The 115343-nt window shown below is 55.6% G+C and carries 107 protein-coding genes, 2 tRNA genes and 3 pseudogenes (1 of these 112 running past the window's edge); 67 read left to right on the top strand and 45 right to left on the bottom strand.

The features are described from left to right. Both A3GO_RS0113945 and boxA read right to left on the bottom strand, forming a co-directional pair. Positions 1-795 carry the 5' portion of a substrate-binding protein gene (locus A3GO_RS0113945; RefSeq protein WP_029133913.1) on the bottom strand. It extends 573 nt beyond the left edge of the window, so only the first 795 of its 1368 coding nucleotides appear in the window; the start codon lies at positions 793-795; its stop codon lies off the left edge, out of view. Positions 796-1265: 470 nt separating this feature from the next. Further along, positions 1266-2483 carry a benzoyl-CoA 2,3-epoxidase subunit BoxA gene (gene boxA / locus A3GO_RS0113935; RefSeq protein ID WP_029133912.1) on the bottom strand — a complete coding sequence of 406 codons (1218 nt, stop codon included), beginning with the start codon at positions 2481-2483 and terminating at the stop codon, positions 1266-1268. A gap of 726 nt (positions 2484-3209) precedes the next feature. On the opposite strand from boxA, the gene A3GO_RS23945 reads away from it, so the two are divergent. The 3 genes from A3GO_RS23945 (at position 3210) to A3GO_RS0113920 (ending at position 7100) form a co-directional block, all read left to right on the top strand. Further along, the gene (locus tag A3GO_RS23945) at positions 3210-4148 is read left to right on the top strand and encodes a hypothetical protein (RefSeq protein WP_211245097.1); all 939 of its coding nucleotides are present in this window, start codon (positions 3210-3212) and stop codon (positions 4146-4148) included. A gap of 265 nt (positions 4149-4413) precedes the next feature. After that, positions 4414-5235 carry an SDR family oxidoreductase gene (locus A3GO_RS0113925; protein WP_029133911.1) on the top strand — a complete coding sequence of 274 codons (822 nt, stop codon included), beginning with the start codon at positions 4414-4416 and terminating at the stop codon, positions 5233-5235. Between the two features lie 149 nt (positions 5236-5384). Then, on the top strand, positions 5385-7100 hold the full coding sequence (locus A3GO_RS0113920; RefSeq protein ID WP_029133910.1) for a CHASE2 domain-containing protein: 1716 nt from the start codon (positions 5385-5387) through the stop codon (positions 7098-7100). A gap of 51 nt (positions 7101-7151) precedes the next feature. On the opposite strand, the gene A3GO_RS0113915 is transcribed toward A3GO_RS0113920, so the two are convergent. The 4 genes from A3GO_RS0113915 to A3GO_RS0113900 form a co-directional block, all read right to left on the bottom strand. Then, positions 7152-8561 carry a peptidoglycan-binding protein gene (locus A3GO_RS0113915; RefSeq protein ID WP_157606825.1) on the bottom strand — a complete coding sequence of 470 codons (1410 nt, stop codon included), beginning with the start codon at positions 8559-8561 and terminating at the stop codon, positions 7152-7154. A gap of 153 nt (positions 8562-8714) precedes the next feature. After that, on the bottom strand, positions 8715-9314 hold the full coding sequence (locus tag A3GO_RS26725) for a glycine zipper 2TM domain-containing protein (protein ID WP_051302322.1): 600 nt from the start codon (positions 9312-9314) through the stop codon (positions 8715-8717). Between the two features lie 284 nt (positions 9315-9598). After that, complete coding sequence (locus tag A3GO_RS0113905; protein ID WP_029133908.1) at positions 9599-10237, bottom strand: glutaredoxin family protein; 639 nt, start codon at positions 10235-10237, stop codon at positions 9599-9601. Between the two features lie 345 nt (positions 10238-10582). Continuing rightward, positions 10583-10669: transfer RNA gene (locus A3GO_RS0113900), tRNA-Leu, on the bottom strand. 105 nt (positions 10670-10774) lie between these two features. Between A3GO_RS0113900 and queA the strand changes: the two genes are divergently transcribed. The 5 genes from queA (at position 10775) to secF (ending at position 16506) form a co-directional block, all read left to right on the top strand. Then, the gene (gene queA / locus A3GO_RS0113895) at positions 10775-11806 is read left to right on the top strand and encodes a tRNA preQ1(34) S-adenosylmethionine ribosyltransferase-isomerase QueA (RefSeq protein ID WP_029133907.1); all 1032 of its coding nucleotides are present in this window, start codon (positions 10775-10777) and stop codon (positions 11804-11806) included. A gap of 185 nt (positions 11807-11991) precedes the next feature. After that, positions 11992-13086: a tRNA guanosine(34) transglycosylase Tgt gene (tgt, locus tag A3GO_RS0113890; protein ID WP_029133906.1), complete on the top strand. Its 1095-nt coding sequence runs from the start codon at positions 11992-11994 to the stop codon at positions 13084-13086. 189 nt (positions 13087-13275) lie between these two features. Further along, the gene (gene yajC / locus A3GO_RS0113885; RefSeq protein ID WP_029133905.1) at positions 13276-13608 is read left to right on the top strand and encodes a preprotein translocase subunit YajC; all 333 of its coding nucleotides are present in this window, start codon (positions 13276-13278) and stop codon (positions 13606-13608) included. 91 nt (positions 13609-13699) lie between these two features. Further along, the gene (gene secD / locus A3GO_RS0113880; protein ID WP_029133904.1) at positions 13700-15553 is read left to right on the top strand and encodes a protein translocase subunit SecD; all 1854 of its coding nucleotides are present in this window, start codon (positions 13700-13702) and stop codon (positions 15551-15553) included. A gap of 14 nt (positions 15554-15567) precedes the next feature. Continuing rightward, positions 15568-16506: a protein translocase subunit SecF gene (secF, locus tag A3GO_RS0113875; protein ID WP_029133903.1), complete on the top strand. Its 939-nt coding sequence runs from the start codon at positions 15568-15570 to the stop codon at positions 16504-16506. Between the two features lie 83 nt (positions 16507-16589). On the opposite strand, the gene A3GO_RS0113870 is transcribed toward secF, so the two are convergent. Continuing rightward, complete coding sequence (locus A3GO_RS0113870; RefSeq protein WP_029133902.1) at positions 16590-16832, bottom strand: hypothetical protein; 243 nt, start codon at positions 16830-16832, stop codon at positions 16590-16592. Positions 16833-16987: 155 nt separating this feature from the next. After that, the gene (locus tag A3GO_RS0113865; protein ID WP_029133901.1) at positions 16988-17785 is read right to left on the bottom strand and encodes an inositol monophosphatase family protein; all 798 of its coding nucleotides are present in this window, start codon (positions 17783-17785) and stop codon (positions 16988-16990) included. Positions 17786-17912: 127 nt separating this feature from the next. Between A3GO_RS0113865 and A3GO_RS0113860 the strand changes: the two genes are divergently transcribed. The 11 genes from A3GO_RS0113860 to A3GO_RS0113810 all read left to right on the top strand — a co-directional run bounded on the left by A3GO_RS0113860 (position 17913) and on the right by A3GO_RS0113810 (position 26894). Then, positions 17913-18638, top strand: a complete 726-nt coding sequence (locus tag A3GO_RS0113860; RefSeq protein WP_029133900.1) for an RNA methyltransferase — start codon at positions 17913-17915, stop codon at positions 18636-18638. A 122-nt stretch (positions 18639-18760) separates the two neighbouring features. Further along, positions 18761-19588: a serine O-acetyltransferase gene (gene cysE / locus A3GO_RS0113855; RefSeq protein WP_029133899.1), complete on the top strand. Its 828-nt coding sequence runs from the start codon at positions 18761-18763 to the stop codon at positions 19586-19588. A gap of 60 nt (positions 19589-19648) precedes the next feature. Next, positions 19649-20167, top strand: a complete 519-nt coding sequence (gene iscR, locus A3GO_RS23935; RefSeq protein WP_051302321.1) for a Fe-S cluster assembly transcriptional regulator IscR — start codon at positions 19649-19651, stop codon at positions 20165-20167. A gap of 29 nt (positions 20168-20196) precedes the next feature. Next, positions 20197-21411, top strand: coding sequence for an IscS subfamily cysteine desulfurase (locus tag A3GO_RS0113845; RefSeq protein WP_029133898.1), 1215 nt, complete (start codon positions 20197-20199; stop codon positions 21409-21411). Positions 21412-21512: 101 nt separating this feature from the next. Beyond that, positions 21513-21899, top strand: a complete 387-nt coding sequence (gene iscU, locus A3GO_RS0113840; protein ID WP_029133897.1) for a Fe-S cluster assembly scaffold IscU — start codon at positions 21513-21515, stop codon at positions 21897-21899. Positions 21900-21972: 73 nt separating this feature from the next. Then, the gene (gene iscA, locus A3GO_RS0113835; protein WP_029133896.1) at positions 21973-22296 is read left to right on the top strand and encodes an iron-sulfur cluster assembly protein IscA; all 324 of its coding nucleotides are present in this window, start codon (positions 21973-21975) and stop codon (positions 22294-22296) included. A 59-nt stretch (positions 22297-22355) separates the two neighbouring features. Continuing rightward, positions 22356-22901, top strand: coding sequence for a co-chaperone HscB (gene hscB / locus A3GO_RS0113830; RefSeq protein WP_029133895.1), 546 nt, complete (start codon positions 22356-22358; stop codon positions 22899-22901). A 15-nt stretch (positions 22902-22916) separates the two neighbouring features. Further along, a complete protein-coding gene (gene hscA, locus A3GO_RS0113825; protein ID WP_029133894.1) occupies positions 22917-24788 on the top strand; it encodes a Fe-S protein assembly chaperone HscA in 1872 nt (623 codons plus the stop codon). A 21-nt stretch (positions 24789-24809) separates the two neighbouring features. Beyond that, on the top strand, positions 24810-25148 hold the full coding sequence (fdx, locus tag A3GO_RS0113820) for an ISC system 2Fe-2S type ferredoxin (protein ID WP_029133893.1): 339 nt from the start codon (positions 24810-24812) through the stop codon (positions 25146-25148). Between the two features lie 17 nt (positions 25149-25165). Next, positions 25166-25360, top strand: coding sequence for a Fe-S cluster assembly protein IscX (gene iscX / locus A3GO_RS0113815; protein WP_435685358.1), 195 nt, complete (start codon positions 25166-25168; stop codon positions 25358-25360). A 295-nt stretch (positions 25361-25655) separates the two neighbouring features. Beyond that, positions 25656-26894: a DUF1015 domain-containing protein gene (locus tag A3GO_RS0113810; RefSeq protein ID WP_029133891.1), complete on the top strand. Its 1239-nt coding sequence runs from the start codon at positions 25656-25658 to the stop codon at positions 26892-26894. Here A3GO_RS0113810 and A3GO_RS0113805 read toward each other — a convergent pair. Further along, the gene (locus A3GO_RS0113805; RefSeq protein ID WP_029133890.1) at positions 26878-27150 is read right to left on the bottom strand and encodes a hypothetical protein; all 273 of its coding nucleotides are present in this window, start codon (positions 27148-27150) and stop codon (positions 26878-26880) included. The genes A3GO_RS0113810 and A3GO_RS0113805 overlap by 17 nt on opposite strands. Positions 27151-27605: 455 nt before the next feature. Between A3GO_RS0113805 and relA the strand changes: the two genes are divergently transcribed. The 9 genes from relA (at position 27606) to der (ending at position 38324) form a co-directional block, all read left to right on the top strand. Further along, positions 27606-29828, top strand: coding sequence for a GTP diphosphokinase (gene relA, locus A3GO_RS0113795; RefSeq protein WP_029133888.1), 2223 nt, complete (start codon positions 27606-27608; stop codon positions 29826-29828). A 282-nt stretch (positions 29829-30110) separates the two neighbouring features. Then, on the top strand, positions 30111-30539 hold the full coding sequence (gene ndk, locus A3GO_RS0113790) for a nucleoside-diphosphate kinase (RefSeq protein ID WP_029133887.1): 429 nt from the start codon (positions 30111-30113) through the stop codon (positions 30537-30539). A 113-nt stretch (positions 30540-30652) separates the two neighbouring features. Further along, positions 30653-31735, top strand: a complete 1083-nt coding sequence (rlmN, locus tag A3GO_RS0113785) for a dual-specificity RNA methyltransferase RlmN (protein WP_029133886.1) — start codon at positions 30653-30655, stop codon at positions 31733-31735. 2 nt (positions 31736-31737) lie between these two features. After that, positions 31738-32532, top strand: coding sequence for a type IV pilus biogenesis/stability protein PilW (gene pilW / locus A3GO_RS23930; RefSeq protein WP_245621741.1), 795 nt, complete (start codon positions 31738-31740; stop codon positions 32530-32532). Then, positions 32532-33566, top strand: coding sequence for a RodZ domain-containing protein (locus A3GO_RS0113775; RefSeq protein WP_029133885.1), 1035 nt, complete (start codon positions 32532-32534; stop codon positions 33564-33566). Before pilW ends, A3GO_RS0113775 begins: the two co-directional genes overlap by 1 nt. Before the next feature lie 198 nt (positions 33567-33764). Then, entirely contained in the window at positions 33765-35033 is a 1269-nt protein-coding gene (hisS, locus tag A3GO_RS0113770) for a histidine--tRNA ligase (RefSeq protein WP_029133884.1), read from the top strand. Between the two features lie 69 nt (positions 35034-35102). Continuing rightward, a complete protein-coding gene (locus A3GO_RS0113765; RefSeq protein ID WP_029133883.1) occupies positions 35103-35729 on the top strand; it encodes a YfgM family protein in 627 nt (208 codons plus the stop codon). Between the two features lie 15 nt (positions 35730-35744). Continuing rightward, positions 35745-36911: an outer membrane protein assembly factor BamB gene (gene bamB, locus A3GO_RS0113760; RefSeq protein ID WP_029133882.1), complete on the top strand. Its 1167-nt coding sequence runs from the start codon at positions 35745-35747 to the stop codon at positions 36909-36911. A gap of 24 nt (positions 36912-36935) precedes the next feature. Next, on the top strand, positions 36936-38324 hold the full coding sequence (gene der, locus A3GO_RS0113755; protein WP_029133881.1) for a ribosome biogenesis GTPase Der: 1389 nt from the start codon (positions 36936-36938) through the stop codon (positions 38322-38324). Between the two features lie 70 nt (positions 38325-38394). Here the strand turns inward: der and A3GO_RS0113750 are convergent, their stop codons facing one another. Both A3GO_RS0113750 and xseA read right to left on the bottom strand, forming a co-directional pair. Then, entirely contained in the window at positions 38395-39630 is a 1236-nt protein-coding gene (locus A3GO_RS0113750; protein ID WP_029133880.1) for a multidrug effflux MFS transporter, read from the bottom strand. 249 nt (positions 39631-39879) lie between these two features. Next, entirely contained in the window at positions 39880-41244 is a 1365-nt protein-coding gene (xseA, locus tag A3GO_RS0113745; protein ID WP_029133879.1) for an exodeoxyribonuclease VII large subunit, read from the bottom strand. Between the two features lie 120 nt (positions 41245-41364). Here xseA and guaB point away from each other — a divergent pair, with 120 nt between their 5' ends. From guaB to A3GO_RS23925, 5 genes are all read left to right on the top strand, one after another. Next, positions 41365-42831 (top strand): IMP dehydrogenase, encoded by a 1467-nt coding sequence (gene guaB / locus A3GO_RS0113740; protein WP_029133878.1) that lies wholly within the window; start codon positions 41365-41367, stop codon positions 42829-42831. 96 nt (positions 42832-42927) lie between these two features. Then, a complete protein-coding gene (gene guaA, locus A3GO_RS0113735) occupies positions 42928-44511 on the top strand; it encodes a glutamine-hydrolyzing GMP synthase (RefSeq protein ID WP_029133877.1) in 1584 nt (527 codons plus the stop codon). Positions 44512-44841: 330 nt separating this feature from the next. Beyond that, positions 44842-45465, top strand: a complete 624-nt coding sequence (locus A3GO_RS0113730; RefSeq protein ID WP_051302319.1) for a DUF6088 family protein — start codon at positions 44842-44844, stop codon at positions 45463-45465. Then, the gene (locus tag A3GO_RS26195; RefSeq protein ID WP_157606824.1) at positions 45462-45608 is read left to right on the top strand and encodes a hypothetical protein; all 147 of its coding nucleotides are present in this window, start codon (positions 45462-45464) and stop codon (positions 45606-45608) included. Before A3GO_RS0113730 ends, A3GO_RS26195 begins: the two co-directional genes overlap by 4 nt. 9 nt (positions 45609-45617) lie before the next feature. Beyond that, positions 45618-46487, top strand: a complete 870-nt coding sequence (locus tag A3GO_RS23925; RefSeq protein ID WP_084610091.1) for a nucleotidyl transferase AbiEii/AbiGii toxin family protein — start codon at positions 45618-45620, stop codon at positions 46485-46487. 258 nt (positions 46488-46745) lie between these two features. Here the strand turns inward: A3GO_RS23925 and A3GO_RS25395 are convergent, their stop codons facing one another. Continuing rightward, on the bottom strand, positions 46746-47261 hold the full coding sequence (locus tag A3GO_RS25395; protein ID WP_051302315.1) for a MarR family winged helix-turn-helix transcriptional regulator: 516 nt from the start codon (positions 47259-47261) through the stop codon (positions 46746-46748). A gap of 116 nt (positions 47262-47377) precedes the next feature. On the opposite strand from A3GO_RS25395, the gene A3GO_RS23915 reads away from it, so the two are divergent. From A3GO_RS23915 to A3GO_RS26190, 4 genes and pseudogenes are all read left to right on the top strand, one after another. Next, the gene (locus A3GO_RS23915; RefSeq protein ID WP_051302313.1) at positions 47378-48601 is read left to right on the top strand and encodes an efflux RND transporter periplasmic adaptor subunit; all 1224 of its coding nucleotides are present in this window, start codon (positions 47378-47380) and stop codon (positions 48599-48601) included. Between the two features lie 19 nt (positions 48602-48620). Next, on the top strand, positions 48621-51755 hold the full coding sequence (locus tag A3GO_RS23910) for an efflux RND transporter permease subunit (protein WP_051302311.1): 3135 nt from the start codon (positions 48621-48623) through the stop codon (positions 51753-51755). Between the two features lie 3 nt (positions 51756-51758). Continuing rightward, a pseudogene (adeC, locus tag A3GO_RS23905) lies at positions 51759-53210 on the top strand (AdeC/AdeK/OprM family multidrug efflux complex outer membrane factor). Between the two features lie 33 nt (positions 53211-53243). Next, positions 53244-53546, top strand: coding sequence for a hypothetical protein (locus A3GO_RS26190; protein ID WP_157606823.1), 303 nt, complete (start codon positions 53244-53246; stop codon positions 53544-53546). A 60-nt stretch (positions 53547-53606) separates the two neighbouring features. Here A3GO_RS26190 and A3GO_RS0113700 read toward each other — a convergent pair whose 3' ends face one another. After that, on the bottom strand, positions 53607-54569 hold the full coding sequence (locus A3GO_RS0113700; RefSeq protein WP_029133875.1) for an IS30 family transposase: 963 nt from the start codon (positions 54567-54569) through the stop codon (positions 53607-53609). Positions 54570-54808: 239 nt separating this feature from the next. On the opposite strand from A3GO_RS0113700, the gene A3GO_RS0113695 reads away from it, so the two are divergent. From A3GO_RS0113695 to A3GO_RS0113675, 5 genes are all read left to right on the top strand, one after another. Then, positions 54809-56143, top strand: coding sequence for a ferredoxin reductase family protein (locus A3GO_RS0113695; RefSeq protein ID WP_029133874.1), 1335 nt, complete (start codon positions 54809-54811; stop codon positions 56141-56143). Between the two features lie 66 nt (positions 56144-56209). After that, a complete protein-coding gene (locus tag A3GO_RS25390; protein ID WP_051302309.1) occupies positions 56210-56632 on the top strand; it encodes a cytochrome b in 423 nt (140 codons plus the stop codon). Between the two features lie 510 nt (positions 56633-57142). Continuing rightward, complete coding sequence (locus A3GO_RS0113685) at positions 57143-57766, top strand: DUF6088 family protein (RefSeq protein WP_029133873.1); 624 nt, start codon at positions 57143-57145, stop codon at positions 57764-57766. Beyond that, on the top strand, positions 57763-58788 hold the full coding sequence (locus A3GO_RS0113680; protein ID WP_029133872.1) for a nucleotidyl transferase AbiEii/AbiGii toxin family protein: 1026 nt from the start codon (positions 57763-57765) through the stop codon (positions 58786-58788). The genes A3GO_RS0113685 and A3GO_RS0113680 overlap by 4 nt, the downstream gene beginning before the upstream one ends. Before the next feature lie 438 nt (positions 58789-59226). Further along, complete coding sequence (locus A3GO_RS0113675) at positions 59227-60372, top strand: Fic family protein (protein ID WP_029133871.1); 1146 nt, start codon at positions 59227-59229, stop codon at positions 60370-60372. A gap of 333 nt (positions 60373-60705) precedes the next feature. Here A3GO_RS0113675 and ygiD read toward each other — a convergent pair whose 3' ends face one another. The 4 genes from ygiD to A3GO_RS0113655 all read right to left on the bottom strand — a co-directional run bounded on the left by ygiD (position 60706) and on the right by A3GO_RS0113655 (position 63748). After that, positions 60706-61515 carry a 4,5-DOPA-extradiol-dioxygenase gene (gene ygiD / locus A3GO_RS0113670; RefSeq protein WP_037375413.1) on the bottom strand — a complete coding sequence of 270 codons (810 nt, stop codon included), beginning with the start codon at positions 61513-61515 and terminating at the stop codon, positions 60706-60708. 66 nt (positions 61516-61581) lie between these two features. Further along, positions 61582-62541, bottom strand: coding sequence for a glutathione S-transferase family protein (locus A3GO_RS0113665; RefSeq protein WP_029133869.1), 960 nt, complete (start codon positions 62539-62541; stop codon positions 61582-61584). Positions 62542-62625: 84 nt separating this feature from the next. Beyond that, positions 62626-63063, bottom strand: a complete 438-nt coding sequence (locus tag A3GO_RS0113660; RefSeq protein WP_029133868.1) for a DoxX family protein — start codon at positions 63061-63063, stop codon at positions 62626-62628. Positions 63064-63115: 52 nt separating this feature from the next. Beyond that, the gene (locus A3GO_RS0113655) at positions 63116-63748 is read right to left on the bottom strand and encodes an NADPH-dependent F420 reductase (RefSeq protein ID WP_029133867.1); all 633 of its coding nucleotides are present in this window, start codon (positions 63746-63748) and stop codon (positions 63116-63118) included. 143 nt (positions 63749-63891) lie between these two features. On the opposite strand from A3GO_RS0113655, the gene A3GO_RS0113650 reads away from it, so the two are divergent. After that, positions 63892-64782, top strand: a complete 891-nt coding sequence (locus A3GO_RS0113650; RefSeq protein ID WP_029133866.1) for a LysR family transcriptional regulator — start codon at positions 63892-63894, stop codon at positions 64780-64782. A gap of 555 nt (positions 64783-65337) precedes the next feature. On the opposite strand, the gene A3GO_RS0113645 is transcribed toward A3GO_RS0113650, so the two are convergent. From A3GO_RS0113645 to A3GO_RS0113620, 6 genes are read right to left on the bottom strand one after another with little or no spacing between them, the layout of a single operon-like run. Beyond that, positions 65338-66240 (bottom strand): PhzF family phenazine biosynthesis protein, encoded by a 903-nt coding sequence (locus tag A3GO_RS0113645; RefSeq protein ID WP_051302307.1) that lies wholly within the window; start codon positions 66238-66240, stop codon positions 65338-65340. A 29-nt stretch (positions 66241-66269) separates the two neighbouring features. Continuing rightward, complete coding sequence (locus tag A3GO_RS0113640; RefSeq protein ID WP_029133864.1) at positions 66270-66641, bottom strand: cupin domain-containing protein; 372 nt, start codon at positions 66639-66641, stop codon at positions 66270-66272. A 58-nt stretch (positions 66642-66699) separates the two neighbouring features. Continuing rightward, a complete protein-coding gene (locus tag A3GO_RS0113635) occupies positions 66700-67056 on the bottom strand; it encodes an S-adenosylmethionine decarboxylase (protein ID WP_029133863.1) in 357 nt (118 codons plus the stop codon). A 54-nt stretch (positions 67057-67110) separates the two neighbouring features. Beyond that, a complete protein-coding gene (locus A3GO_RS0113630; RefSeq protein WP_157606822.1) occupies positions 67111-67476 on the bottom strand; it encodes a GNAT family N-acetyltransferase in 366 nt (121 codons plus the stop codon). Next, a complete protein-coding gene (locus A3GO_RS23890) occupies positions 67469-68668 on the bottom strand; it encodes a flavin-containing monooxygenase (RefSeq protein WP_037375411.1) in 1200 nt (399 codons plus the stop codon). Before A3GO_RS23890 ends, A3GO_RS0113630 begins: the two co-directional genes overlap by 8 nt. A gap of 18 nt (positions 68669-68686) precedes the next feature. Beyond that, positions 68687-69784: a class I SAM-dependent methyltransferase gene (locus A3GO_RS0113620; RefSeq protein WP_029133861.1), complete on the bottom strand. Its 1098-nt coding sequence runs from the start codon at positions 69782-69784 to the stop codon at positions 68687-68689. Between the two features lie 122 nt (positions 69785-69906). On the opposite strand from A3GO_RS0113620, the gene A3GO_RS0113615 reads away from it, so the two are divergent. Next, a complete protein-coding gene (locus tag A3GO_RS0113615) occupies positions 69907-70923 on the top strand; it encodes a GlxA family transcriptional regulator (RefSeq protein WP_029133860.1) in 1017 nt (338 codons plus the stop codon). Between the two features lie 20 nt (positions 70924-70943). On the opposite strand, the pseudogene A3GO_RS26875 reads toward A3GO_RS0113615, so the two are convergent. Continuing rightward, positions 70944-71150, bottom strand: a pseudogene (locus tag A3GO_RS26875) (GNAT family N-acetyltransferase); the annotation flags it as partial. 518 nt (positions 71151-71668) lie between these two features. Here A3GO_RS26875 and A3GO_RS26385 point away from each other — a divergent pair. Beyond that, positions 71669-71860, top strand: coding sequence for a hypothetical protein (locus A3GO_RS26385; protein WP_169720413.1), 192 nt, complete (start codon positions 71669-71671; stop codon positions 71858-71860). A gap of 219 nt (positions 71861-72079) precedes the next feature. After that, entirely contained in the window at positions 72080-72238 is a 159-nt protein-coding gene (locus A3GO_RS26180) for a hypothetical protein (protein ID WP_157606820.1), read from the top strand. 119 nt (positions 72239-72357) lie between these two features. Here A3GO_RS26180 and A3GO_RS0113600 read toward each other — a convergent pair whose 3' ends face one another. From A3GO_RS0113600 to A3GO_RS0113545, 11 genes are all read right to left on the bottom strand, one after another. Beyond that, on the bottom strand, positions 72358-73746 hold the full coding sequence (locus A3GO_RS0113600; RefSeq protein ID WP_029133858.1) for a c-type cytochrome: 1389 nt from the start codon (positions 73744-73746) through the stop codon (positions 72358-72360). Positions 73747-73793: 47 nt separating this feature from the next. After that, the gene (locus A3GO_RS0113595) at positions 73794-74369 is read right to left on the bottom strand and encodes a NapC/NirT family cytochrome c (protein ID WP_211245096.1); all 576 of its coding nucleotides are present in this window, start codon (positions 74367-74369) and stop codon (positions 73794-73796) included. A gap of 375 nt (positions 74370-74744) precedes the next feature. Then, entirely contained in the window at positions 74745-75452 is a 708-nt protein-coding gene (locus A3GO_RS0113590; RefSeq protein WP_029133856.1) for a c-type cytochrome, read from the bottom strand. 221 nt (positions 75453-75673) lie between these two features. Beyond that, complete coding sequence (locus A3GO_RS0113585; RefSeq protein WP_029133855.1) at positions 75674-78199, bottom strand: ABC transporter permease; 2526 nt, start codon at positions 78197-78199, stop codon at positions 75674-75676. Then, a complete protein-coding gene (locus A3GO_RS23885) occupies positions 78183-78881 on the bottom strand; it encodes an ABC transporter ATP-binding protein (protein ID WP_051302303.1) in 699 nt (232 codons plus the stop codon). The genes A3GO_RS0113585 and A3GO_RS23885 overlap by 17 nt, the downstream gene beginning before the upstream one ends. Positions 78882-79128: 247 nt before the next feature. Further along, positions 79129-79383, bottom strand: a complete 255-nt coding sequence (locus A3GO_RS26175; RefSeq protein ID WP_157606819.1) for a hypothetical protein — start codon at positions 79381-79383, stop codon at positions 79129-79131. 101 nt (positions 79384-79484) lie between these two features. Next, positions 79485-80057: a diheme cytochrome c gene (locus A3GO_RS0113570; protein WP_029133853.1), complete on the bottom strand. Its 573-nt coding sequence runs from the start codon at positions 80055-80057 to the stop codon at positions 79485-79487. A gap of 30 nt (positions 80058-80087) precedes the next feature. Beyond that, entirely contained in the window at positions 80088-80489 is a 402-nt protein-coding gene (locus A3GO_RS0113565; protein WP_029133852.1) for a DUF1924 domain-containing protein, read from the bottom strand. A gap of 125 nt (positions 80490-80614) precedes the next feature. Further along, positions 80615-81778: a cytochrome b/b6 domain-containing protein gene (locus tag A3GO_RS25385; protein WP_084610086.1), complete on the bottom strand. Its 1164-nt coding sequence runs from the start codon at positions 81776-81778 to the stop codon at positions 80615-80617. 42 nt (positions 81779-81820) lie between these two features. Continuing rightward, positions 81821-82093, bottom strand: coding sequence for a hypothetical protein (locus A3GO_RS0113550; protein ID WP_029133851.1), 273 nt, complete (start codon positions 82091-82093; stop codon positions 81821-81823). A 155-nt stretch (positions 82094-82248) separates the two neighbouring features. After that, on the bottom strand, positions 82249-83565 hold the full coding sequence (locus A3GO_RS0113545; protein ID WP_029133850.1) for a ferredoxin reductase family protein: 1317 nt from the start codon (positions 83563-83565) through the stop codon (positions 82249-82251). 470 nt (positions 83566-84035) lie between these two features. Between A3GO_RS0113545 and A3GO_RS0113540 the strand changes: the two genes are divergently transcribed. The 6 genes from A3GO_RS0113540 (at position 84036) to A3GO_RS0113515 (ending at position 89371) form a co-directional block, all read left to right on the top strand. Continuing rightward, positions 84036-84278, top strand: coding sequence for a helix-turn-helix domain-containing protein (locus A3GO_RS0113540; RefSeq protein WP_418064560.1), 243 nt, complete (start codon positions 84036-84038; stop codon positions 84276-84278). Positions 84279-85138: 860 nt separating this feature from the next. Next, on the top strand, positions 85139-85927 hold the full coding sequence (locus tag A3GO_RS0113535) for an adenylyl-sulfate reductase (protein WP_037375446.1): 789 nt from the start codon (positions 85139-85141) through the stop codon (positions 85925-85927). A 27-nt stretch (positions 85928-85954) separates the two neighbouring features. After that, the gene (aprB, locus tag A3GO_RS0113530) at positions 85955-86437 is read left to right on the top strand and encodes an adenylyl-sulfate reductase subunit beta (protein WP_037375409.1); all 483 of its coding nucleotides are present in this window, start codon (positions 85955-85957) and stop codon (positions 86435-86437) included. Continuing rightward, entirely contained in the window at positions 86437-88308 is a 1872-nt protein-coding gene (gene aprA / locus A3GO_RS0113525) for an adenylyl-sulfate reductase subunit alpha (RefSeq protein WP_029133846.1), read from the top strand. Before aprB ends, aprA begins: the two co-directional genes overlap by 1 nt. 142 nt (positions 88309-88450) lie before the next feature. Beyond that, positions 88451-88834 carry a hypothetical protein gene (locus A3GO_RS0113520; protein WP_157606827.1) on the top strand — a complete coding sequence of 128 codons (384 nt, stop codon included), beginning with the start codon at positions 88451-88453 and terminating at the stop codon, positions 88832-88834. Positions 88835-88849: 15 nt separating this feature from the next. Next, positions 88850-89371: an FKBP-type peptidyl-prolyl cis-trans isomerase gene (locus A3GO_RS0113515; protein ID WP_029133844.1), complete on the top strand. Its 522-nt coding sequence runs from the start codon at positions 88850-88852 to the stop codon at positions 89369-89371. 98 nt (positions 89372-89469) lie between these two features. Here the strand turns inward: A3GO_RS0113515 and A3GO_RS26380 are convergent, their stop codons facing one another. Then, positions 89470-89631 carry a hypothetical protein gene (locus tag A3GO_RS26380; RefSeq protein ID WP_169720412.1) on the bottom strand — a complete coding sequence of 54 codons (162 nt, stop codon included), beginning with the start codon at positions 89629-89631 and terminating at the stop codon, positions 89470-89472. A 312-nt stretch (positions 89632-89943) separates the two neighbouring features. On the opposite strand from A3GO_RS26380, the gene A3GO_RS26870 reads away from it, so the two are divergent. Then, positions 89944-90204, top strand: coding sequence for a type II toxin-antitoxin system RelE/ParE family toxin (locus tag A3GO_RS26870; protein ID WP_418064561.1), 261 nt, complete (start codon positions 89944-89946; stop codon positions 90202-90204). Positions 90205-90477: 273 nt separating this feature from the next. Here the strand turns inward: A3GO_RS26870 and A3GO_RS0113505 are convergent, their stop codons facing one another. After that, positions 90478-91503, bottom strand: coding sequence for a GlxA family transcriptional regulator (locus A3GO_RS0113505; RefSeq protein WP_157606818.1), 1026 nt, complete (start codon positions 91501-91503; stop codon positions 90478-90480). A 108-nt stretch (positions 91504-91611) separates the two neighbouring features. Here A3GO_RS0113505 and A3GO_RS0113500 point away from each other — a divergent pair, with 108 nt between their 5' ends. Beyond that, on the top strand, positions 91612-92709 hold the full coding sequence (locus A3GO_RS0113500; RefSeq protein WP_029133842.1) for a class I SAM-dependent methyltransferase: 1098 nt from the start codon (positions 91612-91614) through the stop codon (positions 92707-92709). A gap of 462 nt (positions 92710-93171) precedes the next feature. On the opposite strand, the gene A3GO_RS23870 is transcribed toward A3GO_RS0113500, so the two are convergent. Then, positions 93172-94083, bottom strand: a complete 912-nt coding sequence (locus tag A3GO_RS23870) for a LysR family transcriptional regulator (RefSeq protein ID WP_037375406.1) — start codon at positions 94081-94083, stop codon at positions 93172-93174. A 199-nt stretch (positions 94084-94282) separates the two neighbouring features. Between A3GO_RS23870 and A3GO_RS0113490 the strand changes: the two genes are divergently transcribed. From A3GO_RS0113490 to A3GO_RS0113465, 6 genes are all read left to right on the top strand, one after another. After that, entirely contained in the window at positions 94283-95701 is a 1419-nt protein-coding gene (locus A3GO_RS0113490) for a form I ribulose bisphosphate carboxylase large subunit (RefSeq protein ID WP_029133841.1), read from the top strand. Between the two features lie 54 nt (positions 95702-95755). Further along, positions 95756-96112 carry a ribulose bisphosphate carboxylase small subunit gene (locus A3GO_RS0113485; RefSeq protein WP_029133840.1) on the top strand — a complete coding sequence of 119 codons (357 nt, stop codon included), beginning with the start codon at positions 95756-95758 and terminating at the stop codon, positions 96110-96112. Between the two features lie 85 nt (positions 96113-96197). Next, a complete protein-coding gene (locus A3GO_RS0113480; protein WP_029133839.1) occupies positions 96198-96509 on the top strand; it encodes a hypothetical protein in 312 nt (103 codons plus the stop codon). A 40-nt stretch (positions 96510-96549) separates the two neighbouring features. Next, positions 96550-97365, top strand: a complete 816-nt coding sequence (locus tag A3GO_RS0113475) for a CbbQ/NirQ/NorQ/GpvN family protein (protein WP_029133838.1) — start codon at positions 96550-96552, stop codon at positions 97363-97365. 94 nt (positions 97366-97459) lie between these two features. Then, positions 97460-99814 (top strand): nitric oxide reductase activation protein NorD, encoded by a 2355-nt coding sequence (locus A3GO_RS0113470; RefSeq protein WP_029133837.1) that lies wholly within the window; start codon positions 97460-97462, stop codon positions 99812-99814. 29 nt (positions 99815-99843) lie between these two features. Then, positions 99844-101019 (top strand): class II fructose-bisphosphate aldolase, encoded by a 1176-nt coding sequence (locus A3GO_RS0113465; RefSeq protein ID WP_029133836.1) that lies wholly within the window; start codon positions 99844-99846, stop codon positions 101017-101019. Here the strand turns inward: A3GO_RS0113465 and A3GO_RS23865 are convergent. From A3GO_RS23865 to A3GO_RS0113440, 5 genes are all read right to left on the bottom strand, one after another. Next, positions 100994-101464 carry a hypothetical protein gene (locus tag A3GO_RS23865; protein WP_051302295.1) on the bottom strand — a complete coding sequence of 157 codons (471 nt, stop codon included), beginning with the start codon at positions 101462-101464 and terminating at the stop codon, positions 100994-100996. The two genes, A3GO_RS0113465 and A3GO_RS23865, sit on opposite strands and share 26 nt — an antisense overlap. A gap of 229 nt (positions 101465-101693) precedes the next feature. Beyond that, a complete protein-coding gene (locus tag A3GO_RS0113455) occupies positions 101694-102992 on the bottom strand; it encodes an NAD(P)/FAD-dependent oxidoreductase (protein WP_029133835.1) in 1299 nt (432 codons plus the stop codon). A gap of 10 nt (positions 102993-103002) precedes the next feature. Then, entirely contained in the window at positions 103003-103587 is a 585-nt protein-coding gene (locus A3GO_RS0113450) for a c-type cytochrome (RefSeq protein ID WP_029133834.1), read from the bottom strand. Positions 103588-104055: 468 nt separating this feature from the next. After that, on the bottom strand, positions 104056-104334 hold the full coding sequence (locus A3GO_RS0113445; RefSeq protein WP_029133833.1) for a ubiquitin family protein: 279 nt from the start codon (positions 104332-104334) through the stop codon (positions 104056-104058). Between the two features lie 4 nt (positions 104335-104338). Next, the gene (locus A3GO_RS0113440) at positions 104339-105307 is read right to left on the bottom strand and encodes a WD40/YVTN/BNR-like repeat-containing protein (protein WP_335340047.1); all 969 of its coding nucleotides are present in this window, start codon (positions 105305-105307) and stop codon (positions 104339-104341) included. A 617-nt stretch (positions 105308-105924) separates the two neighbouring features. On the opposite strand from A3GO_RS0113440, the gene tadA reads away from it, so the two are divergent. Then, positions 105925-106413 (top strand): tRNA adenosine(34) deaminase TadA, encoded by a 489-nt coding sequence (gene tadA / locus A3GO_RS0113435; protein WP_051302293.1) that lies wholly within the window; start codon positions 105925-105927, stop codon positions 106411-106413. Between the two features lie 121 nt (positions 106414-106534). Here tadA and mltF read toward each other — a convergent pair whose 3' ends face one another. Further along, complete coding sequence (mltF, locus tag A3GO_RS23860) at positions 106535-107923, bottom strand: membrane-bound lytic murein transglycosylase MltF (protein ID WP_037375403.1); 1389 nt, start codon at positions 107921-107923, stop codon at positions 106535-106537. 580 nt (positions 107924-108503) lie between these two features. Between mltF and A3GO_RS0113425 the strand changes: the two genes are divergently transcribed. The 6 genes from A3GO_RS0113425 to tnpA all read left to right on the top strand — a co-directional run bounded on the left by A3GO_RS0113425 (position 108504) and on the right by tnpA (position 115023). Beyond that, positions 108504-108593: transfer RNA gene (locus A3GO_RS0113425), tRNA-Ser, on the top strand. A gap of 107 nt (positions 108594-108700) precedes the next feature. After that, on the top strand, positions 108701-110155 hold the full coding sequence (locus A3GO_RS0113420; RefSeq protein WP_029133830.1) for a Wadjet anti-phage system protein JetA family protein: 1455 nt from the start codon (positions 108701-108703) through the stop codon (positions 110153-110155). Further along, entirely contained in the window at positions 110133-110798 is a 666-nt protein-coding gene (locus A3GO_RS0113415) for a DUF4194 domain-containing protein (RefSeq protein ID WP_029133829.1), read from the top strand. The genes A3GO_RS0113420 and A3GO_RS0113415 overlap by 23 nt, the downstream gene beginning before the upstream one ends. Beyond that, entirely contained in the window at positions 110788-111591 is an 804-nt protein-coding gene (locus tag A3GO_RS26765; protein WP_335340046.1) for an ATP-binding protein, read from the top strand. Before A3GO_RS0113415 ends, A3GO_RS26765 begins: the two co-directional genes overlap by 11 nt. Then, the gene (locus tag A3GO_RS23855) at positions 111525-114425 is read left to right on the top strand and encodes an ATP-binding protein (RefSeq protein ID WP_335340045.1); all 2901 of its coding nucleotides are present in this window, start codon (positions 111525-111527) and stop codon (positions 114423-114425) included. Before A3GO_RS26765 ends, A3GO_RS23855 begins: the two co-directional genes overlap by 67 nt. 169 nt (positions 114426-114594) lie before the next feature. Further along, complete coding sequence (gene tnpA / locus A3GO_RS0113405; protein WP_029133828.1) at positions 114595-115023, top strand: IS200/IS605 family transposase; 429 nt, start codon at positions 114595-114597, stop codon at positions 115021-115023. A gap of 69 nt (positions 115024-115092) precedes the next feature. Here the strand turns inward: tnpA and A3GO_RS0113400 are convergent. Continuing rightward, positions 115093-115343: pseudogene (locus tag A3GO_RS0113400) on the bottom strand (IS630 family transposase); the annotation flags it as partial.

The following is a 115343-nucleotide window of genomic DNA, read 5'->3' as shown; positions in this document are numbered from 1 at the left end:
CACATCCGCGTCGGAGTTAAGGATGGCGGTGATAAACATGGAGAAATCGTTGGAACCGAGCGGCGTCATGATGTTATTCACCGTGGTCCATCCCTCTTTTTCGGTGAACTCCTTCATCGATGCATACTGGGTATGTCCCCATGAGTAGTCCGCGGTCAGATGGAAGGCGCGCCGGTCCTTACCGTAATTTCGCGCCAGTACCGGCGCGAGCGCCTTGCCGCTCATGTAGGCATTGAAAAAGTGGCGGAAACCATAGCGGCGCCGGTCTTTACCCGTCGTGTCATTGGAGTGGGTCAGGCCGCACATGAAAATCACCCCTTTCTCCTGCGCCAGATACTGCTGAGCGATAGCCACAGAACTGGATGAGCCGCCGGAGAACATGATAATACCGTCCTGTTCAATCATGCGTCGGGCGCTGGTGCGTGCCGGCCCGGGGCTGGACTGGGTATCGCCAATCACGTATTCGACTTTTTTACCCAGAATCCCGTTGCCTTTCAGGGCAAGTGGTTGCAGGGTGTTGAGCATCCCGCCCCCGTTATTGATGTGCTGAACAGCCAGTTTGTAGGCGCGTCCCTCGTCGGCCCCCTCATCGGCGTAGGCGCCGCTCTGGGGGTAGTTGAAGCCGAATTTTACCGTTTTGCCTCTAACCGGATAGTTGCCTATGGACTGCTCGGCCCAGGCATCCTTGACAAAGAACATCGGGGTGTTGGCCGCGGCGGCGATCGATGCGGCGCCCAGCTTCATGAATCCGCGCCGGGAAAGGGTGCTGAACTTGTCAGAACTGTGATCTGTCATCTCTATCTCATCCTCACACTTGGGCTCTGGCCCATCTCGTTATTAGGTATTCGCTCAATGCAGTTCGGGGGGAACCGGACATACGGCAGCCTGTTGAACTCTTGTCAGGAACAACGAGACTGCTTACTAACTCACTGAACAAAAGAGAGAACGAGGCCTTACGGCATTGTAATATATTGCATTTGCTGCTTGCGGGCATCAGTTGTGACTACCGACCCGGCATAAACAGTACATCGGCCGGGGGGCGGATAAATTGAGACTTATTGCCGGGGGCGGTGGATTTCGTGAGGCGTCTCGCGGAATCTGCCTCTGATGGACCTGGTGGGCCGCGTATGATCAGAGTGGGTTATGCCGCTGACGGGCAAAAAAACCGCTGCGGGCTCCAGCGGCTTTTTGCGTCTGCTGCCGGGTGGCGAGGCCAACCGTACTAACCACTTATACACGCGCTATTTTTTGGAGCAGCAAAACAATCAGTAGGTTTCAACGTGATAACGGCCGCTTTGTCTCATTGCCAGTTTTATATCGCTCCAGCTTGAGCCGTTATCAATGCAGATCTTTTCAAACGCTTCTTCAACCCCTGCTTCCATCTCTTTCAAGCCGCAGATATAGATGTAGGTGTCCTCTGAAGCCATCAGGGGTGCAAGTTTTTTTGACTGGCTAACCATGCGGTCCTGCACGTACTCTTTAGGTGCATCAGGAAGCCTGGAAAAAACCAACTGCTTGTCAATAAACCGGTCACTCAGTTTATTGAGCGGTCCAAAATAGGGTAGTTCACCGGGTGTTCTGGCACCAAAATAGAGGAGCAGTTTGCCCTCAGCGTCGGGTAGATGCCGGCGACGGTACTCGGTCATGGCGCGAAATGGCGCAGAGCCGGTGCCAGTACAGATCATAATAAGATTAGTGCTGGGTGAATTAGGCATCAGGAAAGTAGCGCCAAATGGACCGGTGACAAGCACTTCGTCATTCTTCTTTAAATCACACACATAGTTTGAGCCCAGGCCCCGAACCGTTTTGCCATCTTGCTCAAAAACCACGCGCTTAACGGTCAGTGAGAGGTTGTTGGCCCCAGGACGCTCACCATCACGTGGACTGGCGACGGAATATAGTCGCACCAGGTTGGGGCGGCCTTTTTCATCCGTTCCGGGAGGAATGATGCCGATACTCTGTCCCTCCAGCACGGGAAAGGTGCGATCACCGAAGTCCAGAATAATATGGCGGATATCCGACTCGCTGTCTGCATCGGTCAGACGAAAATTACCCGCAACGCGCGCCACCATCGGTTTTTCACGATTGTATATATTGATATAGGGACGTTCTGCAGACGCTGGAGGCAGTACTTTTCCACTCTCGCCAGAGTGTGCAATTTTCAGAATTTCGCTGGCATCCTCCTCATTCGCTTCCTGTTGTTGTGACTCAGCTGAAGCGGCTTCTCCATGGTCAATTGCTGCAGGCAACTCAGTCCAGGAGAATTGCTCTTCAATAGAATAACCTGTTGTTACCATCCGCCAGTTATCAATCGAGCCAGTCGGACATGGTGAAATACAATCCATGCAATAATCACATTTGGCTGCATCCACCACATAGTTATTGTCATCGTGCGTGATGGCATCTACCGGACAGGTTTCTTCACAGGTATTACAGCGAATACAGATTTCCGGATCAATCAGGTGTTGACGTAAAAGTTTCATTGCGCGTTGACCAGTCGTGGTGGTTTGTCAGCAAACCGATAAAAAAGGGTCTTCGTATCAGTACTACAGGGTATGGATGGCATAACCGATAACGTAAGCATAGAGATGCGCTTCATTAGAGCAGAGTCAAATTGGATTTACATCCTTACAATCTCTACTTTAATTGTAGCGCTTGCTTCGGGGTGGCAGGTGAACACAGCTAATCCGCGTGGTTTATCCGGAATCTAAACCTGTTCGGCCAATTCTGCCTGAATAGGCCAAAACGGGTGCAGTACTTGAAATCCTGACAGAGATGGAGGATTCTTGATGAAACGGAAGCAAGTTCTCATAAAATGGACGTAGTTCTGGTCACTGGCTATAAACACAGCTATGTTACAAAGTGCTGTAGCGGGGGTTGGGCGGCACCTTGGGTATTTGCTGAAAGCAAAATCCTATCCCTGTTTTTGAGGACGGAGGCAGGCGGTTTGAATCAAGCAGCGGTTGTTCATCACTGCTCTCCCCCAGATGTAAGGATCCGTTATTGCGATAATGAGCCGGGAGCGGACGGTGCCGGAGCAGCCGCCAGGCAGGTAATCGTTACAGCGCACCTGACAAAAAAAGTTTTTGCCGTTGGGCAAGGCGACAATGCCCACATAGATAATAACTAAGTAAACAGGGTCGTTCAAAGTTAGCCGATCCCCCGGGCTATCACCGGGAAAAATGCAAAAAACCAAGGGAGGAGTGGAGATGAGATCAGCTATGTCCCGTTTCGGGTTGCTTGTATACACGTTTCTGGTTTTGTTGAGTGTTTTTTCCAGTAGCTTTGCTGCAGAAAAACTCAAACCCTTTGTCCTGGCAAACGGTTCGGATAGTGACTTTGCGTCCACCGTTGAGCGGGTAAAAGAGGCGCTGGAGGCTCAGCAGTTTACAGTGGTAGGGGAATACATCCCCTATGAGCAGGCACATATCGTCATTGTGACCAATGACGATCTAATTGCTCTGGCCGCAGGAGAATCCAACGCCGCCTATATGTCAGCGCAGCGCGTGGCCATTACCCAGACGAAAAAAGGCCTTCAGATCGCCTACACCAATCCAGACTATTTTGCCCATGCCTACCGGGTGTCGGGTGACGTTGGACCAGTGACTAAAAAACTGGCGGCCGCGTTGGGGGCGGTTGAATATTTTGGGTCCAAGGGACTGACAGCAAGAAAACTGCGCAAATACCACTACACGTTTGGCATGGAATATTTCGATGACCCGCTGGACCTGGCGCGATACGACAGCCACCGGGAGGCGCTCAATGCTGTGGAGGCCTCCCTCGCCAATGGCCGTGGTGGGACCAGTCTGGTCTACCGGCTCGATATTCCTCATTCGGATATATCTGTGTTTGGTGTCGCCCTCTCTGAAGGGATGGCGGACGACAGGCGGGTGATGGAAGTGATCGATTACAAGGCGCTCAAGCAGACGGCCCATCTGCCCTACGAACTTCTGGTTGTCGGTAGAGAGGTGGTTGCACTGGCGCCACGCTTTCGAATTGCCGTTAATTTTCCTGATCTGAGAATGGTCGGCGAGCATGGGTTTACCCAGATTATGGCGACGCCGGATGCGATAAATAAATCCCTGGTCCTGGCTGCTGGCGGAGAATGGAAGGATAAGAGTTTTGCCGCCATGAGCCCTGATAGATGATCGAGGCTCATAGCGGTTTTTTAGCCGCGTGATGTCCTGTTCACCATGGGCACTATCTATGTGCCACTACAAACAGCCGATCAGCATATGGTGTCGATGCTCAGCACACTCTGAGCATCGACACCATCAAGATCAGGGGCTATCTTTCTTTATTAGTGCTTGAATACCTGATCGGAAAGGCTAGTCGCTTCAAAATCGATCGCCAAAACGAAAACTCTGCACTGTAGCGTTTTGTTTCGGTGGCACAGGCGTAAGGAGAGATAACATGGGCTCTTTGCAGGGTAAGACCATTTTCATTACCGGCGCTACGCGGGGCATTGGATTGGCAATTGCATTGCGCGCCGCACAGGATGGGGCCAATATCGTTATCGCCGCCAAGACCATCCAACCTCATCCCAAGCTGCCAGGGACTATCTTCACTGCGGCAGCGGAGATTGAGGCGGCGGGCGGCAAGGCGCTGCCGGTGCAGACCGATATTCGTGATGAGGCGCAGATTGCTGAGGCGGTGCGTCAGGCGGTGGATCTGTTTGGCGGCATCGACATTCTCGTCAACAACGCCAGTGCCATCAGCCTCACCGGCACGCTGGAGACGCCGATGAAACGCTACGACCTGATGAACCAAGTCAATGCCCGCGGAACCTTTGCGAGCTCTCAGGCCTGTCTGCCGCATCTTCTCAAGGCAGAGAATCCGCATATCCTTACGCTGTCCCCGCCGCTGTTAATGAAGCCTCACTGGTTTAAAAATCATACTGCTTACACCATTGCCAAGTACGGCATGAGTATGTGCGTTCTGGGCATGTCGGAGGAGTTTCGAAAGCAGGGTGTGGCGGTCAATGCGCTATGGCCGCGCACTGTAATCTACACGGCGGCAGTCGCCATGCTCGGTGATATGGTAAAGCCTGAGAATTGTCGCAAGCCCGCTATTGTGGCCGACGCCGCCTACGCTATCCTGATACGTAAAAGCCGCGAATGTACGGGTAATTTCTTTATCGACGACGAAGTCTTGACCGAAACGGGAATCACGGATTTCGCTCAGTATGCTGTCAATCCCAAGGGGAAATTGTACCAGGACCTGTTTTTAGATTGATTGGACAAATCCGTCCAATAGCGCGTGCCGCTGGCTGCAGACGAGATTCGGGGTTATCCGGGTCAGCAGGTTGAAATGGATCCAACCAATCCTGGTTGGGACTCGACCCATTTTGGCGCCGTCGGTCCTGTTCCGTGCAAGGCGGGTTGATGAAAAAAGTCTTTATCAGTTACAGGCGAAAAGAGAGTTCCGGCTACTCCCGGCTGGTATACGACCGTCTGCGGGCCGCGCAGTCGGATTGGGATATTTTCATGGATGTCGAGGGTATTCCTGCCGGTGAAAACTGGCGCAATGTGCTCGGTGCGCGAATAGATTCATCGGATATCATGATAGTCCTCATCGGACGCGAATGGCTGACGATGACCGAACCCAACGGGGTTCGACGTCTTGACAATCCCGATGACGTGACCAGGTGGGAGATAGCGTCAGCGCTGGAGAAGAAAAAAAAACTGATACCCGTGCTGCTCGAGGATGTCCCGCCACTGGCTAACGAAGAGCTGCCCGCGCTACTCTCCCCGCTTGCCGGGATGCAGACACTCAGTATTCGGCATGAGACCTTTAATGCCGACCTGGAGAATCTGATCGCCCGGATAACCGGGCGCGGCCTGCGCGAGAAGCTGCGTTGGGAACAGGGACGCCGCGTGCTGGAACGGTCCAAGCGCTGGTCGGTTCCGGCAATTACGCTGCTGATGCTGGTTATTCTGTGGGTCGGTCTTCTGGATCTCTTCACCCTGGAGACGCGCACCACCACATGGTCGCTCGCACTGGCCGATATGCTCTTCCCCGCGCAGCTCGAAGCAAATGTATCGCTGGTTGCCATACCCGGGACCTTTAATACGCATGCACCCTCTGCCCGCGCCACCTACGCCGAACTGATATCCAGACTTACTGAAGCCGGTGCCGGCGCCATCCTCCTGGATCTTGTTTTTCATGAATCACGTGATCAGGATGAAACGTTATCGGCCGCATTCGAGGCGGCGGCAGATGCGGGAACAAGCGTGTTCTTCGGGTTCGCTGAGCTGGAAGAGAGAAAGCCGCGGGCGGTAAAAATACTGGCGGAATCAGTCGGTGGGCTCGGCCTGGTCTGCGTGGGCAGACGCCTCGGTTACACGATGATGATGCCGATAGCGATGAATTACCGGGAGGCGGAATCCAGGAATGAACCGGATCGGATTAGCAGTCTTCCGGGTATCGCATTGCTGGGAGCCGCCGGACGGGTTTCCGTCGACTCCCTCAACCCGGAATCGAACTCGCTGACGCTTGCCGCAGGCGATGGAAGGAAACTCCAATACCCGATCTCCCTGCTGGAGCGGATTCACGCAACGCCCAAAGGGTGTAAGGCAATGAATCCAGATACGCAGTCGGCGCTGATCCTGTTGCGTCTCAGTCCTTTGGCGGCGTTACGTGCATATGACAGGCGCATAGATATGAACGCCGTCCTGGCCGGTCAATTTGACGGAAACATAATCCGGGGGCGAACGGTAATTGTTGGCCTTGAGGCCCCCGAAGAGGAGTTTACTGTTGCCTACGGCCTCGGGCCGGAACAGCGTTACGGTTACGAACTATACGCCGATGCGATCAACACGCTTGTAACAAACCGGATAGTCCGGCCATTGGGCGTCTACCCTCAGGTTTTTCTGATGCTGGCAATATCCAGCCTGGGGGCCTGGCTGGGAATAAAGCTGTTTGGCAGGCCCGCTTATTTTCGTCGTCTGGTATTCGCTGTGCTGATGTTTTTATATCTGCTGTTATCGGTTTATCTGGTCGCCGAGGAGAATCTTCTGCTACATACTGCCTACGACCTGTTTACCCTGACTGTCGCGTACCTGTTGTTCCGGCGTTTTTCCACCAAGTGGCTGGTATGAAAGGTGACATGGCCACTGTTGTGGCCATTCCTCTTTTCAACAGCCGTCAGGTCATATCCCGCAGCGTGAGTCGTGCGGCTCTTTCAATCGAAGTGTATCCCGCGCCACCAGGTAATCATCAATATAGTATTGCCGGTTGGCGCACATCTTTTCGCATGCATTCAGTGCGTCGTTGTACGACTTCAACAGCTCTCTGTGTCTTCCAATCTCTTCTGTATTGAATTTTTCTGCCAGTAACTGGTAGTCGGTAATTCTTGCATTGTAGCTGTCCACGGCAGTCTGATCGGATCGATCCAGATTTTTGTACAGCTGATCCAGTGCCTCTGCCAAATTCTCCAGTAGCTTTTTTCTGGCATCCAGCTCTGCCATGGTCGCGTCCAGTGCTGATTTCCCTGCTTCGGCCCGCTGGTCCTGGCGAATACACTCGATCAGCTCATCGGCCGTCATGACGTTCTTTGTGTATACTTTTTTGCCCGCGGCTGCATCTATGCCTTTAATCGATCCGCGGTCCAGCGGTGGCAGCGGCTGGCGTCTGTCGAGCGTATTTTTCTCAGTTCTCAGTACTCGGGCGAGTGGCTCATCAATTTGTGCCGGTCCGGGCAAATTACGACTTTGTTTGAATGCGCGTACGGCGGCCGTGGTGGATTCGTTCTCGTTTGTGTTCAGTGGACCCGGGTCGTAACCCAATGCAAGCAGCAGGCGTTTTACCTCCTGCACGAGTTCAGGTCTGTCTGTTGACGCAGTAATCACCGGGGTGTCGGGTGGCTTTGGTACCACCGGTTGCGGTTCTGGCGGCGGCATGATCTGGCGCCCGGAATAGGGCGGGACTGCATGCTCGACCCGACGTACCTTAACCAGGATCTCATTGATCTGGTCGCTGCTCATCCGGTGTTTTACCGGTGTTTTATTCGGCTGGTAGGTCGCGATTTCCCCCGCTTCCAGCAAGAGTGATTCCGCCTCGTTAAGATTGGGTTCCATGCGTACCCGCCCCTCGAACACACGGACCTCCGTTGCCTCCGCTGAGGTGCGGAAATAGAAAATCGTGCCCTCGGCCGCTGCGCGGACGAATTCGCCTTCAACACGGAACAGGTCACGTGTTGCGGTGGCTGCTTTGGTCACCCCGGTTTTAATTTTCACGACCACCTCACCGATAACCGCTCTGATCGAAGGGTTCAGGATGTCAATCTGGCTGTTACTGCCAACGATAAGCTCTTTTTCGTCACCGTTGAAGGTAATTACCGCTTCAAGATTGCCGGTGGAAACAAGGTCGCCCGGACGCAGGCGCATGTTGGGCACGACCGGGATTGATCGACGATCCCTGACGATGAGAATATCCGCGAACTCAGCCGGGTCGGCGGGTCGATCCCCGGATACTGCATTGCGCAGGACAATCTTGATGCCTGCGTCACCAGCATTTTGGTCTGCAGATTGCGCATTGGGCGCAAGGGCGAGCGTTAGCAAGGCCCAAGCGATCACCAAAATATTACAGTGCTGGCTTGTGCCGTTGCGTATCAAGGGGTCAGCCTCAACTTATCGTGTCGGTGATTGGGAATGGATATGACTGCCGTGACAATGGTGCCTGGTTAAAGGGGGGTGAAACCGGTTTGCCGATAATCATGTGGAGAGCTCCCAGTCGTCTCCGGGTCCCCGGCAGAACTTCAGGTCTTCATCCATTGTCTGGCCGTCCGACAGTCGGACTTTCTGCTTTACCACGCGGCACTGCAGATTGGCCTGCCTATCGACTACGACGGGTTCGGCCTCGACCGTTCCCTTTACACCGCTGTCGGGATTTTGCCAGGCCACCTCATTCCGTTCCGTGTTGTCGAGCGCCTCGGCGGTAGCCTTTGCTTGTTTCATGCGGTCCTGCTCCTCCAGGTAACTGCCGATTCGGCTACCTGCGAGTGCGCCGAGAAGAACCCCTGCACCAGTTGCGAGCGTCCGGCCGCTGCCACTGCCGATCTGGTTGCCAATTACACCGCCGATAACAGCGCCGGTTATAGCGCCTATCGTCTGTTTGTCCGATCCGTTGCTGGCACAGCCGTTGGAGAGTAGGGCGACGACACCAGCAAAAATGATGGTGCGATATTTGTGCTTCGTTGCTTCAACGCCTGGCCTGAATCGTTGGCTTGGAAGAGGCTTCTTTGCGCCGGCCGTTCTATTTGTTGGCAAAAATGTGGGGAGAGCTGAAAACAGGTGCCTGGAAGTCTGCATCATCGCATTCTCCTTCTTCGGTTCTAGCCGATTCGCTGCGGCGATTGGCTATTTATTATTCTAGACCAAATGAGGATAAGCGGATTGATACAACCCTGCGTAAGGTAGTGTTGATGCGTGCTTGGCGGCAGGCGACGGGAATACAACCGCACAGATTCGATAAACATTCGACAAAAGAGTGATGTATTAGAATCCGTTCGGACTCCCCACATCCTTGCAGAAAGGGATGTGCAGCGGCAAGGTTTTGCCAGGAATACTGACGGATGCGGTACCCAGAAGATGGCGGTTTAAGCTGGGTCTTCGGCTAGTTTCCGATTTTGAGGGGATAGAGAGCACTTACCGCGATCAAAATTGGGAGTCACTTGTTGGTGAACGATTTTACTTAGCTGATCGGCGCCACCGATGTAGCTACCTTCAATCCAGATCTGGGGAACGGTGATCGGTGTCTTGGGCCCGATGATGGGTTTGACCCTTGCCAGCATCTCATAAAGATCATGGGGGTTTTTGACTACGTCATGATACGTGTAGCTGATGCCGGCCTTTTCCAGGTATCCCTTGGCGCGTTTGCAGTGCGGACAACTTTCCTTGCCAAACAGATGATTGCCGGTGACCATGGCTGTATGCGAATAGGCCTCGATGACGGCTTGGGTGAGAATGCCACGATTGAGGGCATGGCCCTGGGCGATTACCTTGCCCTCGACCATAACGATGGGTGCATGCCATCCTCCTTTCAATAGCGGTTTCCACCACTCGCTTAACCACTCCCGAATATCCAGATCGACCGGTATTCCAGCCAGTTCTGTGGATAGTGTGTCAAGAATGACATCTTTGGATAACGAACATTCGCCACAGGGGATGTTGACCTTGAACGGTCCCCAGGCACCCGCCCAGCGAAACAGGGTGACTACGATCCGATGGTTTTCCATATGCTTGCCTTTGATGAAAGCGGCGTTTTCTCTGGGGCCAATGCACTACTGAATGTTTGAGCCCATCTTGTTAATAGACCGACAAACAACGGACAAATATTGCGGTGGATGGTAATAATTTCTGTTTTCCGGAGAGGATTTGCGCTGTAGCAAGGATTTCGGCCGCCTCAGCCGCCAAGCCCGCTGGCCAAGCTGGATGCCAAAAATCAGTCAGTAGTAACGCTTTCCTGCATTCATCTGGCGTGAGCTGGCCTGTGGGCATTTTGCTGCCTGTTTGCTACCTGGTGTCGCACACAATAAAAAAGGCCTACGCCGAATAACGGCAATAAGCCTTTGATATTTAAGTGGTACCGAGGGTCGGACTCGAACCGACAAGGGGTTGCCCCCGGGGGATTTTGAATCCCCTGTGTCTACCAATTTCACCACCCCGGCAGATTGAAGAGGCGTAGTATAATCTTTTCATGGGGCAGTGCAATCCCTCGGTGGTAACCACAGAAGCCTTGGCGCTACGGCAGTCTATGGTAAGATGCGCGCCCCATGCAGAGAAGCGACTTCCACTATGATCTCCCTGATGAGCTGATCGCCCAGTTTCCCACCGGAAACCGGCAGGACAGCCGGCTACTCCATCTGCCCTGCGGCGGAGAAGGGCCGGTTGATCGTCTGTTTGCCGACCTGCCCTCGCTACTGAATCCCGGTGACCTGCTGGTGTTCAATGATACCCGGGTAATGCGCGCCAGGTTGTTTGGTACCAAGGCGACTGGGGGGAAAGTTGAACTGCTGATCGAGCGGGTGTTGGAGCCTCGTCGGGGGCTGGCCCATATCCGGGCCAGCAAGTCACCCAGGGCAGGCAGCCGTATACTGCTTGAAGACGGGAATGTGCTGGAGGTGCAGGGGCGGCAGGAGGATCTGTTCGTCATTGCCGCTTGTGACGTGGACCTCCATGAACTGATGTGCCAGACCGGGCATATGCCGCTCCCTCCCTACATCAGTCGCGAGGATCAGGCGCTGGATGAAGAGCGCTACCAGACCGTCTACTCCCAGCGCGAGGGCGCGGTCGCTGCACCTACTGCGGGTCTCCATTTTGACCAGGCCATGCTGGCGCGGCTGGATGCCATGGGGGTCGAACGTGCCTTCGTCACCCTGCATGTGGGGGCAGGCACCTTCAGGCCGGTCCGGGTCGACCGTTTGGAGGAGCATGTCATGCATAGCGAGTATGCGGAAGTGAGTCCGGAGGTGTGTGATCAGGTCCGTGCGGCACGCGCCCGGGGGGCGCGGGTTGTGGCGGTGGGTACAACCAGTGTGCGCAGTCTTGAGTCCGCGTCCCGGGAAGGGGAAATACAACCCTTTTACGGGGATACCCGGTTGTTCATCACTCCGGGCTACCGGTTCCGTAGTGTTGATGCCCTGCTGACCAACTTCCATTTGCCTGAATCCACCCTGCTGATGCTGGTGGCGGCATTCTCCGGATATGAGCGAATTATGGCGGCATACCAACATGCCGTGGTTCAGCGTTATCGTTTTTTCAGCTATGGTGATGCGATGTTTCTGGAGCGCGCAGATTGGGCATGAACCCGGAGGGTGTGGCGCTCATATTTTCCGGGCAAAAAAAACGCGGCAAGTGGATTGCCGCGTTAATAAATCCACCAAAGGAGGATGGAGGAGTGCGTACCGAGTTGTTTTTCAGTACATGCGTAGTTTCTAATATATGCTGCAGTGTGTCAAGTCGTTAAAATCCATTTATGTTGATATAAGTCATGCTTTTTGAAGTCGAAAATATTGACGGCGCGGCCCGCCGGGGTCAGCTTACATTCCCGCGTGGGACCATACAGACACCGGCCTTCATGCCGGTCGGAACCTACGGCACAGTGAAGGCGATGACCCCGGAAGAGCTGGAGTCGGGGGGCGCTGAAATCATCCTGGGTAACACCTTCCATCTCATGCTCCGGCCCGGCACCGATATCATCTCTGCCCATGGCGATCTGCATGACTTTATTCATTGGCAGCGTCCCATTCTGACCGATTCCGGTGGTTTTCAGGTGTTCAGTCTGGGGGCGATGCGCAAGATTACCGAGGCGGGGGTGCACTTTCGCTCGCCTATCGATGGCAGCCGGATATTCATGGGGCCGGAAGAGTCGATGGCGGTGCAGCGTAAGCTTGGTTCCGACATCGTGATGATCTTTGATGAGTGCACGCCGTATCCGGCCACGGAGCTGGAGGCGCGGGTCTCCATGGAGCTCTCACTGCGCTGGGCCGAGCGCAGCAGGCAGGCGCATGGCGACAACCCGTCGGCGCTGTTCGGTATTGTCCAGGGTGGCGTCTATGAGTCGTTGCGCGGGCGTTCGCTGGAAGGGCTGATGGAGATCGGTTTTGACGGCTATGCCGTGGGCGGGCTTTCAGTAGGCGAGCCGCCTGCCGACCGTTGGCGGGTGCTGGACTTCCTCTCGTCCAGATTGCCGGCAGATAAGCCCCACTATCTGATGGGTGTAGGAACGCCGGAGGATATCGTGGAAGCGGTGCGGCGCGGTATCGATATGTTTGATTGTGTCATGCCTACCCGTAACGCGCGCAATGGCCACCTGTTTACGCATCAGGGCGTGGTGCGCATTCGCAATGCCGTGCATGCCGGTGACACAGGCCCTCTGGACCCCCATTGTGATTGCTACACCTGCCAAAACTACAGTCGGAGCTATCTACGGCACCTGTCGCGCTGCAATGAGATACTGGGTGCCCGGCTGAATACTATCCATAACCTGTATTACTACCAGTCACTGATGCGCGATATTCGCCAAGCCATCACGGAGCAGCGTTTCGATGCCTTCGTTCGGGATTTTTACGCCATGCGGGCCTGAGGTGCCTACTTGAAAATCCACAGCCCGGGCCTTATTTCCGGTACTTGCATTGGTTCGGATGCGCAGGCGTAGCGCCATAAATTTTTTAATCACAACAACTGTGGCATAATGCTCCGCTTGTGATTTCGCTACGGTGTACTCTGTGCTGAATCAATATATTTTGACCACTTGACTTAAGGTAAGAACACCATGAGTTTCTTTATTTCAGATGCCATGGCCCAGGCTACTGGCGGCGGTGCCGGTGGAGCGGGTTTGGAAGGACTGATTCTGCCGATAGGCCTGATCATCATGCTCTATTTCCTGATGATCCGTCCCCAAATGAAGCGACAGAAGGAACATAAGAAACTGGTCGAGACCCTGGCCAAGGGCGATGAAGTACAGACCGAAGGCGGATTGATGGGGCGGATTTCCGATCTGGGCGAAAATTTCGTGAAAGTTGAAATCGCTGAAGGCGTCGAGGTCAAGATCCGTCGTCAGGCGGTCGCAGCCATCATGCCGAAGGGCACATTGAAAGAGCTGTAATCACTGGCCGGCCCGCAAGGGCCGGCTGTTTCATTGGGGAGGCCGGTGATCCAGGCGTGCCCCTGTAGCGCTTCCACAATAACAGACAACGATGAACCGATATCCCCTCTGGAAGAACATCCTCGTAGCGGTACTGGTACTGTTTGGTCTGGTCTACGCCTTGCCGAACATATTCGATCAGGACCCTTCACTGGAGATCAGTGGCAGTCGCCGGGCATCGGTCGATTCCGCGACCGAGTTGACCGTCCGCACGGCCCTGGACAGTGCAAAAATCAAGATAAAATCGACCGCGACCGGTGAAGATAAACTGCTGGTCAGATTTACTGACTCGGAGAGTCAGCTGCGGGCCAAGGAAATTCTGGAGGCAACTCTGGGGGCGGATTACACCCAGGCCCTGACCCTCTCCACTGACGTGCCGGGCTGGCTGCAGAGTATGGGTGCCCTGCCTATGTATCTGGGTCTTGATTTGCGGGGGGGTATCCATGTCCTGATTGATGTCGACATGGATGCGGCGGTCAGTCAGGCGATGGAGCGGTATAACGGTGATATCCGCACCCTGTTGCGGACTGAGAAAGTGCGTTATAGCCGGGTCTCCAACCGGGACGATGCAATTCTGGTTACGTTCAAAGAGGCCGGGTTGCGTGATCAGGCGCTGGATGTGATTGGCAACGAGTTCCGTGATCTGCTGCTTGAGTCCCTGGATGAGGGGGGCGAATACCTGGTCCAGGCAAAAATGAGCGCGAGTGAGCAGCGCTCGGTGAAGAAGTTCGCGCTGGATCAGAATATCACCACGCTACGTAATCGCGTCAATGCACTGGGTGTCTCGGAGCCGGTGATACAGCAGCAGGGCGAGCGGCGCATCGTCGTCCAGCTTCCTGGCGCCCAGGATCCCTCGAAACTGAAAGAGCTGCTGGGTGCCACGGCTACCCTGGAGTATCGGCTGGAGGATACGGAACACAGCGTGGAAGATGCCCTGGCCGGCAAGGTGCCGCCCGGGTCGAAACTTTACCGGACCCGTGATGGGCGGCCGATCCTGCTGAAGAAACGGGTGATCGTTACCGGTAACCAGATCACCGATGCATCATCCGGATTCGACCAGCGCACCGGTAGTCCCATGGTATCGGTCAGTCTGGACAGCCAAGGCGCGCGTCGCATGCGCAACGTGACCACGGAAAATGTCAATAAGCCGATGGCAGTGGTTTTTATCGAAACCCGCAAAGATACCCGTATGGTGGATGGCGAGCCGGTAATCCGCAAGGTGCAGGTGGAAGAGGTGATCAGTGTCGCCAATATCATCGAGCCGTTTGGTCGCCGCTTCCAGACCACCGGTCTGGATAGCCCCGAAGAGGCCCACGACCTGGCGCTGTTATTGCGTGCCGGAGCACTGGCCGCGCCCATCGATATCGTCGAGGAGCGGACAATCGGCCCGAGCCTGGGGCAGGATAATATTGATCAAGGGTTCACCTCGGTGGTGATCGGCCTCGCCGTGGTGATGGTCTTCATGGCTATTTATTATAAGGTGTTTGGTCTGGTGGCCAATCTGGCCCTGCTGCTCAATCTGGTCTTCATTGTGGCGGTGCTCTCCATGCTGCAGGCGACGCTGACACTGCCGGGTATTGCCGGTATCGTGCTCACCGTGGGTATGGCGGTGGATGCCAACGTGCTGATCTTTGAGCGCATTCGTGAGGAGATACGTAATGGCAGCACCCCCCAGGCGAGTATCTTCGCCGGCTATGAAAAGGCACTCTCCACCATTGTGGATGCCAATATCACCACATTGATTGCGGCGGTGGTGCTGTTCAGCTTCGGAACCGGGCCGATCAAGGGCTTTGCCGTGACCCTGTTTATCGGCATCCTGACCTCCATGTTCACCGCCATTGTAGGCACCCGTGCCGTGGTCAACCTGATCTATGGTGGCAAGCGTGTCGCCAGGCTCAGTATCTGATTTGGATGACTCTGATGCAGATTTTCAAAAGAAAGAGCGAAATCGATTTCATGGGCAAGCGCAAGCTTGCTGCAATATTTTCAATTCTACTGGTGCTGACCGCCATCGGTTCCGTGTTGGTGCGAGGACTGAGTCTCGGCATTGACTTTACCGGGGGTACCCTGGTGGAGGTTGGTTATCAGGAGGCGGTAGAGCTGGGCAAGGTGCGCGAAGTCCTTGGTGAAGGCGGCTTTGGTGATGCGGTGGTGCAGCACTTCGGTACCTCCAGGGATGTGCTGGTGCGTCTGCCTCCACAGGCTGAACTGGGAAGCGCCGAGTTGAGTGATCGCGCCTTCGCTGCGCTGAAGCAGGCGGGGGCAGGTGAAACGACGCTGCGCCGGGTCGAGTTTGTCGGGCCGCAGGTAGGGGATGAGCTGACCGAGGATGGTGGTCTGGCGATGCTCTATGCGCTTATGGGTATTCTGGTCTACGTGGCGCTGCGTTTTGAATACCGTTTTGCTTTGGGCTCGGTGATTGCCCTGATTCACGATGTGCTAATCACCCTGGGTGTCTTTTCCATTTTTCAGATTGAGTTTGACCTGACCGTACTGGCGGCGGTGCTGGCGGTGATTGGTTACTCGCTGAACGACACGATTGTGGTGTTTGATCGTATCCGGGAGAATTTTCGCAAGATGCGCAAGGGCAGTGCGGTGGAGATTGTTAACAGCTCACTGAACCAGACCTTGTCGCGCACACTGATGACCTCTCTGACCACGCTGCTGGTATTGGCCGCCCTGTTTGTGTTTGGTGGAGAGATCATTCACAGCTTCGCCTTTGCGCTGATCATCGGCATTGTAGTCGGCACTTACTCCTCTATCTATGTTGCCAGTACCGCGGCCCTCATGCTGGGTATCAGCAAGGCGGATCTGATGCCGGTGGTGAAAGAGGGCGCAGAGGTGGATGCGGAACCCTGATCCATGCAGTAAAGATAGGCAGAGAACAGAAAAGCCCGGCGGACTGCTTACCCGTCGGGCTTTTTTTTGTGAAGGTCTAAAGGCTATCCGCAGGCGCGCTTGAGATTTGGAAAGTCGATAATCTCCGCGTCGGCTTTGCTGCTATCCACGCGCCTATGCTGGTTTCTGCTGATTGCTGGACGGATCTCCAGGATTTCGAAATCAGCGATATCGGCGCAGAGCGAGGATTCCAGGGAGAGTTCAAACAGACCATCCAGTACGTCGCGCATGATCAACTCAAGTGCGCGGTCGCTGATTGTCGCGGTTGTGGCTGGATTGTCCTTCATATGGTCCGATCTCCAGGGTTCCCAGTGAAGACGACATCTTCACTGACGTAACCCGGTTATCGGTACGGTTCTGGGAAACTTGAGCGCGCTATCGGGAAATGTGCCGGTGCTGATGCCCGATCGCTCGTCGGGCGTAAACGGTCGCGATAGCTGAATCAGCCGCGCAATCGATCGGTGAGGTGGGGGCGTATCGCGCTCGACATGGCTGAATGGAGCCGCAAACCACCAGCGATAATATTTCCGGTTTCAAAAAAACGGCCGCCGCCATTGATATCCGATACAGTACCACCGGCCTCTTTGACCAACAGGGCGCCGGCGGCGAAATCCCACTCGGACAGCCCCAGTTCCCAGAACCCATCCAGGCGACCGGTGGCTACGTAAGCCAGGTCCAGTGCCGCTGATCCCGGGCGGCGGATGCCGGCGGTATCCTTGATCAACGCCCGGAACATGCCCAGGTAGGCGTCCAGATTGGACTGATCACGGTAGGGGAAGCCGGTGCCGAGCAGCGCCCCGTCCAGGCTTTTTCTGTTGGTGACGCGGATGCGCCGGTCATTCAACAGCGCACCGTCCCCACGGCTGGCGGTAAACATCTCGTCACGTAACGGATCGTAGACCAGTCCATGTTCCAGGACCCCCTTATGTTTCAGGGCGATCGAGATGGAGAACTGGGGGAATCCGTGCAGATAGTTGGTGGTGCCGTCGAGTGGATCGATGATCCACTGGAACTCATTGCCGCTCTTGCTGCCGCTCTCTTCCGCCAGAATGGCATGGTTGGGGTATGAGCCCCGCAGGGTATCGATAATGGCCTGCTCGGAGGCGCGGTCCACCTCGGATACAAAATCGTTCAAACCCTTCTGGGTAACCGTCAGGGTATCGGTTCGCTCGTAATAACGGAGGAGTATGTTACCGGCGCTACGGGCGGCGCGGACAGCAATATTCATCATCGGGTGCATGGGCGTGGAAGATACATCAAGCGGCGCATCTAATAAAGGAAAAATCAACTTTCCCGAAAAGAAACTTTGGTGCCGGCGTTTCTAATCCAGCTGAGAAATGGTGCCGAATCATGTACGCTTTGCGGCTATGCTGAAGAACATCAAAATTGTACTGATCGAGACGACCCATCCGGGCAATATCGGGGCCGCTGCCAGGGCGATGAAGAACATGTGCCTGACGCAACTCTGCCTGGTTGCTCCACGCGCCTATCCGAGTGCAGAAGCGACCGCCCGGGCGGCCGGGGCAGACAGTATTCTGGAACAGTGCCGGGTATATGAAACCCTGGACCAGGCCCTTGAAGGGTGTCGGCTGGTGGTCGGTGCGAGTGCCCGCCTCCGGACGGTGGAGTGGCCACAGTTATTGCCGCGGGCCTGTGCCGAGCAGGTGTGGGCCGAGGCGTCCCAGGGCGAGGTGGCGATCCTGTTCGGACGGGAGAGTTCGGGGCTGCGCAACAGTGAGCTGGATCGCTGTCACTACCTGGTGCACATCCCGGCCAATCCGGAATACAGCTCACTGAATATCGCTCAGGCGCTGCAGGTTATTGCCTATGAGGTTTATATTCAGTCCCTGGCGGATAGGCAGAGTGATGAGGCAGATCTTTCCGCGGTGGCGACGGTGGATGCGATGGAGGGCTTTTTTCAGCATCTGCATCAAGCGATGCAGGATATCGGCTTCAGTAATCCCCGGCAATCGGAGAAGCTGCAGCGGCGACTTCGCCGTCTGTTTTTGCGGGCGCGCCCCGATCCGGAAGAGGTTAATATCCTGCGGGGCATCCTGAGTGCGGCACAAGGTCGCAAATCGATGCGCCGTTAGCAAGCACGGCTTCGACTGTGGCGCCCATGCCTCGGGCGCTGGTCAGTTGGCAAAATAATCGAGTAGAATAGTCAGGAATAGCTGTTTTCCAATGTTGTGCTGGAGTTAATGGAATCCCCTGAATGTTCAATCGTCTCAAAGAAGATATCGCCAGTGTATTTGAACGCGATCCGGCGGCCCGCAATGCCTTTGAGGTGCTGACCACCTATCCCGGTCTGCACGCCCTGCTGATCCACCGGCTCACCCATTGGTTGTGGAATATCGGCCTCTGCTGGATTGCCCGTCTGATCTCCACCTTTGCCCGTTGGGTCACCGGAATCGAGATTCATCCGGGGGCGACTATCGGTCGGCGCTTCTTTATCGATCACGGCATGGGGGTGGTGATCGGTGAGACGGCGGTGATCGGCGACGACTGTACCCTGTATCACGGTGTAACCCTCGGCGGCACCAGTTGGCAGAAGGGCAAGCGCCATCCGACCCTGGGTAAGAATGTTGTTGTGGGTGCCGGTGCCAAGGTGCTGGGTCCGATCGAAATCGGCGACGGCGCCAGGATTGGATCGAACGCGGTAGTCCTCAAGGCTGTGCCGCCGGGAACCACGGTGGTCGGTGTGCCCGGACGACTGATTGAGGCTTCATCTGCAGCGACGGCGTCCAGGCGCTCGGCGACGGCTGAGAAGATGGGTTTTGATGCCTATGGCGCCACCAGTGATGCCCCGGACCCGGTCGCCCATGCCATTAATTGCATGCTTGATCACATCCATGTCATGGATCAACGCATGCAGACCATGTGTCGGATTATCAGGCGAGTCAGTGAGGAGCAGCCTGACCTCGATATACCTGAAATAGATTCATGTGAGATTGCCTCTACGGCCGAAGAACTTCTTAAAATACAACGAGCTGCAGACTCGATTTCTTCAAGTCAGGTTAAGGAAAATAGCGCTCCTGAATAGTTGACCGATTCAGTCAGGTATTATATATTAGCAGCATCAAATATTTCAGGAGTATCTGCTGTGAGGTTAACCACAAAAGGACGTTATGCCGTAACCGCCATGCTGGATCTGGCTTTCCACCAGGGGCAGGGACCGATTACCCTGGCGGATATCGCCGAGCGACAGGGTATTTCCCTTTCATATCTGGAGCAGCTGTTCTCCCGTTTGCGTAAAAAACTGCTGGTGGCCAGTGTCAGGGGTCCCGGTGGTGGTTACGTGCTGGGCAAAGAGGCGAATGAGATCTTCATTGCCTCGGTCATCACGGCAGTGGACGAGAAGGTCGACACTACACGCTGTGGCGGTAGTCACAACTGCCAGGACAATGAACGCTGTCTGACCCATGATCTCTGGCATGACCTCAGTGACCAGATATACGACTATCTTAACCGGATCAGCCTGAACGACCTGATGGAGCGGCGCGGGGTTAAGAAGGTTGCCCAGCGCCAGGACGAAGAGTTGAGGCGGACCGCTGAAAAAGCCGCCGTGTCGGCGGATGTGAAATTTGCAGCTACTGCGGTGGGTACAGGCGTCCGAGCCTGATATTTACCGAATAACTTTTTGGAGTGATGATGAAATTACCCATTTACATGGACTATTCGGCGACCACGCCTGTTGATCCCCGGGTTGCTGAGAAGATGTGCCAGTATCTGACCCCGGATGGCATGTTCGGAAATCCGGCCTCCCGATCCCATAAGTTCGGTTGGGATGCGGATGATGCGGTAGAGCAGGCCAGAAGTGATGTGGCCGCACTGTTGAATGCCAATCCAAAGGAGATCGTCTGGACATCGGGTGCCACCGAGTCCGATAACCTGGCAATCAAGGGCGCTGCGCATTTCTACCAGAAACAGGGCAAGCACATCATCACCAGCAAGACCGAGCACAAGGCGGTTCTCGATACCTGTCGCCAACTGGAGCGTGAAGGGTTCGAAGTGACCTATCTGGATCCGGAGCCGGATGGATTGATTGATCTGGGCAAGCTTGAAGCGGCTATGCGCGATGACACCATCCTGGTTTCGATCATGCATGTGAACAATGAGATCGGCGTGATTCAGGATATCGAGGCTATCGGCGAACTGACCCGCGCGCGCAAGATTCTTTTCCATGTGGACGCCGCGCAGAGCGCCGGCAAGATCCCGCTGGATATGGAGCGTATGAAGGTAGACTTGCTGTCACTCTCCGCGCACAAGATCTATGGTCCCAAAGGGATCGGCGCACTTTATGTACGGCGTAAACCGCGGGTTCGCCTGGAAGCCCAGATGCACGGCGGCGGCCATGAGCGCGGTATGCGTTCCGGTACCCTGGCGACGCACCAGATTGTCGGTATGGGCGAGGCCTTTCGTATCGCCAAGGCGGAGATGGCGCAGGATAATGAACGCATCATGCAGTTGCGTGACCGCCTCTGGAACGGCATGAGGGCGATGGATGAGATCTATCTCAATGGTGACCTGGAGCATCGGGTGGCGGGTAATCTGAATATCAGTTTTGCCTACGTCGAGGGTGAATCCCTGATCATGGCATTGAAGGACTTCGCTGTTTCATCCGGCTCGGCATGTACCTCGGCGAGTCTTGAGCCCAGTTACGTGTTGCGCGCGATAGGTCGACAGGACGAACTGGCGCACAGTTCCATCCGCTTCACCATCGGTCGTTTTACCACCGAGGAAGAGGTCGATCATGTCATCGAACTGATTAGTCAGCAGGTCAACCGCCTGCGTGAGCTTTCACCTTTGTGGGATATGTTCAAGGAAGGGATTGATCTTAATTCGGTACAGTGGGCGGCACATTAAGCCTGCGCCACTGTCTGATGAAGTAACAGGGTCAATCTATTTGCAGTTTACGCGTGTCACCGGCATATAGCAGGCCGGTCACTGAATTTGGAGAATCGAGTATGTCATACAGTGAGAAGGTCTTGGACCATTATGAGAATCCCCGCAATGTAGGCGTGATGGATAAGGATGCCAAGAATGTCGGTACCGGGATGGTCGGAGCGCCCGCGTGTGGTGACGTGATGCGGTTACAGATTCAGGTCAATGATCAGGGCGTGATTGAAGATGCCAAATTCAAGACCTATGGTTGTGGTTCGGCCATCGCATCCAGCAGTCTATTGACCGAATGGGTGAAGGGTAAAACCCTGGAAGAGGCCCAGCAGATCAAAAACACCCAGATTGCCGAAGAGCTGGCATTGCCGCCGGTCAAGGTCCACTGCTCGGTGTTGGCGGAGGATGCCATTAAGGCCGCGGTGCAGGATTATGCAACCAAGAATGCAAAAGGATAGCCATTAAGGCATTATATTGCCTCTATAGTTGTTGTAGATCGGGATGCCGAAAGGGAACCCGGAGCGAGACGATATGACCATTACCATAACTGAAGCGGCCGCCAGGCATGTTCGTAATTTTCTGGATAACCGGGGGTCCGGTCTGGGTATCAGGCTCGGTGTCCGCACCTCCGGCTGTTCCGGCATGGCCTATGTGCTGGAGTTCGCCGACGATAGCGAGGCGGACGACCAGATTTTTGAGCAGCATGGGGTCAAGGTGCTGGTTGACCCGAAGAGCCTGCTCTATCTGGACGGCACGGAACTGGACTATACCAAAGAGGGGCTCAACGAGGGGTTTAAGTTCAATAACCCTAACGTCAAGGATGCTTGTGGTTGTGGCGAAAGCTTCAATGTCTGATCGGGTTTTCCAGAGTCAACGCTGAGTTCCAATCACCCTATAACTGTTAATAAAAAGCGATGCTGGATTTCTCAAAGAACTACTTTGAGTTGTTTGGCTTGCCGGTGGATTATATTGTAGACACTGATCATCTTTCGACTCATTACCGTGAGTTACAGAAGGCAGTACATCCAGACCGGTTTGCCAATTCAACTGAACAGGAACGCCGACTTTCGATGCAGGGGTCTGTTCGCATCAATGAGGCCTACGAGACACTAAAAGATCCCATCCTGCGTGCCCGCTATCTCCTCAGCCTGCATGGTATCGATATGGAGCATGGCCAGGAGACCACCCGGGATGCCGCCTTTCTGATGGAGCAGATGGAACTTCGGGAGGCGCTGGAGGAGGCGCGAGACCAACCGGACCCGTATCAGGTGATTGCTGCCTTTATGGCTGACGTCAATCAACGGATCAATGCCCTGATCGCTCAGATGGCTATCCAGTTTGAAGCGGCGACGCCGGAGCAGCTTGAAGCGGCCAGAGAAAATCTGCGCAAGATGCAATTTCTGAAGAAACTTCGTTTTGATGCCGAATCCCTCGAAGCCGAGCTGGATGACGCCCTATGATGAGCCGCCCCGATTATGGCCTTATTACAACTTTCTGAACCCGGGCAGTCCGCCGCGCCGCATCAGCACCGGCTGGCGGTGGGGATAGATCTCGGAACCACCAACTCCCTGGTTGCTGCCGTACGCAGTGGCAAGGCGGTTACCCTGCCGAACGATGACGGAGAGCACCTGCTGCCCTCTGTCGTGCGTTATACGGAAAACGGTATCGAGGTGGGCCGGCAGGCCAAGGAGATGGCGGCCAAGGACCCGTTGAACACCATCATCTCCGTCAAACGGTTGATCGGTCGTGGTCTTGCGGATATCAAATCCCTCGGTAACCAGCTGCCTTACCAGTTCCAGGACGGTGATGCTGCCGTTCCCCGCATCCACACCGCACGGGGGGATGTCAGTTCGGTCGAAGTCTCCTCGGAAATTCTCAAGTCCCTGGTAAGGCGCGCGGAAAGCTCGTTGGGTGGAGAGCTGGAGGGGATTGTGATCACCGTCCCGGCCTATTTTGATGATGCCCAACGACAGGCCACCAAGGATGCGGCGACGATTGCCGGCCTAAAGGTATTGCGGCTCCTGAATGAACCCACGGCGGCGGCAGTCGCCTATGGCCTGGATACTGGATCGGACGGCGTGCACGCCATTTATGATCTGGGTGGTGGTACTTTTGATATCTCAATCCTGCGCCTCAACAAGGGTGTGTTCGAAGTCCTGTCGACGGGTGGTGACTCCGCGCTCGGTGGTGATGATCTGGATCATGCGATTGCCGAGTGGATTATGTCCCAGGCTGATATTGATCGGGATGCGGACCGCTCCACGTTGCGGCAATTGATGCAGGTGGCTTGCCAGGCAAAAGAGGCGCTCACCGAATCGGACAGTACGGCGATATCAGTGGTCCTGGCGGACGGCGCCTCCTGGCAGGGTGAGCTGAGCCGCGAACATTTCAATATATTGGTCGATCCCCTGATTCGCAAGACCCTGGCGCCCTGTCGCCGCGCGCTGCGTGATGCCGGCCTGACACCGGAGGATATCGAGGACGTGGTGATGGTCGGGGGCTCCACCCGGGTCCCCAGGGTGCGGGAACTGGTGGGTGAGTTTTTCCGTACCGAGCCGCTGGTGGATATCGATCCGGATCGCGTGGTGGCGATTGGTGCCGCTATCCAGGCGGATATTTTGGTAGGCAATAAATCGGATAACGAGATGTTGCTGCTGGATGTCAATCCGCTCTCGCTCGGGATCGAGACCATGGGCGGGCTGGTCGAGAAGCTCATCCCGAGGAACACCACCATTCCGGTGGCCCGGGCCCAGGAGTTCACTACCTTCAAAGACGGACAGACGGCCATGGCCGTGCATGTGCTGCAGGGAGAGCGAGAACTGGTTGTCGACAATCGTTCGCTGGCGCGCTTCGAATTGCGCGGGATACCGCCGATGGTGGCCGGCGCGGCGCGTATCCGGGTAACTTTCTCGGTAGATGCCGACGGCCTGCTGAGTGTGGAAGCACAAGAGCAGAGCAGCGGGGTCAGGGCGAGTGTCGAGGTGAAGCCCTCCTATGGATTGACCGATGGCGAGATCGAGTCCATGCTGCGTGAATCCATTGACCATGCTCAAGAGGATATGGAGGCGCGCAAGCTGCGCGAGCAGCAGGTAGAAGCCGAACGTGTTATTGAGGCATTGACCGCCGCACTCGAGGACGATGGCGATGCGTTGCTGAATGCGGATGAACGAAGCAGTGTGGAATCAGCGCTGCGGACTCTTGCTGAAATTACCCGCAATGGAGATCATGCGGCCATCAAATCGGCAGTGGACGCGCTGGAAAAATCCTGCGAGTTTTATGTCGAACGGCGCATGAACGCTAGTGTGCGCAAGGCCATGTCCGGCCACAGCGTTGATGATTTTGAATAGCAGAAGCCAGTAGGATTGATCATGACTCAACTAATTTTTCTTCCACACGAAGAGATCTGCCCGGAGGGGGCGGTGATCGAGGTGGAACCCGGTATCTCCATTTGCGATGCCGCCAATCAAAATGGCATAGAGATTGAGCACGCCTGCGAAAAATCCTGTGCCTGCACGACTTGCCACGTGATCATCCGGGAGGGGCTTGATTCCCTGGGAGAGGCCGATGAGGTGGAAGAGGATATGCTGGACAAGGCGTGGGGTTTGGAGCCGGAATCCCGACTCAGCTGTCAGGCGCTGGTCGGCGATGAGGACCTGGTGATCGAAATACCCAAATACACTATTAATATGGTTTCAGAAACTCACTGAGGGGGCAGACTATGGGTTTGAAATGGACGGATTCTCTCAACATCGCGATTGAACTGGATGAGACGTATCCGGATGTCGATCCCAATCATGTCAACTTCGTCGACCTGAATAAGTGGGTCACGGCGCTGCCGGATTTTGATGATGACCCGAAACATACCGGCGAGCGGATTCTGGAGGCCATTCAGATGGCCTGGATTGAAGAGCGGGAATAACGCCCTTGATCCTGCTTTCGGGACGGCGACCACACTGATCGGGTGCTGCGCATCCATCCCGACCAGGCGACCTTCCAGCGCGGGCTGTGCCCGCTACAACTCCATCACATATCTGCACTGGTTTGGTTATGGCAGCAGATCAGGCAAACCGATTTACTCTCGCGGCGGGATTTCCCACACCGAAACAACGGTTAATATCGCGATAAGCATCTCTGTCTGGACAGCGGGTGAACGCTTTGGAACAATGCGGGCTGAATAAGTCTGCCGTTCCCAAGCATATCCTTCGAGGACAGTTATGTCGCTGATCAGAGCGTTTCCCGGGCTGAGGCCTGCTACCGGCCGTGCGGAGGAAGTTGCCGCTCCGCCCTATGATGTGATGAGCGACCTGGAGGCCAGGGAGATGGTCGAAGGCAGACCCTGGAGTTTTCTGCATATCTCCCGTCCGGAAGTTGACCTTCCCGTCTCTGTTGACCCTTACTCACCTGAAGTCTATTCCAAGGCGGCGGAAAATCTCGCTGCCATGCGCAGCGAGGGCGTGCTGATCCAGGACAGCAGTGACTGTTATTACGTTTATCGGCTCACCATGGGTGCCCATACCCAGCTGGGCGTAGTGGCGGCTGCCTCTGTCGATGCCTATGACAACGGAAGGATCAAGCGGCACGAGCTGACCCGTCCCGCCAAGGAGCAGGATCGCGTCAAGCAGATATCGGCGCTGAATACACAGACTGGCCCGGTGTTTCTGGTCTATCCGAGTGACGACCGCATTGATGAACTGCTCAGCAGTGCCGCCGAGGGTGATCCGGCGGTGGATATAACGGCGGCTGATTCGGTGCGCCATCAGATATGGGTGCTGTCGGATAAGACCCGGATTACCGCTCTGACCCTGCTGTTTGATGAGTTACCTGCCCTCTATGTGGCCGATGGGCATCACCGCTCAGCCGCAGCGTCCCGTGTAGCGGCTGAGTGCAAATCGGCAAATCCCCAACATACAGGTGAAGAGCCGTATAACTATTTTCTGTCAGTCATCTTTCCCCATAAACAGACCCGCATCCTGGATTACAACCGTATTGTCAGGGATCTGAACGGCATGAGCGCGCCGCAATTTCTGCAGGCCGTGCGTGATCGCTTTCAGGTTGAAGTGGCAGACCAGCCGGTTAAACCGGAGCAGACCGGTCATTTCGGCATGTATCTGGATGGCGCCTGGTATCAACTGGTGCTTGCGGATGCGCGCATTCCATCATTGGATCCGGTGGCGAGTCTGGATGTGAGTCTATTGGCTAATGAATTGCTGGATCCAGTGCTCGGGATCACTGATCAGCGCACCGACAGCAGGATAGACTTTGTGGGTGGTATCAGGGGGCTGAAGGCCCTGGAGCAGCGAGTGGACAGTGGTGAATGGGCGGTAGCCTTCGCACTCTATCCGACGACCATGAATGCCCTGATGGCGGTGGCAGACGCAGGCCAGATCATGCCGCCCAAATCCACCTGGTTTGAGCCAAAACTGGCCGATGGGCTGGTCAGTCATCTGCTTTAACGACTCCTGGATTCCCGAAAGAGTGATTCCGCTGCTCAGGGGTGGTCATATACGGAAGCGAATCTTCTCCATGCCCTTCATATTCTTCTGCCGTTGCCATTACCTCAAGTGCAGGGTAGTAACGGCGGGGGGGATGCTTCATCGGAAAATGCCTTCTATCCTCATATTTGATCCGAAAGTTGGCAGTGCCTGGGGTGGAGATCAGGATAAGGTTTATCCTCGGTTCCGGTGAACCATTTTTATTGATCTCGTTCATATGGTAACCCTCCTGTCTTGGCTAGACTCAGGGGCATGGTTTGGCATTGCGTGCGTTTTCCTGAATAATGCGCGGCTGATTTATCAGGAAAATGGTGCCGCTGATCTGAATGGTATTATTCCCCTGTGGGCTGGGAATATCCTGGATTGGCGTCCATTATTAAATACGAAAACAACTATAAAAGTTGCTAGGAGTTTGTTGGGCTTGACCGATCGTGGCGAGGGAAAGCCGATTTGAGGCAGATTTTTGATCTTTCGAGGCGAGGAGTGGTGCAGGGTGCACCGTTTACGGACCTAAGGATGGAATAGTGGACCTATTCAACGAGGAGGATCGGAGAATATGGCCAAATCCGGCTTTTCCGCAGTAGATCAGTGTTAACTCCGGCAGGCTCCTAGGGCACTGAATCCTGTTTTGGTTCGGTAATGCTTGGATTGAAATTTCCATAAGGACTTCAGATGGTTAGCATCACAACCAACCTTCCTGAGAATGATGGTCTGGATGAGCGGGATATTCGTGTCTGGCTGGCAGGTCTGGCCGTCAAGCGCAGTGCGGCAGAGATGGAGAAGTTGCACGAGGCGTGTGATCTCGCGTTTGAAATTCATCGCGAGGGTGTCGAGGTTACGGGGGAAACGACCCTGCGTCATGCCCTTGCCGTCGCAGAGATTTTGGCCGAGATGGATCTGGACTGGGAGACCTTGGCGGCTGCCATTTTACACGATGTGTTGCCGGGCGATCAGGTTAACCTGTCCCGGCTGGAAAAGCAGTTCGGCAAGAGTGTTGCGCGCATGGTGAATGACATGGCGCGGATCGGCTTCGTCTCCCGGGACCGCGCGGCCAGTCAGCACGACAAGGAGGTGGTGCATACCGAAAATCTGCGCCGTATGCTGCTCAGCATCGCCGATGACATCCGGGTGGTCCTGATCGTGCTGGCAGAACGGCTGCATATCATGCGCATCCTGAAATCCCTGCCCGAGGCAATGCGGGTCAAGGAAGCGCGCGAAACCCAGCAGATTTACGCCCCCCTCGCCAACCGACTCGGTATCTGGCAGATCAAATGGGAGCTGGAGGACCTCTGTCTCCGCTACCTGGAGCCGGATACCTACATGGACATTGCCAAAAAACTGGATGGACGGCGTGCTGACAGGGAAGATTATATTGAGGATGTGGTCGATATCCTGCAGGCAAAATTCGCCGAGCTGCAAATCGACGCCGAGATAACCGGACGCCCCAAGCATATCTATAGCATCTGGAAAAAGATGAAGCGGAAGTCGGTTCCCTTCGAGCAGATTTTTGATCTGCGGGCGGTCCGGGTGCTGGTGGATAGCGTGGCTGACTGTTATGCCGCTATTGGCGTGGTGCACGGGTTGTGGCGGCACATTCCGGGTGAGTTCGATGACTATATCGCCACCCCCAAGGCCAATATGTACCGTTCGATCCATACGGCGGTGATCGGGCCGGAAGACAAGACCCTGGAAATCCAGATCCGCACCCACGATATGCATGAACATGCAGAACTCGGCGTGGCCGCCCATTGGCGTTACAAAGAGGGTGGCAGCAAGGGTGATGCCGAGTTTGAGCGACGTATCTCCCTGATGCGTAACTGGATTGAGGTCAAGGATGATCCGGCCGGTTCAGAGGATTTTGTCGATAATCTGAAGAGCGAGTTTGAATCCCGGCAAGTCTACGTGCTTACGCCGCAGGGCAAGGTGGTGGAGCTGCCCAAGGGCGCCACTGCTGTGGATTTCGCTTACGCCATACACTCTGACGTGGGGCATCGCTGTCGTGGCGCCAAGATCGATGGCAAGATCCGGCCGCTCACCCGACCGCTTGAAAGTGGCCAGCTGGTGGAGATTTTAACCGTTAAAGAGGGTGGTCCCAGCCGGGATTGGCTCAGTCCTCATCTCGGATATCTGAAGACCAGTCGGGCGCGCAATCGGGTTCGGCAATGGTTCAAGCAGCAGGATTACGAACAGCATCTGCATGCCGGGAAGATCAGTCTGGAGCGTGAAATTAATCGGCTGGGCGTCGCGAAACCGGATCTGGCTGTTGCGGTCAGGCGGTTTAATTTCAAGAAGAGTGATGACCTGTTGGCAGCCATCGGCCGGGGTGATGTTTCGCCGATCCAGGTGGCGGGAATGGGAGTGGCTCATGAAATGCCGGCGCAGAAGCCCTCCCATGTCGAGCAGTTACCCCATCCAAAACCGGGACGGTCTGAGAAAGCCGGGCGGGGTGAGGTGGTTGTCGAGGGTGTGGAGGATCTCATGACCCATATTGCGCGCTGCTGCAAGCCGGTGCCCAATGATGAGATTGTCGGTTTTATCACCCGGGGACGCGGTGTCACGGTGCATCGAAGTGACTGTGGCATGGTTACCCATCTGGATGATGAGGAGCGCGAGCGACTGATCGATGTGGCCTGGGCGGGTGAGGGCGCCACCGGCTCATATCAGGTCGATATCAAGATCACTGCAACCGACCGGAAGGGGCTGTTGCGGGATATATCGGCCATCCTCACCAATGAAGAGGTGGATGTGCTCGGGGTCAATACCCAGTCGGACCGCAAGATGGATCGGGCCAATATGCGCTTTACCGTCGAGATTACCAATATGCGTCAACTGAGCCGCCTGCTGGAGAAGATCGCCCAGTTGCCCGATGTGCTGACGGTCAGACGAGACGTGTAGGAGTTGCGGATGGGTGGAGGAGGGACGAGCTGGCCTATCAGTAAACAGATTTGGCGGAATGATAAATTGCCTGTTTCCCCCACCGCAAGGTAAACTAAGCGTTGGTTTTGTAAATAGAAAACAGATCCTCTAAGGCGCATTTGGCGAAAAGGTGCGATTCCTCCGGGCAAGTGCCATCCGCAGATTGGCATGCGGTTATTTCAGAGGACTGAATTGACGTTTCCTGCGTAGCCTGTCGGCTGGGCATTGTTTTTTTATTGTTTGAAATTATTGGAGTTTTTGATGGCGATCGAGCGTACATTCTCAATTGTGAAGCCGGATGCGGTGGCGAAGAACATTATTGGAAAAATCTATAGCCGCTTTGAAGAAGCAGGCCTCAAGATTGTTGCCTCGAAGATGTTGCAGCTGACCCGTGAACAGGCCGGCGAGTTTTATGCCGTGCATAAAGAGCGTCCCTTCTACAATGACCTGATCGATTTCATGACCTCCGGCCCGGTGATGGTACAGGTACTGGAGGGTGAAAATGCCATTGCCAAGAACCGAGAAGTAATGGGTGCCACCAACCCGAAAGACGCAGCGCCGGGCACCATCCGGGCCGACTTTGCCGAGACGGTGGATGAGAATGCCGTTCACGGCTCGGACGCACCGGAAACTGCCGCTGTGGAGATCGCCTTCTTCTTTCCCGAAGGTGTCTGCGAAAGGCTGCGTTGAGGTCGAACCTTGATCAATCTGCATTACCTTCGCCATGGCGTTGATTGCCGCGTGCGTCTCTGTTCGCAGGGCAGCGAAAACACCTTTCAAATACTGTGTGGAGTGGCAGGGTAATGCAGAGCGCTGAACAGAAAGTCAATCTGCTGGATTTTGACCGCAAGGGCATGGAGTCCTTTTTTGAAGGTCTGGGTGCCAAGGCCTTTAACGGCCGCAATGTGCTCAAATGGATTCATAAGCACGGCGTCACCGATTTCGATGCCATGACGGACCTGTCGAAAAAACTGCGTGAACAGCTCAAGCAGGTGGCGGAGGTCAGGGTCCCGGAGATCATATTTGATCAGCCGGCACTGGATGGCACCCACAAGTGGGTCATCGAACTGGACTGCGACAACCGGATCGAATCGGTTTTTATTCCGGAACCCAATCGCAGCACGCTCTGTATCTCATCCCAGGTCGGTTGTGCGCTGGACTGCAGTTTCTGTTCCACGGCGCAGCAGGGATTCAACCGTAACCTCACGGCGGCGGAGATTATCGGTCAGGTGTGGGTGGCCGAGCGGGAGTTGGGTAAATCTCTCACTAACGTGGTGTTAATGGGGATGGGCGAGCCGCTGGCCAACTTTGATCCGGTGGTAACGGCGACCAATATCATGCAGGACGACCTGGCTTATATGCTGTCGAAATACCGGGTTACTATCAGTACTTCGGGGATTGTACCTGCACTTAAACAGCTCACGGAGTTGTCCGAGGTGAGTCTGGCGGTTTCACTCCATGCTCCGACCAACGAGCTGCGCGATCAGTTGGTGCCGATCAATCGCAAGTATCCCCTGGAACAGCTGATCCCCGCGTGCCGGGACTATCTCCGGGGCGACAAGCGGCGCAAGGTAACTTGGGAATATGTCATGTTGGATGGTATCAACGATAGTGACAAACAGGCCAAACAGCTGATTCGGTTGCTTGAAGGGACACCGTCAAAAATCAATCTTATTCCATTCAATCCGTTTCCGGGAACCGGTTACCACTGCTCCCCACCAGAACGGATCGACGCGTTTCGTCAGCGGCTGGTCCGGGCTGGTATAGTCACCACGACCCGCAAGACCCGGGGCGAGGATATTGATGCGGCCTGCGGGCAGCTGGTTGGGCGGGTGAAGGATCGCAGTCGGCGTGAATTGAAACATTCAGGAGGAGTTGTACGTTGAAAGTGAGCCAGGTCTCTGTTCTGGGATTGTTCACACTGCTTTTCCTTGTGGGTTGTCAGCAGGGGGCTGTGCGACCGGGCGGCACTTCGCCTGATATGGTGGATAATACTGGCCAGTTCGGGCAGGACAGCCAAACCGGTGCGGGCGATGTCTATGTAAAGCTGGCTATTGCCTATATGCGGGAAGGCCATCTTGATGTGGCCCTGAAGAAGGCCAAGCAGGCGCTGTCCGTTGAGCCCGCGAATGCGGAAGGCCACAACGTTATTGCCCTGCTGTATGACCGGTTGGGTGAGCGTGACCTGGCCGAAAAGCATTTTCTTCGCAGTCTGAAAATAGAGTCCAAAAACTCCTATGTGTTGAATGCCTACGCTTCATTTCTCTGTCAGCAACAGCGTTATGCAGAAGCCGATAAATATTTTTTGAAGGCGCTGGAAAATCCGCTCTACAGGACGCCCGAGGTGGCGCTGACCAATGCTGGTATCTGTTCGGCACGCGACAATGATCTGCAAAAAGCGGAGAACTACCTTCGCCGGGCCCTGACTTTTAACCCCGAATTTTCACTGGCATTGATCCAGATGGCCCAAATCAGTTTTCAGGCCGGAGAAAATCTCTCCTCCCGTGCCTATCTGCAGCGTTATCTGGAAAAGGCCAGGCCAACACCGGCATCACTGTGGCTGGGTATCCAGAATGAGCGGCTCCTGGGCGATCAGAATGCCGTGTCCAGTTATTCGCTGATGTTAAAAAATAACTTCCCTGACTCCCGGGAGGTGCAGCTCTTGAGGAATTCCGAACACTAATGAATGACGCCGATCATAACGAAGAGGCGCTTGAACCACCGGTTATCCAGGGCCCTGGAAAACAGCTGCGGGAAATCCGCATTGCAAAGGATATGGATATCAACCGGGTGGCCAGTCTGTTGCACCTGAACGTCTCGATGCTGGAGGCGCTGGAAGCGGATGATTTCAGCAAATTGCCCAGTGCCGTATTTGTGCAGGGCTATCTGCGCAACTATGCCCGCCTGTTGGATATTCCTGTGGCCTCCATACTGGAGGCTTTCCATCAATACAGGCCGGCAGATGAAGAGGCCATGAATCTGAAGGCCGCCCAGATCAAGCATGAAGTGCGCAGCAGTCATACCATTATTCGACTGACCACCTGGCTGATCGTCATCGCTATCATTGCCCTGGTGGTGACCTGGTGGCGCGGGTATCTGCAATGGCCGCTCAACCTGGGCCTTGAAGCCGGCAATCCGGCGGCAGAACAGCAGGCGGAAACCCCGCCAGCTGCGTCGGATAACCTACCGGTTGACGATGACGGCAAAATGACCCTGCCGGCGCTGATTGATAAGCCGGAAATACTGGATGCACCAGTTGTCGAGCCGGCCGGGTCTGGTGTGGATGAGTCCCCAAGCCCGGTGGACATGACGCCACAGGAAGGCGCCGCTGGCCCGTTAGTGAGCGGCGCTGAGGCTCCGCGGTCGGTGGAGGGCGCTGTCGCCGGGTCGATGGATAGCGCATTGCCGAACAGTGCGACGGAAGTAGCGCCGGCAACCGGGGTAATCATGGCGGAACCCGCCCAGGTCCAGGCTTCTGGGGCGATACAGGTCAGATTTTCTGATGCCTGCTGGACTGATATCAAGGATGCCACGGGCAGTTATAGAGTGATCGGCAATAAGGCGGGGGGCGACAGCCTCGTGCTTGCAGGTAAAGCGCCTTATAAAATGGTATTCGGTAACGCTTCTGCGGTGACTATTCTGGTTGACGGCGCCGCCTTCGATCTGACGCCCCACATCCGCGGCAATGTCGCCAAGTTTACCCTTCAGCCTGAATGACAGAAGGGTGCGCGCAGGTGGCATAAAAACAGATAAAATTTGTCAGCTAAATCTGCTTGCCGGGTTACGCCTTCGGCTAACGCAACCTACAGCCTAGCATTTCGCCCGGTAGGTCGGATTAGCGCAACTTAATCCGGCGATCATACTGAGTTAGATGGAAAATCAGAAAAAGTTAAGCAAGAGTACAGAACGAGAGTAATGGCCAAAAATATACAAGCCATTCGTGGCATGCACGATATCCTGCCGGACCAGTCACCCGTTTGGCATTTCCTGGAACAGCAGGTGCGAGCGGTGCTGGACAGTTACGGTTATCGGGAGCTGCGCACGCCTGTGGTGGAGATGACCGACCTGTTCAAGCGTTCCATCGGCGAGGTGACCGATATCGTCGAGAAGGAGATGTATACTTTCGAGGACCGCAATGGCGACAGCCTGACGCTGCGGCCGGAGTGTACCGCCAGCTGTGTACGGGCGGGTATTGAGAATGGACTGTTTCATAACCAGGTGCAGCGAATCTGGTATTACGGGCCGATGTTTCGGCACGAGCGTCCTCAGAAGGGTCGCTATCGCCAGTTCTATCAGATCGGCGCCGAGGCCTATGGACTCGACGGACCGGATATCGATATCGAGATGATCCTGTTGACCCGGCGGTTCTGGGAGTGTCTCGGCCTGGAGGGTCTGGTATTGCAGATCAATACGCTGGGGACTCCCGATGAACGTTCCGTCTATCGTGAGCAACTGGTGGCCTATCTCTCCGAACATAAAGCGCAGCTGGATGAAGACAGCCTGCGTCGCCTTGGTAGCAACCCACTGCGGATTCTGGACTCCAAGAATCCGGAGATGCGTGAACTGATTGCCGGAGCCCCTTCACTGATGGATTATCTGGGGGATGAATCGAAGAGCCACTTTGAGACGCTCTGTGCCGGGCTGGAAGGGGCCGGTGTCTCTTATGTGGTGAACACCCGTCTGGTGCGCGGGCTTGACTACTATGCCCGCACGGTATTCGAGTGGGTGACCGATCGACTGGGAGCCCAGGGAACCGTTTGTGCCGGCGGCCGCTACGATGGTCTGGTGGAACAGCTGGGTGGCAAACCGACGCCGGCGGTCGGTTTCGCCATGGGGGTGGAGCGGCTTATTGTGCTGCTGGAAGAGCGGGAAACACCCCTGCAACTGCAGACCCTGGATGCCTATCTGGTGCTGGTTGGGGATAGCCCGCAAAAGCAAGGTGTGCTGCTGGCTGACCGGTTGCGTCGGGAAGTACCGGGACTGCGCCTGATGAGTCATTGCGGCGGCGGCAGCTTCAAGAGCCAGTTCAAAAAAGCCGATCGCAGCGGTGCGCGTTTTGCGCTGGTGCTGGGCGAGGATGAGCTTGAGCAGGGCGTTATCGGTGTTAAGTATCTGCGTGAAGAGCGCGAACAGGAACGGGTGGCGCTGAACAGTCTGGCGAACTATCTGCAAGGACAAATCTGACTGTGCCGGGGACCGGACGGTTTTTGGTAACGAATTGTTTAGCCGTTATCGGCGAAGAGGAAGGACGAAATGGTTGATGTGAATCTGTCGGAAGATGAACAGGTTGAAGCGCTGAAAAACTGGTGGAAAGAGAACGGGAAATCTGTTGTCGCGGGTATTGTTATCGGCCTGGGTGGCGTGTTCGGCTGGCAATACTGGACTCAACATCAGCAACAGGTCGCGGAGCAGGCTTCGCAGCAGTTTGAGCGGCTGACGGAGAGTGTAGCTGCTGGTTCGGCGACGGCGGTTACCCAGGCTGAAGCTGTGATTGCCCAGTATGAGCAAAGCCCCTATGCGGTGTTTGCCGCACTGAACCTGGCCAAGGTGAAATTTCAGCAGGGCGATGTTGAAGGGGCAAAGGAGCAACTGCAATGGGTGATGGCCAAAGCCGATGATCAGTCACTGCAGCAGATTGCCCGTTTACGACTGGCTCGCCTGCTGCTGGATCAGGGGGATGCGGATCAAGCGTCGAGCTTGATCGCGCAGGCCCCGTCAGATAATTTCAAAGGGGATATTGCCGAATTGCGAGGCGATATAGCCCTGAAAAAAGGCGATCGGCTAGCTGCACGGCAAGCCTATAAGGAAGCGCTGGAGTACCAGGTGAGCAACAGCGCCCTGGTACAGATGAAGTTTGATGATCTGGCTGCGGCCGAATAGTACCGAGGATTGCCGATGACTCGCTATCTGTCGATTTCCCTGCTTGCCCTGCTGTTAAGCGGCTGCGGGTCGATGAACCCGGTGGACTGGTTTACCAACGAGGACAATTCCGAACCGCCGGCCGAACTGGTGGAAATGACCGAGTCAGTTCCAGCCCGAATCCTCTGGTCAACATCGATTCGTGACGGCGCGGATGAACAGCGGGTCAAGCTGGTGCCGTTTGTGGATGGCGACCGGGTCTATGCCGCCAGTCGAAGCGGCGAGGTGCGGGCGCTTGATGCCGCCACCGGGCGAGCACTCTGGTCGGTGGATACCGATCTGGAGATATCCGGTGGACCGGGTGCGGGAGAGGGGTTGGTGCTGTTCGGTACCAGTAACGGTGAGGTGGTCGCATTGGACCAGACCGCCGGCGGTGAAAAATGGCGCGCCCGGGTCAGTAGCGAAGTGCTGTCGGTACCGAAGACCGGTCAGGGTGTGGTGGTGGTGCATACCATTGACGGCAAGCTGTTTGGTCTGGACGCCCTGACCGGCAACCAGAAGTGGATCTATGACCGCTCCATCCCCGTGTTGACCCTGCACGGCAGCAGTTCACCGGTAATTGTGGGCAATAGTGTGATCGGCGGTTTTGCCAGCGGCAAATTGGTGATGCTCAATCTGCTGAGTGGTGAACTTCTATGGGAGATTACGGTATCGGCTCCAAGCGGCCGCTCCGAGTTGGAGCGTATGGTGGATATCGATGGTGATCCGCTGGTGGTCGGTGATGTGGTATACGCGGTCACCTACCAGGGAGAGATGGCGGCTGTATCACTGCAAACGGGGGTCGTGCTGTGGCGGCGCAAGCTCTCCTCCTATGCTGGCATGGGGGCAGATTATGCCCAGATCTACGTCTCTGATGATGCTGATCATGTGTTGTCGGTAGATCCCGGTAACGGTTCCGCGCTCTGGAAGAACAAGAAACTGCAATATCGCAAACTGACTGCCCCTGTGGTGTTGGGCGAGCGTATTCTGGTGGGGGATTTTGAAGGTTATCTGCACTTTTTGTCGCGTGTGGATGGCCGTCTGGAGGGCCGTCTGCGGGTTGCCAAATCCGCTATCTCCACGCAGCCTTTGGTCATCGATGGCATTGTCTATATCTATGCTGATGGTGGTGAGATGGCTGCTATCACAACTTCCGATCTCTGATCTCCGAGTGTAAATGTGCCAAGCATGCTGCCCGTAATTGCCTTGGTGGGCCGGCCCAATGTGGGTAAGTCCACCCTGTTTAATCGTCTGACTCGAAGTCGTGATGCCCTGGTGGCAGATCAACCGGGACTAACGCGTGATCGCCAGTACGGGGTCGGCAAACTGGGTGACCGCCCCTATGTCGTCGTGGACACTGGAGGATTAAGTGGCGAAGCGAGTGGCGTCGACCAGTTGATGGAACAGCAGGTACAGGCGGCCATTGCCGAGGCCGATCATATCCTATTCCTGTTGGATGCCCGTGCCGGATGCACGCCTGCTGACACCGCTATCGCGGTTCAGCTCAGGCGTACCGGGAAACCGGTTAGCGCGGTGGTGAACAAGAGCGAAAGTCTGGATGGGGATATGGCCGGCGCCGACTTTTTTTCCCTTGGACTGGGCGATCCGCTGCCTATTTCCGCCGCTCATGGACGCGGTGTGCGCTCCCTGATCAATGACTTGCTGGACGCCTTTCCCGAACCGGACGGAGTTGCCGAGGAGAAGGAAAAGGGCACGCTGATTGCGGTGGTTGGCCGTCCCAATGTGGGTAAGTCTACCTTGGTGAACCGGATGCTGGGTGAGGAGCGTGTGGTTGCTTTTGATCAGCCGGGCACCACGAGGGACAGCGTTTTCATCACCTACAGCCATGACGACAAACCCTATACCCTGATCGATACGGCGGGCGTGCGGCGCCGCGCCCGGGTCAATGAGATGATCGAAAAGTTCAGTGTCATCAAGACGCTGCAGGCGATCGAACAGGCCAATGTGGTGATGCTGGTGCTGGATGCCCATCAAGGCGTCGGCGAGCAGGACGCGACCCTGGCGGGACATATTCTGGAGAGTGGCCGCGCCCTCGTGGTGGTGATCAATAAATGGGACGGTCTGCAACCTGACCAGCGGGAACAGATCAAGGCGGACATCGACCGCAAGTTGCCGTTTCTCGATTTTGCCGCCAAGCGCTTTATCTCCGCGCTGCATGGTTCAGGCGTCGGCAAGCTCTATCAGGCGCTGGATTCAGCCTATGCCAACGCCACCCGCAAACTGGCCACGCCAGAGCTGACCCGCATCCTCGAATGGACCGTTCAGGAGCATCAGCCGCCGATGGTGCATGGCCGACGGATCAAGCTGCGTTACGCGCATCAGGGCGGTCAGAATCCACCGATTATCGTGATTCACGGTAATCAGACCGATGCGGTGCCGACCACTTATAAACGTTATCTGATCAATCGCTTCCGCGATGTCCTGAAACTGACCGGCACCCCGATTCGCATCGAGTTCAAATCCGGGGACAACCCGTTCAAGGATCGCAAGAACAAGCTGACCCAGCGTCAGGTACAGAAGCGTCAACGGCTCAAGTCCTTCAGCAAGCGCAAATAACTCCCGTCACTGTTTCCTGCTGAGAGGCGCGCAGATTCGTAGGGCACACCTTTTGTGCCCACGCGGATGCTTACAGGATGCCGGACGGCTCCACCCCGCCATCTTCATTATCATCCTCTTCCTCATGATCAATGCGGCGGAGTCGCAGGAAGCTGATCAGGGTGAAAATCCCCATCAGGGCGATGGAGAGTGACATGGAAAGCGGCGAACCATCATGATAGTGCCCGACCATAACGCCGACGCCGGCAGCGACCGACATCTGGATAAAGCCGAGTAATGCGGAGGCCGTACCGGCCATGTGTGGAAAAGGGGCCAGTGCCCCCGCCATGGATTGCGGCATGACGATGCCCACACCGATCATATAGATCATCTGCGGCAGTACAATTACGGCCACGTGATGTACCTCGGCCAGGGCGAATGCCAACATGCTGACGCCGCCGGTTGCCGCAACGACTGAGCCGTAACCCAGGAGTCGTTTGATGCCGACACTGCGGGCCAACCGTCCCCCGATCAGAGTGCCGATCATGAACCCGCCCACCACCAGGGCGAAGAAAAGGCCGAACTGCTCCTCTTTGAAGCCAAGAAAATCGATAATGACAAAAGATGAGCCAGATAAAAATGAGAACAGCCCGGCGAATACAAAGCTACAGGTCAGGGTGTACCAGCGCCAAGTTGGATGCTTCAGCAGAATGCCGTAATTTTTCAACAGATTGCCGATGGTCATGATGTGGTGACTGCCCGGCGGGGCGGTCTCGGGAATGCGCATTCCCAGCAGCATCACGCCAACCACGCCGTAGGCGGTGAGAAACAGGAAGATTGACTGCCAGCCAAACCAGACGGTCAGGTAGCCGCCAATAATAGGGGCGGCGGCAGGGGCCACTGCCATCGCGGTGCCGATATAGGAGAGCAGTCGGGCGGAATCCCTCGGGCCATGAATATCCCGCACCATGGCGCGTCCCAATACAGGTCCGGCGCTGCCGCCGATCGCCTGCAGCAGCCGCAGGGAGGAGAGGGTGGCGATGGATTCGGCAAAGACAATTGCCAGGCTGCTCAACAGAAACAACAGCAAGCCCGCCATCAGGACTGGTTTTCTGCCGAAGCGGTCGGACAGGGGGCCGTAGATCAGCTGGGCCAGGGCGAAGCCGATCAGAAAAATGCTCAGGGTATGCTGGACCTGGTTGATGTCGGCATCGAAGCTCTGCATCAGTGCCGGAAAGGCCGGTAGATACATGTCGGTGGAGAGCGGGCCGATTGCCACAAGGGATGCAATGATGCCGGTGGCAAGGAGAGACTTGGGTGAGATCATGCGACATTCTTACCCTGTTTTACTTTGCAGTGCAATAGTTTCACTTGAAACAAATAAACTTTTTTCTGTTGTGGGATATGGCTTGGGACGAAAAAAGTTTTCGGTTTTCCGGTTTTTACGACAAACCTGGTCATGGTTAAACCCGGGGTGTCGTCAAGGCGTCGAGGGAGGGCGGATAAGCCGGCAGGCGCATCCACCTATTGCTGTTCAGCTAATTCGCGGCAAAGGCTAAAATCCGTAAAGCCACTCCTACAACGGCACGGTGGTTTCCACGGTCGAGATGACCGATCCGTTACTCACCCGGGTTTCCAGTTTGTCACCAGTCTTGGCCTGACTGGTATCCCGCAGCACGTTTCGTTCCGGCAGCAGTCGGGTAATGGAGTAGCCGCGATGCAGGGTGGCGAGGGGGCTCAGGGTGTCGAGTTTTCCGATGGCCAGCCCCAGTCCCTGGCGCTTTATACGCAGCCTGGAATCCACTGCGAGCAGGAGGCGGCGCTTCAGGCCATTGAATAGCTCCCGCTGCTGGTTGATTCGATGGATCGGAATGACTGCATGCAGCCGGCTTGTCAGCAGGCCGGTTCTTCCCTTTCCCTGTTCCATTTGGCTTCGGATGCTGCGGAGCAGACGCATTGCGAGTTCGTCCAGATATTGCTGCCGCTGCTGCAGCCGCATGTCAGGGTGCATCCGCTCAAGCCGTTTGCCAAGGGCCTGCAGGGTCTGTCTGTTGCTGGCGAGGTGGCGTAGCGTCCCCAGGCTGATCCGGCGCTGCAGGGAGTTGAGCCGGTCCAGAATCTCCTGTTTGTCCGGTGTCGCCAGCTCCGCCGCTACCGAGGGCGTGGGCGCGCGCCGGTCGGCGACGAAATCGGTAATGGTAAAATCCACCTCATGGCCCACTGCCGAGATCAGGGGGATGGTGAGGGCGTGAATGGCGCGTGCGACCGCTTCGTCGTTAAAGGCCATCAGGTCCTCCAGGGACCCGCCGCCCCGGGTCAGTATCAGCAGATCGCAGTCCTGTCGTTGCTCTGCCAGTCGCAGGGCGTTGAGTATCGAGCGGGGGGCCTCCTCCCCCTGTACCACCACCGGGTAGATCAGCACCGGCACGGCGGGCAGACGTCTTTGCAACACGCTTAGCACGTCGCGCACGGCAGCGCCACTGGGAGAGGTGATGATGCCGATTCGTTTTGGCAGCAGGGGCAGGGGTTTTTTGTGTGTGCTGTCAAACAGGCCTTCCTGCTGCAGCTTGAGCTTCAGCGCATCGAAGGCCTGCTGCAGATTGCCTTCGCCGGCCGGCTCCATATGTTCCGCCACCAGTTGGAATTCGCCGCGCCCCTCGTACAAACCGACGCGGGCTCGGATCAGCACCTTGAGACCGTTTTCCGGCTGAAAGCGCAACAGCTGCCGTTTCATACGAAACATGGCGCAGCGTACCTGGGCCTGGGGGTCCTTGAGGGTGAAATAGATATGACCCGATGCGGGGCGGGCCAGGTTGGAGATCTCTCCTGCTACCCAGAGCAGCGGAAAGCTGCCTTCCAGCACGCTCCGGACTTCGCTGTTGAGGCGCGACACGCTGTAGATGTCCCGCTGGAAGTTTACTTCTGAATCACTGGAAGACATAAAAAAACGGCCGCTTTGAGTCGATATCGTCTATAAATAAATGCTAATTCGAGTTTACCTTGATTAGCCAAGATTTTATAATACCCGGTTTACTGAAAACCTTTCACTTGGGAACCGATTATGCGCCTTGTTCAGGAAGCCCTTACCTTTGATGACGTTCTGCTCCTGCCGGCCCACTCCTCCGTATTACCCAAGGACGTGGACCTGAGCACCCAGTTCACCCGTGAGATCCGGCTCAATATTCCCCTGGTTTCCGCGGCCATGGACACTGTGACCGAATCCCGCCTGGCCATCTCGATGGCGCTGGAGGGCGGGATCGGCATCATGCACAAAAACATGACGGCCGAACAGCAGGCTGCCGAGGTTCGCGCGGTCAAGCGCTATGAGAGTGGCGTCATTATCGACCCGATTACCGTCGGACCGGACATGACGGTCGGTGAACTCGTCAAGATCACCCAGGCGAACAAGATTTCAGGGGTGCCGGTAGTCGAAGGTGAAGATCTGGTGGGTATCATCACCAACCGTGATGTGCGCTTCGAGACCCGCATGAATGAACCGGTCTCCGCCATCATGACCCCGAAGGAGCGCCTGATCACGGTCAAGGAGGGCGCCGACCGGGATGAAGTGATGTCCAAGCTGCGGGCCAACCGTATTGAAAAGATTCTGCTGGTGAATGATGCCTTCCAGTTGCGCGGCATGATTACCGTCAAGGATATCCAAAAGGCCAAGGACTACCCCAATGCCTGCCGTGATGATCAGGAGCGGTTGCGGGTCGGCGCCGCTGTCGGTGTCGGAGAAGGCACCGAGGAGCGGGTGGATGCGCTGGTCAGGGCCGGAGTTGACGTGATCGTGGTGGATACCGCCCACGGCCACTCCCAGGGTGTGCTTGATCGGGTTGCCTGGGTCAAGAAAAACTATCCACAGGTGCAGGTCATTGGCGGCAATATCGCTACCGCTTCGGCTGCACGGGCTCTGGTCGAGGCCGGAGCGGATGCGGTCAAGGTCGGCATCGGTCCAGGTTCCATCTGTACGACCCGGATTGTCGCCGGCGTTGGGGTTCCCCAGATCACGGCGGTCGCCAACGTGGCTGAAGCGCTGGAGGGCACCGGCATACCACTGATCGCCGACGGCGGTTTGCGCTACTCGGGTGATATCGCCAAGGTACTAGTGGCCGGAGCCTACAGCGTGATGGTCGGTGGGTTGCTGGCCGGCACCGAAGAGGCGCCGGGTGAGGTCGAGATCTACCAGGGACGCTCCTACAAGGCCTATCGCGGTATGGGCAGTCTGGGGGCGATGCAGGCGCGCAACGGTTCCAGTGACCGTTACTTCCAGGAGGACACAAAAGAGTCCGACAAGTTGGTGCCTGAAGGTATCGAGGGTCGCGTTCCCTATAAAGGCCCGCTGGTTAACGTAATTACCCAGTTGACCGGTGGTGTACGTGCAAGCATGGGGTACACTGGTTGTGCCACCATCGACGACATGCGCACAAAACCGGAGTTTGTCCGAGTGACCAACGCGGGCATGCGCGAGTCCCATGTGCATGATGTAGCCATCACCAAGGAAGCGCCCAACTACCGCCAGAGTTGATCGCCTCGCAGCGCTATCTGGAAGCCGCAGGCCGGTGGTGAGGCTTCACCACCTTTCTGCGGTTCTTTTGTTTCAGCATGATTGGAATGCAGACCTATGACTAATCAGGACATCCACGCTCATCGCATCCTCATTCTCGATTTCGGTTCCCAGTACACTCAGCTGATTGCCCGGCGGGTGCGCGAGGCCGGTGTCTATTGCGAGATCTGGCCCTATGACAACTGCGAGGACGCCATCCGGGAGCAGAACCCGGCCGGTATCATCCTCTCGGGTGGTCCTGAGTCGGTAACGGCCGAGGACACCCCGCGGGCGCCGGCCCTGGTGTTCGAACTGGGGGTGCCGGTGTTGGGTATCTGCTACGGCATGCAGACCATGGCGGCGCAGTTGGGTGGCAAGGTGGCCGGCTCCGATGCTCATGAATATGGCTATGCCCAGGTGCGTGCCCGCGGACACTCCCGGTTGTTGCGGGATATCGAGGACCACACCACAGTGGAAGGCTACGGTCTGCTGGATGTCTGGATGAGTCATGGCGACCGGGTAGAGACGCTGCCGGATGGCTTCATGGTGATTGCCGAGACCGACAACGCCCCGCTGGCGGGTATGGCCGATGAGGCGCGCGGCTTTTACGGCATCCAGTTTCATCCCGAGGTGACCCACACCCGTCAGGGTGGGCGTATTCTGGAACGCTTCCTGTTTGATATTTGCGGCTGCGAGGCGCTGTGGAATCCGGCCAGCATCATTCAGGACAGTATCGAGCAGGTCCGGGAGACGGTAGGCAGCGAGGGCAAGGTGCTGTTGGGTCTCTCCGGCGGGGTCGATTCCTCGGTGGTGGCGGCCATGCTGCATAAGGCGATTGGCGATCGCCTCACCTGCATTTTCGTTGACAACGGCCTGTTGCGGCTGCACGAGGGTGACCAGGTGATGGCCACCTTTGCCCAGCACATGGGCGTGAAAGTGATCCGGGTGGATGCCGAGGCCCGTTTCCTGGATGCCCTGGCCGGTGAGAGTGATCCGGAAAAGAAGCGCAAGATTATCGGCAACCTGTTTATCGACATCTTCGAGGAAGAGGCGGCCAAGATTGAAGGTGTCGAGTTCCTGGCCCAGGGCACCATCTATCCGGACGTAATCGAATCGGCCGGCGCCAAATCCGGCAAGGCCCACGTCATCAAGTCCCACCACAACGTGGGCGGCCTGCCCGACTACATGAAGCTGCAGCTGGTGGAGCCACTGCGCGAGCTGTTCAAGGACGAGGTGCGCAAAATCGGCGTCGAGCTGGGCCTGCCCTCCGAGATGGTCTATCGGCACCCGTTCCCGGGTCCCGGGCTGGGGGTGCGTATTCTGGGCGAGGTAAAGAAGTCCTATGCCGACCTGCTGCGTCAGGCCGATCATATCTTCATCCAGGAACTGCGCAATCACGATCTCTACGACCAGGTGAGCCAGGCTTTTGCCGTGTTCCTGCCGGTGAAATCGGTGGGAGTAGTGGGGGATGCCCGTCGTTACGAGTACGTGGTCTCCCTGCGTGCTGTGGAGACGGTGGACTTCATGACCGCCCGCTTCGCCCACCTGCCGTTCGAGTTTTTGGAACTGGTTTCTCGGCGCATCATCAACGAAGTAACCGGTATCTCGCGTGTCGCCTACGACATCTCCAGCAAGCCGCCGGCGACTATTGAGTGGGAGTGACTGGAATTTATAACATATTGAAATATAACAATAAAATTAATCAAATTGATAATATAATCTACATCATAAATGGTATATTTCATGGTATTTCCCGCCCACTATGAGGCGAAAACCAGCGATACCATGAGAGGTAGATTGCTGCTGTCATGGTATCAACCGTGCTGAGCGTTACCTGTTTGAGCGAGGCCTCAAACCGCCTTCGATCCTAAACGGTCAGAAACCATTATGGCGCTGGGCAGACCCTAGCTCGCGCTCACTCATGCGGACTCCTAGGCACTGAATAGCGCTTTTATTTTGAAAGAAAAATATATACACTTTTCTTTCAAATATATGGGCAAGCACGCAGACAGTACCGACAGCAAGATCCTCCGCCGGATACAGGGCCACAAGCGGGGCTGGGTCTTTACGCCCGATAGTCTTACGGATCTTGGTACCCGCCGGGCTGTCGATCTTGCACTGATGCGGCATCGGGACAGCGGCCTTATCCGCCAGCTGGCCCGGGGACTGTACGACTACCCGAAAACTGATCCCCAGTTGGGTCCGTTGCAACCATCGACGGATGATATCGCAAGCGCACTTGCAGGTCGCGACGCCACCCGGCTTCAACCCTCCGGGGCCTACGCAGCCAATTTGCTTGGGCTCTCCACGCAAGTCCCCATGAAGGTCGTTTATTTAACGGATGGTCGCTCGCGGACTGTCCAGGTTGGCAAGCGCCAGATCATCCTGAAGCACACGACTCCCCGCAATATGGCCACTGCGGGAAAGATCAGTGGGTTGGTGATCCAGGCACTGCGCCACCTGGGCCNGAAGAACGTCGATCAGCAAGTCGTCGCACAGCTCGATCGTCGGCTCGATGACGATGCACGCAAGCAACTGGGAAAGGATATTCGATATGCCCCGGCCTGGATCGCCGATATCTTTCGTTCACTGGCCAATCGGGAAAGCGCAGCATGAAAGAATTTATTGGGATGTCGGAAGAACGTCGCCGGCTCGTCTGTACGGAGACGGGCGCACAACTGAATCTGTTCGAGATTGCCGTCGAAAAGGACTTCTGGGTTTGTTGGACGCTGGGCAAATTGTTCAGTCTGCCCGAATGAGGCAAACATCTGACGTTCAAGGGTGGTACGTCGTTATCCAAGTGCTGGAATCTCATCGAACGTTTTTCCGAAGATATCGATATCGTCATCGACAGGGAAGCCTTGGGTTTTGGTGGAGAAAATGCCCCGGAACAAGCACCCAGCAGGAAACAGATGACCAAGCGCCTCAAGGCGCTGAAAGAAGCCTGCCAGCAATGTATCAGCGACCAGATTCACCCAACACTCTTCGAATCGATCTCATCAGATCTACCGGACACACTCGAATGGTCGCTTGAGCCTGATCCCGACGATCCCGATGAACAGACCTTGCTGTTGTTGTATCCAACGGCCTTCACGGAGCAGGCCGCTTATCTTCGTCGTGCTGTAAAGATCGAGATGGGCGCCCGGTCAGATACAGAGCCTGTTGCATCCGTCGAGATCACGCCCTATATCAGAGAAGCTTTCCCGGAATTACTGGCCGAGCCAGGTTCGGATGTGAGGGCAGTACGGCCAGAGCGTACATTCTTGGAAAAGGCAATGCTGCTGCACGAGGAAACATTTCGTCCAGAGGCCAAGAAAAAGCAGCGACGATCGATGGCCCGCCATTACTATGACCTCTACAGGATGATTCAGGCCGGAGTGGGTGACGAATCTGTCCGGGATCTCGGACTATTCCATCGGATTGCCATGCATCGTCAGCTGTTCTTCCGCTATACGTGGGTCGACTATTCGACGCTAAATCCGCAGGAACTGCAGCTGNNACCCTCAGCCGCCGATCTCCCCGCGTGGCAGGCCGATTATGAAAGTATGCAGCAGGAAATGTTCTATGGTGATGTGCCAACATTTGAGGAGATCCTGGAGGAAGTCGCTGATTTCCAGAACAGGCTGAATGCTGGGTAAGCGGCATCACCTAGAGGGCAGTGTGGCAGCGTTCAATCGGCAATTTTTTCGAGCATTTTGAAGGATTTTCTGAGCATGGTATTTTTCATGGTATTACCATTTAGCATGAAAATAAGACATTGAAAACAAATAATAAAAAAGGCTTATTTACAATCGAGTGGGAGTAGGGCTGCGACTGAATCGGGAGAAAGGCGCCGGAAGGTGTCTGCTCTTGATAAGTGATCGATGGGTGAGCCGACCCTGAGAGGCAACGGGTAATCAGGTACCATCGGAATCGCTCTTTTCCAGAGCCTGGGCAGTCTTGCCCAGCAGATTTTTTAATTGCTCCAGCTCGCGCTGCGACAGCGCCTCGCCGAGCCATTCACCGGTCACGCCCTGTATCGCCTTCATGGCTTTTTCCGCGACTTTTTTCCCTTTCGGCGTGAGGTGAGCCAGCTTGCTGCGCTTGTCCTGTTCTTGCACTGAGCGGTTGACCAGGCCGCCGGCTTCCAGCTGGTACAGCAGCTTGGTCAGTCCGCCCGACGTGATGAGCAGGGAGCGCTGCAGTTCGGTGGGGGTCAGGACGTGAGGCGGGGCGGAGCGGCGCAGGGTGGCGAGAATATCGAATTCGCCGACTGTCAGGTTGAAGCCTGCCAGTGCCTCCTGCGCGCGGGCGAAACTCAGGTCGTGAACCCGGTTCATGTAGACAGCAAACTCATGGGTGGGACTGTGCATGTCCGGCCAGTTTTTCTTTATGAACCCAATGATCTGGTCCGAGGTGTAGTTGTCTGCCATCGGTGTAACTCCCGCCTGGTAACTTTTACTCATGGTACGCGTAAAATAAATATCTTGCAAGAAAGATAAGATGTCACTATAGTTATCTTCCTAGAAAGATAAATGGGCCGGATTGCATGAAACAGACCACCACACTTTTCCAGATATTCCGAAACCCGGGCATTGCCGGCATGCTGAGTGTCCTGCTGCTGGCGTCGCTGCTGTCTGTCTGGGGCGTATCGAATTCCTCCGAACCGGCTGGCAGTGGCCAGCAGGCGGTGGCACCGGCACCGAAGGTGGGCGTCCATGAGGTCGCGCCACAGTCCCTGGCCATCAGCTCGGAACTGGCGGGCCGCACCGCGCCTTACCTCATTGCCGAGGTGCGTCCGCAGGTCACCGGCATCATTCTCGAGCGCCCGTTCCGGGAGGGCGGCGATGTCGCGGCGGGGCAGGTGCTCTATCAGATCGATCCGGCGACTTACCAGGCCGCTTACGACAGCGCCGCGGCGACGCTGGCGCGCGACGAGGCGGCGCTGACCACGGCCCGTCTCAAGGCAAAGCGTTACGCGGAACTGGTGAAGGTCAAGGCGCTGAGCCAGGAAGCCAACGACGATGCCGCCGCAGCGCTGAAACAGGCGCAGGCCACGGTGGCGATGGACAAGGCGGCACTGGAAACCGCGCGTATCAATCTCGGCTACACGCGCGTCACCGCGCCGATCTATGGGCGTATCGGGCGTTCCACAGTCACACAGGGCGCGCTGGTGACAGCGAACCAGGCAACCGCGCTGGCGACGGTGCGGCAACTGGATCCCATCTACGTGGACGTCACCCAGTCCAGCGCTGAACTGCTGCGCCTGAAGCGGGCCCTCGGCAAGGGCGAGGTTCAGCGACCGGATGAACTGTCGGCGCAGGTGGAACTGATACTCGAAGACGGTAGTACCTATGCGCACAAGGGAACGCTGGAATTCTCCGAGGTGACCGTGGACGAAAGCACCGGCTCCGTCACCTTGCGCGCCCTGTTCCCGAATCCCGAACAGCAACTGTTGCCCGGCATGTTCGTGCGTGCGCGGGTGCAGGAGGGCGTCATCGAGGGCGCCATGCTGGTGCCGCAGCAGGCGGTCAGCCGCGACAACACTGGCAAGGCCAGCGTGATGATCCTGAATGCCGACGGCCAAGTCGAGCTGCGGCCTGTCGATGTCGTGCGCGCCGTCGGCAGTCAGTGGCTGGTGCGCTCGGGTCTGAACGCGGGTGAGCGCGTGGTCGTCGATGGCGTGCAGAAGGTACGCCCGGGCGACAGGGCCACGGCCGTGCTGGTCACGGCCAGCAGCAAGGACCAAACCGGCGCCGGCGCCGTCAACTGAACCCGCGAGGACACCGACCATGGCCCGCTTTTTCATCGACCGTCCCATCTTCGCCTGGGTGATCGCCATCGTCATCATGCTGACGGGGATCCTGTCCATACTCAAGCTGCCGGTGGCCCAGTACCCGCCCATCGCCTCGCCGCAGATCAGTATCAGCGCGACTTACCCGGGCGCCTCGGCGCAGGCGGTGCAGGACACGGTGGTCCAGGTTATCGAGCAGCAGATGTCCGGCCTCGACGGTCTGCGTTATATCTCGTCCACCAGTGAATCGACCGGCGCGGGTACCGTGACACTGACCTTCGAGAACGGCACCGACCCGGACACTGCGCAGGTGCAGGTGCAGAACAAGCTGCAACTGGCTACCCCCCAGTTGCCGGCCGAAGTGCAGGCGCAGGGCATGCGCGTGGCCAAGTCGGTACGCAACTTTTTGATGGTGGTCGGCCTGGTGTCCCCCAACGGCAGTTTCGACGGCGGTGCCCTGGGTGACTACCTGGCCAGCCGCATCCAGGACCCGATCAGCCGCGTGCCCGGCGTCGGTGAGGTGACCGCGTTCAGTTCGCAGTACGCCATGCGCATCTGGCTCGATCCCGACAAGCTGCATCAGTACGGCCTGACACCGGATGACGTGTCAACCGCGATCCAGGCGCAGAACGCGCAGGTGTCGGCGGGCCAGCTGGGTGCGACACCTGCCGTACCCGGGCAGCAGCTCAATGCCACCATCACGGTGCAAAGCCGTCTGAACACGCCTGAGCAGTTTGAAAATATCCTGCTGCGCACTGGCGCCGACGGCGCGCGCGTGTACCTGCGCGACGTGGCGCGGGTGACGCTGGGCAACGAAACCTACGGCAAGCTGGCGCGTTACAACGGCAAGCCAGCTGCCGCCATGGCCGTGCGTCTGGCCACTGGCGCCAATGCGCTGGATACGGCAGATGCCGTGCGCGCCAGGCTCGACGAACTGGCGCAGTATTTTCCGGCCGACATGGAGGTTATCTACCCCTATGACACCACGCAGTTCGTGCGCATTTCCATCAGTGAAGTCGTCTATACCCTGGGCGAGGCGATCATCCTGGTGTTCCTGGTGATGTACCTGTTCCTGCAGAATTTGCGCGCCACGCTGATCCCGACGCTGGCGGTGCCGGTGGTGCTGCTCGGTACCTTCGGCGTGCTGGCAGCGTTCGGTTACTCGATTAATACTCTGACTATGTTCGCCATGGTGCTGGCCATCGGCCTGCTGGTGGACGATGCCATCGTGGTGGTGGAAAACGTCGAGCGCGTCATGCGCGAGGACGGTTCAACGCCACTCGAGGCGACCCGCAAATCCATGGGGCAGATCACCGGTGCGCTGGTCGGCATCGCGCTGGTGCTGTCGGCGGTGTTTGTGCCCATGGCGTTCTTCGGCGGTTCCACCGGTGTGATCTACCGCCAGTTCTCCATCACCATCGTTTCGGCCATGCTGTTGTCGGTGCTGGTGGCGCTGGTGTTCACGCCGGCGCTGTGCGCCACGCTGCTCAAGCCGATCGATCAGGACAAACATGCCGCGCGCGGCGGTTTCTTCGGCGGGTTCAATCGCGGTTTCGATCGCGCCCGCGACGGCTATCTTGCGCTGGCCGGCGGCATGCTGAAGCGCAACCGCCGTTCGCTGTTCGTCTATGGTTTGCTGGTGGCGGTGATGGCGGTGCTGTTCCTGCGCACCCCGACGGCGTTCCTGCCGGACGAGGATCAGGGCCTCCTGTTCAACCAGATCGTGCTGCCGGCGGGCGCCACCCAGGAGCGCACACTGGAAGTGATCAAACAGGTGGAGGCGCATTTCCTGAATGATCCTGCGGTGGAGCAGATGGTCGCGGTGGCCGGCTTCAGTTTTGCCGGCAGCGGCCAGAACATGGCGATCGCCTTCGTGCGCCTGAAAGACTGGAGCGAGCGGCAGACTCCCGACCTGAATCTCAATGCCGTGGTCGGCCGCGCCATGCAGGCGTTTAGCAAAATCCGCGATGCACAGGTGTTCGCTTTCCCGCCGCCGGCGGTGATGGAACTGGGCACCGCCAACGGTTTCGACCTGTACCTGCAGGACCAGGCCAATGTCGGCCATGACGCGCTGATGCAGGCGCGCAACCAGTTGCTGGGCATGGCCGCGCAGGATGCGCGCCTGGTTGCCGTGCGTCCCAATGGCCTCAATGACATGCCGCAGCTGCAGGTTAACGTGGACCATGCCAGGGCGGGCGCTCTTGGCCTGTCGATCGCCGATATCAACGCAGGACTGTCCAGTGCCTGGGGCAGTGCCTACGTGGATGACTTCGTGCACGAGGGCAGGGTCAAGAAGGTCTACCTGCAGGCCGACGCGCCGTTCCGCATGCTACCCGAACACCTCGACGACTGGTGGGTGCGCAATAGTGCCGGTGAGATGGTGTCTTTCCCGGCCTTTGCCGACGCCCAATGGAGCTACGGCTCGCCGCGCCTGGAGCGGTACAACGGTCTGCCCGCGCTGCAGATCAACGGCGCGCCGGCGCCCGGGGTGAGCTCCGGCGAGGCCATGGCGACGATGGAAAGCCTGATCGCCAAACTGCCGGAAGGCGTGGGCTTCAGCTGGACGGGACTGTCGTTTGAAGAGCGCCTGGCCGGCGGTCAGGCGCCGGCGCTGTACGCGCTGTCCATCCTGGTGGTGTTCCTGGCGCTGGCGGCGTTATACGAAAGCTGGTCGGTACCCTTCTCGGTGCTGCTGGTGATACCGCTGGGCGTACTGGGTGCGGTGCTGGCCACGACCCTGCGCGGCATGCCGAACGACATTTACTTTCAGGTCGGTCTGTTGACCACCATTGGACTCGCGGCAAAGAACGCTATTCTGATCGTGGAATTCGCCAAGACGCTGCAGGAAGAAGGTATGACTGCGATCGATGCTGCACTGACGGCGGCGCGTCTGCGCCTGCGCCCGATCCTGATGACCTCGCTCGCCTTCGGCTTCGGCGTGCTGCCGCTGGCGATCAGCAATGGTGCAGGTTCGGGCAGTCAGAACGCGATCGGTACCAGTGTGCTCGGTGGCATGCTGGCCGCGACGCTGCTGGGCATCTTCTTCGTGCCCTTGTTCTTCGTGCTGATCCGTTGCTATTTCACTCGCGCGCACGCCGCTGCGGTGGCGTTGCCCGGTACCCAGGAGGTCTGAACCATGTGCACACTTTCCAAAGTCAGCGTCGCAGTGTTCTGCATGCTGTTGCTCGGTGGTTGCGCCACGCTCGCTCCGGATTATCAACGTCCGGTCGCGCCGGTGCCCGACAGCTGGCCCGACGAATCTGCGGATGCGCCGCAGACAGAACAAGGCGTAATGGCCGCGACTGATATCGACTGGCGTGTCTACTTCAGCGATGCATCGCTGCAACGACTCATCATGCTGGCGCTCGCCAACAACCGCGATCTGCGCGTGGCGGCGCTGAACATTGAAAAGGCGCGCGCGCAGTATCGTATCCAACGCGCCGACCTGTTGCCGTCCGTCGAGGCCAGTGCTGGCCGCAGCGCCTCACGCGCGCTGTCTACCCAATCCGGCGCTCTGTACACCAGTAGTCAGTATGACGTCGATCTCGGTTTCTCTTCCTGGGAACTGGATCTGTTCGGTCGCGTGCGCAGTCTCAAGGACCAGGCGCTGGAACAATACCTGGCCAGCGAACAGGCCACCCGCAGCACCCATATCAGTTTGATCGCCTAAGTTGCAACCGCCTATCTGACTTGGAGCGCGGACGCGCAACGCCTGCGCCTGGCGCAGGAAACACTGAGCAGTCAGGATGAATCCTACGCACTCACGCAGCGCAGTTTCGACGTGGGCGTGGCCTCCGAGCTGGACATGCGCCAGGCGCAGACCAGTGTCGATGCCGCGCGCGTGGACGTTGCGGTATACACCGCCCAAGTCGCGCAGGATCGCAACGCGCTCACCTTGCTGCTGGGCACTTCTGTTCCCGGTGACTTGCTTCCCGCAACACTGGATATGCTGCACACCGCGATGCCGGAGCTGACGCCAGGCATACCCGGCGAGGTGTTGCTGCGCCGTCCGGATGTGCGTGAGAGCGAACACAGCCTGCGCGCCGCCAATGCAAACATCGGCGCGGCGCGTGCCGCGTTCTTCCCGAGCATCACGCTCACCGCCAGCGCGGGCACTGCCAGCGACAGTCTGTCGGGCTTGTTCGCCTCCGGTTCCGGCACCTGGAGCTTCCTGCCGCAGGTGATGCTGCCGATCTTCAACGCTGGCAGCAACCGCGCCCATCTGCGCGTCGCCGAGGTCGAGCGCGACATGCTGGTGGCGCAGTATGAGAAGAGCATCCAGACCGCTTTCCGCGAGGTGGCCGATGCGCTTGCTTTGCGTAGCAACATTGACAATCAACTCGCTGCGCAGCGTTCGCTGACGGATGCCACCGCAGTGACCTACCAACTGTCCGAGGTACGCTACCGCGGCGGCATCGACAGCTATCTCAACGTGCTCGACGCGCAACGCGCGCTCTACAGTGCCCAGAAAAACCTGATCGCTACCCAACTTTCACGGTCGACCAATCTTGTGACCCTCTACAAAGTGCTCGGGGGCGGTTGGCAGGAGGCCGACAGCGCGCCTGATGCGATTGCGGTCGCTCGCTAGTTTCCAATGCACGCGATGACAAGGAGAAACACCATGACTTCTGAATCGAACACAATGAATCCTCCGTTAAACCCTCGCGCTAACGATGTGTCGTTGCGCGACACGCTGGATTGCTACGGTTTGATCTTCAGGTTGAATCACTGTCGCGGCACTGGTACTCGTCATGCTCGGCATTATGCAATCGATACAACGGGCGTTGCGCCGGTGGTCAAGCAGGCTGTTCAAGGTCTGCGCCCACTGGGTCAATGTGCCATTGTTGGTTTTACCGGTGAAGTGACGTTCAAACATTCAGCAAGAAATTATGGCCGAAGGCAAGGCATTGATAGGCGTTATTGAAGGCGACACCGTGCCACAGATGATACTTCCCGAACTGGTGAATTATCATAAAACGCGGATTCAACTCGCTAGTGCAACAGGTGGGTTGACCCCGAAAAATACCTGATTGGGCGTTTTGATGCCAAGACATTTTCGGGGGCGATTGTTCAGTTTATCCATGACTTGGTTGACCTCCTCCTGCGTGATGGTTGTAAAGTCCCGGTGTTTCGGGAAGTACTGGCGAATGAGGCCGTTGGTGTTCTCATTCAAGCCCCGCTCCCAGGAGGCGTACGGATGGGCAAAGAAGAACCTGGCATTGAGGCCTTTCGCAATGGTCTCATGACCGGCGAATTCCTTGCCGTTATCGGAGGTCAGCGTGTGAACACGGTCAGCGATGGGTTGGAGCAGCTTGAGGATGGCTCTGGTGACGTTACTGGCGGTTCTTCTCTCAACCTTGTGGATGAGTGTCAGTCGGGATTTCCGCTCGGTGATTGAAACGATGGCCTGCTTATGGCCCTTGCCGATAATCGTATCGAGTTCCCAGTCGCCTAACCGCGAACGGCCATCAACCACGGCAGGTCGCTCATCAATGCTGACACGGTTAATCAGTTGCCCACGGCGGCTATAGCTGCCATAGCGCTTTCGACGCTGCTTCTGGCAACGCAGATGGCGGTAGAGGGTACCACCCATAAACTTGTCCTGGAGGACGTACTGGTAGATCCACTCATGAGAGATTTGAATATCGACCTCTTCGCCCAGCCACAGGCTGATTTGCTCGGGACTCCACTCCTCGCGCAACAGATGCTCGACCCGCTCCCAGTGGGCATTGGTAATACGGGGCTGGCTCTTGCTCTGACGGCGCTCTACAGACAGCCGGTGGGCCTGCTTAGGTCGATAGCCACGCAAGCCACGGTTACGCCGGAGTTCCCGGCTGACGGTGGATTTGTGGCGCCCAAGTATCTCGGCTATATCTGTTTGATTGTGACCTGCTTTCATCAGAGCCTGAATCTGGTATCGTTCTTCCTGGGTAAGCTGCGTGTACATGGTGCTCCTCTAACTTTGGTCGGTGAGAGAAGCTATCTATGCTACCGCAGCTTGCCCTCTAACCAACTCTGTCGAGTTGCACTTGGTAATTGAATTCGCGAAAAAGGCCTGTTACCTTTCGACAGGTTAGTGGGTATTTACGATTTTGAGGACATCGACCAGGCGTTCGAAGACTCAAAAACCGGAAAAACCATCAAGCCGATTCTGAGGATAGCAAACGCATAGGATCATATTTCACTATGAGCAAGATCAAACTCAGTTTTTGGGGACTGTTGCTGGCACTAAGTGCGCTGTGGCTGTTCGCCGACACATTAATACCAGACCCATTCAACTATTTTTCGTTTCGTGGTGTATTTGTCCAGTACACCGGGGTGGTCGCCATCGGTGTTATGAGCGCGGCAATGCTGCTTGCGCTACGGCCAAAACTGATCGAGCGTCCATTGAACGGGCTAGACAAGATGTACCGTCTGCACAAATGGCTTGGCGTCACGGCCTTGGTTGTTGCAACGGTTCACTGGTGGTGGGCGAAGGGTACCAAGTGGATGGTCGGCTGGGGCTGGCTGACAAAACCCGAGCGCAAACCAGTCATTGAGCAGATGCTCTCAGCACCTGAAGAATTGGCGCGGAGCCAGCGCGGTCTGGCCGAATCTGTTGGTGAATGGGTGTTCTATATCGTGGCGATTCTCATTGTTCTTGCACTGATAAAGAAATTTCCGTATCACCTGTTTAGAAAAACCCATAACTGGCTTGCGATTGCTTACCTGGCGCTGGTGTTTCACACCGTTGTTCTTACCCAGTTTAGCTACTGGTCGCAACCTGTCGGCTGGGTATTGGCGATCCTGATGCTGGGGGGAACCATGTCGGCTTTGCTGGTACTGACTGGCCAAGTGGGTGCCAGACGCAAAGCGGAAGGTGTCATCGAGTCAGTGACTTACTATCCAGGACTGAACGTCATAGAAGGCACTCTCGATGTGGGCAACGGATGGCAGGGGCATGTACCGGGGCAGTTCGCATTTGTCACATCCAACAAACGTGAGGGTGCCCACCCTTACACCATTGCCTCTGCGTGGAATCCGGAAGAGCACAGGATGACGTTTATAACCAAGGGGTTGGGTGACTGGACGAGTCGGTTGCGCGACAGACTAAAAGTGGGTATGCCGGTTTCCGTGGAAGGCCCTTACGGTTGTTTCGATTTCAATGACGGTCGATCACGGCAGATCTGGATTGGGGGTGGCATTGGCATTACACCGTTTATTGCGCGAATGAAGCATCTGGCCCACACGCTGGGCGAGCAGGAGATCGATCTGTTCCATGCGACGACGGATTTTGACCAGACGGCGATTGACAAGCTTACGGCCGATGCTGAAGCGGCTAACGTAAAACTGCATCTGTTCGTTACACCAAAGGATGGCCGCCTGACGGGTGAGCAAATCCGTAAATTAGTACCGGAATGGCGTTCGACGGGTGTCTGGTTCTGCGGGCCCGCGGCTTTCGGTGATGCCCTGCGTGAGGATTTTCTGGCCAACGGACTACCGGCGGCAAACTTTCATCGCGAGTTTTTCGAGATGCGATAACTGTAAAGCCATGTGAATACCATACATCAATATTTCTGCCATCCTGATTGTCCCTGATTATGTAGGGTGTCCCTGGAATTCCCGAAACTGCATATAGCCATCGGCGCGCTGGTGTTCGCACCGCTTGCGTTTCGCGTGCTGTGGAGGATGTTCAGCGACGGCCCTGCGGCCTTCAAGCAACCCGTGGCGATGCAACGTCTGACGCAGTTTGTGCACGTCGTCCTGTTACTGGGTATCAGCGTGCTTATCGTCACCGGCCCGCTGGCAGTGTGGACCGGTGATCGGGCCATCGAGGTTTTAACCTGGTTTTCGATACCGAGCCCGACCGGTAAAATGGAGTCCCTGCACGAGGCACTTGAAGTGGTTCATGTGGTTGCCGCGAAGGCCGTTCTGGTTGCGGTGGTTCTGCATGTGTTCGGCGCTTTCAAACATCTGGTCTTTGAGAGGCAGGAGTTCGCCGGCCGCATGGTTGAACGCAAAAGTGGTTGATGCACGTGTGAATTGGTGATTACCGTATCGATTAGCAGTAAATGCTGAACATGGTATTTTGCATGGTATTCTCACCTGCACCAATAAATAAACAATTGAAAATAATGCTGGAAAATGGCCTGTTTACAATTGGCGTTTTCCTGCGCACTGTAATGTAAAAACCAGTGATACTATGAGGGGTAGATTGATGTTGGCATGGTATCAGCCGGACTGAGCATTACCTGTCGAGCAAGGCCTCAGCCTGCTTTCGGCCATTAAAGACATGATCGGCTCCCAGACCACGAAGGGGATGCGCGTCCTTGCTTGTTTTGCGCCGAAGATACCGGAGTGCGGCGTCTGGAGTGACAGCAGTAATCTGACCACTATCGAGACCTATCCTTCGGCCTGCAAAAGTTCAGAAACCATTCAGGCACTGCCCGACCTTACCCCGCGCTCACTCATACAGACGCAGAGGGCCTGAATAGCGCTTTTATTTTGAAAGAAAAAGATATACACTTTTCTTTCAAAAATATGGGCAAGCACGCAGACAGTACCGACAGCAAGATCTTCCGCCGGATTCAGGGCCGCAAGCGGGGCTGGGTCTTTACGCCCGACAGTTTTACGGATCTTGGTACCCGCGGGGCTGTCGATCTTGCACTGATGCGGCATCGGGACAGCGGCCTTATCCGCCAGCTGGCCCGGGGACTGTACGATTACCCGAGAATTGATCCCCAGTTGGGTCCGTTGCAACCATCGACGGATGATATCGCGAGCGCACTTGCAGGTCGCGACGCTACCCGGCTTCAACCCTCCGGGGCCTACGCGGCCAATTTGCTTGGACTCTCCACGCAAGTCCCCATGAGGGTCGTTTATTTAACGGATGGTCGCTCGCGGACTGTCCAGGTTGGCAAGCGCCAGATCATCCTGAAGCACACGACTCCCCGCAATATGGCCACTGCGGGAAAGATCAGTGGGTTGGTGATCCAGGCACTGCGCCACCTGGGCCAGAAGAACGTCGATCAGCAAGTCATCACACAGCTCGATCGTCGGCTCGATGACGATGCACGCAAGCAACTGGTAAAGGATATTCGATATGCCCCGGCCTGGATCGCCGATATCTTTCGTTCACTGGCCGATCGGGAAAGCGCAGCATGAAAGAATTTATTGAGATGTCGGAAGAACGTCGCCGGCTCGTCTGTACGGAGACGGGCGCGCAACTGAATCTGTTCGAGATTGCCGTCGAAAAGGATTTCTGGGTTTGTTGGACGCTGGGCAAATTGTTCAGTCTGCCCGAATGGGGCAAACATCTGACGTTTAAGGGTGGTACGTCGTTATCCAAGTGCTGGAATCTCATCGAACGTTTTTCCGAAGATATCGATATCGTTATCGACAGGGAAGCCTTGGGTTTTGGTGGAGAAAATGCCCCGGAACAAGCACCCAGCAGGAAACAGATGACCAAGCGTCTCAAGGCGCTGAAAGAAGCCTGCCAGCAATGTATCAGTGATCAGATTCAACCGACACTCTTCGAATCGATCTCATTAGATCTACCGGACACACTCGAATGGTCGCTTGAGCCTGATCCCGACGATTCCGATGAACAGACCTTGCTGTTGTTGTATCCAACGGCCTTCCCGGAGCAGGCCGCCTATCTCCGCCGTGCCGTAAAGATTGAGATGGGCGCCCGGTCAGATACAGAGCCTGTTGCATCCGTCGAGATCACGCCCTATATCAGAGAAGCCTTCCCGGAATTACTGACCGAGCCAGGTTCAGATGTGAGAGCAGTACGGCCAGAGCGCACATTCCTGGAAAAGGTAATGCTGCTGCATGAGGAGACATTTCGTCCAGAGGCCAGGAAAAAGCAGCGACGATCGATGGCCCGCCATTACTATGACNTCTACAGGATGATTCAGGCCGGAGTGGGTGACGAATCTGTCCGGGATCTCGGACTATTCCATCGGATTGCCATGCATCGTCAGNTGTTCTTCCGCTATACGTGGGTCGACTATTCGACGCTAAATCCGCAGGAACTGCAGCTGNNACCCTCAGCCGCCGATCTCCCCGCGTGGCAGGCCGATTATGAAAGTATGCAGCAGGAAATGTTCTATGGTGATGTGCCAACATTTGAGGAGATNCTGGAGGAAGTCGCTGATTTCCAGAACCGGCTGAATGCTGGGTAAGCGACATCATCCCGGGGAGCGGTTTGGCAGCGTTCAATCGGCAATTTTATCGAACATTTTGAAGGATTTTCTGAGCATGGTATTTTTCATGGTATTACCGTTTAGCAGGAAAATAAGCCATTGAATATAAAAGACAAAAAAGCCTTATTTACAATAGAGTGGGAGTGACAGGAAATTATAACCTATTGAATTATAATAATAAAAATAATCCAATTGATAATGTAACCTGCATCATCACTGGTATTTTTCATAGTATTTTCAGGCGCGTTTAAGCAGAAAACCAGCGATACCATGAGAGGCAGTTGTGTACTGTCATGGTATTTATTGGCGCTCGGCGAGGTTCTGATGCCTCTTCCCGAACGAGTGTGGCGTGATTATGATCTATAAACACGCCAATAATACCTATAATATGGCGTGAATAAGTGCTAAAATCGCGCCATGAAATGGATATGGCAACAGCCCGACTGGCCAGATTTTCGCTATGACAATAGTGCGCTCAATGATCGGGAACTTGAATTTCGCCTGAACTCAGAGCGCCTGGCTGGCCGCTTTGATGCGCTACCAATGGCGTCCCAGGAAGATGCCACGATTGACTTGATGCTTTCCGAGGCCATCAAAACCAGCGCCATTGAGGGCGAGGATCTGGACAGAGAATCGGTCAGGTCATCTCTTCTCTCTTTAATTGCATCGGATACGCTACCGGACAACTCAGACCAGAAAGCTGCTGGGGCTGCATCGCTGCTGGTGGATGTTCGCAAGAACTGGCAAGCATCCCTGACGCATGACCTGCTGGGTAAGTGGCAATCCATGGCCGTCCCGGAACAGCGCTATACGCCTATTTTGCGAGGCGCATACCGCAACGATCCTTCGCCTATGCAAATAGTGAGTGGGCCTTATGGTCGGGAAAAGGTTCACTATGAAGCCCCGCCAGCGATTCGGGTGCCTGATGAAATGGCGAGATTCCTCGACTGGTACAATCAGACCAGGCCTTCGAATCGGGATAAGGAGATACCAGGGATTGCCAGGTCAGGAATTGCACACCTTTGGTTTGAAGTGGTTCATCCCTTTGATGATGGTAATGGGCGAGTCGGTAGGGCGATTGCTGACCATGCGCTTTCACAGTCTCTCGGCTACCCGTCCACAGCTTGTCTTGCCACGGCGATAGAAGGGGATAAAAAAACCTATTACCTGCAACTGGAGAAAGCGAGCCGTGGAAGTATGGACGTTAACGCTTGGCTTGATTACTTTGCCGATATGGTCATCAAAGCACAGGAAATTGCCAGGGAAGAAGTGGACTTTTTACTGGCCAAGACACGATTCTACGAAGCCTATGGTGACCAGCTGAATGACCGGCAGGCCAGGATGGTGTCGCGGGTATTCGCTGAAGGTCGAAAGGGCTTTGAAGGCGGAATAACGACCAAGAAATACGAAGCGATTACCAAGTGCCCCAACCGGACGGCCAGCCGCGATTTATCAGACTTGGTTGCAAAGGGGGCCATAATCCCGTTACCGGGTGGTGGCAGAACGACCCGTTATAAGTTGAACGTTGCCGAACCGGTCGGATTTGGTTTAGGGAAGAAATGATTTACTGTGAGCAGGTGATATTTGTGTTGGTTAGCAGGATTTTCTGAGCATGGTGTTCTTCATGGTATTATCGTTTAGCTGGAAAATAAGCCATTGAATATAAAAGAGAAAAATGGCTTATTTACAATCGAGTGGGAGTGATCGGCACTGACAGGCAACGACTGGCACTGGCTGGCATTTCGGCCAGGACGGCGCGCCGGGATTGGGATGTCAGTAGTTAGCAGTGTCACCTGCCCAAGCAGACCTTCCTCTATTCGGATCGTCGAAGCTTATTACTCGGCGTTCGCTGCTCATTTGGCGGAGCAGGGCAGCCAGACATGCATGCAGTCGATATCATCCGAAAATAACATTTCTCATTGAAAGAGAGCCTAAATCGAATCCCTCGGATGTAAAACGTACGCGATCATTTTTATTTGCAGCACCTGCAGCATAAATCAGCGGTAACCAGTGATCCGGCGTGGGATGTGCAAGCTGTGCGTCAGCCGTATCCGGGTATATAGACAAAAGTGGTTCGATATCATGTGCTATCAGTATTTGCTTCACGGCCTCGTCAAAACGATCGGCCCAATCAGGCGTGGCAGCTGTACCGAATCGCATCTGTCTGAATGCATCTGGAAGGTTGTGCACAATGTTTCCGCTGGTGAAAATGAGAATGTTCTGATCACGCAACCCTGCTAGTGATCTTCCAATTTTGTAGTGCTGCGTTACATCAAGATTGCGGTCGATACTAAGCTGCACGACAGGCACAGTCGCCTCCGGATACATCCAGCACAGCACCGACCATATACCATGATCCAATCCCCAATCTTCACTAAGCTGCACGCGCTCTTTGCCCAAGAGTTCACGAACCGACTCGGCAAACTCGGGATGACCAGGTGCGGGGTATTTAATTTCATAAAGCGCCTGCGGAAAACCGCCAAAATCATGAATGGTCGGTGGCCGAAGATTAGACGTCAGATAGCTGCCGCTTACGTACCAGTGTGCCGAAATCGCTAAAATAGCCGCTGGCTTTGGTACGTAGTCGCGTAGCTGTGCAAAGCCACGGCTCCATTGATTGTCTTGAACTGCATTCATGGGTGAGCCGTGACCAGCAAAAATTACCGGCATTCGGTCATGGGATAAGCCGCGTTTTTCTTCGATCATTTTTAGTTCCTGTCAGGTTAGCCCGTTCTTCATGTGAATGTTTTCTTCCAAACGGGGTGGTTAGTATTACCATAGTTTCGTGGGACCAACCGGGACGATGCCCCAAGGATTCAAGGCGCGGATGGAGTAGTATCCAATTTTAATATGCTCTGGCGATACCGTTTCTGCGATGCCAGGTAGCTCATAGATGTGCTTCATGTAGGCAGTGATGTTCCGATAGTCGCGCAGCTGACGTAGATTGGTCTTGAAAAGCCCGTGATAGGCGAGGTCGAAGCGGATCAGGGTCACGAATGCACGCACATCGGCCTCGGTGAGACGGTCGCCAACCAGATAGTTTTGAATATCAAGTCGTTGATCAATCCAATCCAGACTATCAAACACCTCTTGAACAGCTCGTTCATAGGCTATTTGGGTTGTCGCAAAACCGGCACGGTAGACGCCGTTGTTGAAATTGTCGTAGAGACGATCGTTGACGTCGTCAATTTCCGGGCGTAGGTCAATCGGGTAGAGGTCGATGCTTTCGCTGGCCAGGTTGCCAAACCCGTCATTGAACATACGAATGATGTCGGAAGATTCGTTGTTGACGATGGTCTCTTTATGCTTGTCCCAAAGCACAGGGACCGTGATCTGGCCGGTGTAATCTGATTTCGCGCGAAGGTAGAGCTCGTACAGGAACTCGGCGCCGTGCAACGGGTCCGGCTTGCTGCCGGGCAGCGTGTCGTCATCACCACCAAAACGCCAGACCTTCTCAGTAAGGCGGGGGTCCAGCACAGTAACCGAAATAACATCCTCCAGGCCCTTGAGTTTGCGAGCCATTAATGTGCGCGAAGCCCAGGGACAAATCAGCGCAACATACAGGTGGTAGCGGTCGGGTTCGGCGACGAATCCACCCTCACCGGTAGGCCCCGGGTCACCATCAATGGTGATCCAGTTGCGAAATTGGGATTGCTCTCGAACAAATCCGCCTTCGTCGTCGGTACCCTGTACGGGATGAAAATCTCTCGCCCACTGCCCATTGATTAACATTTCAAACCTCCTATAAACGCTTCTGCTCAATTTAAGCCGGGACGCTTCGTCCCGGCTATGTCGAGCCTGTACACATGACCTTGATCAGTTCCTGGACAACAAGGCATCGAGAGAACCCCGGCCTGCACCACTGATGGCAAGGGCAACCGATGCAGCCAGTAATGCCAGACCAAACTCGTAGCCGTCATTGCTCATAAACAGGCCGTTACCGATGTGGACAGTAACGATGGCAACAACCATGGCAAAGGCAAGCACTGCGGCTGCCGGGCGAATAAGCAAGCCCAGGATCAGGGCAAGGCCGCCAAAAAATTCGGCGCTGCCGGCAAGTAATGCCATCAGGTAGCCGGGGTTCAGGCCGATCGAGGCCATCCATTGACCGGTTCCTTCCAGGCCATAACCACCGAACCAGCCGAACAGTTTTTGCGCGCCGTGGGCGACAAAGATGATGCCAACCAGGATACGCAGGGACAGTTGGCTCAAACCGGCATCAGTTGCCATAATTTTTTTCAATAAGATCTTCATGATGATTTCCTCAGTAAAGTTGAAAGGTTATTTAACAGACCTGTCGATCGGATCAGGCGTCCTGCATCCAAGTTGGCGCGATGTGTGTGCCAAGACCGGCGCCGTATCCCAGATAGATATTCAGGCCGGCCAGCGGCTCCAGATAACGCGCATTTTTTAGTCCACCGGCGTCGATCGTTGCGAACCCCATGCTTTCGGCCACGGCACGAGCCTTGTCCTTGCCATCGTCGCTGTCTCCGGCGATAAATACGGTCACCTTGCGACCGTCGCCGAAATCGCCGCCCTCGGCCAGGACCTGGGCAAAGACGGTATTGAAGGCCTTGACGAGATTGACGCCGGGTAAAACTTTGGCAATTTCCTCTGCAGCAGAGGTCTCATGGCCAATGGTCAGGCCCATATAGTTGGGCGTGAGCGGATTCGTGATGTCGATGACCACCTTGTCTTGAAGGTCCCCTACAGATTGCAGCGCATTGACCGCTTCCTCGTACGGCGTGGCGACGATCACGACTTCAGCTTGATCAGCGGCGAGCGCCGGGCTGGCCGCGTTTACCCCCGGATGGGCTGTTGCGATTGATTCCGCTTTGGCGATTTCACGCGCGGTGACAGTGACCTGATGACCGGCAAGGGACAGTTGTTTAACGAAAGCCGCGCCCATATTGCCGGCTCCGATGACAGTAATTTTCATAGTGGATCTCCTGGTTTCAACAGTGTTAAAAAAGTCGCCTTGCGGCAGATTCGGGCTATCCCGCGTACGAGTAGCACTTTACTTATTCAAAATAATGAGATAAATAAGCAACTATTAAATAAACTATACCGAAATATCGAATAATGGATCGATTTCAGGAAATGCAGACTTTTTGCGCCGTGGTGGATGCGGGTAGTTTTGTTAAGGCCGCTGAGGTTCTGCATATGTCAAAACCAGCGGTGTCACGTCATGTGGCGGAACTGGAGGCGCGGCTCGGTGTGCGGCTGCTGCATCGAACCACGCGGCGGCTATCACTCACGGAAGAGGGTGCCGTGTTCAATACCCGTTGCCGTGAATTACTTTCTGGTCTTGAAGAGGCGGAATCTGAAGTCAGCTCGCGTAGTAGTGCAGCACGCGGACTCCTGCGAGTGAATGTACCGGTGTCCTTTGGCGTCCAGACTCTTGCGCCCCTCTGGGATGCATTCCACGAACTGCATCCTCAGGTGCGGCTCGATGTAGAACTTTCCGATCGGGTCGTGGACGTGGTTGAGGAGGGATATGATTTGGCTATCCGCATTGCCACGCTGCCTGACTCTTCCCTGATCAGCAAGCGACTGGCCAGTACGCGAATTGTTCTTTGCGCCACACCCCAGTATCTGGAAAAACATGGTCAACCCTCTGATCCGGGTGCGCTAGGTGCGCATAAAGTAATCGGATACAGCTATTGGTTGGGCGGGGATACCTGGGAGTTAGAAGGTCCTGAGGGTCCGGTCAGCGTGAAGATTCATCCATGGATGACGACAAACAACGGTGACACGTGCCGGGCGGTTGCACTTGCGCATCAGGGAATCATTCTACAGCCAACTTTTCTGGTCGGGGACGATCTGGCGGCTGGCAGACTGGTGGAAATACTTCCCGAGTACCGTTCAATTGAATTGGGTATCTATGCGGTGTATCCGACGCGCAAGCACGTCGCACCCAAAGTTCTTGCACTCGTTAATTTTCTTGGAGAGAAGTTGTCCGGACTAGAATGATGCTGTTCGTGAAGGGTCTGGAATCAGTTTCAACTACAACTGGGCACTCCATGACCTGACGCAGGCTTAACTGGTTCAAGACTTTGCACCTCTGGCTGGAACCCGGAGATCTTAAGAGTTATTCATGCTTGCAGAGATAGATATGATTTCGATGATATTTCGAACTACTAGAATGGGATAAGGTAGCCTAGGGTGCTGTGTTGTAGCCTTCAATCGGCAATTTTTTCGAGCATTTTGAAGGATTTTCTGAGCATGGTATTTTTCATGGCATTACCGTTTAGCAGGAAAATAAGTTATTGAATATAAAAGATAAAAATGGCTTATTTATAATCGAGTGGGAGTGACCGGCACTGGCAGGTAATGATTGGCACAGGCTGGCAACAGCAAGGACGTAAGATCGAAATATCGTTTCGAGACTCTAGCGTTTTCTATTTTTTGAGCACTTATTCAAGTTTATCCAGTTCGCTTTTATAGCGTTCCTACTCAAGCGCCCGGGCGTTTTGCCAACATGCATCCAGTTGATGCGGTGCTACCAAACATTTCTGTTCTCAAGGCCTATATAAAACCCTCAGGTAGATTTAACATCCCGTTTCCCACGATGCGAACTTCACCTCCGATGGTCACTGTCAGTTCAGCGCGCGAGTGAACCATTGCGTGTATTTCACTTGGCCGATGGACGAATGTACCCTGCGACAGTCGCAGTTCCACGCCTGCTGAAGCTAACCCGTGCCTGACCAAATAAGCTGCCATCGGTCCGGCCGCACTGCCGGTCGCCACGTCTTCCACTCGGCCCTCGTTGTCCCAGGTACGCCCCTCGAATCGATTTATATCGAATACGTAAACAAATTTGGCACCAACCCCGGCGAGCCGGGCTTCAAAATCTGCTACAACGATTCGGGTGGTTTCAAGATTTGATCGGATTGGAACGATAAGATAGGGCAAACCCGTTGAGACGACCTGCAGTGGAAGATCTGGCACTCTATCCGGCAGGTCCAGATTCAGCGCATGCAAAAATGAAGCAGACGCTTTCTCAGATATATCCGGGCCAAATGCGGAGGTTCCCTGGTCCATTTCTGCGATATATGATTGATCCTGTCGCTTACTGATGACCTTGATAACGCGCTGCTGTATCACGAATTCAAGTCGTGCGTTCTCTTCGTTCGAGAAAAGCTTTGAATGCAGCAATGCGGCTGCGCCTATGACCGGATGCCCGGCGAACGGCAGTTCCTCTTCCAGGGTGAAAATCCGCGCATGAAATCTGTAAGCATCCTCGGATTGCCTGATGAATATCGACTCGAACTGGCGCATTTCCCGGGTAATGCTTTGCATGACATGATCGGGTGGATACTCTTCAAGAAGAAACACACTCAGACCATTTCCGGATAAAGGCTCCGGAGTGAATACGTCGATCAGGTGGAATTCGAGCGCTTTTGAATTTTCAGTGATCGATACAGTCATCTGTAATAACCTTTTTCCGTAATCTGTCTCTACTTCCCGTTAGACTGGCTGGGATAAGAAACTTCCAGCACAACACATTCACCTTCTGAGATGAAGGGTCCATGTACTTCTCCCGGCGGGCGACTGGCGTAGTCACCAGGTTCCAGCCATCGATCAACGGCCTCGTCATACAGACGACCTTTGATGATCAGAATTTCTTCCGGGTAATCGTGGCTTTTAGCGCCGAATGATCGGGTATCGGTTCCTGACCTGAAGCGAGTGAGGCGGGTGTAGTCTCCAGATTCTTCATCAATAGCCAGGGTAAGTTGCTCGATCTGGCCGTCACTACCGTCAATGGTTTCCCAGCTGCCCTGGTTGGCATCATCCAGGGCATTCCAATAGGTTATGGTCGATTTCGCCATCTTTATCTCCTCTTCTATTATTTGGGTCACACTGTCCAGATCACACCAGCGCGTGCGATTAAAACGCCTTGAATTCGGTTTCCGTCGCCGCGAAAAAGTCGCGGGTAAACTCGATCGCGTCTTCCTGGCTGAAAGCTTTGCAGGTAAAAATCACCACCGCGAAAAACCGGGTCGCGCTCCAGACATACAAGGAGATACCGGAATCGATTAACGGGATGAAGGCATCAAAGCCTTCGTTTTCATCCTTGCCGATGCCTTCCGGTGCATGAATGATCGGCTTTCCGTAAACCCGCAAATCCAGATGGGCGGCGAGACCCAACAGGTATTCCTCCACCTTTTCGCGGTTTATGTCGGCTGTATACAAGCCTTCAATCAATACTCGCTGACGAATTATTTCAGGCGCCAGATCTTTCATCGTTATTCTCCATAGTTTCTTGTTTTATTGAATGTACTTTTAAATTGATGCTTCCTATTCAAAATGACCTTCTGCAGTATCTTTAGTCAGCCGCAGTATCTGTCCAGTGTGGCGCATGCATCGATGCTGAATGACTTTCATCTTCCCGCAAGTCATGTATCCCAGTCGCTGGTATAAACGCAGCACGCCGCTATTCTGTTCGAAAACCTGGATCGAAAGTTGGTTACATCCAGCTGCTCTGGCCTGCCGTTCGGCTTCAGCCATCATTGCCAGTTCGGCTATATCGCGGCAATCACTTTTTTGGGCCGGGATTATATTCATTTTATTCGTCATATCCTTTTTATCGCCAGCTCTGGCTGAAAGTATTTTTGATCGATGTTGCGGTGTGATATTTGATCTCACCATCACCAGCTTACTCAATGACAGGCGATTCGAAATCGGCCGCTGTACTGACGATGCTTGAACGACCACTTTCCGCCTGATGCTGCAGAACACCGTCTGTGATCCGATTGGAAGCCACAATGGCGGCGTCGAAAAAACCAGTAAGTGAGGCCTTGTACCCGGTGAACCAGAGTCCAGGATGATCGGGATCGGCTTCGCCCGCACTGAAGTATGGATGTCCACCCTGGTCCAGCACCCCGCAGTCTGCGAACCAGGGCTCGAGCCCGGATCGATAACCGGTGGCGCAGATGACGATCTCGGGTTTAACCTTCGAACCGTCGCGCAATTCGACCGAATCGGCCCCAAATTTTACGGTTTCCTCCACCATCTGTATCTGGCCGCGCTTGACTGCGGCAACAAAGCCGTCATCCAGTGCTGGAGAAATACCGTCGCGTTCCAGGCGGGTCCCACCACCCTCAGGGTGACTGCGTAATCCATATCGGGTTAGATTGCCGTAGACCAGTCGTTGGGTGAGGGACAGGGCCCTATCGAGTACCGGTAGCGGCAGCATGGCGAACAGCCTGGCCAGACGGTGCATTGGAAATCCGAACAGTCGGGTCGGCATGATCGTCGGGCCGTGCCTCAGCGAAACCCAAACCTTGCTGGTGTTGACTCTGGACAGGTGATTGAGCACATCGGTGCCGGAATTGCCTGCACCGACAACCAGGATCTTACGGCCAGCATATCGCTTGATATCACCGAGATCTGCTGCATGCAGAATTTCACCGTTGAACGAATCGCGCCCCGGCCAGTCCGGCAGGTACGGATACTTCTCACGACCGGTCGCGATGACTACATGATCGGCCTCAAATAGCCCTTGGCTGGTTTCAATGCGCCACCGGTCAGCCTCGCACGATATCTTGCGGACCACGGTCTCGAACTGTATCGGCAGATCCAGCTGGTGGGCAAAGGTTTCCAGGTGCTCCACCACCGCATCACGGGGCACGAAATCGCCGTGTTTACTGCTCATCCGCAGGCCGGGTAAATCGGCAAACGATCGATAGATGTTCAGTTTTAACTGTGGATGTCGGTTTCTCCACGGTTCCGCGATCCGCGATCCGCCATCAATGATCCTTGCACGGATGCCCTTGGCATTGAGCGCATGGGCGGCAGTCAGGCCGGACAGACCAGCACCGATGATAATAACTTGTGGAATGCTTGAGTGTTTCATTGTAATTCTCCAGAGATGTTATGGCCGCAATACCCAGTAATCATTCTGTATATCGTGAGGCAGCTGGTGCACTTCGACACTACTGAAGCCGGCACGAGTAAAATAGTCACGGGCACGCTCCCGCCCCCACATGGTGCCCAGTCCCTCGCCACCCTGAGCCAGGGACACGCTCATGCAGTGCATGATCGATATGGTGTAAAGCAGCGGTCCCAAGGGATGATCGCGGTCATGATGGTGGTGGCTTGACGCGTGGATGTCCTGTGCCAGGTAGACGCCGTTCGATTTAAGAGTGTTCCGAATCCCTTGCAACAGTTTCAGTGGATAGGCCTGATCGTGAATGGCATCAAAGGTTGTAACGCAGTCGAATTTTTCCTTCTCAGCGGTGACGTCGAAGTCGGACAGATCCTGAATCTCGAAGGCCACATTTTTTAGCCCATGTCTACTGGCGTGCTCGCGTGCCCAGGCAATGGCATCTGCCGACAGGTCGTAGCCTTCGAAGTGGCTCGCAGGAAAGCGCTCGGCCATTTTCATCAGCGCCATGCCGCGGCCGCATCCCAGATCGAGTACGCGGATGCCGGATTCCAGGCGTTCCGTCAGTTCCGGCGCCAGCGGCAGAATGGCGTCGAACAGCGCGGGTAGCACGGTCTGACCGCTGTCTTCCGCCATGACTTCGTGAAATCGGTGATACTTGTCATAGTGCACGCCCTTGCCATGTTTAAAACTGTCGAGTACGTCATCCTCAACCTGGCCCAGTAACGGGATGTACTGAGCGAACACGGCCAGATTCGCGTCGCCGCTATCGGTGAGCAGAGAGGCGTGCTCGGGCGGTAAACGGTAGGTCATGACTTCGGCTTCATGGTCCAAGATGCCTGATACCGTCAGGCCACCAAGCCATTCACGCACGTAGCGCTCATTCAGTCGGCTGCGCCGGGCGAGTTCGCTGCAGGTCACCGGTTCACCATCGGCCATGTGATTGAACAGGCCGGTTCTGTGGCCGAGAGAAACCAGTTGAAGCATACCTCCTTCATTGAGGGCCTGCATAAATCGGTTCTCGAATACTGCCTGGCGGGTATCGTCGAATGTCTGGTTTGGTGTATTCAGCTGTGCGGTAGTCATGATGTTCTCCTGTAACGTGTGATTCATGTATAAGGACCCTGTCGGTCCGGCTTGTGGCTAGTATCGAACCCCGCACTCCATTACACTAAAGCGGAAAAAGACGAAATACGGTCATTTCTGCCATGCATCAACGAAAACCCCGCATCGCGCTGTTGGCTATCCCCGAAGTAGCCGCCTCTACCCTGTATGGCATGTTCGACGTTCTTGCATCGGCCGGGCGTGACTGGGCGAGCTTGGTGGAGGGTAGGGAAGGCGAATCGGTGCTCGAACCGAAGGTGGTGACACTCAGGGGATCGGGGCCGATGACACTCGCCAACGGGGTGCAGATGATGCCGGACGAAGATGACGGCACGACGCCGGATGTTGTGTGCGTACCCGAGGTTGCAGTAGCGCCAAGTGCAGTGTTGACGGAATCCCACCGAGCGGAGATCACCTGGCTGCGTCGTTGCTACGAAGCTGGCGCGATAGTCGCCACGGCGTGTTCCGGAGCTATGCTGCTGGCAGAGACTGGGCTATTAGAGGGTGCCGAGGCCACTACACACTGGGCCTATTGTGATGCCCTGGCAAGTTATCCGGGCGTGCAGGTGTTTCCCAATCGTGCGCTGGTGGTCAGTGGAGAGGGCGGGCGCCTGATCATGGCCGGGGGTGGCACGTCCTGGGAGGATCTGGCGCTGTATCTGGTAGCACGGCTGGTCAGTGTGGATGAGGCTATACACATCGCCAGGCTGTTCCTGATCGACTGGCATGATGTGGGTCAGCTACCGTATGCAGCATTGGCACGCAACCGCCAGGTGGACGATGCGGTTATTGCACGTTGCCAGGCATGGATTGCGGAGCACTATGAAGAGCCATCACCTGTTGCTTCCATGATCCAGCTCAGCGAGTTGACGGAACGCACGTTCAGTCGCCGATTCAAACAGGCAACGGGAATGGCTCCCATCGAGTATGTGCATACTTTGCGGCTTGAAGAAGCCAAGCAGCTGCTGGAAAGCGGCGATGAACCCGTTGAAGCCGTTGCTCAGGAAGTTGGATATGAAGATGCCGCCTTTTTCGGTCGCTTGTTTCGCCGCAAGGTGGGTGTGACTCCCACACAATATCGTAAACGCTTTCGTGGGCTGCGCCGGGCATTGGAAACATGATGAACTTCCATGACGAAGCGTCTAAGCGGTACGCCATTTAGCATCACTGTCTCTTCCCTGGTTACCTGGAAACCCTGGTGTTCGAAGAATGGCTGCGCCTCAAGATTTGCGGCGGTGTTGATTCTGTCGATACTTTCCTTCTGTAGCATCTTCAATGCAGCTGTATACAACTTTGAGGCTATGCACTTGCAAGCGAAAGGAGGCGAAGTGAATAGCGAATACCACACATGCGGCGATCAATCGGAATTGTTTTTGCGATCTTTGTGAAGGGTATTCTGAGCATGGTATTACCGTTTGGCAGGAAAACAAGCCATTGAATGTAATAGAATAAAATGACTCGTTTACAATCGAGTGGGAGTGACCGGGACTAGCAGGCAATATCTGGCACTGGCTGGCATCACACCGGTTATTCGGCCCGATGCTACATACTTTTTCAATCCAGGTCCGGATGCATTGGAATAACGATATACTCCATAAACGGATTCAGTACACGTACGCCTGTTTTAACTAAGTTCTTATGGTTACGGATGACGACTGGTAATTCATAGATTTTTGCGCCCCTTGTTGATGATATTGGTGTCAGCCAAATGCATGGTCGTTTCCAACTTCATCCTGTTCCTGATGGTACGATTTGCAGCAGCGGGGTAGGGGCAAGAAGCTCAGGTCGCCCGAGGAAGCGCAAACGCCGAGCAGCCATCCGCTCGGTGCACTAAAAGCAGGCCTCTTGAGGGGACGCTCGAAACGCGTGTTCAACATCGATATTGAAACGTATCGCGAATGCAGGGGTACTGTGAAGGTGATTGCCCGTATCGAAGACCCGATGGTGATTAATCAGATCCTCGATCACCTGAAAAACAAAACCGAAACCAACGAGCCCAAGACGTTACCCGAAAGCCGTGCGCCACTGGCTGGACTGCCGCAAGGGCTGCTTGACTGACGACTTCAAAAGCCAACGGTTCAATTCAACATGCTGCACTCACACTGTGACGGCAGGATTTCGCCTTGCCGGATGTCGGGAATGGAGTCGACTGTGGAGAGCAGATGACAGGTTTTCGACTTATTTAGCCCCAATGTAAGCCGGATTCGGGGTGCATCGCACGGCTGCCGAGAGACTCAACAGCAGTCAGCGGCTGCGGGACTTGGGTGAAAAGGCCGTTTGTTCTTCTTATACGCCCCCGGACTGGGCGATGTAGAGGCCAACTTCCAGGCAGTCTCCGATTCGGTCAAGTGGATACTCTCTTTTGCCATGCTCCTGGGGCCCCTGGAGATATTCACTCTGCTGGTGGTGCTGAGCCCGGCATTATGGTGTCGCTAGACGTGTGGCCTAATCAGAAGCCGAAGCCGGTCGCATGATGCACGGCTACCCGTGTGGCCTCCAAGGACGCGCCGAACCAACCGATGAACTGCGGATAATAGCCTGCATGATATCCGAACTCAGGGAAGTGACTGTGCATATGCCAACAGCCCGACCAAAACCTTCATGTCCAAGACACTTTGCAAGGCTGGCATCGACTCCCCAGGATGGCCGTTGCGTATTTTATGCAGTGCTTCCCATGGATTGCGACGTGCAACATCCCCTAAATCATATCCGGTTGCCAGCTTCCGACCATCGGTTCCATGACATGTAGCACAAAAAATATCGAACGTATCCTTGTATTGGGCTGCTTCGGCTTTCGCCCGGCGTGTTTTGACATCAATGTACTGATCCGTGTCCAATTGACCATAGGCGACAAAATTAGCCAAGTCCAACAAGTCTTGTAACAGTAACGGACCATTTGACCAAGCCGTACTGTGGTAGCCATGAGAAGGGCTCATCAGTAACTCCACAATCGATGAGGTCGATGCATTCGCACTCTGACGAATGCCTGTTACACCGGTGCGATGATCACCTTGACCATAGACTCCATCCTGACCTTTATAGTCCCATCCGTGACACTCTTTACAGCGCCAGTTGGCCTCTGGCCTATCGGCGTACCTTGCATCCAGGGGATAGGAGGCATGGCGCGTCTGCTGTGCACTTGTACCGCTCTCTTTTTGCCAATTGTCATAAAGCCGGCCACCTCGTGTGATAGAGGCCTGTAAGTTTTTATCCGGCAATATTTGAATGTACGCCAGCAAATCCGCCAGCCGGGATACTTCCAGTATGCGCATTGGTGGCATCTGTTCACCCGGGTGGCCATTCATAATCTTATGCAAGGTTTCCTGGGGAAATTCCCGTGAGAAAGTACCCAGCGGTAAAATATTCCGCGACTTTTGCCCACTGCTACCATGGCAATTCAAACAAACTGTTGCATAGAGATTTGCCTCCCGTTTGGGATCACCCGACACCCTGGTCTTGCCATCATGAATAAAGGACGACAGCTCTATTCGTCCGCTGGAGATAAATGCCGCCAGGTCATGAATATCTCTTTTCGCCAGCTTATCCGTATATTGATGCGTAGCATTATTCAAAATATCCGCCAATAATACGGCATCAAATTTCCGGCCTGTTTCCAGTGGTTTTGTACTCTGACCTTTTTTCCCTTCGAAGTTCCAGCCGTGACAGGAAACACAGCGCCAGCTGTTCTCCGCGACGTGCATATCCGGGCTGGGAATCCTGAAGTTCTGATTGGGTGCATCGGGTACGCGCTCCTTACCTTCCATAATCCAGTTATCAAAAAGGCGCCCGCCTCGAGCAACAGAAGCACCATCAGCCTGAACAGCGGTACCGACAATAAGCAGCAGAAAAATCACGGAACGTGACAGAATGTTCCTGTTAATAGCGAACGCCTCTCGTAACGCCCACTGGCGATGGAAAAGATCAAAGTCTGCCAATCTCATCATTGCATCACCCGAAAAAGTGCCCACACCGAAAAATTGTGCTGATTCCCCTAATCATCAAATTCATCATCTGAAATAGGCCGCTTGTGTGCAATTCCCTTATGACATTCAATGCATGTTTTTCCCTGCTCCATGGCTTCCTGCATTTTTTCACGTGAACGCTGGCGCTGCTTCAGGAAATCCATCGAGTGATAGCTATGGCAATTACGACACTCTCTGGAATCGGAAGCAATCATTCCGGCCCATACGCGTTCAGCCAACAGCAGTCTTCGAGCCTCAAATTTTTCCTTGGTATCTATAGTGCCAACCATTTTATGATACAGCTCGTTGGACGCTTTAATTTTGCGCCATATTTTTGCTGTCCAAGGTTTAGGTACGTGACAATCTGAGCAGATGGCGCGCACACCAGACGGATTGGAGTAGTGAACAGTCTGCTTATACTCCTGGTAAACGGTTTGTTCCATTTCATGACAAGAGACACAAAACTCCATGGTATTGGTGTATTCCATGAAAGTATTAAAGCCACCCCAGGAGACCACCCCGAACACCGCACCAATGATAAAGATGGTTCCCCAAGCGTACGCCTTGGATGGCGAACGGAACCATTGCCAAAACCGTTTCAACATCATCACTCCCCCAACGGCTGCGCCATACTCCAGAAGGCCCTGAAGTATGGGCCTGTTGTTTGTAATGATTTTTTCTGCTGTCCCATAAACCCCATCTTCCTCAGGGAGAGGGTTGGTATGAAGGAGGCAGTATGAGCTAACTCAATGATTGTTAATATCCCCTCATCCTGTTGTTAGTGGTCCACATCCCTGTGGACCACCCTTCGGGGACGAGGCGTGAAAATCGGTTCTCCCGCCAATTTGTCCCCGGAAAAGGAAGGTATACACACCTTGGCTATCTAAGTCTCACTGTCTGACTGCTGATTGAATTATCAAGTACAATCCGTCTGTCACAAACAACCAAAGTGGCGCTTAATGGGACCGCAGTGAACAATTTTATTCCTTAGGCAAGGTGACCATGTATGCCAAAATGTCGACCGATACATCTACCGGCAACGCACGCATGGCAGGCATGGCTTCCTTCGGCTGGCCGTTGAGGATCTTGGAGAAACCTTCCCACGGATTGCTGCCGACAATTTTGCCAAGAGGCGCTGGCAGTTCATTGGGGCTGCGACCCTCTTTGTCGTGGCAGCCAGCGCAAATGGTGTTGTAATAGGCTTCACCCTTGGCCACATCACCGTTGACGGATTTATCTGCATTGATGTACTTGGTCATATCCACCTGACCTTTCGAGACGAACATGGCCAAGTCGTGGTAATCCTGATCAGACATCATACCGGCCATGCCGTGGGTATCATCCTTGATAGTGGCGATAATTTTATCCAGTGGCGCGCCTTCCTGGGAACGTAATCCAGTAATGCCGGTCTTGTAGGATCCTGTGGCATATGCGCCATCTTTACCCCGCAGGTCCCAACCATGGCAAGACTTGCAGCGCCAGGTTGTGTCACCCTTCTTTTTTGTGTTGGAAGCTGGCCAGGCTTTGTGGGTCTCTTCGGGTTTCTCGGCACCGATCACCTTGATCCAGTTGTCGTACAGCGTTCCACCACGAGCAATGGAAGATGCCTCTTCGGCCTGAGCATTTTGGCCGAAACTGAAGACTGAAGCGGAAAGAACGGCTAATGCGCTGAATTTTCTGACTTTCATTATTATGTGCTCCTTTTGGTTTACCTATCCCATCAAACACTATAGTACTTTCTCATGAAGGTACTTCATTTATGATCTGCATCAGACTTCTTATCAGACCGGCCTCCACCCTCCGGCAGTACCCATTTACGTTGGAATATTTCATGGTACCGACTGGCTGTCCGATGCAAGGAAGGTAACGATAACCTAACGTGGTGTTGGATTAGATACGCCTTTGCAGATTATTCCGACCGTAATAACAGGGCCGGCTTGAGCTGCAACCGGCGCAGCAAGTACTGGGCACCCAAGCTGAGTGCGCCGATACTGATCACTGCTGCGACCACCGAGCCCAGCCAGAAAAAACCTTCGGCAGGAATCTTCATCCGCAAGTTGAGCAGCGGGTAGGCGATCGCGTTGCCCAGCAGTACTGCAAACAGGGTGGTAATGATCGCCAGCACCAGGTATTCCAGATACAGGCTGCGCCGGATGACACTCAAACGTGTGCCCATGGCCTGCAATACTGTGGCGGTATAAATCTGGCGGCTGCGCCCTGCCGCCATCACACTGACCAGTACCAGAAAACTGGCCAGGAGGCTGACCGCGGCGACCACCGCAAGGCCGCCGCTGGCCTTACCCAGAATCTGTTGCGCCGTGTCCACCATTTCTGCAGTGCGCACAGTGATGATATTGGGCGCAGTGGCGGCAACACGGGTCTGGCTGCTAATGGCGTCAGCCGCGTCCATGTAGGCTGCACCTACGTAGCGGTGTATAAAACTGTCCAGTGCGCCATCGGAAAAAATCGCCTCGAACCAGAACCGGGTTTGCACCCCTTTCTGGCTGTAGATGGCAGCCACCTGGGCATCCAGCTGGCGTCCTTCAATGGCAAAGCGGATCCTGTCGCCAACTTGCAGGCCGATCTGCTCTGCTTCATGGTCCTCCACGGCCACTTGAGGCAAGTCGTTTTCACCCCGGTTTGATTCATTCCACCACTGCCCGTCAATCACGTTAACGCTATCAATATTGTTGGCCGTGTAGCTGAATTTATGCTCATCCCGTGCCGCCTCCTGGCGCTGCTGTGGGGTCAAGTCTGTTTTTTCGCTCAGCGGAATGTCATTGATGGTTGCAATACGCCCTCTCACCAGTGGCGCCAGCTCAAGTCGCTGAAAACTGCCAGCGGCACGAATCGCACTGCTGACATCCTCCCGTTGATCGGTAAAAACGTCATACAGCACAAGGGCGGGTGACTCCTCTGGCAGTGTGGTGCTGAGGGTGTGCAGCAAGGCGCTGACAATAAGGGTGCAGGCCACCAGTAAGGTGAGGGCAGATCCCAGTGACAGTAGAGAGGTGCGTAAAGCTGAGCCGGGCCGGTGCAGATTGGCCAGTGCGAGGCGCAACGCAAAATGCTGGTTCAGCACCGGATGATCATCCAGCATACGGGCCAGTTTACGGATCAATTTGACGATTACATCCAGCAACAGTAACAGCGCGGCCACCGTGGCCATAAAACCCAGACCAAATCTGATGTCAGGCATGCTAAGCAAAACCAGGAACGCAAGCAGACCACCACAACCCAGGCTCAGCAGCACCCATTGCCGTGGTGGTTGCTGCCGCATGCCTACGTCACCGCGAAACAGAGCGGCAGGAGACACGTGCACCGCCCGCCCGATAACGGGCAGGGCGAAGTAGAATGCGGTGAGTACGCCAAACAATATTGCGCTGAGCAGGGGTATGGCGATTGCAGCCAGCGAAGATTGCAGTGGTACTTCGGCCGCTACGATAGCAATACCCGATACCGCCAACAGTGCACCCAGCACCGTGCCCAGCAGGCTTGAGCCGATACTGAGTATGGCTACCTGCAGCAGATAGACGGTTGCCAGGGAACCATTGCGCAGACCCAGTGCCCGCAACGTGGCGATCGTCTTGAGCTTATTCTGCAAATAGGCCTGAATACTGTTGAAAACCCCCAGGCCGCCGATGAACAGCGTGCTGAAGCCGATAATCAGCAGCCCGGAGGCGATTTGTGCCAGTCGTTCTGCAATGCGCTGACTGCGGTCGGCAAAGGTGCGCACTTCCCAGGGCAGTTGTGGGAACTGGGCATAAAACTGCTCGCGCCATTGCTCGGCAGGTTGAGAGGTTTTAACCCGGTAGTTATACTCAATACGGCTGCCGGGCTGGATTAGCCCGGAGGCGTTAAGGGCATCGTTTGAGAGCAGGACTGGCGTTCCACGCCAGTTGGCATTGAGACTGCGATCGGGTTGGACGAGTACCTTGGCGCGTACCGCCATTTCCAGGTTGCCGATCAAGACCGTATCGCCCACTGAGAGCTTCAGCCGGTCTGCCAGCACCGGGTCCAGTGCCACGCCCCACTGTTCGTTCTGTTTTGCCAGTAGGGATTGCAAGGGCCGATCAGGCTGCAGCCGCAATTCACCGTACAATGGGTAGCGGGCGTCCATACTTTGCAACTCCACCCGGGCGAACTGGCCGGCTGGCGTCCCCAGCATGGTATCCACTTCGGTGACCAGTGATACTTCACCGTTTTGTGTCATCCAGGAGAGCGTTTCCGAACTCAGTGGCTGGTTGGCATCCACTTCCAGGTCACCGCCCAGCAGGGCGCGGGTATCCGCCAATAACCCCTGGTTGACCAGCTGATAGAGCCCCCCGGACGCGGCGATAAGGGTGACACCGAGGGTGAGACAGGCGCAAAATACCCACAGTGAGCGACCACTGGCGCGTAAATCCTGCCAAGCCAGCTTAAGCAGAAAGGGCATCGGCCGCCTCCCGCGTTGATTCGGTTTCGATCAACTGACCATCTGCAAGCTTTACCACCCGCTGGCATCGACGTGCCATGGCTTCGTCGTGGGTGACTACTACCAGCGTCGAGCCGGTTTGCTGGTTGAGCTCAAACAGCAAGCGGGAGACCCTTTCGCCGGTTTTGATGTCGAGGTTCCCGGTGGGCTCGTCAGCCAGCACCAGTTTCGGGCGATGCACCAGTGCACGGGCGATGGCCACCCGTTGCTGTTCGCCGCCGGACAGCTGTCCGGGGTAGTGGTGTTGCCGTTTGGCCAGCCCCACTTTATCGAGCATCTGCTGCGCCACTTGGCGGGCGCCGGCTTTGCCGGCTATTTCCAGGGGCAGGGCGACGTTACCCAGGGCGGTTAAGCTGGGCACCAGGTGGAACGATTGAAAGATAATACCCAGATGGTCACGCCGTAGATCGGCCAGCTGATCCGGATTCAGTTGTGAAAGTGTTTGACCGTCCAGGGAAATGATCCCGGCATCGGGCTGCTCCAGGCCGGACAGAAGCAGTAGCAGACTGGTCTTGCCGCTACCGGAAGGCCCCAGGACAGCTACTGTTTCGCCCTCTTCAATGGTCAGTCCGATCGCATTCAGCACCTGCAAGGGCTTCGATTCCATCGGGTAGCTGAGCGAGACATTTTCGAGCTTGATCATGGTTAGTGGGTTCCAGTTTACGAAAAGATGCGGTTCGGCCTGCCTATGCTTACGCCCTAATGAGTGCAGCAGATTGGTCGTTATCGATTAAATGACGAGTGTCTGTGCATGATTTTTAACGCGTTATTAGTAAGGTTAACAAGCTAACCGCCGAGCTGGCTCGGCTATTGCCTTCAGCTTGAAATGAATTGGACCGTTCGATTTGGTATTTTCTCCATCGTTCGGGTTGCAGTGTATAGGATTATTGTCAAGTAAATACCGGCCGTTGTTTGTGCCCCTGAAAGTGGTTCTGCTTTTTGACATTGCGCTGTTGGTGGTAAATTTCAGGATCTCTGCTCAGCTCGAGGAGCGTTCGGTACAGATCAATGTTGCGGGTCTCCAGCACATGCTGTCCCGGCAAATGCCGAAGGCCATTTTGATGGTTGAGCGGCAGGTGGCTGAGGGAAACGCCGAAAGTGTTGTGCTGGCTGAATGGGGGTAATCCGTCAGGCCGCTTGAACAAACGGTGCTCCTGTAGTTAAGTAAACTGTCCCCGGTATTTCCATGTTTAATTAGCACCTATGTTATAGGTCGGTGATCTGCCTATAGCAATAATCTTTTGTATTACTCCTCCCAAGCACCGAAGCCAGGAATCTGGATTTCCGACTCACTAAAAGAACCCGTCTCGGCTTTTGTATGGCAAGCACCACACCTACTTACCGAACCGACTTTGGGATTGTCCTGCACCATCGCGTGTGACAGTTCATTATGCTTCTCGATAAAATAAGGCGTGTCACTAATCCGGAGCGGAGCATCATCAGCACGCAGTGAACTCATGATCCTTTTCGAACGCTTGTAATTGGCATGGTCGGCCGCATTCTTCAGCAGGTAGTCTGTAATATTTTTGACATCCTCAGGTAGAAGTTCTGCATTTTCTCCGAAATGATTCTCGAGCCCAGACATTACCTTTGTCCATGAGCGTGCGGGTAGCAGGCCCGGCTGATAAGGAAAGTGACAGCTGCCACACTCCTCCAGATATTGCGGGTTTTTAACTGGTGCCACGCCCGGTGCTTTTGCTCCATCGAACATGCGGCTGAAGAAGCCAGTTTTATTATCAGCACTGAATGCTTCACTGCTCGTTCCAAGCAGGGCAGCTGACAACAATACCATGGATGCTACTGATGATTTAGATTTCATATTACACCTCTCAATCCAAAGTTCGGTTGTTTAAAGATTCTTGAGATAGGCAAGAAAATCGCCTTTTTCTTGGGGGGTACATTCACGTCCCAGAGTCCACTTGCAGTTACGAACGAACCACTTCCTGATTTGTTTCACTTCAGTAAGTCGTTTCGGATTTACTGTAGGTGCCATGGGCTCAATGGCCTTGCCTGTTTGTGCATGTTTGCCTGGTTGCTTCAAGTCGGCAGTGTGGCACGTGGTGCAGCTTCGAGTGTCACCTTTCTTGGCATCTATAAACTCTTTGTTCCACAGGGCCTCTCCTGCTTCGGCGCTGAAGTTGGTTCCACCCTGAGCCTGGTATTCCGTCTCCAGCTCTGATACTGCATCGGCCTGAGCATAGAATGGTATCGCTAGCAACAATGCAGTAATGCCGACAAGCTTTCTTTTCATGTTAACCTCGAATTTATTTGTTTAAGGAGAATTGATTATTCAACAGATCTTTATCTATTAAGATTACTGAAGAGAGCTGAATTGAAACTGAAAGAAACGGTTTTCGATGGTATAGATAACCATCTTTACTCGCTTGTTACCGTTGCTTTAACATCATCCGGTAGATGCATGGCAGCATCTTCAAAAGTGCCTGCGGTGGCATCGATATGGCAGGCTGCACAATCAACCTTGCCATTGACCTTTGGGTGTTTCCATACCGCATCAGAGATCTCCTGGTGTTTTTTTACCCAGTAAGGGGCCTCTGTGATTCGTAACAAAATTTCTGTCTGCGGTATGCTGCGATTAATTTTCCAGGCCGCTTCGGTCAATCCCTGTTCTGCCGCATTTTCTACCAGGAAGGTTTCAATCTGTTTCACGGTATCCTGTTCCAGAGAAAGATCTTCTCCGAAATGAGATGCCTGTTCCTGCATCATGGCTTTCCAGGAGCGGGTAGGTAATAGACTGGGATGGAAGGCGAGATGGCAAGCGCCGCACTCTTCACGCCAAAGCGAGTTGTCGGGTAGTGTCGGACCATGAAACGGCTGGTAGAGCTGCTCCGGTGTTTCTGTTAGATGGCCCTGAAACCAGAACAGACCGGCAGCGATAATGGCAACCAGCATGGTCGCACCGACCTTCCAGTGGGAAAGAGTAGATATCGCGCCGGCCGCGGAGGATTTGAAGCCGGTTAGCATGGAGACCACCAGGTTCTCTCGATGCAACATGCTCTCTACCAGCACACCCATCAGATGAATAATAACCAGCCCCAACATCAGCCAGAACAGCCATTCATGAAGCTCATGAGCAAAACGTCCCTGCGGAAAGTTCAGTAATCCGGCAAGGGGGCCTTGCCGTTCTTCACCGCCAAAGGCAAGCAGACCGGTAATGACGATCGACAGGCCCAGACCCAGCAGTAGATAAATGGCCCAGCTACCGGCCGGGTTATGGCCGAGAAAACGGGGTGGGTGTTTATTCAGTACATCTTTAAGGTGATTCTGTACCTTAGAATAATTGAAGGCGAAGTCACGGAAACGGGCATAAGGGCCGCCGATGAAACCCCACAGAAGACGGAATAAAATCAGCCCGCCCATTAGGTAACCGGCAAAAACATGTACGTCCAGATAACGATTGTCGAGAGTGAACCAGGCTATTACGAAGCAGCTCGCCAGGGTCCAATGAAACAGCCGGATAGGGATATCCCACACCCTCACTTTTGTTTCTAGTACACCACCGTTTCTTTTCCGCTGAGTCATTTGATTAACCTCAAAAACATACCTTGCCAGTGCTGTTGGAAGTTAAATCATTGCATGTGTGGAGTGGCGTCCATGCCCCTTCAATCGGTGGGGATTTGACTGAAAATACTTACCGGTAGAAACGAAAAGGAAGACTCCAATGGCAATAACAGATGCCATCAGTATCGCCCAGAGTCCAGCTAGGCCAAGATACCAAAACAGTATCAGGACTGTACTGTCGATCAGACCGCCTATGACAGAAATTCCAAAAGACATGAAGCTGATAACTAGCGATACTAGTGTTACTACCATCAATAATTTGTTTACGCGTTTCATCTCTGTTCTCCTATTAATCGGATTATCGATTAGTACAGTTTTAGTGAAAGACACCCAACCTGAAGACACGCTGATACGGAATTTAAGCCGTGGCTAAGGTTCGATTTGAAGCGGCGAACCAGAATCTGTGGCGGAGGTTAAGTACGCCGGGATACCTAGCGCATCTCAAACGCCTCCTGATGAAAACGTACTCGGCCAGCGAAGGCTTGCAGCCCCTCACGCAGGGCATCGGCAAAACCGCGCGGACCGCAGAACCACACCTCCGCCCGTCTTGTCTCGCTCAGTTCTGCTGCCAGTGTGTCGGCATTTAGCGGGCCGCTATGCTTGTCGTACACATGCAGCTGCACCTTGGGCAGAGTCGCACACAGGCTTTGCAGGCGCTCGACGAACGGGTCGGCCTCACGGTCGCGCACACTGTAATGCAAGTCGGCAGAGACCTCGGTCGCCTGCTCATCCTGCAGAGACTCGAGCCAGGCAATGAACGGGGTGATGCCGATGCCGCCTGCTACCCAGATTTGGCGGGCGCGATTGTTGGTACGGGATAGTTCGAAGCGGCCGTAAGGCCCTTCGACCTCCACCGGGCTAGCTTCGGCAAGTTTACGGGCCAAGGTGCAGGTATAGTCACCGAGTGCCTTGATTGCGAAGGTGACAGTATGGTCGCCACGGTCGGCACTGGCGATGGTGAAGGGGTGAGCGCCCTCGCCAGCGTCGAAGGTCACGAAGGCAAACTGACCGGGCTGGTGACCGCGCCATTTTCCGTCAAGGCGACAGCTCACCTCGATGATATCGGGGCTCGGATTGCGCACTGCGATCACGGAGCCGCTTGCGCGACGCTTGCGGCCGATGCGACCGGTTAGCGACTGCACACTGGCGATGCTGCCGGCGGTGAACAGCACGGCGAGCAGCAGCCCGATGGGCTGACTCCAGTAAGTGGCAGGGGCAAGCACCACCGAATGGAAAACCAGCAGCAAATAGAGCACCGGCATCGCCCGGTGCAACGGCCGCCACAGGCGGTATGAGAACTGCTTCCACAGGGTCAGCGCGAGCAGCGCCAGCAGCACATAGAAGGCCCATTCGCCCAACGCTTCGCCCAGGTCGCGCAGCGGTTCGGCGAACGCAGAAAGCTCATCCTCCTTGATGCGGCCGCCGCGGCCGGCCAGCGCCTTGAACAGATCGTCCGACATTTCCAGCAGCCAGTGTGAGGCGGCAAAGACGACGGCCAGGATGCCGCTCCATTTGTGCAAACGATAGATACGGTCCATGCCGCCGAGCGGTTGTTCCAGCCAGGCTGGGCGGGAGGCGAGCACCATCGCCAGCGACATCAGGGCGATGGAAATCAGGCCGGTTAGGAAGAGACTCTCAAGGTAGATGGTCCACGGCAGGGAGCTTGCCGTCGTGTGATCGGGTGAGAGCATCTCGACGCCCCAGGCAAGGGCAACGATGGCAACAAAACCGGCAAGGATAGTCTTCATGATTAAATCTCCCATGGAGTGGTGTTGTCTGGTGATCGAAGGAGTGACCGTGGGTGCAGTATGAGATAGGCAACTGAATTCACCCTGAAAATAAGCTTTCCAGGTGAAGGAAATATTGCCCCCATTTAAACCGGTTATTCGACGGCTAGTTGGGTCCGGAACTCAATCAGTTGGCTCGTGCCGGGTACGCAAACTCAACCGGTCAATTCAGCCCTCCAGTGATGCAACTCTGCACCTGCTGTGACTTTCCATAGAGGCATCGGGGTGTTTGATCGGGAGCATATAGGCCGGAAGGTGATGATAGGTATCTGCAAGTATCTGGGGCCGAAGACAGTGATCGTACCCTCGGGGATACCCGCTCGGTCCATGAAGCCATCAAATGGATCTGCAAGGTGGGTGACTGATAGGGAGTGTCATGGTTACGTATCTTTTGAAACAAGGTGTTCCATAAGTGGGCTGAAACGGAGGGCGTGAGCGATGACACCTTGCGGGAGTTGGATGCGCTGCGTCTGCCACCAGTGAAAGAATTTACAGCAGCGCAGATCAAGCGTATCCAGATGCAAAACAAGTCCAGTCAGACGGTGTTTGCCGCGTATCTGAACACGGGCAAGCCCACGGTGCAGAAATGGGAACAGGGCCAGAAAAAACCAAATGGGCCTTCCTTAAAACTGCTGAACCTGGTCGCGGAAAAGGGCCTGGACGTGTTGATCTAGGGAAGGAACCCAGTTGCTAGAGGATTTTTTTTGAAGAAATTGCTGAGCATGGTGTTTTTCAGGGTATTGCCGCCAGCGCCAACAAGTAAGTCATTGATATTAAATCGTAAAAATGGCTTGTCTACAATTGAGTGGGAGTAGCCCAGATCTGTGTTTGGCCGCAGCCATGGATGGGGTCAGAAAGTGACGCCAAAATGTACAGATTCACAGTCAGCCGGTGCAAGGTCGGGCGAGATTTTGCGGTGATCGCGGGGCATATGCCTTGCTGCTGCTCGTGAAATACCTGTTGACCAGCGCGGAAAGGGGCGTTTATGCTTCCTACGGCCTATAGTCAACACAGGAGTCTTATATCCTGAGAAAGGCTTGTGAGCTCTTTATAGTTGGTGAAGCAAGCCGTTCAAGGTCGGCCAGCAATTTAAGTCGATGATCTTGCCGGTATCCCTAGCAAGTGCTGAGCGGTGGTATTGTGTGTCGTGACGTCAAGCCCAAGTGGATTATAGTGTAGTTCATGGACGCCTCCTTTAACCGCTGGTTCAGCGGAGTACCGGCTTTACCACTTTGAGGTATCCATCATTGATGGTAGCCCTTGTCGCTGTTTAAAAGGGGGGGAATGTCATCTATACCTTGTCGCTCAGCGCGTCGAGTCCGACATAAACCATCCCGTCGCAGCGGATCACTTCCAGCGACCCGGCCGAGCTCATGGCGTTGTCTAGCTTATGACCCTAAAAATCATAACTTGTGGTAATGGCGTTCAAATCAATTGACACTCCCGTAAGCAGAAACAGAAACAAAGGAGATTAATTTTCATGATCGCGAGCAACCCGTTTGCCGAGCTTTCGGCAGTCATTTCTCCTTCCATCATGCAGGGGTACGTCATCCTGATGGTCATTCTGGTTGTCGTTGGCACCATCCTTGACATGATGCACAAGAAAAGCGCCCAGTATTTTTTCGAAAATGCGAAAAAGTCAGAGAAAAATGCCAAGCGCACCCTGGCCGGTGGTGAAAAGGTATCGCTTGCGGTGCAGACAGTCGCTAACGAAGTACTGACCTCTTCGGAGTTCAAGAATCCCCGTCGCCGCGCCTCTCACCTGCTCACGATGTGGGGCTTCATTGTTTTTGTCATCAGTACGGCGGTGTTGATTTTCGGTTACGCAACGCAAGCCGACGCTGGTGTCTGGCCGATTCTCTGGCATCTGGGCGCGGCGTCTCTCGCCGTTGGCGGTTACTGGTTCTGGTTCGCTATCCGCGTAGACCTCTTTTCTGAAGGTGTGAAGTGGTACAACTTCAACGGACGCGGCGACATCTTTATTGTCGGCCTGCTTGCCACGTCGACCTTTGCCCTGCTCTGGTCATTCACCATGGGCGCCGGCGCACTGAATACGCTGTTCTTCGTACTGTTCATCGCGAGCGCCACGGTGCTCTTCGGCAGTGTCTACTGGTCCAAGTTCGCGCACATGTTCTTCAAGCCTGCCGCCGCTTTTCAGAAAAAGGTCATCATGGCGGATGGGTCGCGCGAAAATCTTCCCGACGATTACGATCTGACGGATCCCGCAGTGCAGAAACGGTATCCTGACATCCCCGAATACATGGGGACAAACCCGCCCAACATGGGACTCGGTATCAGCCGCGAACCTCCTCGTCACTACTAATTAATTTTCAAAAGTAAGGAGCCTCCAATGCCAACTTTTGTGTATATGACTCGTTGTGACGGTTGTGGTCATTGTGTCGATATCTGCCCTTCAGACATCATGCATATCGACAAGGTCACCCGTCGTGCCTACAACATCGAACCCAACATGTGCTGGGAGTGCTACTCCTGCGTCAAGGCCTGCCCGCATCAGGCGATCGACGTCCGGGGCTATGCGGATTTCGCCCCCCTGGGCCACTCGGTACGAGTGAAGCGCGACGAAGAGAAAGGCGTCATCGCCTGGCGCATCAAGTTCCGCAACGGCCAGAAAGACATGGATCTGCTGGCACCTATTACGACCAAACCCTGGGGTACCTGTATCCCCCAGCTGCGCGACGTGTCGGCTCCTACCAAGGAGCAGCGCGACAGCGAGCTGCTGTTCAACGAGCCCAAATATCTGCGACTCGATGATGGTGATATTCACACCCTCAAGTCCAATGGCCTGAAAATGAAAGCAGGGGTGTACTACTGATGGCTTACGAAACAATCGTCGAAGACAATATCGATATCCTGGTCTGCGGTGCGGGCCTTGGTGGTACCGGTGCCGCTTGGGAAGCCAGGTACTGGGGCCAGGACAAGAAGATAGTGATTGCCGAGAAGGCGAACATCGACCGATCCGGTGCCGTGGCACAGGGCCTGTACGCCATCAACTGCTACATGGGCACCCGCTTTGGTGAGAACAACCCGGAGGATCACGTTCGCTATGCGCGTATCGACCTGATGGGTATGGTGCGCGAGGATCTGGCATTTGATATGGCACGCCATGTCGATTCGGCCGTGCACCAATTCGAGGAGTGGGGCCTGCCGCTGATGCGCGACCCCAAAACCGGCGCCTACCAGCGTGAAGGCCGTTGGCAGATCATGATCCATGGCGAGTCCTACAAGCCAATCGTCGCGGAAGCCGCAAAGAAGTCGGCTGACAAGGTATTCAACCGTATTTGCGTAACCCATCTGCTGATGGACGAGTCCAAGGAGAATCGTGTAGCCGGTGCTGTCGGCTTCAACGTGCGTACCGGAAATTACCACGTGTTCAAATCCAAGACGGTGATCGTCGCCGCCGGTGGCGCTTCCAACATCTACAAGCCCCGCTCGGTGGGAGAAGGTGCCGGCCGCGTCTGGTATGCGCCCTGGTCCTCGGGCTCGGCCTACGGGCTGCTGATTCGCGCTGGTGCCAAGATGACGCAGATGGAAAACCGCATCGTGCTGGCCCGTTTCAAGGATGGCTACGGTCCGGTGGGTGCATACTTCCTGCACCTCAAGACCTATACCCAGAACTGTCTGGGTGAAGAGTATGAATCCAAGTGGTGGCCGCAGCTTCAGGAGATGGTCGGTAAGGAGTATCTCGATCCGGAAGTTTCACACGCAACCCATCGACCCATCCCGACCTGCCTGCGTAACCATGCGCTTATCAGTGAGGTCAATGCCGGTCGCGGTCCGATTCACATGGTGACCATGGAAGCCTTCCAGGACCCGCATCTTGAAGAGATCGGCTGGCACAACTTCCTGGGCATGACCGTTGGTCAGGCGGTACTTTGGGCGGCTACCGACGTGGACCCGAAAAACGAAAACCCTGAACTGACTACTTCCGAGCCCTATGTGATGGGTTCACACGCGACCGGTTGCGGCGCCTGGTGCTCGGGTCCCGAGGATGTATCACCCTATGAGTACTTCTGGGGCTACAATCGAATGACCACGGTCGAAGGTCTGTTCGGTGCCGGTGATGCCGTCGGTGGTACCCCGCACGCGTTCTCCTCGGGCTCGTTCACCGAGGGCCGTCTGGCCGCCAAGGCAGCCTGCAAGTATATCGACGACGGTAAGGCGGAAGGGATCGTGGTATCGCAGAAGCAGGTCGATGATCGCAGGGAAGAGATCTACAAGCCGATGGAGCACTACCGTATCTACCGCAACGAGATTACCGCCGGTTCGGTCAACCCCAACTATATCAACCCGCGCCAGGGCCTCGATCGTCTGCAGAAGCTGATGGACGAGTACGCCGGTGGTGCATCGGTCAACTACATGACCAACGAGAAGTTGCTGCATATCGGCCTCAAGAAACTCAAGATCATGGAAGAGGACCTGGAGAAGCTGGCTGCGGAGGATATTCACGAACTGTTGCGTGCCTGGGAGCTGAAGCATCGTGTTCTCACTTCCGAGGCGGTCATGCAGCATACCCTGTTCCGCAAGGAGACCCGTTGGCCCGGCTACTACTACCGTGGTGATGCGATGAAGCTGGATGACGAGAACTGGCATGTACTGACCGTATCCCGGCGCGACCCGGAAACAGGTGAATACACCATGGAGAAGGCGCCGTGTTATCACCTGGTTGATGATAACGGCGAATAGTCTACAAGAGTGACAGGCGGGGGATCTCTGCAACGCGCAGAGATCCCTCGGGTTCTGACCAGGCTGAAAAAGATCAACTGGTGTTAGTCTTTTTATTTTTACGACGAACTCGAAATACTGGCTCGGCAGGCGGATGCGTATGATGACCGAAGTACCCGAAAAGCCCCAAGACTTCAAAAATATCCTGGACCATAGCGACGACGAGCTTCAGAAGATCGCCCATCCCATGTGGGAAGAGCTGATTACCTATTCCAACAAGGGGCAGTACGGGAAATTCATCAGAAATTTTTCCTATAACCTGCTGTTCGGGCTCAACGAAGTTGAAGTGGGCAAGCAGTTCGCCAAGAGTGAGCTGACGCGGTCGCTGGACCCGAACTACGACTTCCTGGGTTTTATTCGTCGCGGGGAGCATGTCACATGCCTGTACCGTGTCAGGAGTATCAAAAAAGAGGGAGAGTGGCTGGGTCGTATGGTGCTCGGCTACGAGGATGGCGCAGTAAAAATCTTCGGGGCTTCCATCTTTTAACCTGTCGAGACGAGCATGACTGAGATTAGCAAGGACATCATCACGGACGGCAAATACGTCGAACTGAAATACAAGGTTATCGACGTCAAAACTGACACTGTTTTAACCGAAATAGAATATCCCCTGGGTTACGTACAGGGTGTCAATGAGGTGCTGGCCCCTGCAGTCATGCAGGAGCTCGCGGGTAAGGCGGCGGGCGATACGATCGAAGTACCGATCGACTGTAGCCAGCTCTATGGCCCCAGGGACGAATCCCTGGTCATTACTGAAAACATCAAAAACGTACCGAAGGAATACCGCGAAGTCGGTACGGCCATCCTGATGGAGAACGACAAGGGGCAGACCAAGAGTTTTCTGGTGACGCGCATCGCCGGCGACTATATCACCATCGATGGCAACAATCCGCTTTGCGGTCGGGAAGTGATATTCAGGCTTGAGATACTGCTGGTTCGCGACGCCACTGACAAAGAGATCGAGTTCGGTGGCAAGATTGAAGAAGGGCCCGATCTGCCCGAGGGCACTCCGGTCCCGATCTGATGGCCGTTACAGCAGGCGGAAGCGTATAAGAAGGACGTGAGTGGCTGCTGGATGGAGTGGCCGCGCACCCAGACCGGCGGGACGCGCGGCGCCTGGGGTCAGGGGCGCTTGGGTGTGGTGTATTTCTGCTCTTTCTGGAACGATTCCCAGATGGTGTCATAGCCCACATAACCCTTTTCATTTGCCTCTTTCTGACGGGTGGTCAGAAATCGCGACTTGCCCTCGGGAACCTTGGGCCTGGACTTGGGTGCATCACTCACAACCTACCTCCACTAAGCAGTAAAACGGGTGGCTTGAACATATTCGATGTCAGTCGCTGTCGATCGGCTGACATTGTCGAATCCCAGATGATTCGCTTGCGCTAGAACTTTCGACGGGACGGACAAGCTCTTGGGCACGAGTCTATCCCAGCGTGCATCATTTGCCAATGTTTATAGCTTTTGTCACATTTCCCCTCTCACTCAATCGGTCTGTCAGCGCACATTTGCGGAAAGTAACTTAGTACGTTACAGCATCTCTCTATGGAAGGAGATTGCTATTGACTCAGGGTTTTTGGGAGCGCTGGCTAGGGGATAATTATCTGGAAGATAAAACCAGCAAGAAGATATCCTAAAGTCGAAGACCGACCGTTCCGGAAGCTGAAGATTATCGATGACGCGACCTGTGATCTCGATTTGTGGTTGCCTGCGAGCAATTGTTTTCAAAAGTTGAGAGGGAATCTGCCAGGGAAGCATTCGACCCGCGTTAACAAGCAATGGCGGCTGGTGTTTACATCGTCAGGTGAACGTGGTGAGGCCCGGGACATCCATTTGGATAACCACGACTATTGGTGAGGCAGGCCATGAATATTAAAAACAATAACCCGTCAGTGTCGGTGAAACGATTGCCAAGGAATTCCTCGTGCAAATGGCGCTGACTCAGGGACAATTGGCTGAAGCGATGGGAGTCAGTCGAAGCAATGCCCTGTTTACCGGGACTCAGCAATAGGCGTCGGATTTACCGAACGGGAGCCGCACCTAAGATTTTACATCAAAGGAAATCCTGAGACTGACTGTGTGACCGGTTTCTGCAAAGCGGGTTGTGTTCTGCAAAAAATGATCAGCTGATCAGTGTGCAGGCTCCTCCAACGCCAAGCGCAAGCCGCGGAAACGTTTGCGATACTGAGTCGGCGTCATACCGATCTTACGACGAAACAGGCGCCCGAAAAACGCCGCGTCCTCATAGCCGACCTCCTGTGCAACCGCTTCAATGGGCTCATTGCCGCTTTCCAGTAGTTGCTTGGCCTCTTCGAGGCGCAAGGTATGCACGTATTCGATAGGCGCCAACCCCGTCGCCTGCTTGAAGCGGCGATGGAAGCTGCGCTCCGGCATCTCCGCGAGCCGGATCATTGCTGCGACCGGAGATGGCTGATCGTAGTGCTCTGCGGCCCAGCCCTGGCAACGCGCGATCACCGCGTCTTCAACCTGGCAACTGCGCGCCAGCGCCGCGAAGGGCAGTTGTCCCACATCGTGCCAGTCGATCAGAAACAGCTTGGCGACATGTATCGCCTCCTCCACACTAACGAGCCGTGCAATCAGGTACAGCGTCAGATCCTCCCACGAAGTACCGCCCCCGGCCATGATAAGCCGCCCGCCCGTTCCACTGACCACCAGTGCCCGGTGGGGGAAAACCCGCACGCCGGGGTAGCGCGCCAGGGCGTCGCAGTAGGCCCAGTGGGTGGTCGCTTCTTCACCGTTCAGCAGACCGGTCTCGGCCAGTATCATCGCGCCCGAGCATGCCGTGGCGACAATGGCGCCAGCGTGGTAACAGTGGCGTAGCCAGTCGATCTCCGCCCGGTGCGAATCCGTCAATACCGTATCGGGCGCCACCGCGACCTCGGGTACGCAGACCACGTCAGGAATCGTATCGGCGCCATCGTCCGGCACAATATGAACGCCGTTGGCGATCACCATCGGGCCGGTCCCTCTTAGGGAAACCACGCGAGGATCAAGCGCCGATTCGGCCGCCCGGCCTTCCACCAGGCCGGCCCAGTCACGCCCGGCGGATGCGAGCACATCGTACATACCGTACAGCGTAGAGGCGGCAACTTCGGGGATGGCCATCAGGGCGATTCGTGGTTTTCGAGGCATCATGGCGGAAATGACCGTATTTCGTCTTTTTCCACTTCAGTGTAGCGCAGCGGTTGCCCTCAGACTATGCGCTAACCCGGGCCAACAGCCTGATGAGCAGAGGAGACAATCATGAGCACAGTTCAACAGCAACAACCGATTAGCGATTTTGATACTACCCGTGCAGCTGACTTCGAGGAACGTTACGTCAAGGCCCTCAATGAAGGCGGTATGTTGCAGCTCGTCTCCCTGGGGCATCGCTGCGGACTGCTGAACAGGCTGGCGGACGGCGAGCCGGTCACGAGCAGCGAACTCGCCCACCGCAGCAAACTCGATGAGCGTTATGTGCGCGAATGGTTGGGTGGCCTTACTGCAGCTGGCGTAGTGGAACACGATCCCGATACCATGACCTACCGCTTGCCAGCAGAATACGCTGCTATACTCAGTGACCAGGGCGATGCAAACCTGGCCGTCTTTGCCCAGTACCTGCCGTTGCTGGGGCAGGTCGAAGACGATGTACTCGACTGCTTTCACCATGGCGGCGGAGTACCCTACGCACGCTATCACCGCTTTCATGAAGTGATGGCGGAAGACAGCGGGCAGACCGTCCTGCCGGCGCTCTTTGACGCTATCCTGCCTCTGGCACCCGAATTGACCCAACGTCTTGAGTTGGGTATACGCGTACTCGACCTGGGGTGCGGCCGCGGCATGGCACTAATGAAAATGGCCGAGCGTTTTCCCACCAGTCGTTTTGTGGGTTACGACCTCTCCCAGGAAGCGATTGGCTGGGCAAGTGAGCGCGCCATCCAACTCGGGTTGAGCAATGTACAGTTTCAGGTGCGCGATCTAACTGATTTCGACCGCACCGCCGAACCCGCTTGTTTTGATTTTGTGGTGACGTTCGATGCCATTCACGACCAGGCAAAACCGCTTAATCTGCTGCGGGGCATACGTCGTACGCTGAAATCAAACGGCGTTTACCTGGCGCAGGACATTCATGCTTCCAGCCACCATCACCACGACCGCGGGCACCCACTGGGCACGTTGCTCTATACGATCTCTGTCATGCATTGCATGACCGTCTCGCTGGCGCAGGGTGGCGAAGGTCTGGGCACCATGTGGGGACGGGAGCGCGCCCGTGACTACTTTACCCGCGCCGGCTTTGGCGACATCGAGGTACACCAGTTGCCCCATGATGTGCAGAACGACTATTGGGTGTTGAGGCCATGACTTCGCACGATCTACCCAGATTACGGAGTACAATCATGAAATCAAACCGTTATCAATTGTGATTACTCTTCTAGCGGAAAGCATAACGAGTACAGCAACTTCCGAGACCCCGGACAACCAGGACGAATATTCTGTTACGAACGGGGTCCATCTGGCCAGGTTTAACCAGATTGAATCGCTCCGACTTTACCGGAGTGTCTATTTGTTTGAAGGATGGAGTGATGAACAAGATGGCGAGATACTCCCTGAGATACGGGGCCGGTCGGTGTGGCTGGTCTTCGAACATCAGGCAGACTATGACTCGCAGTGGGCGGGCATTGAATCCATCGCGGAGAAGATTCGCTGCGTGGCCGACACCAGCGGAAGGGCGTCGGCGTCCTGGGAGTCCGCGGAGGCATTTATATATTTACTGGCAGACCAGTCGAGTGAGATCGAGCAAAAGTATAGGTTGCAGCGGGTAACCTATTCATCCTTTATATCCAGCACGCGATGGCTCTCATTGAGAATGAAGTCAAGAAAGGTCTGGGCTACCAGTGACAGCTTGCGGCCTTTCAGATGAACGGCGTACCAGCGCCGTTTCAGGGGGAATCCCTGCACATCAAGCACGATTAGTTTTTCCGCCTGACGTTCCAGTTGCACACTGTGCAGGGATAACACGGCGATCCCCAGGCCGGCCATCACGGCCTGTTTAAGCGCCTCACTGCTGCCGAGTTCCATGTAGGGGTCGATCTTGAGTCCCTTCTCTTCCAGCAGTTGATCGAAGACGAAGCGTGTCCCTGAGCCAATTTCACGCTTGAGGAATCGCTCTTTGGTTAACTGTTTCAAGGTGATGTTTTTCTTGTTTGCCAGGGGGTGACCGGCCGGGGCGACAATGCCCAGGATATTGTTCAGGAAGGGGTAGGTGGTCAGGTTGTCATCCTGCGGTATCTGTCCCATCACCACAAAATCATCGTCGTTGTTCATCAGGCGCTCGATCACCCGGGCGCGGTTGGTGAACTTCAGCTTCGGTTCGACCTCCGGATACTGCTGCAGGAACATGCCCAGCAGATGCGGCATGAAATATTTGGCAGTGGTGACCACGGAGACCTGAAGCGGGCCTTTGACGACGCCCTTCAGATCATCAACGGTTCGGTTCAACTCCTCGATTCTTGCCAGGATGTCGACGCAGGCCTGGTAGACCACATCGCCTGCGGTGGTGGAAAAAATCTTTTTTCCCACCTGTTCAAGCAGCGGTACGCCTGCCTGTGACTCCAGTCGTTTGATCTGAATGGATACCGCAGGTTGTGTCAGGTGCAGCTCCTCTGCAGCCCGGGTGTAGCTGCCAAGCCGGGTGACCGCTTCAAATAATCTCAGTTGCTGGATTGTCAGGTGCATGGCTTTACCATTTACTTTTGTAAATCATAAATATAACCAAAAATAATTATTATTAATAGTCGGTGGTGACTATAGTGGCTCTCGAGTTCAGTTTGTCGCATCCCCTGGATCAGTGACAGCTGATTAAAGGGTTTGAATTTTGCCGCGCGGGGACCTGTATCCTCACGCCAATTTAGAAGTCACTGTTGAGGATAATTCAATGGCAAAAAAGTACGATGCTGGTGTTAAAGAGTACCGCGAAACATATTGGGATCCTAACTACACACCCAAAGATACCGATATCCTGGCCTGCTTCAAGGTCACTCCACAGGATGGTGTGCCCCGCGAAGAAGTCGCTGCCGCTGTCGCGGCTGAATCCTCTACCGGTACCTGGACCACGGTATGGACTGACCTGCTGACCGACCTGGATTACTACAAGGGTCGTGCCTACGCGATTGAGGATGTGCCGGGTGACGACACCTGTTTCTACGCCTTTATCGCTTACCCGATCGATCTCTTTGAAGAGGGCTCGGTGGTCAATGTTCTGACCTCGCTGGTCGGTAACGTGTTCGGCTTCAAGGCCCTGCGCGCCCTGCGCCTGGAGGACATCCGCTTTCCGATAGCCTACGTGATGACCTGTAATGGGCCTCCTCAGGGCATCCAGGTTGAGCGCGACCTGATGAATAAATACGGCCGCCCGCTGCTTGGCTGCACCATCAAACCCAAGCTGGGTCTGTCGGCGAAAAACTATGGCCGTGCCTGTTATGAAGGACTGCGTGGTGGTTTGGACTTTACCAAGGATGATGAGAACGTCAACTCCCAGCCGTTCATGCGCTGGAAGCATCGCTTCGATTTTGTGATGGAGGCGATCCAGAAAGCTGAAGCGGAGACCGGTGAGCGTAAGGGTCACTACCTGAATGTTACTGCACCCACGGCCGATGAGATGATGAAACGGGCGGAATACGCCAAGGAGATCGGTGCGCCGATTATCATGCATGACTACCTGACGGGTGGCCTGTCGGCCAACACCGGCCTGGCGCAGTGGTGCCGCGACAACGGCATGCTGCTGCACATCCACCGGGCGATGCATGCGGTACTCGATCGCAATCCCCACCACGGTATCCACTTCCGTGTATTGACCAAGATCCTGCGTCTGTCCGGTGGCGACCACCTGCACTCGGGAACGGTTGTCGGCAAGCTCGAAGGCGATCGCGACGCAACCCTGGGCTGGATCGATATCATGCGTGACTCCTTCATCAAGGAAGACCGCTCGCGGGGTATCTTCTTCGACCAGGACTGGGGCTCAATGCCCGGCGTGATGCCGGTGGCATCCGGTGGTATCCATGTGTGGCACATGCCGGCACTGGTGAGCATCTTCGGTGATGACTCCGTGCTGCAGTTCGGTGGCGGCACGCTGGGTCATCCCTGGGGCAACGCGGCAGGTGCCGCGGCCAACCGCGTGGCGGTCGAAGCCTGTGTGGAGGCTCGCAACCAGGGCCGTGAGCTTGAAAAAGAGGGCAAGGACATTCTTACCACAGCCGCCCGGCACAGTCCTGAGCTGGCCGCGGCAATGGAGACCTGGAAAGAGATCAAGTTCGAATTTGATACCGTGGACAAGCTGGATGTTGCCCACAAGTAAGCGCATATCCGCTGCGCCTTCAACGAATTTGAAAACAGTTTTGGAGTAATTGAAATGAGCAATATGCAAGATTACAAGTCGAGCCTGAGCGACGCTTCCAGCCGCAAGTTTGAGACCTTCTCATACCTGCCGACGATGAACCCCGAGCAGATTCGGCAGCAGATCGAATACATTGTCAGTAAAGGCTGGAACCCGGGTATCGAACACTGTGAGCCGGAAAACGCGTTCCAGAACTACTGGTACATGTGGAAGCTGCCGATGTTTGGTGAAACCGACGTTGACGTCATCCTGGCCGAGTGCGAGGCCTGCCACAAGGCGCACCCGGGCAACCATGTACGTCTGATGGGCTTTGACAACTTCGCACAGTCTGCAGGTGCTTCAATGGTTATCTACCGCGGTCAGTCTGTTTAACCAGCTGAAGCGGCAGATAAGTTTAAAGCCCCTGTCCGGCAGGTTGCGGGCAGGGGCTTTTTGACTCTTGAAGGGAGTAAAGCAAATGGCAAGACCCAATGCATATGTAGGTGTTGACAATGATCTGTTCGGCGGTATGACAACGATCGGAAAAACGATTCGTGATGCCTGGGTGTTCGGGTTGTTGCCGGAGAGCGAAACCTGTAGCGGCTGGAACCTGGCCGGCATTGACGCTTTATTGCAAAAGGTCAATTGCGAGTGGGACAAATACGGTTGCCTGGTCAGTAGACTGCCGAAAGATCTGTTTGATCGCCACCAGAAGATTCATGGCGAAGCCGTGAAAGTTGCCAGGGAGAGCGGCTGGAGTGGTGAGTTTGAGATAGACAACGAAAAATAACTGCATTGATAAAGCGAAACATCAATTTTGAAGGTGTGTCATGTCAGAGAATAGAGTAGATCCAGAGCAGTACATTATTAAGGATGAGCCTTATTATGAACCGGTGGCGGATGAAGTTGAGCGCTATGAGGCGGCCTACAGTGTTCGCATGCCGATGATGTTGAAGGGACCCACGGGATGTGGCAAGTCACGTTTTGTCGAGTACATGGCCCATAGACTGGGCCGGCCACTGATTACTGTTGCCTGTAACGAAGACATGACGGCCTCGGACCTGGTAGGGCGCTTCCTGCTGGATAAGGATGGAACCAAATGGCAGGACGGTCCATTGACAACCGCTGCGCGGATTGGCGCCATCTGTTATCTGGATGAGGTGGTAGAGGCGCGTCAGGACACCACGGTGGTTATTCATCCATTGACTGATCACCGGCGCAGTCTGCCGTTGGACAAGAAGGGTGAGTTGATTACGGCGCACCCCGATTTCCAGTTGGTGATTTCCTACAATCCCGGTTACCAGAGCCTGATGAAAGACCTTAAGCAGTCGACCAAGCAGCGCTTTGGTGGTCTGGACTTCGACTACCCTGTGGAAGCGATAGAGGTGACCATCGTGGCTAGGGAATCAGGTGTCGACAAGGCGACAGCAGAGAAGCTGGTACAGATTGCACATCGTGCGCGCAACCTGAAGGGACACGGTCTGGATGAAGGTATCTCCACCCGACTGCTGGTCTATGCCGGGCAGTTGATCGCAAAGGGCATTTCAGCGGACGCCGCCTGCAGCATGACCATGGTGACACCGTTGACCGATGATCCGGATATGCGGGATACGTTAGGCGCCGCGGTACAGACTTTCTTTGGATAAGATAGATGAGCGCGGTATTGCCGAACAGTCATCATCTCTAGCAGGTATTTAGGCTGGAAAGGTTGTCGATCCTTGCGCCAAGGGTATTTTATCTATGAGTATCAAGCTCGAAGATTACGAAGCGTTTCTGCAAGAAACGGCTCCGGTTGTACGTGATGTACTGGAGGGTACATTCCACGAGGCCGCGCGAATTATGTCGCCGGCCGGGCTGGAAGATTATATGGATGGAGCCCGGTCACTGTGCAACCTGGGGCGCGGTAGTGATCTGGTAGTCACCTATCTGCAGGAGATACCCCAGGTCGTCAAAGAGTGTGGCGAGGATATTATTCCGGACATACTCACGGCGGCGATGAAGTTGTCATCGATGACATCAGGAGAAGTGATCTCCCTGCTCTTTAGCAGTCTGCCCAGTGCCGCAAGAAATCTGGGTGATGCCGAGTTGCTGCGTGGCTATCTGACCTTTATTCACCAGCTTGCATCCACTGCGGCCCGCGGCCTGCGCCCGATGCTGAACCATATCGATGAGCTGTTATCGAAACTCACCCTGAGTGGTCTGCGTCGCTGGGCCAATTTTGGCGCCCAGGCCTATCGTCGTGACTTTGCCAATCTTACCTCCTATTTCAATCTCGAGTCGGCCGACTCCAGGGCGATGCTGCAGAAGGAGCGCCGGGGCGTGCTGCTGGGCAAGGTACAGCGAAAACTCAATTTTTATCTGCGTGCCCTGTGGGGGCGTGATTTTTTTCTGCGGCCATCCGGGGCGGACTATACCGACTTCAGGCCTTATATCGAGCATCGTATTCTGCATCTGCCGGACGCGGTGGATGATATCGGGACGGTTGACGAGAAACTTTCCGGTCTTGAACTGTTCCGCGCCACCGCGGCACATATGGCGGCACACATGTGCTATACGTCATCACCCATTTCGGCAGAGCAGTTGAGCCCGGCGCAGATGTTTTTTATCGGCTTGCTGGAAGATGCCCGGATTGAATACAAGGCGGTGAACGATTTCCCGGGATTGAAGCGTCTCTGGTCAGCTGTGTTGAAGGTGGCGGGTGATGAAACACCGGAGCATCCGACGATGCCCGTGCTGGAACATGTCGCGCTGATGCTGCTCGATGATTCGGTCACATCGGATGATGTGGAGTTGAACCGGTTTGTCGTGAATTTCCACAGTGAAATCGAGCAGCGCCAGGATGATAATCAGTTTTCCTGGCATATGGGGCTGGAGCTGTTCAACCTGTTCTCAAGCCGCAAGGCAGTGCCCAGTTTGCGTATCCTGGAACGCATTCGCATCCCTTACCGTGATGACAATCGCTATGTCTGGGAGTTTGAGGAGTTCGACTGGAATGCTGGGTCGGAATATGTTCCGGCCAGCCAGCGGCAGGTGCGTAAAACCGTCAGCGTCATGGAAATGGCCAATGAGGTTGACTGCGAGCTGGCCGGTGATGATGCCCAGGAGATCTGGACCTGTGCTACCGAGATGCGCCCCTATGAAGATGATCTGACCGATAACACCAAAAGCTTCAACCAGATGTGGGGGAAGGAGCCGGTATCCGCTCCTTTTCACTATCCGGAGTGGGACTACCAGATTCAGTTGCATCGCCCGGACTGGGCAACCGTCTATGAGCGCCGGCAGCCGAAAGGTGATCCGGCGGAAATTGACCATATTCTTTCCGAGTACAAGCCGGTGGCACACCGCATCAAGCAGATTATCGATCTGTTGACGCCGGAGGGGGTGCAGCGGGTGCGTGGCCTGGAGGATGGCGATGAGATCGATATCAATGCGGCTGTTGATGCAATGATCTCGTTGCGCATGGGTGAACAGCCGAACCCGCGCATTACCATGCGAAATGTGGTAAAGAGTCGTGATCTGTCCGTGGTCGTCCTGATGGATTTGTCGGAGTCCACCAACGAGGCGATGGCGGGGTCGGATAAAAGCGTGTTGCAGCTGACCCGTGAGGCGGCAACCCTGGTGTCGACTGCCATCAACGGTATTGGTGATCCATTCGCCCTCCACGGCTTCGCCTCCGATGGGCGTCATGATGTGCAGTATTATCGTTTCAAGGATTTTAACCAGCACTTTGACGATGAGGCTAAAGCCCGGCTGTCGGGCATGAAAGGCGGGCTCTCCACTCGCATGGGTGCGGCGCTGCGCCATGCCGGTCATCATCTGTTGAAGCAGCCCGAGCGGCGAAAACTTATCCTGCTGGTGACCGATGGTGAGCCGGCGGATATCGATGAGCGCGATCCGCAACACCTGCGCCACGATACCAAAAAGGCGGTCGAGGAGTTATACGGCACGGGGGTACTCACCTATTGTCTTACCCTGGATCCCCATGCCGATGGATACGTTAAAAGGATATTTGGCGCAAACAACTACACCATTATCGATCATGTCGACAGACTTCCAGAGAAGCTGCCGACACTGTTCGCAAGCTTGACATCGTAAGAACAGGCTGAGAAGGAGAGTGAACTCATATGGCACTGGTTAACATGCGTGACATGATCTATCACGCCTACAAGCACAATTATGCAGTGGGTGCCTTTGATCTCGTCAGTCTCGATTTTCTCGAGGCAGTTATTGGTGCTGCCGAGTCTTGCCGTGCATCGATAGTCCTGAGTATTGCCGAGCCCCATTTCGAGCATTATGACTATGAACTGTTGCTGCCAGCGGTTGAGGCGGCGGCCCAGCGTGCATCGGTACCGGTGGCTATTCAACTGGATCATGGCAGCAGCCTGGCATCGGCCATCAGTGCGATCAACCGGGGTTGCAACGGTGTGATGCTGGATGCCTCCCGTCAGGAGTTACCCGACAATATCACTACAACCCGCGCAGTGGTCGATATGGCTCATCGATGCGGTGTCCCTGTTACCGGTGAAGTGGGTTACGTTGCCGGTTATGAAGGTGAAGGGGCGCTGCTGCATCCCGGTGAAGCGGCCTTTACCGTGCCTGCCGAGGCGAAGGCCTATGTTGAACGCACGAATGTGGATTTTCTTGCCGTATCGATCGGTACCGTACAGGGGCGGATGAAGGGGCGGGCAAAGCTCGATTTCCAACGCCTCAAGTTGATCAACCAGGCGGTTGATGTCCCACTGGTGATTCATGGTGGCAGCGGATTGAATGAAGAACAGTTCAGAAAATTGCCCTCGATGGGTGTGGCCAAGATCAACTATTACACAGCGCTCTCCGATGTTGCTGCCGAAGCGATGCGCAGGCGAACCAAGGCGAACCCCGATGGCAGCTTCATAGAGCTCAAACGGGATGTTAAGGAGGCTGTTGGTGAAGAGGTTGAGCGCTGTCTTCGTCTTTGGGGCTCTGCCGGTCGCGCTGCCGAGGTGCTGACCCAGTGTCGGCCCTGGGCTCCTGTTGAACATCTGATCATGCACAGTGCAAATGGCCACTCTGAACAAGAGGTCAGGAGTCTTATCGACGAGGGAAAGCGGTTGTTATCGGTTATGCCCGGTGTGCGTAGTGTCTTTACCGGCGAATCGATCAATGAGGCGGGTGCGCGACGTTTCTGCTGGCAGGTGCGCTTGACAGATCCGCGTGTGCTGGATGGCCATGGCGACTATCCCGGATTTGCGCGCTTTCTAAAGAACCGCTTCCAGGGCAGCATCAATGATGCTGTTACGGTTGATTACCAGGTGATCTGAGCGGCAGGATAGCGATTTTACTGTCGGCGCGAATAGTGTCACGAAAACGGTTGTCCATCAGTTGCATCGCCTGGAAAAATTCTCCGCGCAAGCGACGGTGAATGTCACTCATATCGCTGCGATAAAAGTTGATCCGGCAATCCATGTGCTGATCCAGCCCTTCACGATTTGATGGGCTGAGTATTGGGTGCCAGGAGACCGTAATCAATCGCCCACCCTCTGAATCCTGTACGGCATAAGCCATGCTGTCGACAAACCAGAAGGCGTTCTGCTCAATGATCGCCAGGTATTGCATGGAGCGAATGGGGACGAACAGATGATCGGACTGGCAACGATTGAGTAATATGTGTGCCAGGTTATAGGTTTGCGACGGCAGCCTCTCCTGCTGGCAGGAGAACTGATCGGGGATAAAGAATGACTCGGTGCTGTTGGCGCTCATATCCATGCCGTCTGCCGGTTGTCCTGCAATAGCGAATCCGCCTCTCGATGACCATATCACTCATTGTTTAACCGGTTCAAACGCAGTGATTGTAATGGTATGTCGAGCGATGCCTGTGGTGTAGTCGAAAGTAGAGTCGCTGAATAGAGAGTCATAAAAAACGGGGCCCGGAGGCCCCGTAAAACGTATCATGGCAATTGGCAGGCGGGGCGGGCGCCCCGCCCGGTCTCTCTCTTTATCCGAAGATGTCGTTGGTGATATTGGCAAACCAGCCGTGGGCGTAGTGTGCTTCCCGGGCCAACATTTCGGGAGTGGCATCACTTGGTGTCAGCCCCCCGGCCCCCTTCACCCCGACGATCGCGTTCTTCTCCTCGTCCAGTGCGTAGACCACGCTCACCGAAATACCGTACTCCTCACCCACCACGCTGTAGCAGGTGTTCATGTAGGAGGGCGTACCCGGCTCGCGATCGTTCAGCATATCCGCCACCGCCATGGCGCAGACCTTGGCCTGCACGTTGGCGCTGTAGCCCGACTTGGGCATGCCGGCCGCGATCGAGGCGTCACCCAGCACATGGATGTTGGCGTGGATCAGCGACTCGAAGGTCTTCTTGTTCACCGGGCACCAGTCGCCCTTGGTGAGACCTGCGGCAAAGGCGAGCTTGCCGGCCTTCTGCGGCGGAATGATGTTGATCACGTCGGCTTTGAAGGTCTCCACCGGGCCCTGCACCGTCATGCTCCCAGGATCGACGCTCTCGATCTTGCCACCGCCGGCGGCCGACACCCACTCGATCATGGAGTTGTCGGTGTCGTAACCGTAGAGCCGCTTCCAGCCCTGTGTGAACAGGCCCTGTTTGGAGAACTTGTCCTTGGCGTCCAGGATCAGCACCTTGGAACGGGGCTTGTGTTGCTTCAGGTAGTGGGCAATCTGGCTGGCTCGCTCGTAGGGCCCGGGCGGGCAGCGGAACGGGTTACCCGGCGCGGCGATAATCACGGTACCGCCGTTGGGCATCGCTTCCAGCTGGCGCCTCAGGATCGCGGTCTGCGGACCGGCCTTCCATGCGTGCGGAATGCGCTCGGCCACATCGGCGCTGTAACCCTCGATCGCCTCCCACTTGAAGTCGACACCCGGAGATACGATACAGCGATCATAGGGCAGGCTCAGTCCACCCTGGGTCATCACCTTGCGTGCCTTGGGATCAATGCCGGTGACCATGTCATGTACCACGTTCACGCCGTGGCCACGCAGTCCGTCGTAACCGAACTGGATGGAGTCCAGAGTCCGCTCGCCGGAGAGTACCTCGTTGCTCATGAAGCAGGTGTGATAGTGCTTGTTGGCCTCGACCAGGGTCACCTGGATGGATGGATCCATCATCCGGAGCTGCTTGGCGGCGGTTGCGCCACCCGGGCCACCGCCGATCACCACCACCTTGGCGCCTCCGCCACGGGTGGCGGATCCGGTACAACCGGCCAGGGTACCCAGCGCCGCGGCTGCGGCGGACAACTTGATAAATTCTCTTCTGTTGATTTTGTTCATGCCACCCCCCTTATTGCTGGCTGCCATAGTAGTTGAGTACAGCCTCGATAGAGCTCGGACCGTGCTGATCGAGCATCTTCTTTACCTGCGTCCTCATCTTCTTTGGCACCTCGCGGTGACCGGCCTTGAAATCCTCCATGCTGTACTTCAGGTAGAGCGTGGACTGGCCCGCCAGCAGGGCGCTGGCCTCGGTATTGGTACCGCCGTCCTCGTGGCACTTCTCGCAGTAGTCGTTGTGCAACTTGACGCCCTGCTGCGCCTTGGCGGCGGAGAAAGGCTGGTTCATGGGAACCGGTTTCTGTGCTGCGAAGTAGTTCGCCATGGCGGTGATCTGTTCGTCACTGTAGCCCTTGGCTACCCGATCCATCACCGTGGCCTTGCGCTCACCGCTCTTGAAGGCCTGCATGGTTTCAACGAAATACTCCGGATCGGCGCCTGCGATCGTGGGAATCACGGCAACGCTGGAACCCATGGTGCCGTGGCACGCGGCACAAGTCTGTGAAAGCATCTGGGGACTCGGATCGGCCTGGACAGCCAGTGAGCCAACCATCAATCCTCCCGCCAACGCAACCCGTAACGTTTTTTTCAACGTCATCTATTGCTCCTCCATTTCTCTGTTTCTTATAGGAAATCTGCCTTGTGGCAGAGGCCAAGTATGACCCCTGAAAAATAAACATGCAATTTGCAGGGATTATTTTTCCATCTTTCGGGTGCGCGGGGTGTGTGAAATGCCGCACTCCGGGATTATTAATCGTTAATTTCCGTGGTTTAATCTGGAAAAGTCGGCTCTGCGGCTGGCGCTTTGAGCGGATCAGCGCTAAAGGTTCCGGATTTGCAAGGGGATAACTACTTTGGCACCACCTGGCGTTGCCCGGTTGGCGCAGAAGGTCCTGATGTCTGGAATTGAGCAGTGTGATCCAGTCCTTAATGCACAAGGTTAGTGCGGTATAGTCGGATTGTGGCGCATACACCGTGATCGTGTTGTGTGAAAAGATGGCGCCGCTGCATCCGCCTTGGCCTTGGCTGCTGCCGCATCCTCGGCAGCTCAACGGTGTTTGACTGTCTAACCTCCGCTCAACGCCTGAAATATATACACAGTCCCATCATTCGGGACAAAATCCGAGAGTCTCTTTTTATCAATCACTATGTGGTCATTGATACAGAGATTGACATGCTGACGTAATGCACCGTGTTCGTCGAGAATGTAGTCGGTGAATCCAGGCGTCATGGTGTCAACGGCGCGCAAAACCTCGGCGACAGAGCCAGCCGGCACGGTGATGGTCTGGTCCTCAAGTTCCGGAAAGAACCGGTAAAGATGGTGAGTCATTTTAACTGTCGGCATGGCGTCAACCGAATCGCACAGAATAGACCGGCGGCAGGTTGTTACCCAGGCAGCGCCAGGTTTCACCACGGTCTTCCGACAGGTAGACGTTGCCGGTCGTACTGCCAAAACAGAGACAGTCGCCGGCCACATCGAGGGCGTGTCTCAAGACGATGTCGTAAGCGTTCTGTTGCGGCAGGCCATTACGAAACGATTGCCAGGAACGTCCGCCATCCGTGGTTCGCGAGACACTGAGACCCCCGCCAATGGCCATGCGCTCTGAATCCCCACGTGCGGGTACCACCCATGCCGTGCGTCCGTCATGTTCATCCACCGCAATCGGGAAGCCAAAATGCACGCCGGCATCCGGCAGACTGACTTTTCTCCAGGTTCGCGCCCCATCGTCACTGAAAAATACACCACAGTGATTTTGCTGCCAGAGATGATCCGGCTGGTCGGGGCAGCCGGTCACAAAATGGGGGTCGTGGCCCCACTCGGCTTCAGGATTCGGTAAATAGTCCATCAGCATGCCCTTGTTGCGACCTGCCCAGGTCTGGCCGCCATCGCCGGTCTCAATGACACCGGCTGTTGAGGCTGCTACATGGATATGCGCGGGGTCGCGCGGGTCAACGATGATGGAATGAATGCCAGGTTCGAAAACACCGTAGTCAACGCTGGCCGGTGAACCTTGCCAGCGATTCTCGCTGGTGGCGTCTCCATTAAACAGGTCACCGCCGCGACTTTCGTGGTTCCAGAGGGGGCGGTTGAGCTCCCAGTTCATACCACCATCATTGCTGATGAACAGACCACCTGGAATCGTGCCGGCATACAGCCTGCCAGGCTGGTCCGTACTGCCAAATGCGATATTCCAGATCTTGAACACAGTGGCGTCCCGGTATTCCGGTTGCCCCTCGGGTGATGTCGGATCAAAATCCGGTGTAGGCAGATACTTGACGATGTAGCGGGCGCCCTCCGGGTACTTTATTGGTGGCATATCTTCCCAGGTTGCACCGCCGTCCTGCGAGCGCGACAGCTTGGGCCCCCAGTGACCATGATCCAGGGACGCCCATAACGTACCATCCCGGGGATCACACGCGGCGTAACAAACCGGGACTCCCTGGTGCGAGATCGGTCGAGGCTGCCAAGTGGAATTGGTACGGTCAAACAAGACAGTACCTTTGCGAGTACCGAGTAGAATGATATTTGCCATGGCTTGACCTTATATGAAGACCGGAACCCATGTTCTGACACAACCAATAATAGTTTATAAAAAATGGCACCAGATATTTTTTTACCATCCCGTCCTGGAATCATCGAACTGGATACTGGATTCTCTACGGATCTTGAGAGGCGTCCGGGCGCGCTGTTTTACATTATCCTGCATGGTATTTCCTGGTCTGTGATAGTCTTTCAGCCCAAGACGAGGGGAATAGGGGAGTGTCCAGAGTGCGGCCCTTCTTCTCGGCCAGGCAGATTTTCAAACCAGCTGTTTCGGCCACCCAATCAAAGATTAGAAAACTGGTTTTGAACTTTGTTTGGAATGGGATTTGCTTTTTACGCCTAAATTAAGCAATTGTATTCAAGGTATTAAATTGGCTTGTTAACGATCCGATGGGAATAATTGAACATACCGCCCAAGTACCAGTGGAAGCTGCCGACAGCGCCTTCATGCGACAGGCCCTTGCCCTGGCGGGCCGTGCCGAGGCCGAGGGTGAGGTGCCGGTGGGCGCGGTACTGGTACTGGATGGCGAGGTAATCGGCGAGGGCTGGAACCGGCCGATTATAGGTCACGATCCCACAGCTCATGCCGAGATTATGGCACTGCGCGATGCCGGGCAGCGGATGAAGAACTATCGCCTGCCCGGCACCACGCTCTATGTCACCCTGGAGCCCTGTCCCATGTGTGCCGGCGCCATCGTCCACGCCCGGGTCAGCCGGGTGGTATTCGGTACCACCGATCCCAAAGGTGGTGCGGCCGGCAGTGTGTTCCGTCTGCTGCCTTCAGACCAGCGCTTCAATCATTATGTAGCAGCCGAGGGCGGTGTGCTGGCGGAAGATTGTGCCGAGCAGTTGCGCGCTTTCTTCCGCTCCCGGCGTTGAATTAGCGCAGCATCGGGGGTATGGCGGGCCGCTTGGGATCAAGGCTTCCTGGCGGCGAATAGTGCCACCATTCCCACGTGCTGCCTTTAGGTCCGGCCTGCGGTGTTGAACAGCAGCAGTCTCACAATATCGCCGGTACCGTGGTGATCACTGCCTGAATGGTCTGTTTCTTCTGCTTGCGGTTGTGCCACACCAGCAGGTCGTAATAGCTGCGGATATTGTCCACGTAATGAACCGGCTCCTTGCCCCGGGCAAAGCCGTGTCTAACGGTTTTATAGTATTTCTTTTGGGTTAATAGCGGCAGGTGCTGTTTCACGTCTGACCACTTGTCCGGGTCACCCCCGTTGCGCTGGGTCAGGATGCGGGCATCCTCCAGGTGACCGAATCCCACATTGTAGCCAGCCAGGGCCATCCAGGTGCGGTCCGGCTCCTGAATGCGCTCGGGGAGCTTCTTCTCCACCCGGCGCAGATAACGTGCGCCGCCGCTGATGCTCTGGGCAGTGTCGGTGCGATCCTCCACGCCCATCTGTTTTGCCGTGGCAGAGGTCAGCATCATGATTCCTTTCACTCCGGTGGGGGAGACCGCCTTGGGATTCCAGTGTGACTCCTGATAGCCGATGGCGGCCAGCAGTTGCCAGTCCATGTCGTTCTGTTCGGCGGCCTGCTTGAATAGTGGAATCAGCGGTGGCAGGCGCTGTGCCATATGTCGGGCAAAGGTGCGATTGTCGACAAATCCCAATTTCTCCACATAGCCGTAATAGCGTTCCAGCAACTGTTCCAGGGAGCCGTCTTCCTTGATGCGCCTGATGAAGGCCTTGGCGGCTTTGTAGAGACTGTTGTCCTCTGCATGGGGAAAGGCCCAGGCCACCGGCATCTCTTCGCCCAGTTCGAAGGCGACCTGCAGTTCGGGATGAAAGCGGCGGCTCAGAGCCACTTCATTGGAATTGGCAATGGTGTAATCGATCAGTCCCTCATAGACCAGGTTCAGCAGTTCGGTGCTTTCCACTGCGCGTTGCGCGGTCCAGTTCAGGTCCGGGTGTTCAGTTGCCAACCCCTTGAGTTTCTCTTCATGGCTGCTGCCAGCCATCACTTCCAGCACGCCGTCAATTGTATCGGTGATATTTTTCGGTCGTTGATTTCCGGCTTTATAGACCAGCTGGGAGGTGACTGTTTGATACTCCGGAGTAAACCTGACCGCCAGCTCCCGGTTATTGGTGACCGTCAGGCCGGCGGCAGCGAAATGGGCTTCACCGCGCACCACTGCTGGCAGGATCTCGTCAAAGCTGTTGGGAATCACATACTTGACCTGGACTCCCAGTTCCCCCGCGAATTGTTCAACCAGCTCATACTCCAGACCGCGGGTCTTCTCCTTGTCCTGAATATAGGTGGCCGGGTTGTTGCGGGTGATCACGATCAGCTGGCCCTCCTCCTTGATGCGTTCGATCAGAGGCTTGGGTATGCTGCAGCTGGAGAGCAGCAGGCTCAGTGTCAGGATCCAGAGAGTGCGCATGCCTTGCAGGATACCTTTTAACGCCTTTGCGAGGTTAACGACCGGTTCAATTAGTGTACAATCGAGCGTCTATTCTAGAGCAGCTTAACGGTATCGCGAAATCGCGGCTATCAGATTGTTTTGGCTTGGCTTTATTGTTTGTCATGGGATGCCGGTTTGGTGATAATAGGCGCCCGCTGCTGTCAGGGGCTGAAGAGTTGGATAGAATAGCAGCCCGAAGGGCGAAGGGCAGGAAGCCCGGAGTCATGGGCTTGACTCGACGGTGCGAAGCGCCGTTGTTAAGCCGCACAGAATTGGAGAGGTGCCAGAGTGGCCGCAAAAATCGCCGGGAGCGATTTTAACGCCCGCAGGGCGACCCGAAGGGCGAAGGGCAGGAAGCCCGGAGTCATGGGCTTGACTCGACGGTGCGAAGCGCCGTTGTTAAGCCGCACAGAATTGGAGAGGTGCCAGAGTGGCCGCAAAAATCGCCGGGAGCGATTTTAACGCCCGCAGGGCGACCCGAAGGGCGAAGGGCAGGATGCCCGGAGTCATGGGCTTGACTCGACGGTGCGGAGCGCCGTTGTTCAGCCGCACAGAATTTGGAGAGGTGCCAGAGTGGCCGAATGGGCTTGACTCGAAATCAAGTGACCCCTTGCGGGGTCCGTGGGTTCGACTCCCACCCTCTCCGCCAAATTAATCAGGAACAGTGCGTCAAGGTTCGCAAATCGAGAGTAAAGTGTGAAGACGCACCCTCCTGCCATGAAGTTCCTCATATCCCGGATCTCGGGGACCCGCTAAGTGTTCTTCTCAGAAGACCGGGAACACTTTTTTCGACCGCTAAACGGAAAATACCGGGGTCAGGTGCTGGACTGCCTCAGCACCTTCTACGCCCGTCTTTACGGTTCGCTGGCCGACTACAGCCGCAGTTTTAATCGCGAGCAGGTGATCGAAATCCTGGAGGAGGCGATCGCCCGCAGCCCGGTGCTGGATGAGGATGAGGCCGAAGTCTACCAGGCGCCGGTCCGCTCCCAGCGCGAACAGGCCAACTGGATACTCAATCAGCTGCTGGAGTATGGCTGGCTGGAACGCCAGATGGACGAGGCGACCATGCAGAGCACCTACGCCTTTACCCGTCATGGCCGCCTGTTCACGCAGCCGATGGTGGAGGCGGCCGGCGGCCGCTTCCGTACCCGCCACCGCAATACCCGCAACACCCGCAATGCATTGCAGTCGTTTCTCGACAAGGGCGAGGTGTACGATCTGCTGGATGCCTTCGAGTATTCGGAGCGGATTATCTCTGATTTTTCCGATGTGATTGCCGAGCTGGATGAGCGCAAGCGTCAGCTGGTCAGAGAGGTCGAGGCGCAACAGGTGGTGCAGCGCGCCTCGGATGAGTTTTTCGACTTCATGGAGAAGCGCTTCATGCCGGATCTGTCGATTCGGCTGTCAGCCGATTCGGTAGAGAAATACCGCGATGAGATCAGCGAGCTGATCGGCAAGGCACGGCGCAAGCGTCGGGAGTTCAAGGCCCAGGCGGAGCGGGAGCTGCGCCGGGCAGCGCCGGAGCTGATCGAGCATGTCGGTCGTTCGGTCTATCTGCTGATTCTGGATGGTATCGAGACCCGTATGCACAACGCCTCGGCTATCATGCTCCCGGCTCTGCGCCAGGCGCTGAACGGCTTTACCCGCCGCGCCGATATCATCATGCGTCAGCTCAGTTATACCGGGGCATCCGGTCAGAACCGGCTGTTTGCCCTGTGTGAACAGTTGCGCCAAGCCTCGGAAGCAGATCAGACGAAGGCTCTGTCAGGGGTGGGAAAGGTCCTGTCGGTGATGGATATGGGCTTTGTAGACCCCGACAGTATCCGGCTGCACCAGGGACGGCGACTCCGGCTGGTGAATACAGCGGTTGAAGAGGAACCCGGCGACGACCGGGCTTCGCGTAAGGCGCTGTTTGTCCAGACAGCGGTGGACCTGGCATTCACCTTTAACAGCCAGGGGCAGCGTGACTACCTGGTTCAGGCACTGTGTGAAGGGCACCGGATCAAGAGCCAGCAGTTGCCGGTGCGGGACGCCCGTGAACTGCTGATGAGTGCCCACGCAATCGAAGTTGGCGCACTGGGGGATGGCGAGTTTGCCTTTCGCGTAACGCCTACCGATAACCGGGTCGGCAGTGAATACTTTCATGCCTGTGACGAATTTACAATTGAACTGATTGAACGAGAGACACATGCTGAGCGAAGCACTGGGTGAGGCGCTGGAAACAGCGGGGGTGACGTTGCAGGAGTTCCGTGAACTACTCCTGCGGTTGCTCAATTACGGGGTGCTGTGCCGTGCTGAGAGTCAGACCGAGCAACAGCTCTATGACCGCTATCTGCGCATTGAATCCCTGGTCGGGGAGTATCTGGATGTGATCGGTGTCAGCCTGTTCCATGACCGCCGTTTTGCCTACCTGCGGCTCTATCCCCCGGGTGCCAGCGTGCCGGGTATGGAGGATGGACCGGAAGCGGCCTTCGCCGGTGGATTGCGGGCGCGCCTGCGCCAGGATGAGGTGGCGCTGTTGCTGGTGCTGCGGCTGCAGTATGACAAGGCGCTTCGCGAGGGCCAGCTGGATGAGCACGGCTATGTGCTGGAGTCGGTGGAGTCCCTGGCGATTGCCATGCGCAATCTGCTGGGTCGCTCGTTGCCGGACAAGATCGTGGAGCGCAAACGGGTATTCAACCGGCTGCGCCAGTTGCGGCTGATCGAGTACCGTCAGGATGAGGAGATGGAGAGCGGCGAGGCGTGGATGCGGATTCATCCCATGATTGTCACCTTTGTCACTGATGAGGCGCTCACGGCCCTGGAGCAGGGGCTACCGCAAACCGACCCGGTCGAGGCAGAAGATGTTTCTTAAGCAGTTTGTCTATATCAACTGGGACAATATCCCCAACCTGGAATTTGATTTCGGCCCGGTCAATCTCTTCTCCGGTGGTAACGGCTCCGGCAAGACCACGGCGGCGGACGCCATCCAGACGGTGATGACCGCGGCCCATGAAAACCTGTTCCAGTACAATCCGGGCCAGGATGAGACCACCCAGCGTGGCCGCGGCGGCAAGCGGGTGCGCACCCTGGCCTCCTACGTACTGGGCTGTGATGACGGCAGTTATGCCCGGCTTGATCCCACCGATGGTTATCTGGCGGCGGTGTTTCACCCCACCCAGGGCGAGAGCGGCGAACCTTTCACCGCGGTGATCGCGGTGCGGGCCTGGCTGGATAGCGCCGGCGGCAACGGGGTGGCGCGCCAGGATGACGCGCAGTTTTTTATTATCAGCGGCGAGACGCTTGGTCAGTCGCACTTCGTACGCAGCGACAGCGCCGGTCGCTACGTCGTCCCGCTACCGGATCTGCAGACCCTGCTGATCGGCGAGTTCGGTAAGCGCCGGGTGGAAAAGTACGAGACCAAAAAAGCCTATCTGCGTCGCCTCTATGGCGCCTTGCGCGGCAAATCGGATGCGGTCACCGAGACTGAGGCGATTGCCGCCGCCCGCGCCTTTTCCCGTTTCATGTCCTATAAGCCGATCAAGGGGATCAACCGCTTTGTGGCGGATGAGATCCTGGAACAGAAGGATTCGGCGAGGCGGTGCGTTCGGTTTCCAGCCAGCTCAAAACCATCCACCACATGGAGCGGGATGCGGCCAACCTGCTGACGTCAATGGAGACGCTGCGCCGGGCCGGTGAGCAGACACAGCTCTATATCGAGCAGTGGAGCTCACTGAACGTACTCGATTACACTCTGGCCCAGGCCGAGTATCAGACCCGCCAGGCCGACTATCTGCGCGGCAAGCAGCGCCAGCAGACCCGGCGTCAGACACAGCAAGAGACGGAACAGGAGATCGCCCAGCTGGAGCGGCAGGCGGAGCTGGTGCATGACCGGCGGATCAACCTGGAGGCGCAGCGACAGGGGGTGCAATCCCTGCGACAGAAGGATGAGCTGGAGAAACAGCGCAATCAGCTTGATGTCCGTCTGGTACAACAGACGCAATCGGTGCTGGCCGAAGACCAGCGGGTGGCGGAGAACATCCGGGCCAGTCAGGAGATCGCCGAGGCACTTGGCGATGCCACCCTGCTGGATGGGCAATCGGGGATCACCAGCCTGGAGACCGAGGCGCTGGCCCGGGAGGTAAGCGGTACTGCCCGACAGGTGGTGCGGGAGTTACACCATCTGGTGCAGCGGGACTTTTCCGGTGCCATGCCGGCGCTGGTCGCCGAACTGGAGCAGGTGCAATCCCTGCAGCAGGCACACAACCGCTGGCACGGCTTCTGGCGCGGTAGCGAGGCAGACGAACCGCCGAGAGAGCAGTTGGCCGCGCAGCTGCACAGTCACCGTGCACGCTATCAACAGTTGACCGAGCAGCGACGTCAGAAGCAGTTGGAGATCGAACGGCTGAATGCCAATCAGGCCAACTATCCGGCCTACGTGGAGCGGGCACTGAGGGCGATCCGTCAATACTGTCCGGCGGCTGATCCCCGGGTCCTCTGCGACCACGTGGAGGTGAAAGATCCCCGCTGGCAATCGGCCATCGAGGGTTATCTGGGCGGGACACGCTTCTCTATTCTGGTGGAGGCGGACTTCGAGGCCGAAGCCATTGGGATCGTCAGGGGACTGCCGGGGCGGGACAACCGGGCGCGGGTCATTCAGGGAGCCAAGGCCGCCAGGGATGTGGCGCGCACGAGCCTTGATCCCCAATCTATCATCCATGTGCTGGGGTTCAGCCACGCCGTGGCCCGCGCCTATCTGACCGCCAGTTTTGGCACGGTAGTGCGCGTGGACTCTGCCGAGGCGCTGCGCATGACTCGCCGGGGTATCACCGAACAGGGTATGGGATCTGGCGGTTACAGCATGTGGCGATGCGATCTGCCGGACAGCGATCTGGTGTTTGGCGCGGCCGCGCGTGAGCGGGCATTGCAGGCCAAGCTGCTGGAGCTCTCCGGTGTCGAGTTGGAGTGGCATCAGGCCAATGACCGGTTGCAGCAGATCAGCCGTCTGCTGCAGGCCGTGGACCGGCTGCGTGTTGTCCGCTATGCCGATGACCTGCATGCCATTGTGGAGACCCATCGTGAGATCGGTCAGATCGATGGACTGCTGGGCCAGCTCGATCTGACCGGGCATCAGGATCTGGAGTCGCGCTTGCAGACACTGAAGGCGGAGCAGCTGGAGCTGGAAACGAAGAAGGGTGGGCTGCATGAAAAACTTGGCGAGATCCGCTCCAGTCTGGAGAGTATCGACAAACAGCTCAAGGCGCTGAGTGATCTGCAGGAGCAGAACCGGGAGCGGCTGGATGAATGTGAAGCGGCTCTGCAGGAGCTGGCGACAACCTGGCCTGATTTCGATGTCGAGGCACGGTTGCAGGTGGCGGATGAGGAAGCGCGTGATCTGGATGTCGCTATCGCCCGTAACTATCGTCATGAACTGGAAAAGGAATTGCAGCTGGCCCAGCGCCGGGCGGAGGATGAGGTCAAGGCGCATAACCAGCACTGCCGTCCGGCGGATACCATCATCTATCCCGATTTTACGGGCGATTACGACGCCGCCCTGTTCCGCGCTATCTGTCAGCTGCAGCGGGAACTCGACCGGGTCTATAACATATTGAAAAACAATATCCTGGTGGAGAAGCACCAGCAGCTTAGTGAGCTGAAAGGGGCCTTCAACAATGCCTTCGTCACTCACCTCTGTCACACCATCCATCAGGCGCTGAATGACGGCAAACGCCAGATCGAACAGCTGAACCGGGAACTGCAACATCACCACTTCGGGGCCGACCGGGAGACCTTCCGTTTCGACAGTGATTGGATACCGGAGTACCGGGACTACGCCCGTTTCTTCCAGGAGGTGGTGAAAAACCCGCTGCTGGGTGATGAAGCAACCCTGTTTGAGGTGGAGTTGTCGGAAAAGTCGCGCAAGGTGCTAAACGATCTGATGGCGATGCTGCTGGACGAGGATGAGCAGCGGGCGATGCGCGATCTGGAGCGGATTGCCGATTATCGCAACTACCGCCGCTACGAGATCTACAAGGAGGTCGAGGGCAAGCCGCCGATTCCCCTCAGTGAGTACGGCACCGGCTCGGGCGGCCAGTTGGAGACGCCGGCCTACATCATCCGCTCCGCGGCCATCACCTCCGCCTTCCGTTTTGCCGAGGGCAGTACCCACCTGCGCATGGTGCTGGTGGACGAGGCGTTCTCCAAAATGGACGAAACCCGCTCGCGGGAGGTGATCGACTACCTGACCGGCAGACTTGGTCTGCAACTGCTGTTCATCATGCCCACCAGCAAGTGCGGCCCCTACATGGACCTGATCAGCCATGAGTTTGTATTCGCCAAAGTGCCGAGTGAGGCGCTGCGGGGCGAGTTGCGAACCCGCGTGCTGGTGGACCGGAAACGGTGTAATCAGGAGCGTATCAAGACGCTTTGGGCCAATCATCGACGCAATGTCTATCACCAGGCTGAGCTGGATTTTATGCAGGAATTTGCGGTGGCGGATTGAGCTTTTGGGGGGGTGTGAAGGGCTTGGCGTTGCGTCGCGTATCAATCGCGGTCGAGGGGGCCGCTCCATAATATGATTTATTCGTCTCGAGAAAAGGTTAAAACCACCGCCTTTAGGCGGTCAGATTTATCTGAGATACTGAGATTCCAAAAATGATGGTGGTGAGAAGATGGAATATCGGTACGGTAGTCATACGAAGTATAAGATTCGTTATCACTTTGTATTTGTTACGAAGTACAGGTACCAGCTACTTGTAGGCGAGGTAGGTTTGAAGTTGCGTGAATTGATCCGACAAACTTGCAATGCTTTTGAAATTGAGATTTTAAAAGGTGTGGTGAGTAAGGACCATGTTCATATTCTTGTCTCAGCCCCTCCAAATATGGCGCCCAGTGAGATTATGCGGCGTATTAAGGGACGTAGTTCGTCGAAGCTTTTTGAACTCTATCCAGAGCTAAAGCGACGCTATTGGGGAAGGCATTTCTGGGCGAGAGGCTATTTTTGTGTCACTTCTGGGGAATTGACGGAAGAGATGATAAAAGAATATTTGGAACATCATTTTGAGCCTAAGGTTGATGATAATTTTCGGACAGAAGGCTAAACGGGTCTATTGACCCGTATCCGGACTTTCAGTCCGTATTACTAACCCACCGGCTTCTAGTGTACCCCGTCAAACGCTTTGTAACTTATCAAGCGTTTGACGTCCACGTTTAACTTTCTCAAGAATATCGTTTGCCGACTTCGTCCAAATGAAGGGAGCAGGAGATTCATTGTGCTTGCTGATGTAATCCATCACCGCCTTCTCAAGCTCGGCGACACTGCAAAAGATGCCGCGCCGCAGCTGCCGCTCAGAAAGATCTCTGAAAAACCGCTCCACCATATTCAACCAAGAAGCACTTGTGGGCGTAAAGTGAACATGAA

Source organism: Sedimenticola selenatireducens DSM 17993 (genome assembly GCF_000428045.1).
Lineage (GTDB): Bacteria > Pseudomonadota > Gammaproteobacteria > Chromatiales > Chromatiaceae > Sedimenticola > Sedimenticola selenatireducens.
The sequence above is the reverse complement of the archived record's forward strand: the minus strand, read 5'-3'. Positions and strand labels throughout refer to the sequence as shown.

Coding starts and splice junctions, on each gene's coding strand:
- A3GO_RS0113490 (WP_029133841.1), top strand. CDS start 94,283: ATGGCAAAAAAGTACGATGCTGGTGTTAAAGAGTACCGCGAAACATAT.
- A3GO_RS0113570 (WP_029133853.1), bottom strand. CDS start 80,057: ATGAAATCTAAATCATCAGTAGCATCCATGGTATTGTTGTCAGCTGCC.
- A3GO_RS0113585 (WP_029133855.1), bottom strand. CDS start 78,199: ATGCCCTTTCTGCTTAAGCTGGCTTGGCAGGATTTACGCGCCAGTGGT.
- A3GO_RS0113655 (WP_029133867.1), bottom strand. CDS start 63,748: ATGAAAATTACTGTCATCGGAGCCGGCAATATGGGCGCGGCTTTCGTT.
- A3GO_RS23910 (WP_051302311.1), top strand. CDS start 48,621: ATGGCCCGCTTTTTCATCGACCGTCCCATCTTCGCCTGGGTGATCGCC.
- mltF (WP_037375403.1), bottom strand. CDS start 107,923: ATGCGCACTCTCTGGATCCTGACACTGAGCCTGCTGCTCTCCAGCTGC.
- hscA (WP_029133894.1), top strand. CDS start 22,917: ATGGCCTTATTACAACTTTCTGAACCCGGGCAGTCCGCCGCGCCGCAT.
- A3GO_RS23865 (WP_051302295.1), bottom strand. CDS start 101,464: ATGGATATGAGCGCCAACAGCACCGAGTCATTCTTTATCCCCGATCAG.
- A3GO_RS0113860 (WP_029133900.1), top strand. CDS start 17,913: ATGCTGAAGAACATCAAAATTGTACTGATCGAGACGACCCATCCGGGC.
- A3GO_RS23945 (WP_211245097.1), top strand. CDS start 3,210: ATGAGATCAGCTATGTCCCGTTTCGGGTTGCTTGTATACACGTTTCTG.
- A3GO_RS0113455 (WP_029133835.1), bottom strand. CDS start 102,992: ATGAACAAAATCAACAGAAGAGAATTTATCAAGTTGTCCGCCGCAGCC.
- A3GO_RS0113535 (WP_037375446.1), top strand. CDS start 85,139: ATGCAGGGGTACGTCATCCTGATGGTCATTCTGGTTGTCGTTGGCACC.
- A3GO_RS0113765 (WP_029133883.1), top strand. CDS start 35,103: ATGGTTGATGTGAATCTGTCGGAAGATGAACAGGTTGAAGCGCTGAAA.
- ygiD (WP_037375413.1), bottom strand. CDS start 61,515: ATGATCGAAGAAAAACGCGGCTTATCCCATGACCGAATGCCGGTAATT.
- xseA (WP_029133879.1), bottom strand. CDS start 41,244: ATGTCTTCCAGTGATTCAGAAGTAAACTTCCAGCGGGACATCTACAGC.
- boxA (WP_029133912.1), bottom strand. CDS start 2,483: ATGAAACTTTTACGTCAACACCTGATTGATCCGGAAATCTGTATTCGC.
- A3GO_RS0113645 (WP_051302307.1), bottom strand. CDS start 66,240: ATGACTGTATCGATCACTGAAAATTCAAAAGCGCTCGAATTCCACCTG.
- A3GO_RS0113565 (WP_029133852.1), bottom strand. CDS start 80,489: ATGAAAAGAAAGCTTGTCGGCATTACTGCATTGTTGCTAGCGATACCA.
- A3GO_RS0113775 (WP_029133885.1), top strand. CDS start 32,532: ATGAATGACGCCGATCATAACGAAGAGGCGCTTGAACCACCGGTTATC.
- A3GO_RS0113415 (WP_029133829.1), top strand. CDS start 110,133: ATGCTGAGCGAAGCACTGGGTGAGGCGCTGGAAACAGCGGGGGTGACG.
- guaA (WP_029133877.1), top strand. CDS start 42,928: ATGACTAATCAGGACATCCACGCTCATCGCATCCTCATTCTCGATTTC.
- tnpA (WP_029133828.1), top strand. CDS start 114,595: ATGGAATATCGGTACGGTAGTCATACGAAGTATAAGATTCGTTATCAC.
- aprA (WP_029133846.1), top strand. CDS start 86,437: ATGGCTTACGAAACAATCGTCGAAGACAATATCGATATCCTGGTCTGC.
- rlmN (WP_029133886.1), top strand. CDS start 30,653: ATGCAGAGCGCTGAACAGAAAGTCAATCTGCTGGATTTTGACCGCAAG.
- A3GO_RS0113515 (WP_029133844.1), top strand. CDS start 88,850: ATGACTGAGATTAGCAAGGACATCATCACGGACGGCAAATACGTCGAA.
- A3GO_RS0113545 (WP_029133850.1), bottom strand. CDS start 83,565: ATGAAGACTATCCTTGCCGGTTTTGTTGCCATCGTTGCCCTTGCCTGG.
- A3GO_RS0113485 (WP_029133840.1), top strand. CDS start 95,756: ATGAGCAATATGCAAGATTACAAGTCGAGCCTGAGCGACGCTTCCAGC.
- A3GO_RS0113685 (WP_029133873.1), top strand. CDS start 57,143: ATGGGCAAGCACGCAGACAGTACCGACAGCAAGATCTTCCGCCGGATT.
- hscB (WP_029133895.1), top strand. CDS start 22,356: ATGCTGGATTTCTCAAAGAACTACTTTGAGTTGTTTGGCTTGCCGGTG.
- cysE (WP_029133899.1), top strand. CDS start 18,761: ATGTTCAATCGTCTCAAAGAAGATATCGCCAGTGTATTTGAACGCGAT.
- A3GO_RS0113695 (WP_029133874.1), top strand. CDS start 54,809: ATGAGCAAGATCAAACTCAGTTTTTGGGGACTGTTGCTGGCACTAAGT.
- A3GO_RS0113465 (WP_029133836.1), top strand. CDS start 99,844: ATGGCACTGGTTAACATGCGTGACATGATCTATCACGCCTACAAGCAC.
- fdx (WP_029133893.1), top strand. CDS start 24,810: ATGACTCAACTAATTTTTCTTCCACACGAAGAGATCTGCCCGGAGGGG.
- bamB (WP_029133882.1), top strand. CDS start 35,745: ATGACTCGCTATCTGTCGATTTCCCTGCTTGCCCTGCTGTTAAGCGGC.
- tgt (WP_029133906.1), top strand. CDS start 11,992: ATGCTTTTTGAAGTCGAAAATATTGACGGCGCGGCCCGCCGGGGTCAG.
- A3GO_RS0113905 (WP_029133908.1), bottom strand. CDS start 10,237: ATGGAAAACCATCGGATCGTAGTCACCCTGTTTCGCTGGGCGGGTGCC.
- A3GO_RS0113870 (WP_029133902.1), bottom strand. CDS start 16,832: ATGAAGGACAATCCAGCCACAACCGCGACAATCAGCGACCGCGCACTT.
- secD (WP_029133904.1), top strand. CDS start 13,700: ATGAACCGATATCCCCTCTGGAAGAACATCCTCGTAGCGGTACTGGTA.
- queA (WP_029133907.1), top strand. CDS start 10,775: ATGCAGAGAAGCGACTTCCACTATGATCTCCCTGATGAGCTGATCGCC.
- A3GO_RS0113810 (WP_029133891.1), top strand. CDS start 25,656: ATGTCGCTGATCAGAGCGTTTCCCGGGCTGAGGCCTGCTACCGGCCGT.
- A3GO_RS0113475 (WP_029133838.1), top strand. CDS start 96,550: ATGTCAGAGAATAGAGTAGATCCAGAGCAGTACATTATTAAGGATGAG.
- tadA (WP_051302293.1), top strand. CDS start 105,925: ATGGGAATAATTGAACATACCGCCCAAGTACCAGTGGAAGCTGCCGAC.
- A3GO_RS0113480 (WP_029133839.1), top strand. CDS start 96,198: ATGGCAAGACCCAATGCATATGTAGGTGTTGACAATGATCTGTTCGGC.
- A3GO_RS0113665 (WP_029133869.1), bottom strand. CDS start 62,541: ATGTTAATCAATGGGCAGTGGGCGAGAGATTTTCATCCCGTACAGGGT.
- A3GO_RS26195 (WP_157606824.1), top strand. CDS start 45,462: ATGAAAGAATTTATTGGGATGTCGGAAGAACGTCGCCGGCTCGTCTGT.
- relA (WP_029133888.1), top strand. CDS start 27,606: ATGGTTAGCATCACAACCAACCTTCCTGAGAATGATGGTCTGGATGAG.
- A3GO_RS0113450 (WP_029133834.1), bottom strand. CDS start 103,587: ATGACGTTGAAAAAAACGTTACGGGTTGCGTTGGCGGGAGGATTGATG.
- A3GO_RS0113550 (WP_029133851.1), bottom strand. CDS start 82,093: ATGAAACGCGTAAACAAATTATTGATGGTAGTAACACTAGTATCGCTA.
- A3GO_RS0113700 (WP_029133875.1), bottom strand. CDS start 54,569: ATGTACACGCAGCTTACCCAGGAAGAACGATACCAGATTCAGGCTCTG.
- iscA (WP_029133896.1), top strand. CDS start 21,973: ATGACCATTACCATAACTGAAGCGGCCGCCAGGCATGTTCGTAATTTT.
- ndk (WP_029133887.1), top strand. CDS start 30,111: ATGGCGATCGAGCGTACATTCTCAATTGTGAAGCCGGATGCGGTGGCG.
- A3GO_RS0113675 (WP_029133871.1), top strand. CDS start 59,227: ATGAAATGGATATGGCAACAGCCCGACTGGCCAGATTTTCGCTATGAC.
- guaB (WP_029133878.1), top strand. CDS start 41,365: ATGCGCCTTGTTCAGGAAGCCCTTACCTTTGATGACGTTCTGCTCCTG.
- A3GO_RS0113805 (WP_029133890.1), bottom strand. CDS start 27,150: ATGAACGAGATCAATAAAAATGGTTCACCGGAACCGAGGATAAACCTT.
- A3GO_RS26190 (WP_157606823.1), top strand. CDS start 53,244: ATGACTTCTGAATCGAACACAATGAATCCTCCGTTAAACCCTCGCGCT.
- A3GO_RS25385 (WP_084610086.1), bottom strand. CDS start 81,778: ATGACTCAGCGGAAAAGAAACGGTGGTGTACTAGAAACAAAAGTGAGG.
- A3GO_RS0113505 (WP_157606818.1), bottom strand. CDS start 91,503: ATGATGCCTCGAAAACCACGAATCGCCCTGATGGCCATCCCCGAAGTT.
- iscU (WP_029133897.1), top strand. CDS start 21,513: ATGTCATACAGTGAGAAGGTCTTGGACCATTATGAGAATCCCCGCAAT.
- A3GO_RS26725 (WP_051302322.1), bottom strand. CDS start 9,314: ATGATGCAGACTTCCAGGCACCTGTTTTCAGCTCTCCCCACATTTTTG.
- A3GO_RS23890 (WP_037375411.1), bottom strand. CDS start 68,668: ATGAAACACTCAAGCATTCCACAAGTTATTATCATCGGTGCTGGTCTG.
- hisS (WP_029133884.1), top strand. CDS start 33,765: ATGGCCAAAAATATACAAGCCATTCGTGGCATGCACGATATCCTGCCG.
- A3GO_RS0113920 (WP_029133910.1), top strand. CDS start 5,385: ATGAAAAAAGTCTTTATCAGTTACAGGCGAAAAGAGAGTTCCGGCTAC.
- A3GO_RS0113865 (WP_029133901.1), bottom strand. CDS start 17,785: ATGCACCCGATGATGAATATTGCTGTCCGCGCCGCCCGTAGCGCCGGT.
- A3GO_RS26765 (WP_335340046.1), top strand. CDS start 110,788: ATGTTTCTTAAGCAGTTTGTCTATATCAACTGGGACAATATCCCCAAC.
- A3GO_RS0113650 (WP_029133866.1), top strand. CDS start 63,892: ATGGATCGATTTCAGGAAATGCAGACTTTTTGCGCCGTGGTGGATGCG.
- A3GO_RS0113520 (WP_157606827.1), top strand. CDS start 88,451: ATGACCGAAGTACCCGAAAAGCCCCAAGACTTCAAAAATATCCTGGAC.
- A3GO_RS0113500 (WP_029133842.1), top strand. CDS start 91,612: ATGAGCACAGTTCAACAGCAACAACCGATTAGCGATTTTGATACTACC.
- A3GO_RS23915 (WP_051302313.1), top strand. CDS start 47,378: ATGAAACAGACCACCACACTTTTCCAGATATTCCGAAACCCGGGCATT.
- A3GO_RS0113600 (WP_029133858.1), bottom strand. CDS start 73,746: ATGATGAGATTGGCAGACTTTGATCTTTTCCATCGCCAGTGGGCGTTA.
- A3GO_RS0113590 (WP_029133856.1), bottom strand. CDS start 75,452: ATGAAAGTCAGAAAATTCAGCGCATTAGCCGTTCTTTCCGCTTCAGTC.
- A3GO_RS0113640 (WP_029133864.1), bottom strand. CDS start 66,641: ATGGCGAAATCGACCATAACCTATTGGAATGCCCTGGATGATGCCAAC.
- der (WP_029133881.1), top strand. CDS start 36,936: ATGCTGCCCGTAATTGCCTTGGTGGGCCGGCCCAATGTGGGTAAGTCC.
- A3GO_RS0113620 (WP_029133861.1), bottom strand. CDS start 69,784: ATGACTACCGCACAGCTGAATACACCAAACCAGACATTCGACGATACC.
- aprB (WP_037375409.1), top strand. CDS start 85,955: ATGCCAACTTTTGTGTATATGACTCGTTGTGACGGTTGTGGTCATTGT.
- A3GO_RS0113660 (WP_029133868.1), bottom strand. CDS start 63,063: ATGAAGATCTTATTGAAAAAAATTATGGCAACTGATGCCGGTTTGAGC.
- A3GO_RS0113845 (WP_029133898.1), top strand. CDS start 20,197: ATGAAATTACCCATTTACATGGACTATTCGGCGACCACGCCTGTTGAT.
- A3GO_RS0113440 (WP_335340047.1), bottom strand. CDS start 105,307: ATGCCACCAATAAAGTACCCGGAGGGCGCCCGCTACATCGTCAAGTAT.
- A3GO_RS0113470 (WP_029133837.1), top strand. CDS start 97,460: ATGAGTATCAAGCTCGAAGATTACGAAGCGTTTCTGCAAGAAACGGCT.
- A3GO_RS0113925 (WP_029133911.1), top strand. CDS start 4,414: ATGGGCTCTTTGCAGGGTAAGACCATTTTCATTACCGGCGCTACGCGG.
- A3GO_RS0113445 (WP_029133833.1), bottom strand. CDS start 104,334: ATGCCGACAGTTAAAATGACTCACCATCTTTACCGGTTCTTTCCGGAA.
- A3GO_RS0113615 (WP_029133860.1), top strand. CDS start 69,907: ATGCATCAACGAAAACCCCGCATCGCGCTGTTGGCTATCCCCGAAGTA.
- A3GO_RS0113595 (WP_211245096.1), bottom strand. CDS start 74,369: ATGTTGAAACGGTTTTGGCAATGGTTCCGTTCGCCATCCAAGGCGTAC.
- A3GO_RS25395 (WP_051302315.1), bottom strand. CDS start 47,261: ATGGCAGACAACTACACCTCGGACCAGATCATTGGGTTCATAAAGAAA.
- A3GO_RS0113750 (WP_029133880.1), bottom strand. CDS start 39,630: ATGATCTCACCCAAGTCTCTCCTTGCCACCGGCATCATTGCATCCCTT.
- A3GO_RS23885 (WP_051302303.1), bottom strand. CDS start 78,881: ATGATCAAGCTCGAAAATGTCTCGCTCAGCTACCCGATGGAATCGAAG.
- secF (WP_029133903.1), top strand. CDS start 15,568: ATGCAGATTTTCAAAAGAAAGAGCGAAATCGATTTCATGGGCAAGCGC.
- A3GO_RS0113635 (WP_029133863.1), bottom strand. CDS start 67,056: ATGAAAGATCTGGCGCCTGAAATAATTCGTCAGCGAGTATTGATTGAA.
- A3GO_RS23870 (WP_037375406.1), bottom strand. CDS start 94,083: ATGCACCTGACAATCCAGCAACTGAGATTATTTGAAGCGGTCACCCGG.
- yajC (WP_029133905.1), top strand. CDS start 13,276: ATGAGTTTCTTTATTTCAGATGCCATGGCCCAGGCTACTGGCGGCGGT.